Annotated in this window: 106 protein-coding genes (1 of these 106 cut by a window edge); 28 read left to right on the top strand and 78 right to left on the bottom strand. The window is 71.2% G+C overall.

Features of this window, described 5'->3' with window-relative positions; genetic code table 11:
- The 7 genes from cobT to NNW99_RS31615 all read right to left on the bottom strand — a co-directional run.
- Positions 1-3333: the 5' portion of a nicotinate-nucleotide--dimethylbenzimidazole phosphoribosyltransferase gene (gene cobT / locus NNW99_RS31645; RefSeq protein WP_215122574.1), read on the bottom strand. 252 nt of this gene lie to the left of the window's left edge; only the first 3333 of its 3585 coding nucleotides appear in the window; the start codon lies at positions 3331-3333; its stop codon lies beyond the left edge, outside the window.
- A 368-nt stretch (positions 3334-3701) separates the two neighbouring features.
- Positions 3702-4922, bottom strand: a complete 1221-nt coding sequence (gene cbiE, locus NNW99_RS31640) for a precorrin-6y C5,15-methyltransferase (decarboxylating) subunit CbiE (protein WP_215122573.1) — start codon at positions 4920-4922, stop codon at positions 3702-3704.
- 136 nt (positions 4923-5058) lie between these two features.
- Entirely contained in the window at positions 5059-5691 is a 633-nt protein-coding gene (locus NNW99_RS31635) for a GNAT family N-acetyltransferase (protein ID WP_215122572.1), read from the bottom strand.
- Between the two features lie 140 nt (positions 5692-5831).
- Positions 5832-6650, bottom strand: a complete 819-nt coding sequence (locus NNW99_RS31630) for a MetQ/NlpA family ABC transporter substrate-binding protein (RefSeq protein WP_215122571.1) — start codon at positions 6648-6650, stop codon at positions 5832-5834.
- A 64-nt stretch (positions 6651-6714) separates the two neighbouring features.
- Entirely contained in the window at positions 6715-7422 is a 708-nt protein-coding gene (locus NNW99_RS31625) for a methionine ABC transporter permease (RefSeq protein WP_215122570.1), read from the bottom strand.
- A complete protein-coding gene (locus NNW99_RS31620) occupies positions 7419-8453 on the bottom strand; it encodes a methionine ABC transporter ATP-binding protein (protein WP_215122569.1) in 1035 nt (344 codons plus the stop codon). Before NNW99_RS31620 ends, NNW99_RS31625 begins: the two co-directional genes overlap by 4 nt.
- 379 nt (positions 8454-8832) lie before the next feature.
- On the bottom strand, positions 8833-9483 hold the full coding sequence (locus NNW99_RS31615) for an HAD family hydrolase (RefSeq protein WP_215122568.1): 651 nt from the start codon (positions 9481-9483) through the stop codon (positions 8833-8835).
- A 69-nt stretch (positions 9484-9552) separates the two neighbouring features.
- On the opposite strand from NNW99_RS31615, the gene NNW99_RS31610 reads away from it, so the two are divergent.
- Both NNW99_RS31610 and NNW99_RS31605 read left to right on the top strand, forming a co-directional pair.
- Entirely contained in the window at positions 9553-9912 is a 360-nt protein-coding gene (locus NNW99_RS31610) for a hypothetical protein (protein ID WP_215122567.1), read from the top strand.
- Positions 9893-10324: a hypothetical protein gene (locus NNW99_RS31605; protein ID WP_215122566.1), complete on the top strand. Its 432-nt coding sequence runs from the start codon at positions 9893-9895 to the stop codon at positions 10322-10324. The genes NNW99_RS31610 and NNW99_RS31605 overlap by 20 nt, the downstream gene beginning before the upstream one ends.
- Positions 10325-10392: 68 nt before the next feature.
- Here NNW99_RS31605 and NNW99_RS31600 read toward each other — a convergent pair whose 3' ends face one another.
- The 3 genes from NNW99_RS31600 to NNW99_RS31590 all read right to left on the bottom strand — a co-directional run bounded on the left by NNW99_RS31600 (position 10393) and on the right by NNW99_RS31590 (position 12689).
- Positions 10393-10890, bottom strand: a complete 498-nt coding sequence (locus tag NNW99_RS31600; RefSeq protein WP_215124528.1) for a GNAT family N-acetyltransferase — start codon at positions 10888-10890, stop codon at positions 10393-10395.
- Between the two features lie 57 nt (positions 10891-10947).
- Entirely contained in the window at positions 10948-11442 is a 495-nt protein-coding gene (locus NNW99_RS31595; RefSeq protein ID WP_215122565.1) for an RNA polymerase sigma factor, read from the bottom strand.
- Between the two features lie 74 nt (positions 11443-11516).
- Positions 11517-12689, bottom strand: coding sequence for a glycerophosphodiester phosphodiesterase (locus tag NNW99_RS31590; protein ID WP_215122564.1), 1173 nt, complete (start codon positions 12687-12689; stop codon positions 11517-11519).
- 388 nt (positions 12690-13077) lie between these two features.
- On the opposite strand from NNW99_RS31590, the gene NNW99_RS31585 reads away from it, so the two are divergent.
- On the top strand, positions 13078-13752 hold the full coding sequence (locus NNW99_RS31585; RefSeq protein WP_215122563.1) for a 1-acyl-sn-glycerol-3-phosphate acyltransferase: 675 nt from the start codon (positions 13078-13080) through the stop codon (positions 13750-13752).
- A gap of 56 nt (positions 13753-13808) precedes the next feature.
- Here NNW99_RS31585 and NNW99_RS31580 read toward each other — a convergent pair whose 3' ends face one another.
- The 5 genes from NNW99_RS31580 to NNW99_RS31560 form a co-directional block, all read right to left on the bottom strand.
- On the bottom strand, positions 13809-15338 hold the full coding sequence (locus NNW99_RS31580; RefSeq protein WP_215122562.1) for an MFS transporter: 1530 nt from the start codon (positions 15336-15338) through the stop codon (positions 13809-13811).
- A complete protein-coding gene (locus tag NNW99_RS31575) occupies positions 15335-15886 on the bottom strand; it encodes a TetR/AcrR family transcriptional regulator (RefSeq protein WP_215122561.1) in 552 nt (183 codons plus the stop codon). Before NNW99_RS31575 ends, NNW99_RS31580 begins: the two co-directional genes overlap by 4 nt.
- 99 nt (positions 15887-15985) lie before the next feature.
- A complete protein-coding gene (locus tag NNW99_RS31570; protein ID WP_215122560.1) occupies positions 15986-16957 on the bottom strand; it encodes an aldo/keto reductase in 972 nt (323 codons plus the stop codon).
- A gap of 152 nt (positions 16958-17109) precedes the next feature.
- Positions 17110-18543, bottom strand: a complete 1434-nt coding sequence (argH, locus tag NNW99_RS31565; RefSeq protein WP_215122559.1) for an argininosuccinate lyase — start codon at positions 18541-18543, stop codon at positions 17110-17112.
- 98 nt (positions 18544-18641) lie between these two features.
- On the bottom strand, positions 18642-19835 hold the full coding sequence (locus tag NNW99_RS31560) for an argininosuccinate synthase (RefSeq protein WP_215122558.1): 1194 nt from the start codon (positions 19833-19835) through the stop codon (positions 18642-18644).
- A 239-nt stretch (positions 19836-20074) separates the two neighbouring features.
- Between NNW99_RS31560 and NNW99_RS31555 the strand changes: the two genes are divergently transcribed.
- The 6 genes from NNW99_RS31555 (at position 20075) to NNW99_RS31530 (ending at position 25868) form a co-directional block, all read left to right on the top strand.
- A complete protein-coding gene (locus NNW99_RS31555) occupies positions 20075-21016 on the top strand; it encodes a hypothetical protein (protein WP_215122557.1) in 942 nt (313 codons plus the stop codon).
- Between the two features lie 109 nt (positions 21017-21125).
- Complete coding sequence (locus NNW99_RS31550) at positions 21126-21713, top strand: pyridoxamine 5'-phosphate oxidase family protein (RefSeq protein ID WP_215122556.1); 588 nt, start codon at positions 21126-21128, stop codon at positions 21711-21713.
- Positions 21714-21716: 3 nt separating this feature from the next.
- Positions 21717-22415, top strand: a complete 699-nt coding sequence (locus tag NNW99_RS31545; RefSeq protein ID WP_215122555.1) for a L,D-transpeptidase — start codon at positions 21717-21719, stop codon at positions 22413-22415.
- Between the two features lie 136 nt (positions 22416-22551).
- Entirely contained in the window at positions 22552-23934 is a 1383-nt protein-coding gene (locus NNW99_RS31540) for a ferric reductase-like transmembrane domain-containing protein (protein ID WP_215122554.1), read from the top strand.
- A 40-nt stretch (positions 23935-23974) separates the two neighbouring features.
- Positions 23975-25072, top strand: coding sequence for an FMN-binding protein (locus tag NNW99_RS31535; protein ID WP_215122553.1), 1098 nt, complete (start codon positions 23975-23977; stop codon positions 25070-25072).
- 55 nt (positions 25073-25127) lie between these two features.
- Positions 25128-25868 carry an FAD:protein FMN transferase gene (locus NNW99_RS31530; RefSeq protein ID WP_215124527.1) on the top strand — a complete coding sequence of 247 codons (741 nt, stop codon included), beginning with the start codon at positions 25128-25130 and terminating at the stop codon, positions 25866-25868.
- A gap of 166 nt (positions 25869-26034) precedes the next feature.
- Here NNW99_RS31530 and NNW99_RS31525 read toward each other — a convergent pair whose 3' ends face one another.
- From NNW99_RS31525 to argC, 5 genes are read right to left on the bottom strand one after another with little or no spacing between them, the layout of a single operon-like run.
- Entirely contained in the window at positions 26035-26577 is a 543-nt protein-coding gene (locus NNW99_RS31525; protein ID WP_215122552.1) for an arginine repressor, read from the bottom strand.
- Positions 26578-26584: 7 nt separating this feature from the next.
- Complete coding sequence (locus NNW99_RS31520; protein WP_215122551.1) at positions 26585-27781, bottom strand: acetylornithine transaminase; 1197 nt, start codon at positions 27779-27781, stop codon at positions 26585-26587.
- Positions 27778-28701: an acetylglutamate kinase gene (gene argB / locus NNW99_RS31515; protein ID WP_215122550.1), complete on the bottom strand. Its 924-nt coding sequence runs from the start codon at positions 28699-28701 to the stop codon at positions 27778-27780. Before argB ends, NNW99_RS31520 begins: the two co-directional genes overlap by 4 nt.
- Entirely contained in the window at positions 28698-29849 is a 1152-nt protein-coding gene (gene argJ / locus NNW99_RS31510) for a bifunctional glutamate N-acetyltransferase/amino-acid acetyltransferase ArgJ (protein ID WP_215122549.1), read from the bottom strand. Before argJ ends, argB begins: the two co-directional genes overlap by 4 nt.
- Complete coding sequence (gene argC / locus NNW99_RS31505) at positions 29846-30874, bottom strand: N-acetyl-gamma-glutamyl-phosphate reductase (RefSeq protein WP_215122548.1); 1029 nt, start codon at positions 30872-30874, stop codon at positions 29846-29848. Before argC ends, argJ begins: the two co-directional genes overlap by 4 nt.
- Positions 30875-31043: 169 nt before the next feature.
- Here argC and NNW99_RS31500 point away from each other — a divergent pair, with 169 nt between their 5' ends.
- Positions 31044-31727 (top strand): DUF6215 domain-containing protein, encoded by a 684-nt coding sequence (locus NNW99_RS31500; protein WP_215122547.1) that lies wholly within the window; start codon positions 31044-31046, stop codon positions 31725-31727.
- 83 nt (positions 31728-31810) lie between these two features.
- On the opposite strand, the gene NNW99_RS31495 is transcribed toward NNW99_RS31500, so the two are convergent.
- The gene (locus NNW99_RS31495; protein WP_215122546.1) at positions 31811-34294 is read right to left on the bottom strand and encodes an alpha-L-arabinofuranosidase C-terminal domain-containing protein; all 2484 of its coding nucleotides are present in this window, start codon (positions 34292-34294) and stop codon (positions 31811-31813) included.
- A gap of 137 nt (positions 34295-34431) precedes the next feature.
- On the opposite strand from NNW99_RS31495, the gene NNW99_RS31490 reads away from it, so the two are divergent.
- Entirely contained in the window at positions 34432-34872 is a 441-nt protein-coding gene (locus NNW99_RS31490) for a DUF6314 family protein (RefSeq protein ID WP_215122545.1), read from the top strand.
- Here NNW99_RS31490 and NNW99_RS31485 read toward each other — a convergent pair.
- The 3 genes from NNW99_RS31485 to NNW99_RS31475 all read right to left on the bottom strand — a co-directional run bounded on the left by NNW99_RS31485 (position 34854) and on the right by NNW99_RS31475 (position 37437).
- A complete protein-coding gene (locus tag NNW99_RS31485; protein ID WP_215122544.1) occupies positions 34854-35447 on the bottom strand; it encodes a histidine phosphatase family protein in 594 nt (197 codons plus the stop codon). The two genes, NNW99_RS31490 and NNW99_RS31485, sit on opposite strands and share 19 nt — an antisense overlap.
- 73 nt (positions 35448-35520) lie before the next feature.
- Positions 35521-35961, bottom strand: a complete 441-nt coding sequence (locus tag NNW99_RS31480; protein ID WP_215122543.1) for a GNAT family N-acetyltransferase — start codon at positions 35959-35961, stop codon at positions 35521-35523.
- A 39-nt stretch (positions 35962-36000) separates the two neighbouring features.
- Positions 36001-37437 carry a PLP-dependent aminotransferase family protein gene (locus NNW99_RS31475; RefSeq protein WP_215122542.1) on the bottom strand — a complete coding sequence of 479 codons (1437 nt, stop codon included), beginning with the start codon at positions 37435-37437 and terminating at the stop codon, positions 36001-36003.
- Here NNW99_RS31475 and NNW99_RS31470 point away from each other — a divergent pair.
- Both NNW99_RS31470 and NNW99_RS31465 read left to right on the top strand, forming a co-directional pair.
- The gene (locus NNW99_RS31470) at positions 37436-38353 is read left to right on the top strand and encodes a DMT family transporter (RefSeq protein ID WP_215122541.1); all 918 of its coding nucleotides are present in this window, start codon (positions 37436-37438) and stop codon (positions 38351-38353) included. The genes NNW99_RS31475 and NNW99_RS31470 overlap by 2 nt on opposite strands.
- 93 nt (positions 38354-38446) lie before the next feature.
- Positions 38447-38647: a DUF1918 domain-containing protein gene (locus NNW99_RS31465; RefSeq protein WP_010045242.1), complete on the top strand. Its 201-nt coding sequence runs from the start codon at positions 38447-38449 to the stop codon at positions 38645-38647.
- A 57-nt stretch (positions 38648-38704) separates the two neighbouring features.
- Here NNW99_RS31465 and NNW99_RS31460 read toward each other — a convergent pair whose 3' ends face one another.
- Positions 38705-39934, bottom strand: coding sequence for a glycoside hydrolase family 10 protein (locus NNW99_RS31460; protein WP_215122540.1), 1230 nt, complete (start codon positions 39932-39934; stop codon positions 38705-38707).
- Positions 39935-40114: 180 nt separating this feature from the next.
- Between NNW99_RS31460 and NNW99_RS31455 the strand changes: the two genes are divergently transcribed.
- Complete coding sequence (locus NNW99_RS31455) at positions 40115-40990, top strand: 3-hydroxybutyryl-CoA dehydrogenase (protein ID WP_215122539.1); 876 nt, start codon at positions 40115-40117, stop codon at positions 40988-40990.
- A 22-nt stretch (positions 40991-41012) separates the two neighbouring features.
- On the opposite strand, the gene NNW99_RS31450 is transcribed toward NNW99_RS31455, so the two are convergent.
- On the bottom strand, positions 41013-41243 hold the full coding sequence (locus tag NNW99_RS31450; RefSeq protein WP_215122538.1) for a hypothetical protein: 231 nt from the start codon (positions 41241-41243) through the stop codon (positions 41013-41015).
- A gap of 218 nt (positions 41244-41461) precedes the next feature.
- On the opposite strand from NNW99_RS31450, the gene NNW99_RS31445 reads away from it, so the two are divergent.
- Entirely contained in the window at positions 41462-41719 is a 258-nt protein-coding gene (locus tag NNW99_RS31445) for a hypothetical protein (RefSeq protein WP_215122537.1), read from the top strand.
- A gap of 11 nt (positions 41720-41730) precedes the next feature.
- On the opposite strand, the gene NNW99_RS31440 is transcribed toward NNW99_RS31445, so the two are convergent.
- The 10 genes from NNW99_RS31440 to infC form a co-directional block, all read right to left on the bottom strand.
- The gene (locus NNW99_RS31440; protein ID WP_189726532.1) at positions 41731-42276 is read right to left on the bottom strand and encodes an NUDIX hydrolase; all 546 of its coding nucleotides are present in this window, start codon (positions 42274-42276) and stop codon (positions 41731-41733) included.
- Positions 42277-42383: 107 nt separating this feature from the next.
- Positions 42384-43724 carry a transcriptional regulator gene (locus NNW99_RS31435; RefSeq protein ID WP_215122536.1) on the bottom strand — a complete coding sequence of 447 codons (1341 nt, stop codon included), beginning with the start codon at positions 43722-43724 and terminating at the stop codon, positions 42384-42386.
- 271 nt (positions 43725-43995) lie between these two features.
- Positions 43996-44931 carry a PP2C family protein-serine/threonine phosphatase gene (locus NNW99_RS31430; RefSeq protein ID WP_215122535.1) on the bottom strand — a complete coding sequence of 312 codons (936 nt, stop codon included), beginning with the start codon at positions 44929-44931 and terminating at the stop codon, positions 43996-43998.
- 131 nt (positions 44932-45062) lie between these two features.
- Positions 45063-47576: a phenylalanine--tRNA ligase subunit beta gene (gene pheT, locus NNW99_RS31425; protein ID WP_215122534.1), complete on the bottom strand. Its 2514-nt coding sequence runs from the start codon at positions 47574-47576 to the stop codon at positions 45063-45065.
- Positions 47576-48697, bottom strand: coding sequence for a phenylalanine--tRNA ligase subunit alpha (gene pheS, locus NNW99_RS31420; RefSeq protein ID WP_215122533.1), 1122 nt, complete (start codon positions 48695-48697; stop codon positions 47576-47578). The genes pheT and pheS overlap by 1 nt, the downstream gene beginning before the upstream one ends.
- A gap of 140 nt (positions 48698-48837) precedes the next feature.
- Positions 48838-49989, bottom strand: a complete 1152-nt coding sequence (locus NNW99_RS31415) for an ATP-binding protein (RefSeq protein WP_215122532.1) — start codon at positions 49987-49989, stop codon at positions 48838-48840.
- A gap of 91 nt (positions 49990-50080) precedes the next feature.
- Positions 50081-50941, bottom strand: a complete 861-nt coding sequence (locus tag NNW99_RS31410) for an RNA methyltransferase (RefSeq protein ID WP_215122531.1) — start codon at positions 50939-50941, stop codon at positions 50081-50083.
- Between the two features lie 91 nt (positions 50942-51032).
- The gene (rplT, locus tag NNW99_RS31405) at positions 51033-51416 is read right to left on the bottom strand and encodes a 50S ribosomal protein L20 (protein WP_004002577.1); all 384 of its coding nucleotides are present in this window, start codon (positions 51414-51416) and stop codon (positions 51033-51035) included.
- Between the two features lie 95 nt (positions 51417-51511).
- Positions 51512-51706, bottom strand: coding sequence for a 50S ribosomal protein L35 (gene rpmI / locus NNW99_RS31400; protein WP_003989075.1), 195 nt, complete (start codon positions 51704-51706; stop codon positions 51512-51514).
- A 109-nt stretch (positions 51707-51815) separates the two neighbouring features.
- Complete coding sequence (gene infC, locus NNW99_RS31395; RefSeq protein WP_215124526.1) at positions 51816-52466, bottom strand: translation initiation factor IF-3; 651 nt, start codon at positions 52464-52466, stop codon at positions 51816-51818.
- A gap of 394 nt (positions 52467-52860) precedes the next feature.
- Between infC and NNW99_RS31390 the strand changes: the two genes are divergently transcribed.
- Positions 52861-53217, top strand: a complete 357-nt coding sequence (locus NNW99_RS31390) for a DUF1844 domain-containing protein (RefSeq protein WP_215122530.1) — start codon at positions 52861-52863, stop codon at positions 53215-53217.
- 63 nt (positions 53218-53280) lie between these two features.
- Here the strand turns inward: NNW99_RS31390 and NNW99_RS31385 are convergent, their stop codons facing one another.
- Genes NNW99_RS31385 through NNW99_RS31375 form a run of 3 tightly spaced genes read right to left on the bottom strand, consistent with a single transcriptional unit; the run spans position 53281 to position 57119 of the window.
- Positions 53281-54009: an SseB family protein gene (locus NNW99_RS31385; RefSeq protein ID WP_215122529.1), complete on the bottom strand. Its 729-nt coding sequence runs from the start codon at positions 54007-54009 to the stop codon at positions 53281-53283.
- Positions 54010-54069: 60 nt separating this feature from the next.
- Positions 54070-55290 carry a type VII secretion-associated serine protease mycosin gene (mycP, locus tag NNW99_RS31380; protein WP_370869171.1) on the bottom strand — a complete coding sequence of 407 codons (1221 nt, stop codon included), beginning with the start codon at positions 55288-55290 and terminating at the stop codon, positions 54070-54072.
- Positions 55287-57119 (bottom strand): hypothetical protein, encoded by a 1833-nt coding sequence (locus NNW99_RS31375; protein WP_251057984.1) that lies wholly within the window; start codon positions 57117-57119, stop codon positions 55287-55289. The genes mycP and NNW99_RS31375 overlap by 4 nt, the downstream gene beginning before the upstream one ends.
- A 464-nt stretch (positions 57120-57583) precedes the next feature.
- On the opposite strand from NNW99_RS31375, the gene NNW99_RS31370 reads away from it, so the two are divergent.
- The gene (locus NNW99_RS31370) at positions 57584-58786 is read left to right on the top strand and encodes an amino acid deaminase/aldolase (protein ID WP_215122528.1); all 1203 of its coding nucleotides are present in this window, start codon (positions 57584-57586) and stop codon (positions 58784-58786) included.
- Positions 58787-58791: 5 nt separating this feature from the next.
- Here the strand turns inward: NNW99_RS31370 and NNW99_RS31365 are convergent, their stop codons facing one another.
- From NNW99_RS31365 to NNW99_RS31350, 4 genes are read right to left on the bottom strand one after another with little or no spacing between them, the layout of a single operon-like run.
- Complete coding sequence (locus tag NNW99_RS31365) at positions 58792-59700, bottom strand: DUF2510 domain-containing protein (RefSeq protein ID WP_215124523.1); 909 nt, start codon at positions 59698-59700, stop codon at positions 58792-58794.
- A 29-nt stretch (positions 59701-59729) separates the two neighbouring features.
- The gene (locus NNW99_RS31360) at positions 59730-60518 is read right to left on the bottom strand and encodes a 3-oxoacyl-ACP reductase (RefSeq protein WP_215122527.1); all 789 of its coding nucleotides are present in this window, start codon (positions 60516-60518) and stop codon (positions 59730-59732) included.
- Positions 60515-61888, bottom strand: coding sequence for an aldehyde dehydrogenase (locus NNW99_RS31355; RefSeq protein WP_215122526.1), 1374 nt, complete (start codon positions 61886-61888; stop codon positions 60515-60517). Before NNW99_RS31355 ends, NNW99_RS31360 begins: the two co-directional genes overlap by 4 nt.
- 8 nt (positions 61889-61896) lie before the next feature.
- Positions 61897-63261: a glutamine synthetase family protein gene (locus tag NNW99_RS31350; RefSeq protein ID WP_215122525.1), complete on the bottom strand. Its 1365-nt coding sequence runs from the start codon at positions 63259-63261 to the stop codon at positions 61897-61899.
- Positions 63262-63359: 98 nt separating this feature from the next.
- Between NNW99_RS31350 and NNW99_RS31345 the strand changes: the two genes are divergently transcribed.
- The 3 genes from NNW99_RS31345 to NNW99_RS31335 all read left to right on the top strand — a co-directional run bounded on the left by NNW99_RS31345 (position 63360) and on the right by NNW99_RS31335 (position 66400).
- Positions 63360-64094: a FadR/GntR family transcriptional regulator gene (locus tag NNW99_RS31345; RefSeq protein WP_215122524.1), complete on the top strand. Its 735-nt coding sequence runs from the start codon at positions 63360-63362 to the stop codon at positions 64092-64094.
- A 137-nt stretch (positions 64095-64231) separates the two neighbouring features.
- On the top strand, positions 64232-65677 hold the full coding sequence (gene eat, locus NNW99_RS31340) for an ethanolamine permease (protein WP_215122523.1): 1446 nt from the start codon (positions 64232-64234) through the stop codon (positions 65675-65677).
- Positions 65678-65710: 33 nt separating this feature from the next.
- A complete protein-coding gene (locus tag NNW99_RS31335; RefSeq protein WP_251057983.1) occupies positions 65711-66400 on the top strand; it encodes a gamma-glutamyl-gamma-aminobutyrate hydrolase family protein in 690 nt (229 codons plus the stop codon).
- 204 nt (positions 66401-66604) lie between these two features.
- On the opposite strand, the gene NNW99_RS31330 is transcribed toward NNW99_RS31335, so the two are convergent.
- On the bottom strand, positions 66605-67540 hold the full coding sequence (locus NNW99_RS31330; RefSeq protein ID WP_215122522.1) for a LysR family transcriptional regulator: 936 nt from the start codon (positions 67538-67540) through the stop codon (positions 66605-66607).
- Between the two features lie 70 nt (positions 67541-67610).
- Between NNW99_RS31330 and NNW99_RS31325 the strand changes: the two genes are divergently transcribed.
- Entirely contained in the window at positions 67611-68747 is a 1137-nt protein-coding gene (locus tag NNW99_RS31325) for a TDT family transporter (RefSeq protein WP_215122521.1), read from the top strand.
- On the opposite strand, the gene NNW99_RS31320 is transcribed toward NNW99_RS31325, so the two are convergent.
- The 4 genes from NNW99_RS31320 to NNW99_RS31305 all read right to left on the bottom strand — a co-directional run bounded on the left by NNW99_RS31320 (position 68674) and on the right by NNW99_RS31305 (position 73913).
- The gene (locus tag NNW99_RS31320; protein ID WP_215122520.1) at positions 68674-69393 is read right to left on the bottom strand and encodes a helical backbone metal receptor; all 720 of its coding nucleotides are present in this window, start codon (positions 69391-69393) and stop codon (positions 68674-68676) included. The genes NNW99_RS31325 and NNW99_RS31320 overlap by 74 nt on opposite strands.
- Positions 69390-69959 carry a helix-turn-helix domain-containing protein gene (locus tag NNW99_RS31315; protein WP_215122519.1) on the bottom strand — a complete coding sequence of 190 codons (570 nt, stop codon included), beginning with the start codon at positions 69957-69959 and terminating at the stop codon, positions 69390-69392. The genes NNW99_RS31320 and NNW99_RS31315 overlap by 4 nt, the downstream gene beginning before the upstream one ends.
- A gap of 254 nt (positions 69960-70213) precedes the next feature.
- Positions 70214-72829 carry an ABC transporter permease/substrate binding protein gene (locus NNW99_RS31310; RefSeq protein ID WP_215122518.1) on the bottom strand — a complete coding sequence of 872 codons (2616 nt, stop codon included), beginning with the start codon at positions 72827-72829 and terminating at the stop codon, positions 70214-70216.
- The gene (locus NNW99_RS31305) at positions 72822-73913 is read right to left on the bottom strand and encodes a glycine betaine/L-proline ABC transporter ATP-binding protein (RefSeq protein ID WP_215122517.1); all 1092 of its coding nucleotides are present in this window, start codon (positions 73911-73913) and stop codon (positions 72822-72824) included. Before NNW99_RS31305 ends, NNW99_RS31310 begins: the two co-directional genes overlap by 8 nt.
- A 200-nt stretch (positions 73914-74113) precedes the next feature.
- Between NNW99_RS31305 and NNW99_RS31300 the strand changes: the two genes are divergently transcribed.
- Both NNW99_RS31300 and NNW99_RS31295 read left to right on the top strand, forming a co-directional pair.
- On the top strand, positions 74114-75043 hold the full coding sequence (locus NNW99_RS31300) for a 5'-3' exonuclease (RefSeq protein ID WP_251058147.1): 930 nt from the start codon (positions 74114-74116) through the stop codon (positions 75041-75043).
- 123 nt (positions 75044-75166) lie between these two features.
- Positions 75167-76009, top strand: coding sequence for a siderophore-interacting protein (locus tag NNW99_RS31295; protein ID WP_215122515.1), 843 nt, complete (start codon positions 75167-75169; stop codon positions 76007-76009).
- Positions 76010-76037: 28 nt separating this feature from the next.
- Here NNW99_RS31295 and NNW99_RS31290 read toward each other — a convergent pair whose 3' ends face one another.
- Positions 76038-76619, bottom strand: a complete 582-nt coding sequence (locus NNW99_RS31290; RefSeq protein WP_215124521.1) for a GNAT family N-acetyltransferase — start codon at positions 76617-76619, stop codon at positions 76038-76040.
- An 81-nt stretch (positions 76620-76700) separates the two neighbouring features.
- On the opposite strand from NNW99_RS31290, the gene NNW99_RS31285 reads away from it, so the two are divergent.
- The gene (locus NNW99_RS31285) at positions 76701-77687 is read left to right on the top strand and encodes an RluA family pseudouridine synthase (RefSeq protein ID WP_215122514.1); all 987 of its coding nucleotides are present in this window, start codon (positions 76701-76703) and stop codon (positions 77685-77687) included.
- Here NNW99_RS31285 and NNW99_RS31280 read toward each other — a convergent pair.
- The 17 genes from NNW99_RS31280 to NNW99_RS31200 all read right to left on the bottom strand — a co-directional run bounded on the left by NNW99_RS31280 (position 77681) and on the right by NNW99_RS31200 (position 95361).
- Positions 77681-79225 carry a cytochrome P450 gene (locus NNW99_RS31280; protein WP_215122513.1) on the bottom strand — a complete coding sequence of 515 codons (1545 nt, stop codon included), beginning with the start codon at positions 79223-79225 and terminating at the stop codon, positions 77681-77683. The genes NNW99_RS31285 and NNW99_RS31280 overlap by 7 nt on opposite strands.
- 95 nt (positions 79226-79320) lie before the next feature.
- Entirely contained in the window at positions 79321-79941 is a 621-nt protein-coding gene (locus NNW99_RS31275) for an ATP/GTP-binding protein (RefSeq protein WP_215122512.1), read from the bottom strand.
- Complete coding sequence (locus NNW99_RS31270) at positions 79922-80323, bottom strand: DUF742 domain-containing protein (protein WP_215122511.1); 402 nt, start codon at positions 80321-80323, stop codon at positions 79922-79924. Before NNW99_RS31270 ends, NNW99_RS31275 begins: the two co-directional genes overlap by 20 nt.
- A complete protein-coding gene (locus NNW99_RS31265) occupies positions 80320-80727 on the bottom strand; it encodes a roadblock/LC7 domain-containing protein (RefSeq protein WP_215122510.1) in 408 nt (135 codons plus the stop codon). The genes NNW99_RS31270 and NNW99_RS31265 overlap by 4 nt, the downstream gene beginning before the upstream one ends.
- Positions 80724-82367, bottom strand: coding sequence for an ATP-binding protein (locus tag NNW99_RS31260; protein WP_215122509.1), 1644 nt, complete (start codon positions 82365-82367; stop codon positions 80724-80726). Before NNW99_RS31260 ends, NNW99_RS31265 begins: the two co-directional genes overlap by 4 nt.
- Positions 82368-82697: 330 nt before the next feature.
- Positions 82698-85547 carry an RNA helicase gene (locus NNW99_RS31255; RefSeq protein ID WP_215122508.1) on the bottom strand — a complete coding sequence of 950 codons (2850 nt, stop codon included), beginning with the start codon at positions 85545-85547 and terminating at the stop codon, positions 82698-82700.
- Between the two features lie 40 nt (positions 85548-85587).
- Positions 85588-86478, bottom strand: a complete 891-nt coding sequence (locus NNW99_RS31250) for a diacylglycerol kinase (protein WP_215122507.1) — start codon at positions 86476-86478, stop codon at positions 85588-85590.
- A 31-nt stretch (positions 86479-86509) separates the two neighbouring features.
- Positions 86510-87469 (bottom strand): twin-arginine translocase subunit TatC, encoded by a 960-nt coding sequence (gene tatC / locus NNW99_RS31245; RefSeq protein WP_215122506.1) that lies wholly within the window; start codon positions 87467-87469, stop codon positions 86510-86512.
- A gap of 47 nt (positions 87470-87516) precedes the next feature.
- Positions 87517-87801, bottom strand: coding sequence for a Sec-independent protein translocase subunit TatA (gene tatA, locus NNW99_RS31240; protein WP_215122505.1), 285 nt, complete (start codon positions 87799-87801; stop codon positions 87517-87519).
- 260 nt (positions 87802-88061) lie between these two features.
- Positions 88062-88256 carry a hypothetical protein gene (locus NNW99_RS31235; protein ID WP_184597413.1) on the bottom strand — a complete coding sequence of 65 codons (195 nt, stop codon included), beginning with the start codon at positions 88254-88256 and terminating at the stop codon, positions 88062-88064.
- A 44-nt stretch (positions 88257-88300) separates the two neighbouring features.
- Positions 88301-88594 (bottom strand): CpXC domain-containing protein, encoded by a 294-nt coding sequence (locus NNW99_RS31230; RefSeq protein ID WP_215122504.1) that lies wholly within the window; start codon positions 88592-88594, stop codon positions 88301-88303.
- 351 nt (positions 88595-88945) lie between these two features.
- Entirely contained in the window at positions 88946-90034 is a 1089-nt protein-coding gene (locus tag NNW99_RS31225) for a YafY family protein (RefSeq protein ID WP_251057982.1), read from the bottom strand.
- Positions 90035-90053: 19 nt separating this feature from the next.
- Positions 90054-91031, bottom strand: a complete 978-nt coding sequence (locus tag NNW99_RS31220) for a YafY family protein (protein ID WP_215122502.1) — start codon at positions 91029-91031, stop codon at positions 90054-90056.
- Positions 91032-91159: 128 nt separating this feature from the next.
- The gene (locus NNW99_RS31215) at positions 91160-91531 is read right to left on the bottom strand and encodes an FKBP-type peptidyl-prolyl cis-trans isomerase (RefSeq protein WP_189726573.1); all 372 of its coding nucleotides are present in this window, start codon (positions 91529-91531) and stop codon (positions 91160-91162) included.
- 61 nt (positions 91532-91592) lie between these two features.
- Entirely contained in the window at positions 91593-92600 is a 1008-nt protein-coding gene (locus tag NNW99_RS31210) for an FKBP-type peptidyl-prolyl cis-trans isomerase (RefSeq protein WP_215122501.1), read from the bottom strand.
- A gap of 130 nt (positions 92601-92730) precedes the next feature.
- Positions 92731-94092: a Pup--protein ligase gene (gene pafA / locus NNW99_RS31205; protein WP_184597419.1), complete on the bottom strand. Its 1362-nt coding sequence runs from the start codon at positions 94090-94092 to the stop codon at positions 92731-92733.
- A gap of 9 nt (positions 94093-94101) precedes the next feature.
- Positions 94102-95361: an MFS transporter gene (locus tag NNW99_RS31200; RefSeq protein WP_215122500.1), complete on the bottom strand. Its 1260-nt coding sequence runs from the start codon at positions 95359-95361 to the stop codon at positions 94102-94104.
- Between the two features lie 89 nt (positions 95362-95450).
- On the opposite strand from NNW99_RS31200, the gene NNW99_RS31195 reads away from it, so the two are divergent.
- Positions 95451-96467, top strand: coding sequence for a LacI family DNA-binding transcriptional regulator (locus tag NNW99_RS31195; RefSeq protein ID WP_215122499.1), 1017 nt, complete (start codon positions 95451-95453; stop codon positions 96465-96467).
- Positions 96468-96827: 360 nt separating this feature from the next.
- On the opposite strand, the gene prcA is transcribed toward NNW99_RS31195, so the two are convergent.
- The 6 genes from prcA to arc form a co-directional block, all read right to left on the bottom strand.
- Positions 96828-97571 (bottom strand): proteasome subunit alpha, encoded by a 744-nt coding sequence (gene prcA / locus NNW99_RS31190; protein WP_215122498.1) that lies wholly within the window; start codon positions 97569-97571, stop codon positions 96828-96830.
- 73 nt (positions 97572-97644) lie between these two features.
- The gene (prcB, locus tag NNW99_RS31185) at positions 97645-98490 is read right to left on the bottom strand and encodes a proteasome subunit beta (protein WP_215122497.1); all 846 of its coding nucleotides are present in this window, start codon (positions 98488-98490) and stop codon (positions 97645-97647) included.
- Positions 98442-98657 carry an endonuclease domain-containing protein gene (locus NNW99_RS31180; protein ID WP_370869170.1) on the bottom strand — a complete coding sequence of 72 codons (216 nt, stop codon included), beginning with the start codon at positions 98655-98657 and terminating at the stop codon, positions 98442-98444. The genes prcB and NNW99_RS31180 overlap by 49 nt, the downstream gene beginning before the upstream one ends.
- 168 nt (positions 98658-98825) lie before the next feature.
- Positions 98826-99044: a ubiquitin-like protein Pup gene (locus NNW99_RS31175; RefSeq protein WP_019757212.1), complete on the bottom strand. Its 219-nt coding sequence runs from the start codon at positions 99042-99044 to the stop codon at positions 98826-98828.
- A 178-nt stretch (positions 99045-99222) separates the two neighbouring features.
- Entirely contained in the window at positions 99223-100734 is a 1512-nt protein-coding gene (gene dop / locus NNW99_RS31170) for a depupylase/deamidase Dop (protein ID WP_370869169.1), read from the bottom strand.
- Between the two features lie 234 nt (positions 100735-100968).
- Positions 100969-102735, bottom strand: a complete 1767-nt coding sequence (gene arc, locus NNW99_RS31165) for a proteasome ATPase (protein WP_215122496.1) — start codon at positions 102733-102735, stop codon at positions 100969-100971.
- A 246-nt stretch (positions 102736-102981) separates the two neighbouring features.
- Here arc and NNW99_RS31160 point away from each other — a divergent pair, with 246 nt between their 5' ends.
- Positions 102982-103287, top strand: a complete 306-nt coding sequence (locus tag NNW99_RS31160; protein WP_215122495.1) for a ferredoxin — start codon at positions 102982-102984, stop codon at positions 103285-103287.
- A gap of 59 nt (positions 103288-103346) precedes the next feature.
- Here NNW99_RS31160 and NNW99_RS31155 read toward each other — a convergent pair whose 3' ends face one another.
- The 3 genes from NNW99_RS31155 to NNW99_RS31145 form a co-directional block, all read right to left on the bottom strand.
- The gene (locus NNW99_RS31155) at positions 103347-103925 is read right to left on the bottom strand and encodes a hypothetical protein (RefSeq protein WP_215122494.1); all 579 of its coding nucleotides are present in this window, start codon (positions 103923-103925) and stop codon (positions 103347-103349) included.
- Positions 103926-104296: 371 nt separating this feature from the next.
- Positions 104297-105199 carry a tRNA (adenine-N1)-methyltransferase gene (locus NNW99_RS31150; RefSeq protein ID WP_033311897.1) on the bottom strand — a complete coding sequence of 301 codons (903 nt, stop codon included), beginning with the start codon at positions 105197-105199 and terminating at the stop codon, positions 104297-104299.
- A gap of 40 nt (positions 105200-105239) precedes the next feature.
- The gene (locus NNW99_RS31145; protein ID WP_215122493.1) at positions 105240-106901 is read right to left on the bottom strand and encodes a site-2 protease family protein; all 1662 of its coding nucleotides are present in this window, start codon (positions 106899-106901) and stop codon (positions 105240-105242) included.
- A gap of 198 nt (positions 106902-107099) precedes the next feature.
- Between NNW99_RS31145 and NNW99_RS31140 the strand changes: the two genes are divergently transcribed.
- A complete protein-coding gene (locus NNW99_RS31140) occupies positions 107100-108092 on the top strand; it encodes a RecB family exonuclease (RefSeq protein WP_215122492.1) in 993 nt (330 codons plus the stop codon).
- A 14-nt stretch (positions 108093-108106) separates the two neighbouring features.
- Positions 108107-108778 (top strand): response regulator transcription factor, encoded by a 672-nt coding sequence (locus NNW99_RS31135; RefSeq protein ID WP_161226472.1) that lies wholly within the window; start codon positions 108107-108109, stop codon positions 108776-108778.
- Positions 108779-108850: 72 nt separating this feature from the next.
- Here the strand turns inward: NNW99_RS31135 and NNW99_RS31130 are convergent, their stop codons facing one another.
- From NNW99_RS31130 to NNW99_RS31120, 3 genes are all read right to left on the bottom strand, one after another.
- Entirely contained in the window at positions 108851-110434 is a 1584-nt protein-coding gene (locus NNW99_RS31130; protein WP_215122491.1) for an ABC transporter substrate-binding protein, read from the bottom strand.
- 108 nt (positions 110435-110542) lie between these two features.
- Complete coding sequence (locus NNW99_RS31125; protein WP_215122490.1) at positions 110543-112147, bottom strand: ABC transporter substrate-binding protein; 1605 nt, start codon at positions 112145-112147, stop codon at positions 110543-110545.
- A gap of 429 nt (positions 112148-112576) precedes the next feature.
- Positions 112577-113278 (bottom strand): HAD family phosphatase, encoded by a 702-nt coding sequence (locus tag NNW99_RS31120; RefSeq protein WP_215122489.1) that lies wholly within the window; start codon positions 113276-113278, stop codon positions 112577-112579.
- Positions 113279-113349: the final 71 nt, after the last annotated feature.

Raw genomic sequence — 113349 nt, 5'->3', positions numbered from 1 at the left:
GCTGACGCCGTCCAGGATCACCGGCGTCCGCAGGGAGGCGCCGCCGAGGAGGAGGCCGACGATGGCGGCGTGCTCGAAGCCGCCGATCGCGGCGAGCACGCCGATCGGGTCGGCCGGGTCCGGCTGGTGGAGTTCCAGCGCGCGGCGGACGACCTCCGTCTTGCGGGCGAGGGTCTCGTCGTTGATGCCGGTGCCCCGGCCGGTGACCTCGGCCGGGTCCGCACCCGTGAAGACGGAGATCAGGGCGGCGGACGCGGTCGTGTTGGCGATGCCCATCTCACCGGTGAGCAGGGCCTTGTTGCCGGCGGCGACCAGGTCGCGGGCGGTCTCGATGCCGACCTCGATGGCCTGCTTGGCCTCCTCGCGGGTCATCGCGGGGCCGGTGGTCAGGTCGGACGTACCGGCCCGGACCTTGCGGGGCAGCAGACCCGGGGTGGCCGGGAGGTCGGCGGCGACGCCCACGTCGACGATGCAGACCTCGGCGCCCACCTGGGTGGCGAAGGCGTTGCAGACGGCGCCGCCGCCGAGGAAGTTGGCCACCATCTGGGCCGTGACCTCCTGCGGCCAGGGGGTCACCCCCTGCGCGTGCACACCGTGGTCGCCAGCGAAGATCGCGACGGCCGCGGGCTCCGGGATGGGCGGCGGGCACTGGCGGGACAGCCCGGACAGCTGCGCGGAGATGATCTCCAGCATCCCCAGCGCACCGGCCGGCTTGGTCATACGCTTCTGGCGCTCCCACGCCTCGCCGAGCGCCTTGGCGTCCAGCGGGCGGATCTGCGCCACGGTCTCGGCGAGCAGGTCGTGCGGTTCCTCTCCGGGCAGTGCGCGGCGGCCGTACGTCTCCTCGTGCACGACCCAGGACAGCGGGCGGCGCTTGGACCAGCCCGCCTGCAGCAGCTCGGGCTCGTCAGGGAACTCGTCGACGTAACCGACGCACAGGTAGGCGATGACTTCGAGGTGCTCGGGCAGGCCGAGGGCGCGGACCATCTCGCGCTCGTCGAAGAAGCTGACCCAGCCGACGCCGAGGCCTTCGGCGCGGGCGGCGAGCCAGAGGTTCTCCACGGCCAGGGCCGCCGAGTACGGCGCCATCTGGGGCTGGGTGTGACGGCCGAGGGTGTGGCGGCCGCCGCGGGTCGGGTCGGCGGTGACCACGATGTTCACCGGGGTGTCGAGGATGGCCTCGATCTTCAGTTCCTTGAACTGCTTCGCCCGGCCCTTGGGGAGGGACTTCGCGTACGCCTCACGCTGGCGCATGGCCAGTTCGTGCATCGCGCGCCGGGTGTCGGCGGAGCGGATGACGACGAAGTCCCAGGGCTGCGAGTGGCCCACGGAGGGCGCGTGGTGGGCGGCCTCCAGGACGCGGAGCAGCACCTCGTGCGGGATCGGGTCGCTGCGGAAGCCGTTGCGGATGTCGCGGCGTTCGCGCATGACCTTCAGTACGGCCTCGCGCTCGGCGGGGTCGAAGCCGGGGGCGGCGGGGCCGGTGGGCTGTGGTGCCTCTGCCACTGCGGCCGTGCTCTCTTCGTCGTGGCGTACCTGGTCAGCCAAGTCTTCCTGCTCGGCGGCCCGGGTGTCCAGGTCGTCCGCGTTCTGCACGAGTTCGGCGTCGCCGTCGCGGGGTGCGGGGACGGTGGCCGCGGGGGCCGGGGACTCCGGCTCCTCGGGCTGTACCGGCCGGGGGGCGGCGGGCGGCTGGGACTGCTGGGGGCCCTGGACCGGCTGCATGCTCTGCTCGTCCGTCTGCTCGTCCGCCTTCTCTTCCGCGATCGGCTCGGGGAGTACGACGGTGACGTCCTCGGCGGGGGCCGGGGGGACGTCCATGGTCTCGGGAGCGGGGGTCACCGGCTCGGGAGCGGGGTCGGGAGTGGCTTCCTCGGCCGCGGGGGCCAGGTCGGGAGCGACCTCCTCGGCCGCGGCGGTGGGCTCGGGTGCGATTTCCTGTGCCACGGGGGCGGGCTCGGGAGCGACTTCCTCTGCCACGGGGGCGGGCTCCGTTACCTCGGGGGCCTGGGGCGGTGCGGGTGCCTCGGCGGGCGCGTCGGGCACGGGTGTCTCGGTGACCTGGGCAGGCATCGGGGCGGGCTGAACCGGTGCGGCTGGTGCCTCCGGTGCGACTGGCGCCTCCGGTGCGTCGGCGGCCGCCGGGGCAGGGGCCACCGGAGCCGGCGCCTCAGGGGCGGGCTGTGGAGCCGTCGCCTCGGGGGCAGGAGCGGGGGCGGCCTGCGGGGCGAGCGGCTCGGCGACCGGCGCGGGGGCCTCGACGCCGGGGGCGTCCGGCTCCGGCGCTACGGCCTCGGGGGCGCTCGGGTCCGGCTCCGGCACTACGGCTTCGGGGGCGCTCGCGTCCGGAACCGGTGCGATGGCCTCGGGGCCGACGACCTCTGCCGGCGCCTCCGCTACGGCCTCCGGAGCGACCGGCTCGGGAGCGACTGCCTCCGGCGCCACGGCGGGAGTTGCCTCGGGCATCTCGGCGGGAGCCTCGGGCGCGGTCGCGGCCTCCGGGAACGGGACCGCTTCAGGGGCCGGTGCGGCCTCGGCGACCGGGAGGGACTCGGCGACGGGAGCGGGGACCACGTCCTGCTCCTCGACAGCCGCCGGAACCTGATCGCCGGCGTCGGCGGAGTCAGAGCCGGCGGAGTCGCCTACGGCAACCGGCTCGGGAGCCTCGGGAGAAGCAGCCGCAGGCACCGGCACCTCCGCCGGAACCGGCTCAGGCGCGGAAACGGCCTCAGCCACCTGCACAGGCTCCTCGACCTCGGCCACCGGCTGCGTTTCCGGAACAACCGTTTCCGCAGGGGCCACCCCGACGGCCACCTGGGCCTGGTGGGTGACCTGCGCGTCCCAGGGCGCGGCCGGGGGCGACGGCATCTCCGGCGCGCGCGGGGCGTCGAGGTACTCGGGGCCCGCGGCCGCCACGGGCTGTCGCAGCGGCGCGTCGGCCGGGCCGCGGTCGGCGAGGGAGCGGACCGGGCTGGCGGAGCTGTCCGGCAGCGGCGGGCCGAGGTGCAGCGGGCGTCGCGGAGTGACGGGCGGGATCGGCGGAGGGTCGGGCAGCCGGACGCCGCCGAGGTCGACCGAGCCGCTGTCGCGGCCGGAGATCTCGTGCGGACCCGGCTCGTGCACGGTCTCGGCGACCGGCTCCGGCATGGGCGGGGCGACCTCGTTGCCCCAGGCGCCCTGGGCGCCCGGCAACAGCAGCAGGTCGTCGTCCTCCGCGGTGGTCTCGGGCTCGGAGAGGTAGGTGTACGAACCGTGCGCGGGGACGCCCGGCTGCTCCACCATGCCTGCGTTCTCCGGCAGTCCCTCGCCCGGGACCTGGCCGGTGTCGGTCATGCGTACCCCTCGCCCAATCGGTTAGTGCTCCTACGACCAGCTCGCCCGGAACGGCGCACCGACCGCCCCGCAGTGAAGAACGAGCGTGCGTCCCCAGCGGCACGAGCGGCCCGCCCCAAAAAGGCGACAAAGCCATTCACTGGCATTGTCGCGGCCGTACCACCCTCGCGGCAGCTTGATCCGCGACGGTTCCGCTGTGGACTGCGCCACGTTGCGCGTCCCTCGGTTCTGCCGTACCACACACACCCCAAAACGGGCGGGTTTTCCGGACATTGGCCGACGAAGTGCCGGGCGTCCGGGTGCGGTGCAACGATCGGCCAGCCTACCGCGCGCAGTACGACAACCCGATCACGGGGACGGCGGCGGGATCAGGCGCTGCGCCTCGGCAGCACGCCGCTGAGCAGGAACGCGACGCTCCGTTCTTTCTCCGTCCAGGCCCGGGTGTCGAGTTCGACGGACTGCAGCAGGGCGCACTCGACGCCGTAGCCGTGCTCCGTCAGGTCGCGGCCGATGAGTTCGGCGGTGTCGCGGGTGCCGGCGTGGGTGACGATGCGCTGCGGGCGGCGGTCGACGACCGCGGAGACGACGGCCGCTCCCCCGCCGCCGACGCGGACGACGTCCGGTTCGGGGAGGTTCTCCAGGATGTGCGGGGCGGTGCCGTGCACGATCTGGAGCTGGACGCCGAGGCGGCGGGCGGCGGCGTCGGTGCGGGCGCAGGCGGCCCGGTCGCTGTCGACGGCGATGACGGCGGCGCCGGCGCGCGCGGCCTCGATGGCGAAGGCGCCGCTGCCGCAGCCGATGTCCCACACGAGGTCGCCCACGCGCGGTCCGAGGCGGGCGAGTTGGGAGGCGCGCAGCGGCTGGGTCTCGCCCTCGTCGAGGCGGGCGCCGTAGGCCTCGGAGGGCAGGGACCAGCCGCGGGGACCGGCGGACGGGTCGCGCCCGGCGATCCAGCCGCCGGTCTCCCCCGAGGTGCCGGGTCCGGCCGGGCCGCCGAGGACGATGACGACATTGGGGTCGCGCCAGGTGTGGTCGGCGGCCTTGTCGGAGCTGACGATCGTGACGCGCTCGCGTTCGGTGCCGAGTTCCTCGCAGATGACGAAGGAGCGGTGGACTCCTTCGAGGAGCAGGCCGAGTTCGGCCGGGCCGGCGCCGGGTGAGGTGAGGACGGCCACCTTGGTGTGGGCTCGGCATACATTCACCGCGCGGCGCAGGGTGCGGCGGTGTGCGACGACCACCTGTGCGTCGTCCCAGGGCATGCCGGCCCGGGCGAAGGCGGCCGCGACGGAGGAGACGGCGGGGACGACCTCCACCTCGAGGCCGAACTCGGGCGCCCGCAGGGTCTTCACGACGCCGAAGTAGCCGGGGTCGCCGTCGGCGAGCACGACGGCCGTGCCGCGGTGGCCGGCGATGCGGCGGGCGGCGAGGGCGACACTGCCGAGGCGGATGCGCTCGGCGCGGGCGGGGACCTCGGGGAGCGCCAGGTGGTGGGCGGCACCCGCCACGAGCGTGGCGGCTCCCAGGGCGGCGCGTGCCGCGTCGGTCAGCGGCGAACCGTCCCAGCCGATCACCGTGACCCGGTCGGCCATCGTCGTCAGTCTCCAGAGGATGTCGCGGGTCGTCTGCGTGTCGTGTCGCGGGCGGCCCGTGGGCGGGCTTGGTGAGAGTACCCGGTGGAGCCGGCGGAGGGGACGGCGGTGCGCTCGCGCACGGTGGCCGTTCCGGTCAGTTCCAGTCGCCGAAGGACGTGAAGCCGTCGGGGAGCCGGCCGCCGACGCCCTCCAGATCCTCGGGGAGCAGGCTCCAGACGATGAAGTCGGTGCGTACGTCGCTCCACGTGCCGTCCTCGGCACGGCTGCGGGCTATACAGGCGTTGCGCAGCACGCCCTCGCTGATACAGCCGATCTTCTGGGCGACCTGCTGGGAGGCGGTGTTGTCGGCCGCCGTGCGCAGTTCGATGCGCTCGAACTTCTGGTCCGAGAAGAGCCACCGGGCGGTGACGAGGGCGGCCTCGGAGGCGTAGCCCTCGCCCCTGGCCCAGGGGGCGATGATGTACGACAGCTCGGTGGAGCGTACGCGCCAGTTGGTCTTGCCGAGCTGGATGACGCCGACCAGGCGCTGGGTGAGGAACTCGGTGACCGCGAAGTCGAGGCCGCGGCCCTCGGTGCGCTCGGCGGGGGCGTAGTCGGTGATCCAGGTGCGGGCGCCCTCCTCCGTGAAGGGCTGGGGGACGGAGGTCCAGGCCGCCACCTGTTCGTCGTTCATCATCGCCGCCAGGGCGGCGATGTCGTCTTCGTCAAGAGGACGCAGCACCAACCGCTCCGTGCTGATGGAGACGTTGGGAAAGGTGCTCGTCATGCGCCGCTCCGTAACCTTCGGTGAACCTTCAGGGCCTGCTCAACTGCCCAGCATGCAGCATGAAAGCACTGATCCGCACCACGGGGCCCTCCCCCACCCGGTGAGGGAGGACCCCGTGCGGCGCGGGTGCCGGGCGGGCCTCAGAAGGAGGCGAGCACGGCGCCGTCGTACTTGTCCTGAATGAACTTCTTCACCTCGGGCGAGGTGAGAAGCTTCGCGAGCTTCTTCACCCGCGGGTCCTTCTCCTCGCCCTTCTTCACGGCGAGGAAGTTGCCGTACGGGTTGTCCTTCGGGGACTCCAGGACGAGGGCGTCCTTCGCCGGCTTGAGGTCGGACGAGAGGGCGTAGTTGCCGTTGACGACGGCGGCGTCCACGTCGTCGAGGGAGCGCGGGGTCTGAGCCGCCTCCAGCTCCTTGAACTTGAGCTTCTTGGGGTTCTCCGCGATGTCGGAGGGGGTCGCCTCGTTGCCGACGCCGTCCTTGAGCGTGATGAGCTTGTTCGCGGCGAGGAGCTTGAGGGCGCGGGCCTCGTTGACGGTGTCGTTGGGGATGGCGACCGTCGCACCGCTCTTCAGGGCGTCGGCCTTCTTGACCTTGTGGGAGTAGAGGCCGAGCGGCTCCAGGTGGACCGTGACGACGGGCACGATGTCGGTGCCGTTCTTCTTGTTGAAGTCGTCGAGGTACGGCTGGTTCTGGAAGTAGTTGGCGCCCACGGAGCCGTCCTGCGTCGCCGTGTTCGGCGTGACGTAGTCGGTGAACTCCTTGACCTCCAGGTCGAGGCCCTCCTTCTTCGCCAGGTTGTCCTTGACGTAGTTGAGGATCTCGGCGTGCGGAGTGGGGCTGGCGGCGACGATCAGGGGTCCGTCGGAGCCGGAGTCGCCCGCGCCGCAGGCGCTGAGCCCGAGGGTGAGGGCTCCGGCGGCGAGTACGGCGGTGGTGATCTTGGCGGTGCTACGCACGAAAAGTGCCTTTCCTTATGGCCTTGCGAGTGGTGCGGCCCCGTCGTGGGTGGACGGGGAGCTTTCAGGAAGCGGCCTTGAGCAGCCGCAGTTTCGGCGCGGGGCCGGAGTGGGCGCCGCGGCGGTGCAGGGAGCGGGCCGCGTAGTCGCCGGCGAACTGGATGAGCGAGATGACGACGGCGAGGATCGCGACGGTGATCCACATCAGCTGGGTCTCGAAGCGCTGGTAGCCGTAGCGGATGGCGATGTCGCCGAGGCCGCCGGCGCCGACCGTGCCCGCCATGGCCGAGTAGCCGATGAGGGCGACGATCGTGGTGGTGGTGCTGGAGATCAGCGACGGCAGGGACTCGGGGACGAGCACCTTGCGGACGATGGTCCAGGTGTTGCCGCCCATGGCCTGCACGGCCTCGACGAGCCCGTGGTCCACTTCGCGGACGGCCGTCTCGACCAGGCGCGCGAAGAACGGGATGGCTCCGACGGCGAGCGGCACGATGGCGGCCTCGACGCCGATGGTCGTCCCGGTGATGGAGCGGGTGAAGCCCATCAGCGCCACCATCAGGATGATGAACGGCAGGGAGCGGGCGATGTTCACGATCTGCCCGATGACCTTGTTGGCGGCGAGGTTCTGGAGCAGGCCGCCGCGGTCGGTCAGGACCAGCAGGATCCCGAGCGGAAGTCCGCCGATGACGGCGATGAGTGTGGACCAGCCGACCATGTAGAGCGTGTCCCAACACGCCTGTTCCAGCAGTGGCTGCATCTCGGACCAGGTCACTTGACACCCTCCTTCACCAGTTCGGCCTCATGGCCCAGGACGTCGATCTGCAGGCCCTGTTCGCGCAGGAACCCGATCGGTACGACGTTGTCCTCGTAGCGGCCGGGCAGTTCGATGCGCATCCGGCCGACCTGGAGGCCGCCGACGGTGTCGATGGCCGCGCCGAGGATCGATATGTCGATGTTGTAGGTGCGGGCGAGCTGCGAGATGACCGGCTGGGTCGCGCTCTCGCCCTGGAAGGTGACGTCGACGACGGTGCGGTCGTCGCCGGAGGCTTCGCCGCCGAGCGGGAACAGCGCGGAGGCCAGCTCGGAGCCGGGGGTCGCGAGCAGTTCGCTGACCGTGCCCGACTCGACGACGCGGCCGTTCTCCATGAGCGCGGCGGAGTCGCAGACCGACTTCACGACGTCCATCTCGTGTGTGATGAGCAGGACGGTCAGGCCGAGCTGCCGGTTCAGGTCGCGCAGCAGCGCCAGGATGGAGCGGGTGGTCTCCGGGTCGAGGGCGCTGGTGGCCTCGTCGGACAGCAGCACCTTGGGGTCGACGGCCAGGGCGCGGGCGATGCCGACGCGCTGCTTCTGGCCGCCGGAGAGCTGCGCGGGGTAGGCGCCCGCCTTGTCGGCGAGGCCGACCAGGTCGAGCAGTTCCAGCGCCTTGCGGGAGCGTTCCTTGCCGGACTTGCCGAGGATCTCCAACGGCAGCTCGACGTTGTCCTGGACGGTCCGGGAGGACAGCAGGTTGAAGTGCTGGAAGACCATGCCGATCCGGCTGCGTGCCTCGCGCAGTTCCTTTCCGGCGCGCGGGCCGCGGCCGGCCAGGGCGGTGAGGTCCTGTCCGGCGACGGTCACGGTGCCGGAGGTGGGGCGTTCCAGCAGGTTGACGCAGCGGATGAGCGAGGACTTGCCGGCGCCGGACTGGCCGATGACGCCGAACACCTCGCCCTCGCGGACGTGCAGGTCGACGCCGTCCAGGGCGGTGACCTCGCGGCCGCGCGAACGGTAGACCTTGGTCAGGTCCGTTGTGGTGATCACGTGGGTTTCCGTCACTGTCGAGTGCGCGGGCGTGGGTGTGCCCGGGCACAGATGCGTTCGTTCAGGGACGCGACACGGTTCTCGCTGGGGCGGGGAACCGGGGAGAACATGCGCGCGGGGCGGCTTGGCGTCTCGCACCGCTCAGGGCGTGCGGACCTGCCGCTGTCTCGCTTCGGGGCGCGAGCTCAGGGGGTGGTGCGGGGGCCCTCTAGAAGGCGCACATTCGACACATACAACGAGCACCGGGCGTCATGGTCGCCTCGGTCGCGGGGATGCGGTCGCTCGTCGTGGTCATGGTCGCCAGTAAAACACGCGTACGGTCCTGACAGTCACGCCGCTGTCCGCATGCTGGACAGCGGTGAACAGGGGCCGGCAGGCGTCAGCCGCGGAGGGAGATTTCCACCCCCTGCTCGGTGACCAGTGCGGACAGGGCCGACAGGTTCTCGACGATCAGGTCGGCCTCGAGTTCGTGGGCCTGGTGGGTTGTGGTCAACGCCACGGTGGTCATACCGGCGGCCCGGCCGGCCGTGAGACCCGCGGGGGCGTCCTCGAAGACGACGCACCGGGCCGGGTCGACGCCGAGGGTGCGGGCGGCGAGCAGGTACGGCTCGGGGTCGGGCTTGCCGCGGGTGATGTCGTCGGCGGCGACGAGCGTCTTGGGGAGGATGCCGACGGCGTCGAGCCGCGCCTCGGCCAGCCGCCGGGTGGCGGAGGTGACGACGGCCCAGCGCTCGGCGGGCAGGGAGTCGAGGAACGCGCGCGTCCCGGGCAGGAGGTGCACACCGCCGTGGGGCACGTCCTCCACCTCCAGGTCCTCGATCCGCGCGAGGGCCTGCGGCACGATCGCGGCGGGCAGCAGGTCGGCGGCTATCTCGACGGCCGGCCGGCCGTGCAGTTCGACGCGTGCGAAGTCCTCGGCCGTGATCCCGTACTCCACGGCCCACCGCGTCCAGCAGCGGTCCACCGAGTCGAGGGAGGAGACCAGGGTTCCGTCGTTGTCGAACAGCAGGGCTTGCGCGTGGATCTTCATGCCCCCGACCCTACGGTGCGGGCCAGGGCCGGAAGCATCGGGCCTTTTCGGCCGTAATAAGGTCGCAGCATGCTTGCTGCTCTGACGCTGGTGACCGGCGTCGCCGCGCTGCTGCTCGCCGCCTGGTGCGGCCTCGCGGCCTACCGTGACCAGCCGACGAAGGACTGGCACTTCATCGGGATGGCCGTGGTCACCCTGCTGTCGCTGGTGCAGCTGGTGGTGGGGATCGTGCTGCTGGCGCAGGGCGAGAAGCCGGAGCAGGGCACGACGATCTTCGTGGCGTATCTGCTGGGGGCGTTCGCGTGCGTCCCGGCGGCGGGGTTCATGTCACTGGCCGAGCGCACGCGGTGGGGCTCGGTGACCGTTGCCGCCGGCGGTGTGGTGCTGGCGGTGCTGGAGGTGCGGCTCTATGACATCTGGGGAGGCTGAGGTGACTCGGCAGCGGCTGATCAGTGGGCCGGGCACGCTGCTGGTCTGGCTGTACGGCGTGATGGTCGTCGGGGCGGTGTCGCGGTCGGCGTATCAGATCGCTACGGAGTTCGACCGGGCGCCGCTGGCGTACTCGCTGTCGGCGGTGGCGGGGCTGGTGTACGGGTTCATCACGTACTCGTTGGTGCGGGGTGGGGAGACTGCGCGGCGGGCGGCGCTGGTGTGTTGTGTCGCGGAGTTGGTGGGTGTGCTGACGGTGGGGACCTGGACGTTGGTCGAACCGTCCGCGTTTCCTGACGCGACTGTGTGGTCGGACTTCGGGATGGGGTATCTGTTCATCCCGGTGTTGTTGCCGCTGTCCGCCATTTACTGGCTTCGGGCTTCGCGTTCGCGGGATGGGGATGCCGCCTGAGGTGAGCAGGCGGCCGCGGGCCGGATGTGGCTTGTCGCGCAGTTCCCCGCGCCCCTAAAAGGCCGGCATCAAGCCGTCGCCGCGTAGGCGCCGGCCGGCTTCTCCAGGACGATCATGGGGATGCCGTCCGCGCCCTGGGACGTGCCCACCGTTTCGTAGCCCACCTTGCGGTAGAGGCGGAGGTTGCCCTCGTTGCGGTGGCCGGTGTGGAGGCGGAAGCGCTTGGCGCCGTGCTGGCCGGCGAGGGCCGATTCGGCCGCTCGGAGGAGGCGGGCTCCGATGCCGTGGCCCTGGAGGCGCGGGTGGACGCAGAGCTTCCCGATCGCGGCGGCGCCGTCCTCGGTGACCGAGCCGCGGACCGAGCCGACGACCTCGTCGCCGAGCCGGGCCACGAAGACGCAGTCCCGGGTGACCTCCTCGCGGACCGAGTCGAGGGTTTGGACGAGCGGGTCGATGCGGTAGTTCCCGTACAGCGCCGCCTCCCGCTGGAAGCACAGGTACTGCAGCCTGAAGATCTGCTCCGCGTCCTGCTCGGTCGCCGCAGAGATGGTCACGCTCATGCCCATGTGCGCACGCCTCCCGCTCATCTGATCACCTGTCGTCCCCCACTCCTATCCCCGTCCTCAGTGGGCCGCAACCTCCGGCGCGAGCAATCTGCGCAGACATCCCAGGCATCTGGAACGTTCCGGGCCAAGACTCCCCTGTGACATACCCAACTCCCCTGCGATTTCCCGGTATGTCAGGTCCTGTGGGGAGAGCAGCGCCTCGATCAGCCGGGGGCAGCGGCCCGGGAGGCGGCGTACGGCCGCGCGCAGGGCACGGCCGCGGGCGGCGGTGAGGGCGAGCTGCTCGGGGTCGCGGTCACTGTCGTCGACGGGTTCGCCGACGTACGGCCGTTCGAGGCGGCTCGTACGGCGGGTGCGGCGGGCCTCCGAGCGGACGGCGCGGCGGAGCCACCCCTGGGGGTCGAGCGGCGGGTCGTCGGCGTCGAGGCGCTCCAGCAGGCGGAGCCAGACCGCCTGCTCCAGGTCGCTCGGCTCGGTTCCGGCGGCATATGCCTCCGCGGAGGCCTCGGCGGTGAGCAGCGGGCTCAGGGCGGTGACCAGGTCGGGCGTCATATGCGGAGCGACGCGGCCGCCCGGGCGGCGGGTTGCCCGGGCGGCCGAAGCTCACTCGACCGGGTGGTGTGAGCTCAGCTGTTGACGAAGTCCTCGCGGGCCAGCACGCCTGTGTCGGGCTGGTCGGTGAAGACGCCGTCGATGCCGGTCGCGAAGTACGCCTTGTACGCGCCGAAGACATCACCGTAGGCGTCCGCTTCCGTGCCCTTGCGGAAGTTCGCGGGCAGGAAGGGGTTCTCGTTGCGCAGGGTCCACGGGTGCAGGATCAGCCCCACCTTGTGCGCGTCCGCGACGAGCGTCGTCGGCTGCGTGAGATTGCCCTTGGCGTCGCGCGGGATGACCAGGTCGAGGGTCGGGCCGATGCCCTGCGCGTAGGAGGCGATCTCCCGGAGGCCGGCCGGCTTGACCAGGTCGGCGACGGTGCGCGGGTCGCCCGTCTCGACGAAGTCCCAGGGGCGGGTGTCCGCCGACGACAGCAGGACGACCAGGGGGTTGTCGACGAGCTTGTTGAGGCGCTCGATGCTGGTCGGCTCGAAGGACTGGATGACGACCGGGGAGGTCCGCCGGTCCTTGCGGTACTTGCGCAGCACCTTGGCGACCCGCTCCTCCAGCGGCAGGCCCTGCTTGCGGAAGTAGGTGGGGTGCTTGATCTCGGGGTAGATCCAGACCTGCTTGCCGCGCTTGCGGGTCTGCTCGTCCTGCCACTTCAGGACTTCTTCGAAGGTGGGGATCTCCCAGCGGCCGTTGTAGAGGGTGTTGTGCGGGCGGTTGGCCGGGATGCGCTCGATCGCGCGCAGCGTCTTCAGCTCGGCGAGCGTGAAGTCCTCGGTGAACCAGCCGGTGGTGGAGACACCGTCGAGGAGCTTGGTCTTCTTGCGGCCGGCGAACTCGGGGTGGTCGGCGACATCGGTGGTGCCGCCGATCTCCGGCTCGTGCCGGCAGACCAGGTGCCCGTCCTTCGTCGGCACCAGGTCGCCCGCCTCGACGATGTCGGCGCCCAGGTCGAGGGCCAGCTGGTACGAGCCCAGCGTGTGCTCCGGGCGGTAGCCGCTGGCTCCGCGGTGGCCGACGATCGTCGGCTTGGGCAGGCTCCCCAGTCCGCCGCGTCCGCCGCCGTGCCGGGAGCCGTCCGCTCGCGCGGTGCCGGTCATGCCGAGGACCGCTCCACCGGCGGTGAGCACCGCCGCGCCGAGCAGGGCCCGCCGTCCGGTCCCGCTCGTTTCTTCGTTCGACTCCTGCGTTCCCATGTGAGCGCCCTCCCTGCCGTTCGACTCGTCACTGCGGGCTGATCGTAGGGGCGCGTACATGACGGGTGGGAGACCCCGCGCGGAACACGCGGGTGACGCCGGATGTCGTAGTGGCTGGTGGGGAGGGTGATCTGACGATTCGTCGCACCCCGTTCGATTCGGCGCGGCGGTTCTGGGAACGCGTCCGGTGGCGTCCGAGGCGATGTCCGTCACATCATGGCGGCCGGGTTACAGACCGCCGATGAGGCGCCACCGCAGGTAAACACGCGTCAACAGTGCGTAAGGCCTCGGTTAAGTCGTCGTGCCCGATGTGCGCGACCCCCGGGGCCACGAGTATCGTCCCCACCTGCACATACTCATACAGATTCCCTTGACACCGGAGGGTCCGTTGTCCCGCTTCGCGCTCATCAAGGCAGTGCTCGGTCCGGTCATGCGCCTGATGTTCCGCCCACAGGTGGAAGGTGCGGAGCACATTCCCGGCGACGGTCCGGTCATCCTGGCCGGCAACCACCTGACGTTCATCGACTCGATGATCCTGCCGCTGGTCTGCGACCGGCAGGTGTTCTTCATCGGCAAGGACGAGTACGTCACCGGCAAGGGCCTCAAGGGCCGGCTGATGGCCTGGTTCTTCACCGGCGTCGGCATGATCCCGGTCGACCGCGACGGCGGCCGGGGCGGGGTCGCGGCCCTGATGACCGGGCGCCGGGTGCTGGACGAGGGCCGGGTGTTCGGCATCTACCCGGAGGGCACCCGCTCGCCCGACGGGCGGCTGTACCGGGGGCGTACCGGTATCGCCCGGCTCACGCTGATGACGGGCGCGCCGGTGGTGCCGTTCGCGATGATCGGCACGGACCGGCTGCAGCCGGGCGGCGCGGGTCTCCCCCGCCCGGGCAAGGTCACCGTGCGGTTCGGTGAGGCGATGGAGTTCTCCCGGTACGAGGGGATGGACCGGGACCGCTATGTGCTGCGGGCCGTGACGGACTCGGTGATGAGCGAGGTCATGCGGCTGTCCGGGCAGGAGTACGTGGACATGTACGCCAGCAAGGCCAAGGAAGCCGCCTAGTTCTGCGGGCCGCGGGGGTGTGAGGGCGACAAGCTCTCACACCCCCGCGGGCTTTCTCAGTGTTCCGTCCCGCTCTCCAGTCGCTGCCCCCGCATCAGGAACCACGCCGCCACCGCCGCGGCCAGCAGGACCGCCGCGCCGACCCCGGCGGCGAGGGCCAGGCCGTCGACGAAGGACGTGCGGGCCGCGTCCAGCATCACCGCCGCGCTGTGCGCGGGCATGCTCGCGGCCGCCTCGACGGCACCGCCGAGTGACTCGTGGGCCGCGGCCGGGGTGCCCGCCGGGCCGGTGAAGTCGCGGTAGACGCCGGTCACGATGGAGCCGAGCACGGCGATACCGAGGGCCGCGCCGAGTTCGTACGCCGTCTCGGACACGGCCGAGGCGGAGCCCGCCTGCTCCTTGGGCACGCTGGAGAGGATCACGTCGGCGGTGACCGTGAAGGAGAGACCGGCACCGACGCCGACGACCAGCAGCGCGGACCCGAGCAGCGGGTAGCCGGTGGTCTGGCCGATCACCGTGAGCGCGGCCAGCGCCAGGCCGATCGCCGCCAGACCCCCGGCGACGACGGCCCGCACCGAGAAACGGCGGGCCGCGCGCCCCGCGGCCAGTCCGGCCACCACCGCGCCGATGGCGGCGGGCAGCTCGGCCAGACCCGCCTCGAAGGGGCGCCTGCCCTGGACAAGTTGCAGGTACTGGGAGAGGAAGAACACCAGCCCGGACAGGCCGAGAATGGTCAGCAGGTCCGCCAGTACGGCTCCGCTGAAGCCGCGGTGGCGGAACAGCCGCATGTCCAGCAGCGGGGCGGGGAGCGTGAGCTGACGGCGTACGAACCCGTACAGGGCGGCCGCGCCCAGCAGACCGGCGGCCAGGGTGGCCCAGGCGAAGCCGTGGGTGGCGGCCTCCTTGATCGCGTACACGACACCGACCATGCCGACCAGCGACAGCACGACGCTGACCAGGTCCCAGGGCCCGGCGTTCGCGGTCCGCGACTCGGGCAGCAGCTTGATGCCGACGAGGACCAGGACCGCCATCACGGGCAGGTTGATCAGGAAGACCGAGCCCCACCAGAAGTGCTCCAGCAGGAACCCGCCGACGATCGGGCCCACGGCCGTACCGGCGGAGGCGGTGGCGCCCCAGATGCCGACGGCGAGACTGCGCTCGCGCGGGTCGTGGAAGAGGTTGCGGATCAGCGCGAGCGTGGCCGGCATCAGGGTGGCACCGGCGACGCCCAGCAGGGCCCGCGCGACGATCATCATCTCGGGGGTGGTGGCATAGGCGTTGAACACGGATATCGCGCCGAACGCCGTGGCACCGATCAGCAGGATCCGCTTGCGGCCGATGCGGTCGCCGAGGCTGCCCATGGAGACGAGCAGACCGGCGATGACGAACGAGTAGACGTCGCCGATCCACAGCAGCTGTGTGCCGGAGGGCTTCAGGTCCTCGCTGATGTAGGGGGTCGCGAGACCGAGCACGGTCGCGTCGACGGCCACCAGCAGCACGGCGAGCACGAGGACGGCGAGTGCGAGCCAGCGGCCCGGGCGCTTCACCGCCTCGGTCGCTTCCGCCGTCTGCAAGGTGCTGGTCATGGTTCCTCTCTCCGTAGTGCGCCGCCGAGCAGCAGCTCGACGATCATGTGCTGGAAGTCCTTGGGGGCACCCTTGCCGCTGTGCACCATCCAGGCGCCGGAGGCCATCAGGCCGTAGAGCGCCTCGGTGAGCCAGGCCGGGGTGAGGTCGATACGGAACTCGCCGCCGAGCTGGCCGCGCCGGAACAGGGCGGAGATCCGGTCGTCTATCAGGGTCCAGCCCGCGTTCATCTCCTCGCCCTCGAACAACTGGTTCTCGGAGTAGAGGAACGCGAGCAGTCCGGCGACGGGCTCGATGGCCCCGACCAGTCGGCGTACGGCGTCGCTCGCCGTGCCCTCGTCGAGCCGGGCCGCGTCCAGGGCGGCCTCGCACTCCGCGATGCCCAGCGACTCCAGGGCGCGGACGAGGACGTCCCGTCCGGCGAAGTGGCGGTGCAGCGTGGCGCGGCTGATCCCGGCGGCCTTGGCGACCTCGTCCATGGTCGCGGTGGATTTACGGGTCAGCAGGGCCGCGGCGGCGCGCAGCACGTGATCAGGATCGACAGCCATGAGACGAGCATAGCCCAGATGAGACAATGATGTCTCATCCCGGGCATGCTTGGCTCACGGCCGGCGGTTTACGGAGAGGTGATGCTCAGTACTCAGCGCTCAGTGCCAGGGCAGCTGACCGCGCCGCTCCCAGTACGCGTGCGGTTCCTCGACCAGCGTGGCGAGGCGGGTCAGCTGGTCGTCGTCGAGGTCGACGGCCGCGGCGTGCAGGTTCGAGGCGAGCTGGTTGGTGGTGGCGGCGCCGGATAGGACCACACCGGCCCAGGGCTGTCGCAGGATCACGGCGAGGGCGACGGCGTCGCAGCCAAGGTCCGCTTCCTCGGCGACCTCCCGCAGTACGTCCGGGGCGTGCGGCCCGGCGAGCCGGCCGTTGGCCATGCCCTCCTTGACGATCACGGTGAGCCCGGCGTCGTGCGCCTCGGCGAGGGCGGGCGCGGCGGAGGTCTCCAGCGCGTTGTACGTGGACTGGACGGTACGGAAGAGGGGTTCGCCGTCGACCGTCACGGCGAGGGCGGCGCGGATGGCGTCCGCCTGGGCCGGGCCGCTGGTGGAGAAGCCGATGGTGAGGCCCTGGGCCGCGGCCTCCGCGAGCTTCGCGTGCAGTTCCTTGTCGGTGAGGGCCGGGCTGTCCGGGGTCACCGAGTGGATCTGGTAGAGGTCGAGCCGGTCGCCGAGCAGCTCGTCGCTCTCCGCGCGCTGCCGTTCGTAGGTGGGCAGGGCGTGGTCCTTGACCTCGTGGTGGTCGGCGTCGGTGGACCAGTCGGCGGTGTAGGTGTAGCCCCACTTGCTGCCGACGACGATGTCGTCGAAGGCGGGCCTTGCGTGGAGCCAGTCGGCGAGGAACTCCTCCGAGCGGCCGTAGGAGCGGGCGGCGTCGAAGTAGCGGACGCCTTGGGCGTATGCGGCGTCGAGGAGTTCGTGGGTGCGGTTGCGGAGTGTCTCTACGCTGCGGTCTTCTCCGAGGTCTTCGTCTCGGCCGAGGTTGATGTAGCCCGGGCGTCCTACGGCGGCGAGGCCTAGTCCGATGTGACAGGTGGGAGTGGTTGCGGTCGCGAGGCGGGCGAAGGGCATCGCGGGCTCCGTTCGGTCGGCTCCGGTTCGGCTTCGACCCAACGTAACCCGCGATGACCTTCGCCTCAGAGCTCGGGACTTGCGGTGTTTTGCGGGTGCGGGGTTGTGGGGGCTTGTCGCGCAGTTCCCCGCGCCCCTAGAGGGCGATTCCCTCAGGCCTGCTTCTTGGCCACTGCCCACTCGTGCTGGGCCGACACGTCCGCCTTCACCTCTGTCAGCTGGGTGGCGACCGCGCTCGGGGCCGTGCCGCCCCTGCCGTTGCGGGAGGCCAGGGCGCCGGGGACGTTGAGGACGGTGCGGACCTCGGGGGTCAGGTGGGAGGAGATCTTGGCGAACTGCTCGTCCGTCAGCTCGTCCAGTTCCTTGTTCTCCGCCTCGGCGACCTTCACGCACTCGCCGGCGACCTCGTGGGCGACGCGGAAGGGGACGCCCTGCTTGACCAGCCACTCGGCGATGTCCGTGGCGAGGGAGAAGCCTGCCGGGGCCAGTTCCTCCATGCGCTCGCGGTGGACCGTGAGGGTGGCCATCATGCCGGTGAAGGCCGGCAGCAGGACCTCCAGCTGGTCGATGGAGTCGAAGACCGGCTCCTTGTCCTCCTGGAGGTCGCGGTTGTACGCGAGGGGAAGGGCCTTGAGCGTGGCCAGCAGGCCCGTCAGGTTGCCGATCAGACGGCCGGACTTGCCGCGGGCCAGCTCCGCGATGTCCGGGTTCTTCTTCTGCGGCATGATCGACGAGCCCGTGGAGAACGCGTCGTGCAGGGTCACGAAGGAGAACTCCTTCGTGTTCCAGATGATGACCTCCTCGGCGATCCGGGAGAGGTTGACCCCGATCATCGCCGTGATGAAGGCGAACTCGGCGACGAAGTCACGCGAGGCCGTACCGTCGATGGAGTTGCCCGCGGAGCCGTGCTCGAACCCGAGGTCCTTCGCCACCGCCTCCGGGTCCAGGCCGAGGGACGAACCCGCCAGGGCGCCCGAGCCGTAGGGCGAGACGGCCGTGCGCGCGTCCCACTGGCGCAGTCGCTCCGCGTCCCGGGAGAGGGACTGGACATGGGCCAGGACGTGGTGCGCGAAAAGGACCGGCTGCGCGTGCTGGAGGTGCGTACGGCCGGGCATCGCCACGTCGGGGTGCGCCTCGGCGAGGCCGATCAGGGCGTCCTGGAGCTCCGCGATCAGGCCGCCGACGACCCGGGCGTGGTCGCGCAGGTACATCCGGAAGAGGGTGGCGACCTGGTCGTTGCGGGAGCGGCCCGCGCGCAGCTTACCGCCGAGGTCGGGGCCGAGCCGCTCCAGCAGGCCGCGCTCCAGCGCGGTGTGCACGTCCTCGTCGGCGATGGTGCCGACGAAGGAGCCGTCGGCGACGTCCGCTTCGAGCCGGTCCAGGCCTTCGAGCATCCTCGTCAGCTCGTCGTCCGTGAGCAGTCCTGCCTTGTGCAGCACGCGCGCGTGCGCACGCGAACCGGCGATGTCGTACGGCGCGAGCCGCCAGTCGAAGTGGACGGACGCGGACAGCTTCGCCAGGGCCTCGGCGGGACCGTCGGCGAAACGGCCGCCCCAGAGCCGGACGTCACCGCTGTTGCTGCTCACTTGCGTTGCTCCTAGAGAGGTGTGGATGTGACGCGGACCTGTGGATGCGGGCCGTAGGACGAAGACCTTTATACGCCCGGGCCGGGTCCCGTGAACGCCTACGCGAGGTCGCGCTTCGCCGCGATCTTCGACGACAGGCTGTAGATGTCGATGAAGCCCTTGGCCGCGGACTGGTCGAAGGTGTCGCCCGTGTCGTAGGTCGCGAGGTCGAAGTCGTACAGCGACTGCTGCGAGCGCCGGCCGGTGACGACCGCGCGGCCGCCGTGCAGGGTCATCCGGACGTCGCCGGTGACGTGCTGGTTCGCCTCGTCGACGAAGCCGTCCAGGGCGCGCTTGAGCGGGGAGAACCACTGACCGTCGTAGACCAGCTCGCTCCAGCGCTGCTCGACGCCGCGCTTGTAGCGGGCGAGTTCACGCTCGACGGTGACGCTCTCCAGCTCCTGGTGGGCGGTGATCAGAGCGATGGCGCCCGGGGCCTCGTAGACCTCGCGCGACTTGATGCCGACGAGCCGGTCCTCGACCATGTCGATCCGGCCGATGCCCTGGGCGCCGGCGCGCTCGTTGAGCTGCTGGATCGCCTGGAGGACGGTGACGGGCCTGCCGTCGACCGCGACCGGGACGCCCTCCTTGAAGGAGATGATCACCTCGTCGGGCTCCCGGGGGAGAGCCGGGTTCTCGGTGTACTCGTAGATGTCCTCGATCGGCGCGTTCCAGATGTCCTCGAGGAAGCCGGTCTCGATGGCGCGGCCGAAGACGTTCTGGTCGATGGAGTACGGCGACTTCTTGGAGGTCGCGATCGGCAGGCCCTTGGCCTCGCAGAAGGCGATGGCCTTGTCGCGGGTCATGGCGTAGTCGCGGACCGGGGCGATGCACTTCAGGTCGGGGGCGAGGGCGACGATGCCGGCCTCGAAGCGGACCTGGTCGTTGCCCTTGCCGGTGCAGCCGTGGGCGACGGTGGTGGCGCCGTGCTTCCGGGCGGCGGCGACGAGGTGCTTGACGATCGTCGGCCGGGACAGGGCGGAGACCAGCGGGTAGCGGTCCATGTAGAGGGCGTTGGCCTTGATCGCCGGGAGGCAGTACTCCTCGGCGAACTCGTCCCTGGCGTCCGCCACCTCGGCCTCGACGGCACCGCAGGCGAGCGCGCGCTTGCGGATGACGTCCAGGTCCTCGCCGCCCTGGCCGACGTCGACCGCGACCGCGATGACCTCGGCGCCCGTCTCCTCGGCGATCCAGCCGATGGCGACGGAGGTGTCAAGACCGCCTGAGTAGGCGAGTACGACGCGCTCGGTCACGGGTTCTTCCCCTCATACTGCGAATACCGACCTGCATGAGTATGCAGAGCGCTGCATGATTCGTCAATCCGATGCGGGTCCGGGCGCGAAGCCGACAGCGGTTATTGGTCAGGCCGAGAAGAATTTGAAGATCCTTTGAACGCGGGAAACCGCTTACTCGTACCTCTCGCCGAACGCAGGCGCCGCGTTTCAGCACACCGAGGACACCCCCGTCCCCCGACCCCTAGTGAGGCATCCGCATGTCCAGGGCTCTTCCGAAGTACAACAAGCGTCGCGTCGCGTTCATCGGCGGCGCCGCCGCGGTGGCACTGTCCGGCACGGTGATCGCCGGCTTCGCCCTCGCCGGGGAGGAGACGCCCGCGAGCGGTGGGACGAACGCCCGGACGCTGGCGGGCCCCGGCACCATCTCGTGCCCGGACGTCACCGGGCAGCTGCCCGCGGTGCCCGCTTCGGCGCAGGCGGAGGTCGACAGCAACCTCGCCCAGCTGAACACCCAGATCCAGGAGGCCAACAAGCGCCTCGTCGACACCGTCGGCCAGGGCGGACCCAACTTCGTCCAGAACGCCATCCTCGGCCCGCTGGAGGACAAGCGCGTCGCCGCCCTCAACCGCATCGAGACCGCCATCGGCCGCGCCGCCGAGAAGCCCGAGGGGCTTGAGGCCTTCGCCGCCTGCCAGCTCGACGCCGACGGCGGCGCCGGGGCGGGCGAGGCGGCCGAAGGCGAGGCGGGCGCCGGTGAGGAGGCCGGTGCCGAGGCAGGTGCGGGCGCCGAGGCCGGAGCGGAGGCGGGCGCCGAGGCCGGAGCCGAAGCGGGTGCGGGTGCCGAGGCCGGTGCGGGTGCCGGCGAGGACGCGGGCGCGGGTGCGGGCGAGGCGGGGAACGCCGGCGCCGGTGCCATCAGCTGCCCGGACGTCACCGGCGAGCTGCCCGCGATCCCCGCCTCCGCGCAGGCCGAGGTCGACCGCAACCTGGCGCAGCTGGACACCCAGATCGCGGAGGCGAACAAGCGCCTCGTCGACACCGTCGGCCAGGGCGGACCCAACTTCGTCCAGAACGCCATCCTCGGCCCGCTGGAGGACAAGCGCGTCGCCGCCCTCAACCGCATCGAGACCGCCATCGGCCGCGCCGCCGAGAAGCCCGAAGGCCTCGAGGCCTTCGCCGCCTGCCAGCTCAACCAGTGAGGTGACAGGCGCTGTGGCCGCCCCGAGTGAGCGCCGGCCGGGGCGGCCACGGGCCCCTCGCTCATAATTCCTTAGACAGTCGAAAGACCTGCGCCCATAATCGTTTGACATGGGAAAGACTCATGAGCGCATAGACGGCCGGCTCCGCTCGTTCATCGAGGCGCAGCCGGTCTTCTTCACCGCCACCGCTCCCCTGTCCGCCAACGGCACGGTCAACCTCTCCCCCAAAGGGCTCAAGGGCTCCTTCGCGGTGCTCGACGAGCACACCGTCGCCTACCTCGACTTCGCCGGTTCCAACGCCGAGACCATCGCCCATCTGCGGGAGAACGGGCGGATCACCCTGATGTGGTGCGCCTTCCAGGGCCCGCCGAACATCGTCCGCGTGCACGGGCGGGGCGAGCCGGTCTTCCGCGACGACCCGCGCTTCGGGGAACTCCTCGCCCGCTTCCCGGACATCGACCCGTCCCAGCACGGCCTGCGCGCGATCATCGTCGTGACGGCCGAACTCGTCCGTGACACCTGCGGCTACGCGGTGCCCTTCATGGAGTACGAGGCGGAGCGCGATCTGCACTCCAAGCGCTTCGCGCGCGAGGACGACGCCTCGCTCGACGCCTACTTCACCAAGAAGGAACACATCGCGACCAGCCTGGACGGACTACCCGGGCTGCCGTTGCCGCTGCCTCCCTCTACGGTCTGAGACATGCGCCCCGGTGCCGTCGCCCTCGCCGTCTCCTCCCTCCTCACGCTCGGGGCCGTGCCGCCCGCACAGGCGGCGCCCCTGCCGGACCGGATGGCGGACACCGGCGGCGGCACCCAGCTCCTCACCGCGGTGGCCCCGGAGCGGGCCTCCACCAAGGGCACGGTCACCTGGTGGGACCGCAAGGGCGGGCGGTGGGTGAAGGCCGGCTCCGCGCCCGCGCGCTTCGGAGCGAACGGCCTCGTCGAGGGCACCGCCCGCAGGCAGGGCACCGACACCACACCCACGGGCCTGTACGGACTGCCGTACGCCTTCGGCATCAAGGCGGCGCCGCGGGGGACGGCGTACACCTACCGCCGGGTGCACCGGGACTCCTGGTGGTGCCAGGACAACGACTCCCGCTCCTACAACCGCTGGACCGAGCCGCGCGCGGCCGACTGCCGGGCCGCCGAGTCCGAGCAGCTCATCACCTACCGGGCGCAGTACGCGTACGCGCTGGTCATCGACTTCAACTACGAGCGTCCCGTCCGGGGGCGTGGCGCGGGCATCTTCCTGCATGTCGACGGGCGGGGAGCGACGGCCGGCTGCGTCTCCGTGCCGAGGGACGCGATGCGGCGGATCCTCGTCTGGGCCGATCCGGCGAAGCATCCCCACATCGCCGTCGGGACGAAGAGCGGCACCACCGGCGTCACGCGCTACTGACGCGGGGACGCCAAGCGGGCGCGCGGGCGTATTACCGCCGGTCACTTCCGTCCGCACATGACTCGGTACGCGGCTGAACACTCCCGTGTCCCGACACGTATCTGTGGGCCAAGGGTCAAGTCCCCACGGAGGAACCGTGACCACCACGCTCGCAGGCGGCCGTGCCGCCCGTCGCCAGACGATGCGCCGCATCCGCCCGCGCCGCTCCCCGGCCGTCCCGCTGCTGATCGCCCTGTGGGCGGGAGCGGCGGCCGTGCTGTGGCTGTGGTGGGACAACACACCGTCCCTCGCGGACAACGCGAGCAAGATCCTGGCCGCCGGCCGGATCACCGGCCTGCTCGCCGGCTATCTCATGGCGCTGGTGGTGCTCCAGATGGCCCGGGTGCCCGCGCTGGAGCGCCGGGTGGGTACCGACCGGGTCGCCCGCTGGCACGCCATGACCGGCCGCTACACGCTCTGCCTGGTCCTCGCGCATGTCTTCCTCACCATGTGGGGCTACGCCCTGCAGGCGGGCAAGGGACTCGGCGACATCGTCCAGCAGACGACCGACTCCATCAACCAGCTGCCTGACATGGGCAAGGCCGCCATCGGCACGGGCCTGCTGTTCGTCATCGGGATCCTCTCGATCGGCGGGGTGCGCCGGATGATCGGGTACGACACCTGGTACCACGTGCACCTGCTCACCTATGTGTCGGTGTACATGACGTTCTGGCACCAGATCACGACCGGCAACGAGTTCGCCGTCGAGCCGGCCGCGAAGACCTTCTGGTACGGGCTGTACGGCGTGGTGACCGCGCTGGTGCTCTGGTACCGGATCATCACCCCGATCCGTCTGAACCTGCGGCACCGTATGCGGGTCGAGGCGGTCATCGAGGAGACCCCGGGCATCGTGTCGGTGCTGATCGGCGGGCGCAAGCTGCACCGGATGGGCGCGGAGGCCGGGCACTTCTTCCGCTGGCGGTTCAAGGCGCCCGGCATGCGCTTCAGTTCGCACCCGTACTCCCTGTCCGCGGCGCCCCGACCGGACATGCTGCGGATCACCGTCAAGGCGATCGGCGACCACACGTCCCGGCTGCGCGAGCTCCAGCCCGGCACCAAGGTGTGGGCCGAGGGCCCGTACGGCGCGATGACCGCGCAGCGCCGCAGCCGCGGCAAGGTACTGCTGGTCGCGGGGGGTGTCGGCATCACTCCGATGCGGGCCCTGTTCGAGACGCTGCCGGGCGCGTCCGGCGACATCACCCTTCTCTACCGGGCCAATACCACCCAGGACCTGGCGCTGTGGGGCGAGCTGGCCAAGATCGCCGACGAGCGCGGCGCGCGGCTGATGTACGCAGTCAACAGCCCCGACGGGGAGCGCCCCGACATCTCCGCGGAGTCCCTCCAGCGGAAGATCCCCGACGTCGACGACCACGACGTCTTCATGTGCGGGCCGCCCGGCTTCGCGCAGTCGGTCTACGAAGCACTGCGCGGCGCGGGAGTCCCCGCCCGCCGTATCCATCACGAGTCGTTCGAGATGTGAGCGACGGGACATCAACGGCCCTTCAGGAGCTTGAGAAACGATGAGGAAGTCTCACCCCGTCCGGCGTGCCGTGCTCGCCGGCGCAGCCACCGTCTCCGGAATCGTGCTGCTGCTGTCCATGAAGCCGGCCTCCGACCCGGGCGGTGCCCAGGCGGCCGGCGGCCAGGTCCCGCCCGCCGCGGCCGGGCAGGCGCCGCAGGGCGGCGTGAACGGCGCCGTCACCGGTGACGCGCAGCAGACGGAGTACGGCCCGATCCAGGTCCGTCTGACCATGAGCGGCGGAAAGATCACTCAGGCCGAGGCGGTCCAGGCCCCCAAGGGCGGACGCAGCGACCAGATCACCGCCAGCTCGGTACCCCGCCTCAACCAGGCGGCGGTCGCGGCGCAGAGCGCGGAGATCGACGCCGTCTCGGGCGCCACCTACACCAGCGCCGGCTACAAGAAGTCCCTCCAGTCGGCCCTGGACAAGGCCAAGGCCGCGGGCGGTGCAGCGCAGGGCTCGGGCAACGCCCAGACGCTCACCGGCGACGCGGTGCAGACGGAGTACGGCCCGGTCCAGGTCCGTGTCACGGTCGCGGGCGGGAAGATCACCAAGGCCGAGGCGGTCCAGGCCCCCAAGGGCGGACGCAGCGACCAGATCACCGCCAGCTCGGTGCCCCGCCTCAACCAGGCGGCGGTCGCGGCCGGGAACGCGCAGATCGACGCCGTCTCGGGCGCGACCTACACGAGCGCGGGCTACAAGAAGTCGCTCCAGTCCGCGCTGGACAAGGCTCCGGCAGGGGGCGGCGGCGCCGCGCAGGACTCCGGGCAGGGCGCAGGTGCGGGTGCGGGAGCGGGAGCGGGTGCCGGGGCGGGCAGTGCCCAGGCCAAGACGGTCACGGGCACGGCCGCGCAGACCCAGTACGGTCCCGTCCAGGTCCGGATCACCGTCGCGGGCGGGAAGATCACCAAGGCCGAGGCGGTCCAGGCCCCCAAGGGCGGACGCAGCGACCAGATCACCTCCTCCTCCGTCCCCCGCCTCAACCAGGCCGCCGTGGCTGCCGGGAACGCGCAGATCGACGCCGTCTCCGGTGCCACCTACACCAGCGCGGGCTACAAGCAGTCCCTCCAGTCGGCGCTGGACCAGGCCGGTGGCTGACACGGTGGCCGACTCCGCACAGGCTCCCGCCGCGGCACGTCATGTGGAAGAGACGATGGGGACCGTCTTCTCCCTCGACGTCCGCGGCGGGGAACCGGCCGCCGTGCGCGCGGCCCTGGACGAGGCCGTCGCCGGACTGCACCGCGTCGACGAGGTGTTCAGCACCTACCGCGAGGACAGCCAGATCGCCCGGCTGCAACGCGGTGAACTGACCGTCGCGGAGTGCGATCCCGAGGTCGCCGAGGTCCTGGAGCTGGCCGCCGAGGCGGAACGGCTGAGCGACGGCTGGTTCAGCACCACGTACCAGGGCCGGCTCGACCCGACCGGCATCGTCAAGGGCTGGGCGGTCGAGCGGGCCGCCCGGCGGTTGTCGGCGGTGCCGGGCGTGTGCGGGGTGAGCGTCAACGGCGGCGGCGATGTGCAGCTTCTCGGGGCGCCGGGGGCGCAGCGGCCGTGGCGAGTGGGGGTGTCGGACCCGTTGCGGCCGGGGGGTCTCGCGGCGGTCATCTCGGCCGCCGGGGTGGACGAGTTGTCCGTGGCGACGTCCGGTACGGCGGAACGGGGCGCGCACATCCTCGACCCGCGCACGGGGCACTCGGCCGTGACCGACCTGGTCGCCGTGACGGTGGTGGGCCCTCGACTCACCTGGGCCGACTGCTGGGCCACTGCGGCGTTCGCGATGGGGTCGCGGGAGGGGTTGGCGTGGCTGGAGTCCCTGCCGGACGTCGAGGCCTTGCTGATCACGGCTGGTGACGAGGTGCGCTGTACTGGGGGGTTGGCGGCGCGGCTGGGGTGACGTCGGGCTGAGGTCGGGTGTGTCGCTCACCCGCGCTGGCGGGGTGCCGCTGCGCCCACCCGTGCCGCCCCTAGCGGCACGCATGCCCGCAGCTAAGGCTGGCCTTTCTTAGGGGCGCGGGGAACTGCGCGACCAGCCACAGCCCACCCGCACACAACCACGGCGCTCAATGCCCGTTCTGCGCCAACCTCAGCAAATGCTCCGCCAGCGCCTGCCCCCCATCCGGCTCCCGACTGATCAGCATCAACGTGTCGTCCCCGGCGATCGTCCCCAGAATGTCGTGCAGCTCCGCCTGATCGATCGCCGACGCCAGAAACTGCGCCGCCCCCGGAGGGGTCCGCACAACCACGAGATTCGCCGAAGCCTCCGCGGAGATGAGCAGTTCCTGCGACAACCGCCGCATCCGCTCCTCCTTCGCCGAGCCGCCCAACGGCGCCCGGGGCGTACGGAAACCGCCCTCGCTGGGCACCGCGTAGATCAGGTCGCCGTCGGTGTTGCGGATCTTCACCGCGTTCAGCTCGTCCAGGTCCCGGCTGAGCGTCGCCTGCGTGACGCTCAGCCCGTCGTCGGCGAGCAGCTTCGCGAGCTGGCTCTGCGACCGCACCGGCTGCCGGTTGAGGATGTCCACGATCCGGCGGTGGCGTGCGGTGCGGGTCTGCGGCACGGCGGGCCCGTTCGCCCCCTGCTCGTGGTCCTGCGCCTGGCTCATCGTCGTCTCATTCTCCGGATCGTCCGTCCCCGCGCACTGCCTGGAGGATGCCGGGCAGCGCCCCGAGGAAGGCGTCCACCTCGTCGTCGCCGAGGTTCAGCGGCGGCATCAGCCTGACGACGTCCGGGGCGGGCACGTTCACCAGGAATCCGGCCTCCTGAGCCGCCTGGCGCACCTGCGCCGCGAGAGGCTCGGTGAGCACGATACCCAGGAGTAGGCCCGCGCCCCGGACAAAATCGATCAACTCGTGGCCGAGGCCTTCGATCCCGTCCCGCAATGTCGCGCTCTGCCGCTTGACGTTCTCCAGCAACCCCTCGTTCTCGATGGTGTCGAGGACGGCGAGCCCGGCCGCGCAGGCGACGGGGTTGCCGCCGAACGTCGTGCCGTGGTGCCCGGGCTGGAGCAGCCCCGCGGCCCGTCCGAAGGCGACGGTCGCGCCCAGCGGCAGCCCGCCGCCGAGCTGCTTGGCGAGGGTGACGATGTCGGGCAGGACACCCTCGTGGGCCTGGTACTCGAACCAGTGCCCGGTCCGGCCGACGCCGGTCTGCACCTCGTCGAGGACGAGGAGCGCCCCGGTCGAGGCGGTGATGGCGCGGGCGGCCTTGAGGTAGCCGGCGGGCGGGACGACGACGCCGAGCTCGCCCTGGATCGGCTCGATGATGACGAGCGCGGTCTCCTCGGTGACCGCGGCGGCCAGTGCCTGCGCGTCGCCGAAGGGGACGTGGGTGACATCGCCGGGCAGCGGCAGGAACGGTTCGCGCTTGCCGGGCTGGCCGGTCATCGCCAGGGCGCCCATGGTCCGTCCGTGGAAGGCGCCCTCGGTGGCCACCACATGGGTCCGCCCGGTCAGCCGGCCGATCTTGAAGGCGGCCTCGTTGGCCTCGGCGCCGGAGTTGCAGAAGAAGACCCTGCCGTCCCGGCCGAAGAGCCGGAGCAGCCGCTCGGCGAGGGCGACGGTGGGTTCGGCCATGAAGAAGTTGGAGACGTGGCCGAGGGAGCCGATCTGCCGGCTCACGGCCTCGACGATCGCCGGGTGGGCGTGGCCGAGGGCATTGGTCGCGATGCCGCCGACGAAGTCGAGGTAGGAGTTGCCCTCGGTGTCCCACACGCGGCTGCCCTCGCCGCGCGTCAGGGGCAGCAGCGGGGTGCCGTAGTTGTTCATGAGGGCGCCCTGCCACCGCGTGGTCAGTTCCTCATTGCTCATGACTCCCCCTGTTCGCCCGGTCCCTCGGGCGTCTCGTCGGGCACGACCATCGTGCCGATGCCCTCGTCGGTGAAGATCTCCAGCAGGATCGAGTGCTGGACCCGGCCGTCGATGACGCGGGCGGTGGTGACGCCGCCCCGTACGGCGTGCAGACAGCCCTCCATCTTCGGCACCATGCCGGAGGACAGGTCGGGCAGCAGCCGCTCCAGTTCGGAGGCGGTGAGGCGGCTGATCACCTCGTCGCTGTTCGGCCAGTCCTCGTAGAGTCCCTCGACGTCCGTGAGGACCATGAGGGTTTCGGCGCCCAGTGCAGCAGCGAGTGCCGCAGCCGCCGTATCAGCATTGACGTTGTAGACATGTCCATCGTCCTGGGAGCGGGCGATCGAGGAGACGACCGGGATCCGGCCGTCGGCGAGCAGGGCCTCGATGGCGCCCGTGTCGATCGCGGTGATCTCGCCGACCCGGCCGATGTCGACGAGTTCGCCGTCGATCTCGGGCTGGTGCTTGGTGGCGGAGATGGTGTGGGCGTCCTCGCCGGTGAGGCCGACGGCCAGCGGGCCGTGCTCGTTGAGCAGCCCGACCAGCTCCCGCTGGACCTGACCGGCCAGCACCATGCGGACGACGTCCATGGCGTCCTCGGTGGTGACCCTCAGGCCCGCCTTGAACTCGCTGACGATGCCGTGCTGGTCGAGGGCGGCGCTGATCTGCGGGCCGCCGCCGTGCACGACGACGGGCTTGAGTCCGGCGTGGTGCAGGAACACCACGTCCTGGGCGAAGGCGGCCTTCAGGTCCTCGTCGACCATGGCGTTGCCGCCGAACTTGATGACGACGGTCTTGCCGTTGTGCCGGACCAGCCACGGCAGCGCCTCGATGAGGATCTGCGCCTTGGGCAGGGCGGTGTGCTTACGCGTGACGCTCATGAGGAGTAGGCGCTGTTCTCGTGGACGTAGTCGGCGGTGAGGTCGTTGGTCCAGATGGTGGCGGTCTCGGAGCCCGCGGCCAGGTCGGCGACGATGTGGACCTCGCGGTAGCGCATGTCGACCTTGTCGCGGTCCTCGCCGACGCCGCCGTTCTTGCACACCCAGACGCCGTTGATGGCCACGTTGAGCCGGTCCGGCTCGAAGGCGGCGGACGTCGTGCCGATCGCGGAGAGCACGCGGCCCCAGTTGGGGTCCTCGCCGTGGATGGCGCACTTGAGGAGGTTGTTGCGGGCGATGGAGCGGCCCACCTCGACGGCGTCGTCCTCGGTCGCGGCGTTGATGACCTCGACCTTGATGTCCTTGCTGGCTCCCTCGGCGTCCCGGATGAGCTGCTGGCCGAGGTCGTCGCAGACCTGCCGTACGGCCTCGGCGAACTCCTCGTACCCGGGGGTCACGCCGGCGGAGCCGGAGGCGAGCAGCAGCACGGTGTCGTTGGTGGACATGCAGCCGTCGGAGTCGACCCGGTCGAAGGTCGTCCGGGTGGCCGCGCGCAGGGCCTTGTCCAGGACCTCGTCGTCCAGGTCCGCGTCGGTGGTGAGGACGACGAGCATGGTGGCGAGGCCGGGGGCGAGCATGCCCGCGCCCTTGGCCATGCCGCCGACGGTCCAGCCGTCCCTGGTCACGACGGACGTCTTGTGGACGGTGTCGGTGGTCTTGATGGCGATCGCGGCCTTCTCACCGCCGTGCTCGGAGAGCTGGGATGCCGCTGTCTCGACGCCCGGGAGCAGCTTGTCCATCGGCAGGAGGAGGCCGATGAGTCCGGTCGAGCAGACGGCGACCTCGATGGCGCCCCGGCCGAGCACCTCGGCCACCTTCTCGGCCGTGGCGTGCGCGTCCTGGAAGCCCTTCGGACCCGTACAGGCGTTGGCGCCACCGGAGTTGAGGACGACGGTGGACACCTGGCCGCTCTTCAGCACCTGCTCGGACCACAGGACCGGCGCGGCCTTCACACGGTTGGAGGTGAAGACGCCGGCGGCGGCGCGGCGAGGGCCGGTGTTGACCACGAGGGCCAGGTCGGGGTTGCCGTTCTCCTTGATCCCGGCGGCGATCCCGGCCGCCGTGAACCCCTGTGCTGCCGTCACACTCACGGCGCGACTCCGATCGTCGTCAGTCCCGTGGCCTCGTCGAGACCGAGGGCGATGTTCATGCTCTGGACGGCACCGCCCGCGGTGCCCTTGGTGAGATTGTCGATGGCGCTGATCACGATGATCCGTCCGGCGGCCGCGTCGTACGCGACCTGCACCTGAACGGCGTTGGAACCGTAGACGGACGCCGTGGCGGGCCACTGCCCCTCGGGGAGCAGATACACGAAGGGCTCGTCGGCGTAGGCCTTCTCGTAGGCGGCGCGCACGGACTCGGCCGTGACGCCCTCCCGCGCGGCGGCGCTGCAGGTGGCGAGGATGCCGCGCGGCATCGGCGCCAGGGTGGGCGTGAAGGACACGGTGACCGGCTCACCGGCGGCCGCGCTGAGGTTCTGGGTGATCTCGGGCGTGTGCCGGTGCCCGCCGCCGACGCCGTACGGGGTCATCGACCCCATGACCTCGCTGCCCAGCAGATGCGGCTTGGGCGCCTTGCCCGCGCCGGACGTGCCGGAGGCGGCGACGATCACGGCCTCGTTCCCGGCGAGCCCGGCGGCGTAGGCCGGGAAGAGGGCCAGGGAGACGGCGGTCGGGTAGCAACCGGGCACCGCGATGCGCTTGGACCCCTCCAGCACAGTGCGGGCACCCGGCAGTTCGGGAAGGCCGTAGGGCCAGGTTCCGGCGTGCGGCGAGCCGTAGAACTTCTCCCAGGCGGCGGCGTCCGTCAGCCGGAAGTCCGCGCCCATGTCGACCACCAGCACGTCCGGGCCCAGTTGCTCGGCGACGGCGGCGGACTGCCCGTGCGGCAGAGCGAGGAAGACGACGTCGTGACCGGCGAGGACCTCGGGGGTGGTCTCCTGGAGCACTCGCCCCGCCAGGGGCAGCAGGTGCGGTTGGAGCGCACCGAGTTTCTGCCCCGCGTTGGAGTTGCCGGTGAGGGCGCCGATCTCCACCTCGGGGTGGGCCAGCAGCAGACGCAGCAGTTCCCCGCCCGCGTATCCACTCGCTCCGGCCACTGCCGCACGTACCGCCATGGAACCTCCTCCTTAGAGGGCATGACTATACGTTTCTCTGCACGTTTATGCAATCCCCGAGGTGGCCAGCGGGCCCTGTCCGGCGGTCCCGGAAACCCGCTTTGTCGGGACCATGACCACAGGTTAAGGTCCCTCGGCACTTATCGGGGGATCTTGGCGGGTGGGGGACATGACCGAAGAAGGCGGCACGCACATCAGCGGCGCCAGAGCATGGGGGCAGGCGCTCGCGGCGGTGCTGGTGACGGGGGCGCTCGGCGCCGGTCTGTGGGCGCAGAACGAGATGGCCGGGGCCACCGGGACCGCCGAGCCTCGACCCGCCACCTGTTCCGACGGGGAGACCGAGCCGCCGAAGGGCAGGAACCTCTCCGGAGCCGAGCTGTGCGAGGCGCTGAACCGTTCCGACCTCGGGGCTCTGCTGGGCACCCCCGCCGAGACCGCGAAGACCGCGAGCGGCAGCGACAGCTCCTTCGGGAAGATCGCCACGCCCTCGGCGCAGGTCGAGTTCGAGACCTACACGGTGACGCTGGCGGCGACCTACGACGGCCGTCCGGTGGCCGGGTCCGCGGCGTCGCTCGGGGAGGAGGCGCGGCAGCGGACGATGCTGGGGCGTCCGGCGGTCCTCTACTCGGACCGCACCATCAGCATCCGCTTCCGCCTCGACGGGAGTGACAGCGAGAGCGGCCCCGGTGTCCCGGCGCGGGCGCTCACCGTGGCCCGGGACGCGAAGGACGGCGGCGGTTCCCTGGATGTGACGCTGTGGCGCGCGGACGGGACGGTGCCGGACGACGCGGTGCTGCTGCGGGTCGCCGAGAAGGTGCTGCCGACCGTCCGGGGATGGGCCCCCGCCGAATGACCGGGCCGGCAGGTGGCCGGCCCGGCAGGTGAGGGCCGGGCGTGGGCCGCTGCCCGGGGGACAGCGGCCCACGCCGACGGGTGCTACCTCTGCTTGATCCTCAGGAACGTGACGGAGTCCGCCGGGAAGGTGTACGTGAACTTCCCGGAGACACCCCTGGCGGTGGATGTCACGGGCGTCACCGGTGTGTCCGTCTCGGTGTTCACCGCGTCCGGCTCGGCGGCCAGGGTGGTGACGCGGGCGGTGGAGGCGACCTTCGCCCCGCCCAGGTCGACGGCCGTACGGGCCTCGGCGGACTGGGCGTTGACGACCTTGACGATCAGGTCACCGGTCTTGGCGTCCTTGGTGACGACCTGGCGGAACGGCTCGGCCGGCTTGTCGTCGGTGAAGCTGCCCCACTCCTTGCCGTCGAGGAACAGGGTGACCTGGCGGCCGCGCACCTTGATGTCGATGTCGTAGGCACGGCCGGTCTCGATCGAGCCCGCCTTCGTCATCAGCGTGCCCTTGCCGCCGTCCACGGCCTGCTCGATCGCGGACTGGGTGTTGTTCCAGCCGCCCAGGTTCCACCAGTAGTAGTTGCCGGTGTCCTTGACGCCGAAGGCGACCAGGAAGCCCTCCTTGCCGGACTTCTTGGTGGCCTTCACATGCAGGTCGTAGTCCTTCCAGGCCGGATCGCCCGCCGTGACCATGGTGTTCTCGGTCGCGGCGTCGGTCTGGACGTAACTCCCGTCCTGGATGCTCCAGCTGCCGCGGCCGCTGCCCGTCCACTTCGAGGCGTCGCCCGAGAAGTCGTCGCTCAGCAGGGTGGAGCCGTCCGCCGAGGTGACCTTCACGTCGTCGTACGCGGCGCTGGTGGCCCAGGTGGACAGGCCGACGGCGCCGGTGATGGGGCCGCTGACGTCGGGTGTGGTGGTGGCCTTCGACGGGACCACGCGGTCGCCGACGTTGGTCATGAACAGCTTCTGGACCTCGTAGTTGGCCGAGTTCCAGGAGGCCCGGTTGTTGAACCAGATCATGTCGGGCCGCCACTGGACGTAGTCCTCGTTGGCGAGCAGCGGGGCGTACGACGCGAGCTTGACGATGTCCGCGTTGCGCTCCAGGCCGGTCATGTACGCGGCTTCGGAGAGGCCGTTCTTCCAGGCGTTGCCCTGGGAGGCGTACTCGCCGAGGAAGACCTTGGGGCCCTTGCGGTCGTAGGAGTCGTAGCGGTCGTTGTTCTGCAGGAACCAGTTGGGGCTGTTGTAGTAGTGCTCGTCGACCATGTCGACCTTGCCCTCGCGGTTGAGCTGCCAGGCGGTGTCGAAGGTCGTGCCGGCGTCGTCCGGGCCCGAGTTGGAGATGACGGTGATGTCCGGGTACTTGGCCGCGATGGCGGCCCGGAACTGCTGGAAGCGGGCGAAGAACTCCTTGGGGAGGTTCTCCTCGTTGCCGACCCCGATGTGGGTGAGGTGGAAGGGCTTGGGGTGGCCCATCTTGGCGCGCGCCTTGCCCCATGTGGAGGTCGCCGGTCCGTTGGCGAACTCGATGAGGTCGAGGGTGTCCTGGATGTGCCGCTTGAGCAGGGCGTCGTCGTCGGTGGCCTTGTTCTGTCCGCAGCCCGTGACCAGGGCCGGGACGACGGGCAGCGGCATGGCGCCGATGTCCTCGGAGAGACGGAAGTACTCGTAGTAGCCGAGGCCGTAGCTCTGGTTGTAGCCCCAGAAGTTGGAGTTGGTGGCGCGCTCCTCGACCGGGCCGATGGTGTCCTTCCACTGGTAGCTGCGCTTGCGCTGCCAGTTCGAGGCCTCGCTGTAGTCCTCCATGGAGCCGGTGTTGACCAGGCAGCCGCCGGGGAAGCGCACGAAGCCCGGCTTGAGGGCGGCGATCTTCTCGGCGAGGTCCTTGCGCAGGCCGTTCGGCTGGTTCTTGTACGTCTCGCGCGGGAACAGCGACGCCTCGTCGAGCGCGGCGGCGTTCGTCGAGGCCACGGCGAGGCGGCCCCGGTTGCTGGTGCGGGTCGCGGTGAAGGTCGCCTTGTACTTGGCCCAGCCGCCCTTCACGGCGACCTGGCGTGCGGTGGCCAGCGTGCCCGCGGTGTCCTTCAGCGAGACGGTGAGCGTGCTGCCGCTCTCGGCCCGGGCCCACACCGAGAAGTCGTACCGCTTGCCCTGGTCGACCCGGATGCCGGTGTTGTAGCCGGCGTTCGTGACGGACGAACCGGCGCCCAGGGAGAGGTAGTTGCGGTTGCGCGCGTTGAGGCGGCCCGAGTCGTTCACGACCTCGGCCGTGCCGCCGACCGCCCAGGAGGTCAGGGGCGTGTAGGAGCCGTTGTCGGCGGTGGAGTACTCGAAGGACCGGTTCTGCACGAGCTCGGCGTACAGACCGCCGTCGGCGGCCCGGTTGATGTCCTCGAAGAAGACGCCGTACATCGTGTCGTCGATCGCCGCGCCCTGGGCGGAGGGGTCGACGGTGATCGCGTAGTCGGTGACGTCCTCGGCGTGCGCGGGGGCCGGTACGAGGGCTGCTGCCGTCAGGAGGGCGGTGGTCGTGAGACCGACTCTCCATCGGGTGCGGGCGGTGCTTGGCATGGATACTCCGCGGCTCTCTGGTAGAGGAGTGTTCGAAATATCAGACATTGATCAGCACTTCGAACGGCAAGATAGGGAGGGGGCTGTGGCGCGTCAATGGGTCGCGCAGCAACGGTTGGGACGGAGAGCGGGACGGAATGGGCGAGTTCTGGCCAGTGCCGGACGCAGTGGCGTATCTGGCCGGACGCTGGGGCGTGACGCGGTCGGTGCGGGATCTCGCGAGCGGCGCGGAAGGGGAGTTCGCCGGAACCACCGAGTTCCGCGCGGAGGCGGCCGGCGGCCTGCTGCACCACGAGTCCGGCACCTTCGTCTGGCAGGGCGTCGCCCGGCCCGCCGAGCGGATGCTGCGGTTCCTGCCGGGCCCGGACGGCACCGCGGACGTGCGGTTCGCCGACGGACGGCCGTTCCACGACCTGGATCTGACGTCCGGGCGGTATGTCGCCGACCACCCCTGCTCGGCGGACCTCTACCGCGGCGAGTTCACGGTCCTGGACGCGGACCACTGGCGGACGGTGTGGCGGGTGCGCGGCCCGGCCAAGGACCTGGTCTTGCGCACCGACTACGCGCGCGAGGGCTGAGCGGACGCCCCGTCGAAGCGCAGGTGCCAGCGCCCGCCCCGGCCCGTCACGGCGGTCGTCGACAGCGGGCGGACGTCGATGTTCCAGTACGTCGAGGGCGGCGCCTTCAGGGCGTAGACCAGGGCGGCACGGATCACGGACGGCTCGGCCACCGCCACGACACGGCAGCCGTCGTCGACGGGCCGGGTGTCGAGCCAGCCGCCGACCCGGGTGATGAAGTCCATCAGCGACTCACCGCCGTGCGGTGTGGCACGCGGGTCGGCGAGCCAGGCGTCCACGGCCTCCGGCTCCCGGGCCATCGCCTCGCCCAGGGTCAGCCCGCGCCAGCGGCCCATGTCGCAGTCCCGCAGGGCGAGCTGCACCAGCGGCGCGTACCCGAGCCCCTCCCCCGTCGCACGGCTGCGCGGGGTCGGCGAGCAGTAGCGCAGCTCGGCCGCGGCCAGCGGCAGCAGGCCCTGGGCGGCGTGCTCCACCTCTCCCCAGCCGGCCTGGTCCAGCGGCCGGTCGTCCTCGAATCTCTCGGCGAGCAGCGAGGAGCTGCGTGCTGCGGCGACGAATGTGACCCGAAGTGGCATGCGGCGATCGTGGGTGCCGCAAGTGCGCAGGTCAAGAGGTGTTACCTGGGAGTTACCCAGGGTGCCCCGGCCCTCACTGGCCGAAGAGGAGCGCCATCCAGTGCTCGGGGTGCTCCAACTCCGCGAACCCCAGCTTCTCGTAGACGCCGTGCGCGTCGTGCGTGGCGAGCAGGACCCGACGCACCCCGAACCGCCGCACCTCGTCCCGTACGGCCGTCAGGAACGCGGTGCCCATGCCCTTGCCGCGCATCGAGGGGTCCACGTACACATCGCACAGCCATGCGAAGGTGGCCCGGTCCGTGATGACCCGGGCGTAGGCGACCTGCTCCCCCGAGACCGTCTCGTACACGCCGAAGTTGAGCGAGCCCTCGATCGCCCGGTCCTGCTTCTCGCGGGTCCGGCCCAGCGCCCAGTACGCGTCGGTGGACAGCCAGTGGTGGACGCGCTCGGCGTCGAGGCGGGCGGGGTCGGTGGAGATCTCGTAGCCCTCGGGCAGGCTCGGCGTGTCGGTCATGACGGGATGCTCGCAGGCCACCGCGCACGCGTCGAACCCTTATCCCAGCACCTCGTCGCAGGCCGTACGCAGCCGCCGTACGCCCTCCGCGAGCTCCCCGGTCCCCGCGACCGCCGCGAAGCTCAGCCGGACGTGCGCGGCCGGCGGCTCGGCGCTGAAGTAGGGGCGGCCGGGGGTGATCGCGACGCCCGCGCGCAGGGCCGCGGCGGTCAGGGCGGACTCCTCCACTCCGTCGGGCAGCCGCGGCCACAGGTGGTAGCCGCCGGACGGGACGTGCGGCAGGGCGAGTTCCGGCAGGTGCAGTGCGAGCGCGGTGGTCATCGCGTCCCGGCGGGCCTTCAACTCGGCGGAGACGGACCGCAGATGACGCGGCCAGGCGGGCGAGCCGACGAGTTCCAGCGCGGCCTCCTGAAGGGGCCGGGGCACGAAGAAGGTGTCGACGACCTGGATGGCGCGCAGCCGCTCCAGGACCGGACCGCGCGCGGCCAGGGCGCTGACCCGGAAGCTCGGCGAGGTCGCCTTGGTCAGCGAGCAGACATGGACGACGACGCCGTCGGGGTCGTCTGCGGCCAGCGGGCGCGGCAGCGGCCCGGCGTCCTCGTGCACGAGCCGCCGGACGAAGTCGTCCTCGACGACGAACGCGCCCGCCTCCCGGGCGATGCGCAGCACCTCGTGGCGCCGCCCGGGCGCGAGCGAGGCGCCGGTGGGGTTCTGGAAGAGGGGCTGGCAGACGAAGACCGGGGCGCCGCTGGCCCGGAAGGCGTCGGCGAGCAGCGCCGGCCTCACACCGTCGGCGTCCACCGGGACGGGCACCGGGCGCAGGCCCGCGGCCCGGGCGATGGCGAGCATGCCGGGGTAGGTCGGCGACTCGACCAGCACGGGGGCGCCGGGCGGGGCGAGGGCGCGCAGGGCGGTGGTGAGCGCGGACTGTCCGCCCGCGGTGATCAGCACCTCGGCGGCGGTGAGGGACCCGCCGATGCCGCGCGCGAACCACTCGCGCAGCTCGGGCAGCCCTTCCATGGGCGGGCGCCCCCAGGCACCGGGACGCCGTCCGGCGCGCGAGAGGGCGGCGGCCATCGCCCGCTCCGGCTGCAGCGACGGGTGCAGATAGCCGCCGGTGAACTCGATCACGCCCGGCGGCGGGGTGGCCAGCGTCGCCAGCACCCCGGAGGCGTCCACCGAGCGCGGGACGAGGTCGGGGGCGCCGTCCGCGCTGAGCGCGACCTCCTGCCAGGAGGTGTCCCCGGCGGGCGCCGGTGCCGTCCGGGCCTCGGCGCGGAACGCGCCCGCGCCGGGCCGGGTGACCACCAGCCCCTCGGCGGCGAGCTGCGCCAAGGCCCGGGACACGGTCACGGGGCTCACCCGGAACCGCTCGACGAGGGCCCGGCTCGACGGCAGCTTTCCACCGGGAGAGTAGCGGTTGAGCTCCCTCCGGAGCTGTTCCGACAGTTCAGCGACGCTGCTACGCTCTTGCATGAGAGTACAGAGTAGCGCTACTACCGCACCCCGGATAGCAGTCGCCGCGGACCGGGACCGCTCCGGCCTCGGCACCCTCCAGGCCGCCCTCGGCGTCATCGCCTTCTCCCTCACGTTCCCCGCCACCGCCTGGGGTCTTGAGGGCTTCGGGCCCTGGTCGCTGGTCGCCGTCCGGAGTGTCCTGGCCGCGGTGATCGCGGGCGGCTGTCTGCTGGCCCTGCGGGTGCCGCTGCCCGACCGACGGCACTGGCCGGGTCTCGCGGTCGTCGGGGGCGGGGTGGTGCTCGGCTTCCCGCTGCTGACCACGCTGGCGCTGCAGACCTCGACCACCGCGCACGCCGCCGTCGTGGTCGGCCTGCTCCCCCTCACCACCGCCCTCTGCTCCGCCCTGCGCGTCGGCACCCGGCCCTCGCGCACCTTCTGGACGGCGGCCCTCGTGGGAGCTGCGGCGGTGCTGGCCTTCACCGTGCAGCAGAGCGGCGGCGCCCTGAGCACGGCCGACCTGTACCTCTTCGGCGCGCTGCTGGTGTGCGCGGCCGGCTACACCGAGGGCGGCCGGCTGGCCCGGGTCATGCCGGGCTGGCACGTCATCGGCTGGGCGCTGGTGCTGTGCCTGCCCCTGACCGTGCCCGTCGCCGCGCTCGCCCTGGCGCAGGAACCCGTGCACCTGACCGCGCACAGCGTCATCGGGCTGCTGTGGGTCGCGGTCGGCTCGCAGTTCGTCGGCCTGGTCGTCTGGTACCGGGGCATGGCGGCCATCGGCATCCCGAAGGCGAGCCAGTTGCAGCTCGCCCAGCCCCTGCTCACACTGGTGTGGTCGGTGCTGCTGCTGGGCGAGCACCTGCCGGTGGCCGCCCCGCTGACGGCAGCGGCGGTGCTGGTCTGCATCGCCGTCACACAGCGGGCGCGCGGCTGAACGGGGCGCGCCCGGCACCCTGCCGAGCAGCGCCCCCAGCCGTAGACTCGAAGGCCACGGACCGCTGCTCCGCACCTCGTGAGGAGGCCCCAGATGCGCGCAACCGTGGGCGACCAGCTTGTCCAGCACGGCAGGGTGGTCGGTCAGCACGACAAGGTCGGCGAGATCGTCGAAGTGCTAGGCCAGGAGGGCAATCCCCCGTACCGCGTCCGGTTCGAGGACGGGCACGAGGGAGTGTGCTCACCGGGACCCGACACCGAGATCCGGCACCGGGAGACCACCACCGGGCCGTGACGCGGCCCGTGGGCGGCCCCTACTCGTAGTGGTCGCCCCTACTCGTAGTGGTCGCCCCTACTCGTAGTGGTCGGAGACCACTTTCGCCATCGCCCCGATCCGATCGGTCGCCACGTCCTTGGCGGCGAAGAAGACGTGTCCGCGCACCTGTGCGTAGTCCTCGGCCAGCGCCAGGTGCCGGGACAGCTCGGCCGGGTTCTGCCAGGCCGCGGGCTGCGCCGGGTCACCGGCCTTGTACAGCGCCTCCCCCACGTAGAGCTGCGTCGAGGTGCCGCGCGCGACCTCCGCCCACCAGGGCACCAGCTTCGCGTAGTCGGCGGCGGCGAAGCCGATGTTCCAGTAGAGCTGCGGGACGATGTAGTCGATCCAGCTCTCGCGCACCCACTTGCGGGTGTCCGCGTGCAGATCGTCGTAGGTCTGCACGCCGGCGCGGGTGTCCGAGCCGCGCTTGTCCGTGGCGGCGTTGCGCCACACGCCGAAGGGGCTGATGCCGAAGCGGGCGCTCGGCCTGACCTTCTTGATGCGGGCCGCCGTCTCCCGCACCAGCTTGTTGATGTTGTCCCGCCGCCACGCCGCCCGGCTCGGGAAGCCGCCGCCGTACTCGGCGTAGGCCGCGTCGTCGTCGAAGCGCTGGCCGGCCACCGGGTACGGGTAGAAGTAGTCGTCGAAGTGGACGCCGTCCACGGGGTACTTCCGCACCGCGTCGAGCATCGCGTCCTGCACGAAGGCCCGGACCTCGGGCAGCCCCGGGTTGTAGTAGAGCTTCCCGCCGTACGTCACCACCCAGTCCGGGTTCCGGCGCGCGGGGTGCGAGGCGGCGAGCCGGGACGGGTCGGCGTGCGTGGCGACCCGGTACGGGTTGAACCAGGCGTGCAGCTGCAGACCCCGGGCGTGGGCCTCCTCGACGGCCGTGCCCAGCGGGTCCCAGCCCGGGTCCTTGCCCTGGGTGCCGGTGAGGTACTGCGACCACGGCTCGTACGGCGAGGGCCACAGTGCGTCCGCCGTCGGCCTGACCTGGAAGAACACCGTGTTGAGCCGCCTACGGACCGCCATGTCGAGGTGCCCCCGCAGCTCGGCGCGCTGCTTCGAGGCGCTCAGCCCCGGCTTGGACGGCCAGTCGCGGTTGGCCACGGTCGCCAGCCATACGCCCCGCATGGCGGCAGCCGCCCTGTCACCTCCCTTGCCGTCCCACTCCACGTCCCCCTTGGGCGCGGCCGACGCCGGAGGCACCATCGTGAAAGCCGACAGCGCCGCCACCGCGAACGCCCTGCGTGACACTCGTCCCATCCGCATGCCCCAAAATGCCGCGGATCCGCCCGGTCGCGGATCGCTCCGGGCCCAGAATGCCCGACTCTGAGCCGACCCCCGCGATCGATCATCGATACTTGGGAGTAACGTGCTCGAACGGAGCAGGCACCCGACCACGGAGCACCTGCCCGGACGTGGATCAGCAGCGAAAGGGACGATGTGACGGACACCCCAGCGGGAGACATTGCACGCGTCGGAGTCGTGGGCTGCGGTCAGATGGGCGCGGGGATCGCCGAGGTGTGCGCCCGGGTCGGTCTGGACGTCATGGTCGCCGAGACCACCGGCGAGGCCCTGGAGATCGGCCGGACCCGGCTGTACAACTCCCTGGCCAAGGCAGCGGAGCGCGGCAAGATCACCGAGGAGGAGCGCGAGGCCACGCTGGACCGGCTGAGCTTCACCACGGACCTCGGCGAGTTCGCCGACCGCGACCTGGTGATCGAGGCCGTCGTCGAGAACGAGCACGTCAAGACCGAGATCTTCCAGGTCCTCGACCAGGTCGTGACCCGGCCGGACGCCATCCTGGCCTCCAACACCTCCTCCATCCCGCTGGTGAAGCTGGCGGTGGCGACCTCCCGGCCCGACCGGGTCATCGGCATCCACTTCTTCAACCCGGCCCCGGTGCAGAAGCTCGTCGAGCTGATCCCGGCGCTCACCACGTCCGAGGACACCATCGGCCGGGCCGAGCAGTTCACCGAGAAGCTCCTGGGCAAGCACGCGATCCGCGCCCAGGACCGCTCCGGCTTCGTGGTCAACGCGCTGCTGATCCCGTACCTGCTCTCCGCGATCCGCATGTTCGAGACGGGCATCGCGAGCCGCGAGGACATCGACAACGGCATGGAGATGGGCTGCGCCCACCCGATGGGCCCGCTGAAGCTCTCCGACCTCATCGGCCTCGACACGGTCGCGTCGGTGGCCCAGTCGATGTACGACGAGTACAAGGAGCCCCTTTACGCCGCTCCCCCGCTGCTCCAGCGCATGGTCGACGCGGGCCGCCTGGGCCGCAAGTCGGGCTCGGGCTTCTACACCTACGACTGACCGGCCGGCCGACGCCGCCACCTCAACGCCGCCGCTCCTCCGGCCACGGCCGGACCCGGCGGCGTCCCCATTCCGCGGCCTGCTCGTTGAGGCGGCGGCGCAGCCAGCCCATCCAGAGGGCGAGCGGAGTGGCCGCGAGAGCGAGCAGTAGCGCCGTGCCCCACCCCTGGCCGCCGCCGGAGAACCGGATCACCACGGCCAGCAGCGCGTAGAGCGCCAGCGCATACGCCGCGGTCTTCTGCCACTTCGTCATACGCCCCGGATACCCCCCGAGGCCGATTACGGACGGTCAGATTTCGGCCAAGTCGCGGGCCCGGCACCGGAATGGGTGCCGGGCCCGCGGTATTCACACACCGTGTGCGCGCCGGGCTCGCATATGCCCCTCGCACACTCTCCCCAGGCGCCCACCAGGCGAGTTGACTCCAGATGCGTTGCAAGGGATGTGAAACGACTACGGAAAGGAGCGGACTCGTGGCCGCCGATCCCGAGCATCCCGTCGTATCCGGAGAACTCGCAGAGTTACGGCGCCGCCTCGACGTGGCCTATGCCCGCGTCGAGGGCGGGCTGGCTCTGCTCAGCCACCGCACCGAGGAGACCGCCAAGGAGATCGACGAGCTCAACACCCGGATCCACACGCTCGAACACACGCGCTGGCCGCTGCCCGCGGTCGCCGCCCTCACCGCCGTGGGTGCCCTCGTCCTGGCGATCTGGCAGGCACTGGGACGCTGAGGCCCGCCGGCCTAGGGCAACGCGTCCTGTCCGAGCCTGAGATGGTGCAGCAGAAGTAACGCGGCCGCCATGTTGGCGGCCGGGACCTCGCCGCGGGCGACCATGTCGGGGACGAGCTTGAGGGGAACCCATTCCCGGCGGTCCGACTCGAAGTCGTCCACGGGGTGCCCGACGTACTCGCCCTCGTCGGCCCAGTACACATGGTGCCGGGCGTCGGTGAGCCCGTTGGACGGCTCCACGCTCATGAGATGGTGCAGCGGTCCCGGCCGCCAGCCGGTCTCCTCCTCCAGTTCCCTGGCGGCCGCGCGGGCGATGTCCTCGCCGTCCTCGACGACGCCCGCCGCGAGTTCCCACCCCCAGCTGTCCGTGATGAAGCGGTGCCGCCAGAGCAGCAGCACCTCGTTGGCCTCGTTCACCACCGTGGCCACCGCCACCGGCCGCAGCCGTATGAGGAAGTGGTCGAGGTGCCGGCCGTCCGGTAGTTCGACATCCGCGAGATTGACGCTGAACCAGCGATTTGAGTACACAGTTTGTTCGTTGTGTTTCGTCCACTGCACGGTTCTGCCACCTTCCGTCGAGTAAGTGGCAATATCGCAGCAGGGACGTACGGACAGCAGGCGCACAGGACGTCGCTCGGTATGACGCGGACGCCGCTGCCCCGGATCTACAACGGTACGCGCAGCGCCCCGTCGATGAGTTCGGCGGCCTCGGCCGTGCCCGCGCCACCGCTGCGCACCAGATGCTCACGCACCGCGCGCAGCCGGTCCCGGAGCCGCTGGGACTCCATGCCGCGGGCCTGCTCGGCCATCTGCACGGCGATCACCACCGCCTTGTCGGCATTGCCCTGCCGCAGTTCGATGGTGCTCAGCATCGCCAGCCGGTGCACCCGGCCGCGGTCGTGCGCCGGGTTGTCGACGGCGGCGGCGGCATGCTCCCCGGCGGCCGCGAGCTCCCCGAGACTGAGCAGCGCCTCCGCCACCTGGACATTGACGAGCCCCGGCTGGACATAGCCCGTCTCGTCGGGCTCGTACCCGCGCCGGATCCGCTCGGCGGACTGCTCGGCCCGCCGGATGCAGGACAGCGCGCTGGTGCCGTCGCCGAGATGCGCGTACGCCTTGGCCTGCATCGCGTACAGGTCGGAGGAGAGCGCCGGGGTGATCTGCTTGCCGGCGGCCCGCAGCGCGGCCTCCGCGAAGGCGACGGACTGCCGGTACTCCCGCATGAACAGCGACTGGTTGACGAGCAGGGCGATCACATACGCCCCGAGCCCCCGGTCCCCGCTGGCCTTCGCGAGGCGCAGCGCCTGGTGGAAGTAGCGCTGCGCGAGGCCGTGGGCGTCGGAGTCGTAGGCACAGATCCCGGCGACGGCCACCAAGCCGCCCGTCGCACGGTGCAGTTGACGCCCCGTCTCGTCGGTGTAGCTGCCGCGCAGCAGCGGGGCGGCCTCGGCGTTGAGGAAGCCGACGATGCGGGCCCGGGTCGCGATGCCCCCGGCCTTGCGGTACATCTGCTCGTAGTGGGTCCGGGCCGAGCGCAGCATCTCCAGGTCGCCCGCGGTGACACGGTGTCTGCCGCCGCGGGAGACGTCGACGTCCTCGGGCGGGTTCTCCCACTCCCACACCGGCATCACGGCGGGCGTACCGGTGAGCGCGGGCGCGCCCAGGATGTGCGGGCGCTGCTGCTGGTCGGAGCGCCACAAGGCGGTGGCCCGCTCGACGAACCCGGACAGCGAGCCGGTGTGCGGGGCGGCCGGCTCGCCGGGCAGGCCGAGACCGATGTCGTCGAGGGTGACGTGCCGTCCGAGCCGGGCGGCGAGCACCTCGCAGATCAGGTCGGGCACCTGGCCCCTGGGGCGCTGCCCCTTCAACCACCGGGCGACGGCGGTGTGTTCGTACCTCAGGGACAGGCCCCGTGCCCGTCCCGCCTGGTTGACGTGTGCGGCCAGCCCCGCGTGCGAGACCCCGGCTTCGTCCAGGATCGCGTCGAGCAGAGTGTTGGGCTGCATGTGGGCCCCCCGGTGGCTCGGTGCGGCCAGATTAGTGGTTCCGTCTTCACACGGGGTGTGAACGGAGTGCTCGAATCCGCGCTGTGCGCGCGCTGTCGCGCAGAGTCGCCGGCCGGTTGACTGAAATGCCTCGCAAGAGGCCGGCCGGGCCGCCGGCTCCCCCTCGTACAGTGCGGCGGCCCGCTTCCGCCGTCCGCCCGGCCGCCTGCCCGACACTCCGTGGCGGGGCGGACGGCATCGCCGGCCGGCCGGGCGAGTCATCGCCGGTGGGTCAGAGGTGCGTTGTCGGCTGCGGGTGCGTGGTGGTGGTTCGCGCAGGTCCCCGCACCCCTGGGGGCATGAACCCCTCGTTCCTCAGGACCAGCAGGGCGATGTCGTCGGCCGGGGTGCCCTGGGAGTGGTCGACCAGCGCGCTCTGGACACCGCGCAGTACCGCCTGGGGTGCGAGCGGCTCCTCCCGTGCGACGCTCGCCAGCACGAACGGCAGGGGGAAGAACCGGCCATGGGCGTCCCTCGCGTCCTGAGCACCGTCCGTGTAGAGGAACAGCGCGTCCCCGGGCGGGAGATGACCGAGAGCGACGGTCGCCGGAACGGCCGGCAGGGGAAAGACGCCGAGGGGCGGGTACGGGTCGGCGGGGGCGAGCTGTTCGACGCGGGTACCGCTCAGCCGGTACGGCCACGGGTGCCCGCAGTTCAGCGCGACCATCTCGCCGCCGGCGCGGATCTCCACCAGGAGCAGGGTCACGAACTCCTCGGCGACGCTTCCCGGATGCTCCTGGCGCAGATGGCGGTCCAGGGCGCGTTCCAGCCGGCGCAGCACCCCGCCGAGGTCCGCCTCGTCGTACGCGGCGTCGCGGAAGCAGCCGAGCACGGCGGCGACGGTCCCGAACGCGCCGATGCCGTGCCCGCGTACGTCGCCCATCACGGCCCGGACGCCGTGCTCGGTGGCGAGGACCTCGTACAGGTCACCGCCGATCGCGGCGCCATGCTCCGCCGACACCTGGGCGGCGGCGACGTCGAGCCCGCCGATACGCGGGGGCAGCGGCCGCAGCACCGCGTTCTGCGCGGCGGCCGCGACCCGGCGCAGTTGCCGCAGCTCACGCATCAGCGTCCGCCGCGCGCGAAGGATCACCCCGGTACCGACCGCGAAGAGGAGCACTGCACCGGGCAGACCGAGGCTGCGCACCCGACCCTTGAAGCGGATCATGCCGATGGCCCCCCAATTAGGCCCTGACACACAGAATCGGACCGGCCCAAGTGGGCCGGTCCGATTCTGTCGACAGGGAGCCGGAAAGGGCAGGATTACCTGCCTTTACCACCCGGATGGGTGATCCGGAGCTAGCTCCGCAACTCGGCTCCCACCTGCTCACCGGCAAGCGCCACGGCCGCGTCCCGGGCCGCCGACGCCTCGTCCACCGTCAGCGTCCGGTCGGCCGCCCGGAACCGCAGCGCGTACGCGAGGGACTTCCGCCCCTCACCCAACTGCTCGGGGTTCTCGTACACATCGAACAGCCGGATCGACTCCAGCAGCTCCCCGGCACCGGCGCGCAGGGCCTCCTCGACCTCCGCCGCCGGAACCACCGCGTCGACCACCAGGGCGACATCCTGCGTGGCCACGGGGAACGCGGAGATCCGGGGTGCCGTCAGCGCGGCGTCGCCGGCCTTCTCCACCGCGTCCAGGTCGATCTCCATCGCGCAGGTACGCGCGGGCAGTCCCAGCGCCTTGACGACGCGCGGGTGCAACTCCCCCGCGTGACCGACGACCCGCTCGGCACCGTCCACGGTGATCGCCAGCTCGGCGCACCGGCCCGGGTGCCACGGCCCGTACTGGCCCTTGCGGATGATCAGCTCGGCGCCCGCCTCGCGGGCGACGGTCCGCGCGGACTCGACGGCGTCGGCCCAGTCGGCCGGACGGCCCTTGCCCCACCAGCCGGCCTGCTCGCGGGCACCGGCGAGGACGACGGCGGCGTGCCGCGGCTGCACGGGCAGCGCGGCGTTCAGCTCGGCGATCTCCTCGTCGGTCGGCCGGCGGTCGACGGGCAGCCGGACGGCGACGGGCTGCTCCTCGCGCGGCTGGAAGACCAGGCCGGTCTCGAACAGCGCGAGGTCGTGCGAGCCCCGGCCGTCGTTGCGCCGCAGGGCACCCAGCAGCCCCGGCAGCAGCGAGGTGCGCAGCGCGGGCTCCTCGTCGCTCAGCGGGTTGCTGAGCCTCACGACACGGCGGGCCGGGTCGTCGGATTCCAGGCCGAGCCGGTCGAAGACCTGCTCGCTGATGAACGGGTAGTTCGGCGCCTCGACGTACCCGGCCCCGGCCAGGGCCCGGCCGACGCGGCGGTGCAGCCGCTGCCGGTGGGTCAGGCCACGGCCGGCCGGCGGCCTGGGCAGCGTGGAGGGCAGGTTCTCGTAGCCCTCCAGCCGGATGACCTCTTCGGCCAGGTCGTTCGGGGCGGTGAGGTCGGGCCGCCAGGACGGCACGGTGACGATCAGCTCGTCCTGGCCGTACACGTCGCAGCCGACCTGCTGGAGGCGGCGCACGACGGTCTCGCGGCCGTACACGACGCCCGCGACCTTGTCCGGGTGGTCGGCCGGGACGGTGATGGTGTGCGGCGCGGTCGGGGCTTGGACCTCGGTGACACCGGCCTCGGCGGTGCCGCCCGCGAGCAGGACCAGCAGGTCGACGGTGCGCTGCGCGGCAGCGGCCGCGGCCTGCGGGTCGACGCCCCGCTCGAAGCGCCGGGACGCCTCGGAGGACAGCCTGTGGCGGCGGGCCGTACGCGCGATGGACACCGAGTCGAAGTGCGCGGCCTCGATGACGACGTCGGCCGTGGCGTTCTCCACGTCGTCGTGGTCGGCGATCTCCGTGTTGGCGCCGCCCATGACACCCGCGAGCCCGATCGGGCCGCGGTCGTCGGTGATCACCAGGTCCTCGGCGCCCAGCGTGCGCTCGACACCGTCGAGGGTGGTGAGCTTCTCGCCCTGCTCGGCGCGGCGCACGCCGATGGTGCCCTGGACCAGACCGCGGTCGTAGGCGTGCAGCGGCTGGCCGAGCTCCATCATCACGTAGTTGGTGACGTCGACGGCGAGCGAGATCGGGCGCATGCCGACCTTCTGCAGCCGGCGCCGCAGCCAGATCGGGGACCGGGCCTCGGCGCTCAGACCGGCCACCGTGCGGGCCGTGAAGCGGTCGCAGCCGGTGGGGTCCGAGACCTGGACCGGGTAGCCGTACGCGTTCGGGCCGGGCACGTCGAGCAGGGCCGGGTCGCGCAGCGGCAGACCGTAGGCGATGGCGGCCTCGCGGGCGACGCCGCGGATGGACAGGCAGTCGCCGCGGTTGGCGGTGACGGCGATGTCCAGGACCTCGTCGACCAGCTCCAGCAGCTCGACGGCGTCCTTGCCGACCTCGGTCTCCGGCGGCAGCACGATGATGCCCTTGGTGCCGTCGTCGCCCATGCTCAGCTCGTCGCTGGAGCAGATCATGCCGCGCGACATCTTGCCGTAGGTCTTGCGCTCGGCGATCTGGAAGTCACCGGGCAGGACAGCGCCGGGCAGCGCGACGACGACCTTGTCGCCGACGGCGAAGTTGCGGGCGCCGCAGACGATCTCCTGGAGTTCGCCGGTTCCGTTGGCCTGGCCGACGTCGACGGTGCAGAAGCGGATCGGCTTCTTGAACTCCGTCAGCTCCTCGATGGTCGCCACCCGGCCCACGGCCAGGGGACCCTTGAGGTCGGCGCCGAGCTGCTCGACGGTCTCGACCTCCAGACCGGCCGAAATCAGCTTGGCCTGCACGTCACGACCGGTCTCCGTCTCCGGCAGGTCGACGTACTCCCGCAGCCAAGAAAGCGGGACCCGCATCAGATCTCCATCCCGAACGGCCGGGTGAACCGGACGTCACCCTCGACCATGTCTCGCATGTCTTCGACGTTGTGGCGGAACATCAGCATCCGTTCGATGCCGAACCCGAAGGCGAAGCCGCTGTACTTCTCCGGGTCGACACCGCAGGCCCGCAGCACGCGCGGGTTGACCATGCCGCAGCCGCCCAGCTCGATCCAGCCCTCGGACGAGCAGGTGCGGCAGGACCGGTCGGGGTTGCCGACGGAGGCGCCGCGGCACACGTAGCAGACCATGTCCATCTCGGCGGACGGCTCGGTGAAGGGGAAGAAGTTCGGCCGCAGCCGGGTCTTCATGCCCTCGCCGAACAGCGACTGGACCATGTGGTCCAGGGTGCCCTTGAGGTCGGCCATGGTGAGGCCCTCGTCGATCGCGAGCAGTTCGACCTGGCGGAAGACGGGCGTGTGCGTGGCGTCCAGCTCGTCGGTGCGGTAGACGACACCGGGACAGATCACATAGACCGGCAGCTCGCGGTCGAGCAGGGAGCGGATCTGTACGGGCGAGGTGTGGGTGCGCAGCACGACACCGGACTCGGTGCCGCCCTTGGCGCCCTTGACGAAGAAGGTGTCCTGCTCGCCGCGGGCCGGGTGGTCCGGGCCGATGTTCAGGGCGTCGAAGTTGAACCACTCGGCCTCGACCTCGGGGCCCTCGGCGACCTCGTAGCCCATGGCCACGAAGATGTCCTCGATGCGCTCCGACAGCGTGGTGAGCGGGTGCCGGGCGCCGGCCGGTACCCGGTCGTGGGGCAGCGTGACGTCCACGGCCTCCTCGACGAGCACGCGGGTGTCCCGCTCGGCCTCGAGTTCGGCCTGGCGGGCGGCGAGGCCCTTGTTCACGGCGCCGCGTGCCTGGCCGACGCGCTTGCCGGCCTCCGCCTTGGCGTGCGGGGGCAGGGCGCCGATCTCGCGGTTGGCGAGGGCCAGCGGGGAGGTGCCGCCGGTGTGGGCGACCTTGGCCTCCTGGAGTGCGTCGAGGGAGTCCGCGGCGGCGAAGGCGGCGAGCGCCTCGTCCCGCATGCGCTCGATCTCTTCCGGTTTCAGTGTCTCGACCTCGACCGGGTCGTACGACTTATTGGGTGCCGACATCTCTTCCCGTGCTTCCGATTGGCTAACTGAAGGTCCCCGTCACCGACTCCGAGACTCCGCGATGGGCCGTGTGCAGGACACATGGGTGCCAATGGCCGAGTCTAACGGGGTGGAGGTATACGAATGCGCCCGCGGGCGGCTCAGGCGAGATAGGCCGGAGCGCTCACGGGCAACGTAAATCGGAACTCGGCGCCGGCGCCGGGCGCGCGGCCGACCGTGATGGTGCCGCCGTGGGCCTCGACGATGCCCTTGACGATGTAGAGCCCGAGGCCGGTGCCACCGCGCTTGCTGCCCCGCCAGAAGCGGGTGAAGACGCGGTTCATGGACTCCTCCGGGATGCCGGGCCCCTCGTCGCTCACCGTGACCGACGTGGCTGCGTTCTCGGCGAACTCTCCCTCGCGGAGGGACGCCGTGGCCGTGACGTCGATCGTGACAGTTCCCTCGCCGTGCCGCACGGCATTTTCCAGGAGGTTGCTGAGCACCTGGTCGATCTTGTCGGGGTCGGCCCACAGATCGGGCAGCGGCTGCTGGAGGCGCAGCAGGAACCGGTCGGCCGCCTGCCCGGCGGCGACGTAGGCCTGGATGTGCCGTCCGACGGCCGCGCCGATGTCGACGGGCTGGCGGCGCACCTCCAGCCGGCCGGAGTCGATCCGCGAGATGTCGAGCAGCTCGGCGATGAGCCGGGTGACCCGGTCGGCGTCGGCGTCGACGGTCTCCAGCATCAGCCGCTTCTGGTCGTCGGTGAAGCGTTCCCACTTGGCGAGCAGGGTGGCGGTGAAGCCCTTGACCGAGGTGAGCGGGGAGCGCAGTTCGTGGGCGACGGTGGCGATCAGCTCGGCGTGGCTGCGCTCGGTGCGGCGGCGGGCCTCGGTGTCGCGCAGGGTGACGATGAGACGCCGGACGGGCCCGGTGGGGCGGCTGCGGACGTAGCGCGCGGAGACCAGCACCTCACGCCCGCCGGGGAGCAGGAGGTTGCGCTCGGGCTGTCCGACCCGGATGGCGAGGCCGCCGTAGGGGTCGGTGAGCTGCCACCAGCGGCGGCCTTCCAGGTCCTCTAACGGCAGGGCTTTCTCGAGCCGCTGCCCGAGGGCGTCCCGGGCGGTGACGGCGGTGATGCGCTGGGCGGCGGCGTTGAAGCAGATGACGCGGCCCTGCTCGTCGGCGACGACGAGTCCGTCGGGGAGCTGGTCGGGGTCTATGCCGAGGCCGGCGAGATCACCGGGCGGCCCGAACGCGGCGGGCGGGTTCCCGGCGTCCTGGGCTCCCGGTGCGCTGCTCGTGCCGACGCTCATCCCCGTTCCCCACCTCTCAGGTTCCATGGGGGTCCCCCCTGCTCGAGCGCAGCCGACAGCTTGGGGGAGGGTCCCTGAGCTGGTCACCCTACTAGTTCCCGGTGACGGAACGGCACCCTCCGGCGGCGCGCTGTGCACGCGCGGACGCATAGAGACATACGGCCGCGGCGGTGGCGAGGTTCAGGCTCTCGGCCTTCCCGTGGATCGGGACCCGCACGACGGCGTCGGTGAGGGCGCGGGTCTCCTCGGGGAGGCCCCAGGCCTCGTTCCCGAAGACCCAGGCGGTCGGCTCGCCCATGGTGCCCTTGTCGAGCTCCTCGTCGAGGTCGCGGTCGCCCGCCCCGTCGGCGGCGAGGACCCGGACTCCGGCGGCCCGCAGCCTGTCGACGGCCTGCTCCACGGGGACGCCGACGGCGACGGGCAGATGGAACAGGGAACCGACGGAGGCGCGGACGGCCTTGGGGTTGTACACGTCGACGGAGGCGTCGGTCAGGACGACCGCCTCGGCGCCGGCGGCGTCCGCGCAGCGCAGTACGGTTCCGGCGTTGCCGGGGTCGCGGACGTTCGCGAGGAGGGCGACGAGCCGGGGCCGCGCCTGGAGGACCTCCTCGAAGGGCGTGTCCAGGAACCGGCAGACGCCGACGAGTCCCTGCGGGGTGACGGTGGTGGAGATGTCGGCGATGACCTGCTCGGAGGCGAGGTGCACGCGGGCGCCGGCGTCCCGGACCGCCCCCACGATGTCGGCGTACCGCTCGGCGGCCTCCACCGTCGCGAAGAGCTCCGTGAGCGTGGCCGTGTCCCCGGACCGGTGCCCGGCCGCCTCGCGCACGGCCTGCGGCCCCTCGGCGAGGAACAGCCGCTCCTTCCCCCGGAAGTTCCGCTTGGCCAGCCGCCGCGCGGCCAGCACGCGGGGTGAGCGGGGGGAGATGAGCTCGGGCGTGGCGGGGGACATCCTGTTCACTTTCTGCTCGCTGCACAGCAGGACCCGCAGGCCGTTCGGCCTGCGGGTCCTTGAATCACGTCGGCTTGCGGCCGGCGCGGCGTCACGCAGCCTTGGGCGCGTTGACGTCGCTCGGCAGCGCCTTCTGGGCGACCTCGACGAGCGCGGCGAACGCACCGGCGTCGTTGACGGCCAGCTCGGCCAGGATCTTGCGGTCGACCTCGACGTTCGCGGCCTTCAGACCCTGGATGAAGCGGTTGTACGTGATGCCGTTGGCGCGGGCAGCGGCGTTGATGCGCTGGATCCACAGCTGACGGAAGTCGCCCTTGCGCTTCTTGCGGTCGTTGTAGTTGTAGACCAGCGAGTGGGTGACCTGCTCCTTGGCCTTGCGGTACAGGCGCGAACGCTGACCGCGGTAGCCGGAGGCCTGCTCGAGGATCGCCCGGCGCTTCTTGTGGGCGTTCACTGCCCGCTTGACGCGTGCCACTTTTTAACTCCTTGTAGCGGGGCCGTGGTGGTCGTCACACGGCCCGAAATCGATTGGGTCCCGGTCCTGACGTACGGCGCTCGCGCGCCGATGCGTCACTTGCCGAGAAGCTTCTTGATCTTCTTGGCGTCGCCCGGGGCCATCTCGGCGTTGCCGGTGAGGCGGCGCGTCACACGGGACGACTTGTGCTCGAGCAGGTGGCGCTTGCCGGCACGCTCACGGAGCACCTTGCCGGAGCCGGTGACCTTGAAGCGCTTGCTGGACCCGCTGTGCGACTTGTTCTTCGGCATAGCGCCGTACTCTCCTCGTCGGTGGCGCTCCGGTGCCCGGTCGTGAAACCGGGCACGGTGGAGCGTCGTCTTGTTTCGATTGCTTCCTCGGGACTCGCGTCCCCAGGGGTCACGCCTCGGCGGGCTCCTCGGCCGGCGCCTCGACGTCCGCGTCGGCTTCCGCGGCGTTCTGCGAGCGGCCGGGGTTGGCCTTCGCTTCCGCCTTGCGGGCCTCCTGCGCCTGGCGAGCCTCGGCCATCGCCTCGGTCTTCTTCTTGTGCGGACCGAGGACCATGATCATGTTTCGGCCGTCCTGCTTCGGGTTCGACTCGACGAAACCGAGGTCCTGGACGTCCTCCGCGAGACGCTGCAGCAGTCGGTAGCCCAGCTCAGGCCGGGACTGCTCGCGACCACGGAACATGATCGTGATCTTGACCTTGTCGCCCTGCTTGAGGAACCGGACGACGTGACCCTTCTTGGTGTCATAGTCGTGCGGGTCGATCTTCGGCCGGAGCTTCATCTCCTTGATGACCGTGTGCGCCTGGTTCTTGCGCGCCTCACGGGCCTTCATGGCCGACTCGTACTTGAACTTCCCGTAGTCCATGAGCTTGCACACGGGCGGACGGGCATTCGCCGCGACCTCGACCAGGTCCAGGTCGTACTCCTGCGCAAGCTCCAGTGCCTTGGCCAGGGGGACGATGCCCACCTGCTCGCCACTGGGACCGACAAGTCGCACCTCGGGAACGCGAATCCGGTCGTTGATGCGGGGCTCGGCGCTGATGGATCCTCCTCGGTAGCACCACGCGACGGTCTGGCGGACGGCCGCGTAACGTCTCTATTCGATAGACCTAACCGCGCCGAAGCAGAAAAAATGCCCCGGACGATCCCAGGCGGGGCTCCTCGAACTACCGGAGCACCGCCGCGGTGACCGCGGGGCGCGCTTTCGGACGGATCGCCGCCGCTGGGACGGGATCGTCTGACCGGTGACCCGCCGCCCTGGGGGCGATCAGGTGGGAGTTCGAAAGCCTCCACTTGTGGGTCGGGCTCGCGGGCCGTGAGGCATACGGGTCCGACCGGTCGTTACACGAGGTTACCAGCAATGGCCAGGAACGGCTAATTGGTGCGCCGTGGGGCCTGGTGCGGCAGGGGGCCGCCCTGCGCCTATCGTGTGGGGCATGAGTGAGACCCCTCCTGAATCCCCCGACTTCGACGCCATGGCCCGCGACATCGCCGAGGTCCCGGCGGTCGAGGTGATCGTGACGGTCGCCGTCAACCTGATGAGCGCCGCCGCGGTGAAGCTCGGTCTGACCGAGGAGGGCGACAAGCACAAGGACCTGGACGAGGCCCGCAAGCTGGTGCACGCGCTGGCCGGCCTGCTGGACGCCTCCGCGACCGAGATCAGCTCCTTCCACGCCTCGCCGCTGCGCGACGGCCTGAAGTCGCTGCAGCTGGCGTTCCGCGAGGCGTCGCTGAGCCCGGACGAGCCGGGCCAGGGGCCGGGCGAGAAGTACACGGGCCCGGTCTACGGCTAGCCACTTCCACGGCCGGTCGCTTCTACGGCGGGTCACTGAGGCCGGCCGGGAGCGGCAGGTCCGTCAGCGTTCGAACAAGGGCTCGCCCGGGGGCGTCGCCTCGGCCGGCAGAAGTGCCAGGTCGAGGCCGCGCACCAGGCGGGCCCTCAGCGTTTCGTCGGCGGCGAGCCGCTCGGCGACGGACCGGGCGGCCTCGGCCGGGGTCGCGGACGGGGCGAGGACCAGAGCGAGGGTGCCGTCGGCGCGGCCCGGTCCGAGATGGGCGCGCAGGACGGCGGGCTCGGCGGCCACGGCCGCGCGTACGGCCGTGATCACGGCCGGGTCGGCCAGCGGGTCGGTGGTCGAGCGGCCCTCCGCGAGGGCGAGCAGCGCGGAGCCGGTGAGTTCGAAGGGCACGGGCCCGGCCAGATCCAGCACGACCGTGTCCGCCTTCTCGTGGGCGGCGGCCTGGAGCGCCTGGTGCAGGGGCACGGCGACGGGGCGGGCCGCCGGGTCCCAGCGGGCGAGGGACTCCGTGGACGTGAAGGCGGGCAAAGCGGTGCGGCTTCCGGCCTTCAGCGTCGGTACGGCCATGTCGCTGGTCTTCTCGTGGCGCAGTCCCCGCTCGTCCTCCTCGACCTCGCCGAGCACGGCCACGACGGGGACGAGCAGCCGGGCGCCCTTGAGGGCGTCGAGGACCGGGCCGACCGCGCCGCGGTCCTCCGACCAGGCGGTGAGGGCCGCGCTCAGCCGGGGGTCGGCGGAGCCGTCGTCGTCGGAGAAGCCGGAGTCGGGGATGTTCTTGTTCGCCACGGTCGTCGACCCTATCGGCCGGGTGCCGCCGCCTCGGCAGGGGTTGGGGTCCCTCGACGGCTAGAAGTCGTCGCGGTGCGTACGGCGGCCGCGCCACAGGACCACGGCCGCCACCAGCAGGACGCCACCGGCACTGCCCGCGAGAGGGGCGGCCCAGTCGGCGGTGTCGCCGCCCAAGGACTCGTCGTCCGGGCCGCTGCCGAAGTACTTCTCGCTGTGCGACACCGCGCGCAGGCCCTCCGGCTTCAGCCCGTCGGCGGCCTTGATGGCGGCGGCCGGGTCGATGAAGCCGAAGCCCCGGGAGTCGTCGCGGCCCCCGACGGGGGCGTTGCGGGCGGTGTCCTCGAGGAGCGACTTGATCTGGGCCGGGGTCAGGTCCGGGTGGGCGGCCTTGACCAGGGCGGCGGCGCCGGAGACGAAGGCGGCGGCGGCGCTGGTGCCCCAGCCCTCGTAGTACTTGTGGTCGGGGTCGGCGATGACGACGTCGACGCCGGGGGCGCTGACGGTGGCGTACCAGCGGCGGGTGGAGAAGGTGGCGCGGGTTCCGGAGCGGTCGACGGCGGTGGCGGCGATGACGCCCGGGTAGGCGGCCGGGTAGGAGATGTGGTCGCCCTTCTCGCCGCCGTTGCCCGAGGAGGCGACGACGACCACCCCCTTCTTCAGGGCGTACTGGATGGCCGCGTCCTCGGTGGGTTCGGGGTGGGCGGAGGCGGAGTCGTCGCCGAGGGAGAGGTTGATGACGTCGGCGCCGTGGTCGGCGGCCCAGCGGATGCCCTCGGCGAGGGCGTTGCCGCGGGTGCTGCGGGCCTTGGCGCGGGAGGGGTCGCCGTCCTCCAGGATCACGCGGACGGGGAGGATCTTTGCCTCGGGGGCGATGCCGAGGACGCCGTCGGCGTTGCCCGGGCCGTGTCCGTGGCCGGCGATGATGCCGGCCATGGCGGTGCCGTGCCGGGCCCAGGCGCGCTCGCCCGGCTCGGCTCCGAAGCCGACCAGGTCCTTGCCGGTGAGGACATTGCCGACCAGGTCGGGGTGGTCGGCCTCGACACCGGTGTCCAGGACGGCGACGGTGATGCCGTCGCCCTTGGTGGTCTGCCAGGCCTCCTGGGTGTGCATGGCCTCCAGGGCCCACTGCTGGGCGCGGATGCTGTCGGCGTGGGCGGCGGGGGCGGGCAGGAGGACGAGGCCCGCGGCGAGCAGGACGCCGAGGGCTCCGGCCCGCCGGGTCGCGACGGCTCGCCGTGGCGCGAAGGCTTGTCCGGCCGGGCGGCTTACGGCTTTCACGACGGCTGCTCCGTGGCCGAGCGGACGTTTCTGCGGAGGTCGCGTTCGACGCGGTCGGCGAGGCCCTGCGCCTCGTTGCCGAGGCCGGCCTGGGCCGGGGCGGTGGTGGCGTTCGGCTCCATGGCGTCCTCGGCGGGCTGCGGGTCGTCGACGGTGCGGCCGTCGGCCCAGCCGGAGACGGCGTAGACGACGACCGGGGCCTCGGTGAGCACGGAGACGGTCCAGGCGGCTCGCTGTCCCCTGCCGAAGTCGGCGGCGGGGGTGTTCTTCGCGGCGTACGGCAGGGGCATCAGGTCGCTGCGGCGGTCCAGGCGCTCCTTGCGGAAACGGTTCGCGAGGGAGGTCATGCCCGGGGCGTCGGCCGTGGTGAAGAGCAGGCCGACGGTGGTCACGTAGCTCTGGGTGGCGTCGGTGTAGGTGGCGCGCAGGAGCCGCTCGCAGCCGACGGGGGCGAGGGCCTTGCGCAGCAGGGGGTCGAAGGCGTCCTCGCAGCCGCTGTCGGGGGCGACGGCGATACGGGTCCAGGTGCGGTCGGCGCCGCCGGGGCCGGCGCCCTTGCCCTGCACGGTGGGCGGGAAGAGCTGGTCGACGGGGACGCTGTGCCAGAGGCTCCCGGCCGTGGAGAAGGTGCTGCGCGAGCCCTCCTCGCCGGAGTCCCCGATCAGCCAGCTGCCGGTGACGGCACCCGAGATGAGTCCCAGCCCGAGCACGAGACAGGCGGCGGCAGCGGCGGCCTGCGACGCACCGCGTCGGCCGAGCAGGCGGGGCCGGGCGTCGTCGTCGTACACCTCGGGCTGCCCGAACGACACGACGGGCCGGGCGCCGGTGAGTGTCCCGCCGGGGGTCAGGGGGCCGCTCGCGCTCCAGGAGAAGGCCGGGTCGGGCGAGACGCGGGGGGACTCCGGGGGCGGAGGGGCCGGGGTCGCGGGGCGGGGGCGCTGGGTGGGCGCGGGCGGCATGCTCATCGCGGGCATGGCACCGGAACCGGCATCGGCTCCGCCGAGCAGGCCCGTACCGGCCTGCGGCTCACGGGTGGGGCGCGGCGGGGTGCCGGGGCGTACGGGACCGGGACGGCCGGAGGTTCCGGCGGTTCCGGCGGTTCCGGCGGTTCCGGCGGTTTCGGCGGGTGCCGGGTCTGCGGGGATCGGCCGCAGGCGCCGGGTCGTCTCCGCCGCGTCCTCGGCGGGAGCGCCGGCACGGCGCGGCGCGGGGAGCGGCCCGGGCCGTCCGGAGGCGCCCGGCAGGTGACCGGGGCGCGGAGGGGTGGCAGGCGGTGTGGCCGACTTGTTCGACTCAGGGCGGACGCCGAGCGGGGTGGACGGCCCATTCGACTCGGGGCGGGCGCCGGGGGGCGTGGACGGCCTGTTCGACTCGGGGCGGACGCCAGGCCGGGTGGACGGCTTGTTCGGCTCTGACCGGGCCTCGGGGCGAGCGCCGGGCGGCGTGTCCGGGAAGCGGGCGGAGGCGAACGGCGGGGGCGTGGACGGCCTGTTCGACTCGGGGCGGACGCCGGGCCGGGTGGACGGCTTGTTCGGCTCTGGCCGGGTCTCGGGGCGGACGCCGGGCGGCGTGTCCGGGAAGCGGGCGGAGGCGAGCGGCGGGGGCGGGGTCGTCGACTCCGTGCGCTCGGGCGCGGTGGCACCGAGGCTCGGGAAGCGGGGGCGCCCGTTCGAACCGCCAACGGAACCGGAGGAGCCCGGACCGGTGCCGTCGCCTGACGATGAGCCACCCGCGCCGATACGCCCACGGGACGTGGCCCGGTCCTCGGTGGCAGAGTCCGTCGAGGTGGCCTCGCGCGCCGAGGAGGGGCCCTGCGTCTCTGTCGTCATGCCGCCGGCGTCGAAGAACCCACGCCCGTCCGACACACCACGCGTCCTGGTCGGCCGGCCGGGGTCAGAAGAGTCGAGCGGGTCCGCGGGCGACGCGGCGTCGTCCGTGGGTGTCGTGTTCTCCGGGGGGTGTGGGGGACGCGGTGGGCTGGTGGGGCGTGGGGGGAAAGGGGCACGCCGCGCTTCCGTGCTCATGCACCCCCCGTTTCCTCGTGCCCGGGCCGCTGCGTTCTGCGCGGGCCGGTGGCGTCCTGCCCGAGGCCCGGCACGTAATCGTCCCGGGCACACATACCCGTACGGACGGAGCGTCATCCCGGCGCGGATCCCCGGCCGGCCCGTTCCGCCGTACGTGCGCGTCACTCTACGGCTTGTTCCTGCGGATACGGGAACCAGTCCACGAGCCCGGGGCATCTGCCCGGAACGTCCCCCTACCCTGCGGTAATCCAGTCTGGCAGGCTGCGTTCATGACTGCGCGCGCCGCCGACCGGGCCCGTTACGACCGGGCCACAGCCCATCTCGACGCCCCTCTCGCGATCGTGGACCTGGAGGCCTTCGACGCCAACGCCGCCGATCTGGTCCGCCGCGCCGGGGGCAAGCCCGTACGGGTCGCCAGCAAGTCCGTGCGGTGCCGGGCGCTGCTGGAACGCGTCCTGGCCCGGGACGGTTTCGCCGGGATCATGTCCTTCACGCTCGCCGAGTCGCTGTGGCTGGCCCGCTCGGGGTTCGAGGACGTGCTGCTCGCCTACCCGTCGGCCGACCGTGCCGCGTACGCCGAGCTGGCCGGTGATCCCAAGCTCGCCGCCGCCGTCACCGTCATGGTCGACGATGTCGCGCAGCTCGATCTGATCGACGCCTCGCGGGGCGGTGGGCGTGAAGTGGTGCGGGTGTGCCTGGAGTTGGACACGTCCCTGCGGCTGCTCGGTGGGCGCGTGCGCGTCGGGGCCCGGCGTTCGCCGCTGCACTCCCCCGCGCAGGTCGCGGACGTGGCCCGGGCCGTGGCCCGGCGGCCCGGCTTCGAGGTCGTGGGGATCATGGCGTACGAGGGACACGTCGCCGGTGTCGGGGACGCGGTGGCGGGGCGCCCGCTGCGCTCGCGTGCCGTGCGGCTGATGCAGGCCGCCGCCAGGCGTGAACTCGCCGAGCGGCGTGCGGAGGTGGTGCGCGCGGTGCGGGCCGTGGTGCCGGGGCTTGAGTTCGTCAACGGCGGCGGCACCGGCTCGGTGCAGCACACGGCGGCGGAGGACTCGGTGACCGAGATCGCCGCCGGCTCGGGGCTGTACGTGCCGCGGCTGTTCGACAACTACACGTCGTTCAGCGGCCGTCCGGCGGCCCTGTTCGCCCAGCCGGTCGTACGGCGGCCCGGGGTGGGCGTGGTGACCGTGCTCGGTGGCGGGTATCCCGCGTCCGGTGCCGCCGGGGCGGACCGGTCGCCCGTGCCGTATCTGCCCGAGGGGCTGCGCTACGACCCTCAGGAGGGGGCCGGTGAGGTGCAGACGCCGCTGCTCGGCTCTCCGGCCGACGATCTGCTGATCGGTGACAAGGTCTGGTTCCGGCACGCGAAGGCCGGTGAGCTGTGCGAGCGGTTCGACCAGCTGCGGCTGATCGAGGGCGACGCGGTGACGGCGACCGTGCCGACCTATCGCGGCGAGGGACACACCTTCCTGTAACCGCGTCAGTCCGAGGGGCCGATGCTGCTGCCGACGCCGCCGCCCGTGTCCGCGTCGCCGACCGGGCGGATGCCCTTGGTGACGCGGTCCATGTCGGCGAGCGGCGGTCCGTCCTCGCCCGCGTCGAAGACGTACCGGACGAGGACCGGTGACTCGGTGCCGACGCTGGAGGGGAAGACGAGCGACTGGACGTAGCCGCCCGGCCCCTTGGCGGTGTGGACGCGCCAGCGCACGAAGTACCCGGCGCGGCCCGCCACCGCGACCGGCCCGGACTTCACGACCTCGTGGGATTCCATGCCCCCGTGCGGCTTGCGGCCGATCCGGTCGCGGTCGTAGGCCTCCTCGGCCGCCTCGGAGATGTCCGCCTTGGCGAGGGCCTCGGGGGACTTCTCGTCGTTCGCGGTGACCGTGCGGGAGACGACGAGGCCGTGGCGGCAGACGGTGCCGTCGCCGGGGCAGTCGTATGTGCCGTCCGTCGTCATGACGACGTCGTCCTCGGCGACGTGCTGCGGGCGGACCCAGCCGTCGAGCAGCGGGAAGGTGACGCCGTTGAGCTGGTCCTCGACGACGGCCGGGTCGTCGGCGGAGGGCTCGGAGGAAGACGTCTCCGGAGTCGGCTCCGAGGGGTCCGACGCCGTGGGGCCGGGGGCGGTCGGAACCGTCCTCGTCTCCGCGCCGCTGTCGTCGCCGCCGGCGAGGACCAGGGCTCCGGTGACGATCGCCGCGACCAGGACCGCCCCGGCGGTGACGAGGGCGACCGTCTTCGCGCGCCCGGTGCCGCCGCCCGGGGGCGGGGGCACCGGGCCCGCGGTGCCCCCCGGCGCGCGGCGGTGCTCGGTCCAGGCCGTGCCGTCCCACCAGCGTTCCAGATGGGGGCCGTGCGGGTCGGGATACCAGCCGGGCGGCGGCGTCATGCTCATCCCGGCACTCTAGAGCCAGGGGCCTAGAGGGGTGTCACGTACGCCCCCGCGATCCCGCCGTCGACCAGGAAGTCGGTGGCGTTCACGAAGGAGGAGTCGTCGCTGGCCAGGAAGGCGACGGCGGCGGCGATCTCCTCGGCCTCGGCGAAGCGGCCGACCGGGACGTGCACCAGACGGCGCGCGGCGCGCTCCGGGTCCTTGGCGAACAGCTCCTGGAGGAGCGGGGTGTTGACCGGACCGGGGCACAGGGCGTTCACGCGGATGCCCTCGCGGGCGAACTGCACGCCCAGTTCGCGGGACATGGCGAGGACGCCGCCCTTGGAGGCCGTGTACGAGATCTGGGACGTGGCGGCGCCCATCCTCGCCACGAAGGACGCGGTGTTGATGATGGAGCCCTTGCTCTGCTGCCGCATGTAGGGGATGGCGGCCTTGCAGCACAGGTAGACCGAGGTGAGGTTGACCTCCTGGACGCGCTTCCAGGCCTCCAGGCCGGTCTCCAGGATGGAGTCGTCGTCGGGCGGGGAGATACCGGCGTTGTTGAAGGCGATGTCGACACTGCCGTACGTGTCGTAGGCCGTCCGGAAGAGCGCCTCGACCTCCTCGGGGTCGGTGACGTCGACCTTGACGAAGGTGCCGCCGGTCTCCTCGGCGGCGGCCTTGCCGCGTACCTCGTCGACGTCGCCGCAGACGACGTGCGCGCCCTCGGAGGCGAGGCGGCGCGCGGCGGCGAGGCCGATGCCGCTGCCGGCTCCGGTGATGACGGCCGTACGGCCGACCAGTCGGCGGCAGATGTTCTCCTGAGCCTGGGTCACTGTGCGGGGCCTTCCGTGCTGATGAAGACGTTCTTGGTTTCGGTGAAGGCGGCCAGGGCGTCGGGGCCGAGTTCACGGCCGACGCCCGACTGCTTGTAGCCGCCGAACGGGGTCCAGTAGCGGACGCTGGCGTGGGAGTTGACGGACAGGTTTCCGGCGCGGACCGCCTGGGAGACGCGGAGGGCCCGGCCGACGTCCCTCGTCCAGATGGAGCCGGAGAGGCCGTAGGGGGTGTCGTTGGCCAGGCGGACGGCGTCCGCCTCGTCGGTGAACGGCAGCAGGACGGCGACCGGGCCGAAGATCTCCTCGCAGGCCGCCGCCGAGTCGGGCCGCTCGCCGGTGAGCACGGTCGGCGGGAACCAGAAGCCGGGACCCTGGGGGGCGCTGCCGCGCAGGGCCGGGGCGTCGTCGGGGACGAAACTCCGGACGCGGTCGAGCTGCTGCCGGGAGATCAGCGGGCCCATCTGGGTCTTCTCGTCGGCCGGGTCGCCCACCACCACGGCGGCCAGGGCCTCGGCGAGCATCTCGCGGACCTCGTCGTACACCGGCTCCTGGACCAGGATGCGGGTGCGGGCGCAGCAGTCCTGGCCGGAGTTGTCGAGGAAGGAGAAGGGGTCGACGGCGGTCTTGAGGTCGGCGTCGGCGAAGACGATGTTGGGGCTCTTGCCGCCGAGTTCGAGGGTGACCGGCTTGACCTGCTCGGCGCCGATCGCGGCGACGCGCGCCCCGGTGCGGGTGGAGCCGGTGAAGACGACCTTGGCGATGCCGGGGTGCCGGACCAGGGCCTCGCCCGCGACGGCGCCGTGCCCCGGCAGGACCTGGAAGAGGTGCTCGGGGAGCCCGGCCTCCAGGGCGAGTTCGGCGAGGCGCAGGGCGGTGAGGGGGGTGGTCTCGGCGGGCTTGAGGATGACCGCGTTGCCGGCCGCGAGGGCGGGGGCGGTGCCCCAGGCGGCGATCGGCATGGGGAAGTTCCAGGGCGCGATCACGCCGACGACGCCGAGCGGTTCGAGGATCGTGACGTTCAGGCCGCCGGGCACCGGGATCTGCCGGCCGGTGAGCCGCTCCACTCCCCCGGCCGCGTAGTCCAGCAGGTCACGGACGTTGCCGGCCTCCCAGCGGGCGTTGCCGATGAGGTGGCCGGCCTCGCGGACCTCCAGGCGGGCCAGTTCCTCCAGGTGCTCGTCGACGGTGGCCGCGAAGCGGCGCAGCAGCCGGGCGCGGTCGCCGGGTGCGAGGGCGGCCCAGACGGTCTGGGCCCGGGCGGCCAGGGTGACCGCCGCGTCGACGTCGGCCGGGCCGGCCGCCGCGATGGCCGCGACGACCTCCTCGGTCGCGGGGTTCAGTACTTCCAGAAGGTGCTCGGAAGACAAGGGGGGCCTCACATACGTTCGAAGGAGCGGCGCAGCTCCCAGTCGGTCACCGCGGCGTCGAAGGCGTCCAGCTCGACCCGCGCCATGTTGCGGTAGTGCGCGACGACCTCGTCCCCGAAGGCGGCCTTCGCGACGGGGCTGTTCTCCCAGAGCTCGGCGGCCTCGCGCAGGGTGGTGGGGACGTGGGCGAAGTCGGCGGTGTAGGCGTTGCCGGGACAGGGTTCGGGCAGCTCCAGCTTCTGTTCGATGCCGTGCAGTCCGGCCGCGACCAGTCCGGCGACGGCGAGGTAGGGGTTGACGTCGCCGCCGGGCAGCCGGTTCTCGAAGCGCAGGGAGCGGCCGTGGCCGACCACCCGCAGTGCGCAGGTGCGGTTGTCGTGCCCCCAGGCTACGGCGGTCGGGGCGAAGGAGCCGGGCTGGAACCGCTTGTAGGAGTTGATGTGGGGGGCGTAGAGCAGGGAGAAGTCGCGCAGGGCGGCGAGCTGTCCGGCGAGGAAGTGCCGCATGACGTCCGACATGCCGCCCTCACCGTCCCCGGCCATGGCGTTGCCGCCGTCCGCGTCCGCGAGCGAGAGGTGGATGTGGCAGGAGTTGCCCTCGCGCTCGTTGTACTTGGCCATGAAGGTGATCGACATGCCCTCCTGGGAGGCGATCTCCTTGGCTCCGGTCTTGTAGACGGAGTGCTGGTCGCAGGTGACCAGGGCCTCGTCGTAGCGGAAGGCGATCTCGTGCTGGCCGGGGTTGCACTCGCCCTTGGCGGACTCGACGGTGAGGCCGGCCGCCGCCATCTCGTTGCGGATCCGGCGCAGCAGGGGCTCGATGCGGCCGGTGCCGAGGACCGAGTAGTCGATGTTGTACTGGTTGGCCGGGGTGAGGCCGCTGTAGTTGGCGTCCCAGGCCTGTTCGTAGCTGTCCTTGAAGACGATGAACTCCAGCTCGGTGCCGACCTGGGCGGTGTAGCCGAGCTCGGCCAGGCGCTCCAGCTGGCGGCGCAGTATCTGGCGGGGCGCGGCGACCACCGGGGAGCCGTCGCTCCAGGCGAGGTCGGCGTGGAGCATGGCCGTGCCCTCGTTCCAGGGGACGCGGCGCAGGGTGCTCAGGTCCGGGTGCATCGCGAAGTCGCCGTAGCCGCGGTCCCAGGAGGACATCGCGTAGCCCTCGACGGTGTTCATCTCGGTGTCGACGGCGAGCAGGTAGTTGCAGCCCTCGGTGCCGTGCTGGAGCACCTCGTCGAGGAAGAAACGGGCGGCGAACCGCTTGCCCTGAAGCCGCCCTTGCATGTCGGGGAAGGCCAGGACGACAGTGTCGATCTCACCGCCCGCGACGAGGGCGTGCAGCTCCTCGACGCTCAGCGGGGGTGTGCGGTCTGCCACGGGAAGGCCTCCTAGGCTCCTTGGATCCGCTGCCTTGGATCCGCCGGGAGCCATAAGGTATTGCGGAGAACCATTGCTTGGGAAGGGGGTACGGCCACATGCCGGAGGAACCTGGGGGCGAGATGCGGGACGGGCTGACGCCGGTGCTGCGGCCGGTGCGCGCGGGCAACGGCTTCGAGGAGGCGCTGGAGCAGATCCTCCAGGTCCTGCGGCTGGGCCTGGTGGCGGGGGGCGAGCGGCTGCCGGCCGAGCGGGAGCTGGCGGAGCGGCTGGGGGTCAGCCGGGTGACGCTGCGCGAGGTGCTGAAGGTGCTCCAGGACCAGGGTCTGGTCGAGTCCCGGCGCGGGCGCTACGGCGGCACGTTCGTGCTGCCGCGCACGGACGCGGGCGGCGAGGACGAGCTGCGGCGGCGGATCGCCGAGGTCGACATAGAGGACGTACTGCGCTTCCGGGAGGTGCTGGAGGTGGGCGCGGCCGGGCTGTGCGCGGCGCACGGGCTGGACGAGAAGCAGGCGGAACGGCTCCGGGAGGCCCTGGCGCGCACGCACGACGCCCCGCTCGCCGACTACCGCCGCCTGGACACGCTGCTGCACCTGACGATCGCCGAGCTGTCCGGCTCCCCCACGCTCACGGCCCAGTACGCGGGCGTCCGCGCCAGCGTCAACGACCTGCTCGACTGCATCCCGCTCCTGGTGCGCAACCTGGAGCACTCCCAGCGGCAGCACACCGCCCTGGTGGAGGCCGTGATCGAGGGCGACGCGGATCAGGCGCGGGAGATCATGCGCGAACACTGCGGGGGGACGGCGGCGCTGCTGCGCGGGTTCCTCGGCTGAGCCGGGCCGCGTTCCCGCGCGGCGGCTGAGCGAGGCGGTGGCGCGGTGAGGATTTACGGGCGATTAACGCACGGGTCTTGCCTTCCCTCGGTCCGCACCGCAAAGGTATGGCCTCATTCCATTGAGGGAGTCTGCCCATGTCCCAGGAACCCACCACCACTCCCGTCGCCCCGGAGGGCGACGACTATCTGGAGCGCAGAGCGCTCCGCCGGGGCAGCGCCGGCTGGGTGCTGCTGACCGGCCTCGGCGTCGCCTACGTCGTCTCCGGCGACTACTCGGGCTGGAACTTCGGCCTGGCCGAGGGCGGCTTCGGCGGGCTCGCGATCGCCATGGTGCTGATGGGCGCGATGTACGCCTGCATGGTCTTCGCCCTCGCCGAGCTGTCCTCGATCCTGCCGACGGCGGGCGGCGGCTACGGCTTCGCCCGGCGGGCGCTGGGCCCATGGGGCGGCTTCCTGACGGGTACGGCGATCCTCATCGAGTACGTCCTCGCGCCCGCCGCGATCGTCATCTTCATCGGGGACTACGTCGAGTCGCTCGGCCTGTTCGGCCTGGAGTCCGGCTGGCCGATGTACCTGGTCTGCTTCGCGATCTTCCTCGGCATCCATCTGTGGGGCGTGGGCGAGGCGCTGCGGTTCAGCTTCGTCGTCACCGGCATCGCGGTCGCCGCCCTGATCGTGTTCGCGCTGGCGGCCCTGCCCGACTTCTCCTTCGGGTCGCTGGACGACATCCCGGTCGACGCCTCGGCGGCGGGCTCGAACTCCTGGCTGCCGTTCGGTCTGCTCGGCATCTGGGCGGCGTTCCCGTTCGGCATGTGGTTCTTCCTGGGTGTCGAGGGGGTGCCGCTGGCCGCCGAGGAGACCAAGGATCCGGCCAGGACGCTGCCGAAGGCGATCCGCTGGTCCATGGGCATCCTGGTGGTGCTGGCCGTGGTCACGTTCTTCGCGGCGGCGGGCGCACGCGGTTCCGCGGCGGTCCAGGAGGCGGGCAACCCGCTGGTCGAGGCGCTGCAGCCGGGCGGCGAGGCGACGACACTGAGCCGGATCGTGAACTACGCGGGCCTGGCCGGCCTGGTGGCCTCGTTCTTCTCCCTGATCTACGCGGGCTCGCGCCAGCTGTTCGCCCTGTCCCGCGCGGGTTACCTGCCCCGCTTCCTGTCCCTCACCAGCCGCCGCAAGGCGCCGTACCTCGGCCTGCTGGTGCCCGGCACGATCGGCTTCCTGCTGGCGGCGCTGTCGGGCAACGGCGCCCGCATGCTGAACATCGCCGTCTTCGGCGCGACCATCTCCTACGCGCTGATGTCCCTGTCGCACATCGTGCTGCGCCGCCGCGAGCCGGAGCTGCCGCGGCCGTACCGCACGCCGGGCGGGGTGGTGACCTCCTCGATCGCCCTGGTGCTGGCCTGTGCGGCGCTGGTGGCCACGTTCCTGGTGGATGTGACGGCGGCCGTCATCGCGCTCGTGGTGTACGTCGTCGCCGTCGGGTACTTCGGCCTGTACAGCAGGAAGCGGCTGGTGGCGAAGGCGCCGGAGGAGGAGTTCGCGGCGCTGGCGGCGGCCGAGGCAGAGTTGTCACGGGACTGAGGTGGACCGGGGCGTCGAGATGAGGGAGTTTCTGTGTCCAGGCCGTTGATCGGGGTCAGCACGTATCTGGAGTCGGGTGCGCGCTGGGGCGTGTGGGAGCTGGAGGCGGCGCTGCTGCCGGCCGGTTACCCGCGGCTGGTGCGTCAGGCGGGCGGCCTGGCCGCGATGCTTCCGCCGGACGACCCGCTGCACGCCGCCGATGTCGTGGCCCGGCTGGACGGGGTGGTCATCGCGGGCGGGCCGGATGTCGAGCCGGTCCGCTACGGCGCGGAGCGCGAGGCGCGGACCGGGCCGCCGGCGCGGGAGCGGGACGCGTGGGAGCTAGCCCTGATCGACGCGGCGCTGGCGGCGGGGGTGCCGTTGCTGGGCATCTGCCGGGGCATGCAACTGCTGAACGTGGCCCTCGGTGGCACGCTCGTCCAGCACATCGAGGGGCATGCGGAGGTCGTGGGCGTCTTCGGCGGGCATGCGGTCAAGCCGGTGCCGGGGAGTCTCTACGGCGGTGTCGTACCGGAGGAGACGTTCGTACCGACGTATCACCACCAGGCCGTGGACCGGCTGGGCGAGGGCCTGGTCCCGTCGGCCCACGCGACGGACGGGACGATCGAGGCACTGGAGCTGCCGGCGCACCCGGGGTGGGTGCTGGGGGTGCAGTGGCACCCGGAGATGGGTGAGGATCTGCGGGTGATGCGGGCGTTGGTGGAGGCGGCGGAAGCGAGCTGACCTCGGTGCGCGCACAGCACCAGGGGGCTCCGCCCCCTGGACCCCCGGCCTATGCCCACCCACCACCCGAATCGGTCGGTCAAGAGGCCGGGCTCGGCCCCCCAGCCCGTCCGGCGTTTGAGGACGAGGCCGTTCAGGCCGAAGCGGGGTCGAAGGGGCAGCGCCCCTGGGGATGGGACGGGTAGGGGCGGCGGGGGCGAAGAACTATCCCCGCGTCAGCGACAGCAGGTCCCGCGCCGGACCAGTCGGCCGATGCCCCGTGGGCCACACCGCCCGCAGATCCCGCGCCAGCGCCACCCCCTCCACCGGCACGCTCACCAGCCGCCGCATCGCCAGCTCCTCCCCCACCGCCAGTTCGCTCAGCACCGACGGCCCCGCCCCGCTCACCGCCGCCGCCTTGACCGCCGTCGTCGAGGACAGCTCGATCAGCGGCCGGGCCAGCCCCCCGAGCGCCGCGTCGAGGACCTGCCGCGTCCCTGAGCCCTTCTCGCGGAGGATCAGCGGCGTCGACGCCAACTCCCCCGCCGCCAGCGGCCGTCGACGGCGCGCCCAGGGATGCCCGGGGGCGGTGACCACTATCAGCCGGTCGTGGGCGATGACGACCGAGTCCAGCCCGGTCGGGACCGACAGCCCCTCCACGAAGCCCAGGTCCGCCTCGTCCGACAGCAGCCGCTCCGCCACCACCGTCGAGTTGCCGGCGTGCAGGGACACCGCCGTGTCGGGCCGCTGGGCGCGCAGCGCGAGCAGCCAGCCCGGCAGCAGATACTCGGCGATCGTCATGCTCGCCGCCACCCGCAACCGCGAGTCACGGCGGTCGCGCAACGCCTGCGCCCCCACGTCGAACGCCTCCGCCGCCTCGACGATCCGCCGCGCCCAGTCCGTCACCAGCGCACCGGCGTCCGTCAGCCGGGAGCCGCGCGGCGAGCGGTCGACCAGCGCCACGCCGAGCTGCCGCTCCATCGACCGGATGCGGCTGCTCGCCGCGGGCTGGGTGATGCCGAGTTCCCGGGCCGCTCCGCCGAGGCTGCCGAGCCGCGCCACCGCCAACAACAGCTCCAGCGCCCCGAGATCCGGCACCCGGTGCGCCAGGGACCCGGTCCCGGTGGTCGGAGCGTCACCCTGCTCATCCGTCCTGCTCATAAACCCAGCTTATGTCGCCATAGAGGCATACTCCCTGGTGGTACGGCCCCGGCGGCACGACCGTTGGGTCATGGTCACCGCAGCCCAGCCCCTCGCGTACCCACTGTCGGTCCGTCATCTCGGACCCAACTGGTACGCCACCGTGATGGGCACCTCCGTCGTCGCCACCGCCGGAGCCGCCCTGCCGTCGCACCTTCCCGGGCTGCGCCCCGTGCTCGCCGGTGTCTGGGTCCTCGCGTTCGTCCTGCTCGGGGCCCTGCTCGGGGCCCGGGCCGTGCACTGGTCCCGCCACCGGGACCAGGCCCGCGCCCATCTCCTCGACCCGGCGACGGCCCCCTTCTACGGCTGTCTCGCGATGGCCCTGCTCGCCGTGGGCGGCGGTGCTCTCACCGTGGGCCGGGACGTGATCGGCCTGCGGGCGGCCGTCGCGCTCGACACCGTGCTGTTCACCGCCGGTACGGCTCTCGGGCTGGCCGCCGCCGTCACCGTGCCGTATCTGATGGCCGTACGGCACCGGGTGGAGCCGGGGCAGGCCACCCCGGTCTGGCTGCTGCCGCTGGTCGCGCCCATGGTGTCGGCCGCCGTCGGGCCGCTGCTGGTTCCTCATCTGCCCGCCGGTCAGCCCCGGGAGACGCTGCTGCTGGGCTGCTTCGCGCTGTTCGGGCTCAGTCTGCTCGCCACGCTCGTCATGCTGCCGCTGGTCTTCGCACGGCTGCTCACCGGCGGGCCGCTGCCGCTCGCCCTCACGCCCACGCTGTTCCTGGTGCTGGGGCCGCTCGGGCAGTCGACGACCGCCGTCGGCGCCTTCGCGGACACCGCCCCCGGAGTCGTACCGGCGCCGTACAGCCAGGGCTTCGGTGTGCTCGCCGTGCTCTACGGCGTGCCCGTGATGGGGTTCGCCCTGCTGTGGTTCTGCCTGGCCACCGTCCATGTGCTGCGCGCCAGGCGGGAGGGGATGCGGTTCGCGATGACGTGGTGGTCGTTCACCTTCCCGGTCGGCACCTGTGTCACGGGCGCCGAGGCCCTGGGCCGGCACACCGGGCTCGTGGCGTACGAAGGGCCGGCGGTCGTGCTGTACGCGGTGCTGGTCGTCGCGTGGGGCACCGCAGCCGCCGGGACGGTACGCGGGCTGCTCAGGGGCGAGCTGCTCGCAGGGCCCGCTCCAGCACCCGTGGTGCCTCGGCCAGTGACGGCCCGTACCAGGTGAGGTGCCGTCCGCTGACGAGCGCGCAGGGCAGGCCGGGGAAGGCCTCGGGTCCGTCGTCGGCGGCGAAGCGGTAGGGCTCGTCCGGGAGGATCACCACGTCCGGCACCGCGGCACGCAACTCCTCCAGCGGGATGCGGGGGTAGCGGTCGGAGTGCGCCGCGTACAGGTGGTCGATGCCGAGGCGGGCCAGGACGTCGCCCGCGAAGGTGTCACGGCCCAGGACCATCCAGGGGCGGCGCCAGATCGGCACGACCGCCGTCAGGCGGGTCACCGGCTCCGGCAGGGACGACCAGGTGTCCTCCGCCTCGTCCAGCCAGCGCGGGCGCCCCGCCACCCCGCAGGCGTCCAGGACCCGGGCCAGCTCCCGGAAGGCCCCCGGCACATCGCGGATCTCCGTCACCAGGACCTCGACGCCCGCCTCGCGCAGGGCCGCGAGGTCGGGCTCGCGGTTCTCCTCCTCGTTGGCGATCACCAGGTCCGGGGCGAGGGAGACGATCCGCTCGGGCTTGGGGTTCTTCGTACCGCCGACGCGGACGACGTCCAGGCCGGACGGATGGGTGCACCAGTCGGTGGCGCCGACCAGGGCGCCGGGCGCGGAGAGTGCCACCGCCTCGGTCAGCGAGGGGACGAGCGAGACGACCCTCACCGGCGTGGCCGGTCCCGGACGGCCTCGATGTGCTCCGCCACGGCGACGACGATCACGCGGGTGTCCGACTCCGTGGCCCGCCAGCGGTGCCGTACGCCACCGGTCAGGTACAGCGTGTCGCCGCGGCCGAGCCGGTAGGCGCGGCCCTCGGCCTCGATCTCCACGGCCCCGTCGGCGACGTACATCAACTGGTCGTTGCGGTACTGGAATTCACGGCCCGCGTCATGGTCGCCGAGGAACTCGGAGGCGTGCATCTGGTGGTGGCCGCGCACCAGCGACCGGGTCCGGGGCCGGGGCAGCGGTTCGACGTCCTCGGCGCGGACGACGTCCACGCTGCACGCCGGGTCGGCGGCGGCGAGGAGTTCCACGGCGGTGGTGCGCAGGGCGTCGGCGACCTTCTCCAGCGAGCTTCGGCTGGGGCGCGCCCGGTCGTTCTCGATCTGACTCAGGAACGGGACCGACAGGCCGCTGCGCTCGGCCACGGCGGCGAGGGTGAGCTCCAGCGCGCGGCGCCGGCGGCGCACGGCCGCGCCCACTCGAAGGGACTGCTCTTTGTGGTCGCCCATCGCTCCGGCTCCCTCCTTCGCCCGTCGTTCCGGTCCCCGTGCACCAGTGTCCCGGAGCACTGCTTCTGTTGAGTTGTCTGCACCCTACGCATGTTCGGCAAACCGTTTCATGCGCCCGTCACATCGCCGTCATACAGGGCGACGCGCGACCTGTCACTTCGCGCCGCTCTGTGGTGTCCGGATCCCGCTCGTGGACACGAGTGCGGGGCGGGACGCGTCGTATCGCGTCCCGCCCCGCACCCCTCACTACGACGTCACTGCGGCGTCATGCGCTCCACCATGTCGGGGTGCTCCTTCAGCCACGCGGCGACGGCCTCTTCCTCATGGCCCTGACCGCGGTTCTTGATCTCGCTCTCCAGGGTGCCGAGCTCGTCCTCGGTCATCTTGAAGTTCTTGATCCACTTCGTGAGCCGCGGGTACTCCTCGGGGAACTTCTCGTTGGAGATGGTGCGGATCGTGTTGCCCTCGCCGAAGGCCTTCTTGGGGTCCTTCAGCTTGGTCAGCTCGTAGTCGCTGTACGCCCAGTGCGGCGACCAGAGCGTGACGGCGATCGGCTCCTTCTTGGCGTAGGCGCGCTTCAGCTCGGCCAGCATGGCCGGGGTGGAGCCGTCGACGACCTCGTACTCCTCGTCCAGGCCGTAGCCGGGCAGCACCTTGTTCTTCAGCAGGTCCATCTCGCCGGTGCCCGGCTCGATGCCGATGATCTTCCCCTTGAAGGTGCCGGACTTGCCCTTGAGGTCCTCCAGGGAGTCGACGCCCTTCACGTAGGACGGGACGGCGAGCTCCAGGGAGGTCGGTTCGTACCAGGTGCCGAGGTCCTTGAGCCGGTCCTTGTTCTTGTCCCAGTAGTTCTTCTGCGCGTAGGGCAGCCAGGCGTCGAAGTTGAGGTCGATGTCGCCCGAGGCCAGGCCGGTGTAGACGGGGCCGACGTCCATCTGCTTCAGGTTCATCCTGTAGCCGCGCCGCTCCAGGACGTTCTTCCACAGGTAGGTGACGGCGATGTCCTCGTCCCAGGGGAACCACGCCACGTCCAGGGGCTGCCTGGCCTCTGCCGGTGTGCTGCCGCCGGCGTTCTCGACCGGGGCCATCTTGTCGGCGAAGCCGGGGTTCTGCTTCAGCCAGGCGCGCACGGCCTCCTGCTGATTGCCCTTGCCCGCCTTGTTGATCTCGGCTTCGAGGCTGGTGAGTTCCTTCTCGTTCATCTTGAAGTTCTTCAGCCACTCGGCGACCGTCGGGTCGTCGTCCGCGAAACCCTTGCGGGACAGGGTGTGCACACCGTCGCCCTTGCCCCAGGCACCCTTGGGGTCCTTGAGCTTCTTGAGGTCGTAGTCGTTGTACGCCCAGTGCGGCGACCAGAGCGTGACGACGATCGGCTTCTTCTGGGCGTAGGAGCGCTTCAGCTCGGCCAGCATCGCGGGCGTGGAGCTGTCGACGACCTCGTACTCCTTGTCCAGGCCGTACTCCTTGAGGACCTTGCTCTTGAGCAGGGCCATCTCACCGGCGCTGGACTCGATGCCGGTGATCTTGCCGCCGAACTGCGAGGCCTTGCCCTTGAGGTCCTCCAGGGAGTCGATGCCCTTCATGTAGGAGGGCACGGACAGCTCCAGGGACGTCTTGTCGTACCAGGCGCCGAGGTCGTCGAGCTGCTTGCCGTACTTCTTCCAGTACTGGGCGTGCGTCGTGGGCAGCCAGGAGTCCGTCTGGAAGTCGACGTCGCCCTGGGAGAGGGAGGTGTACAGCGGGCCCGCGTCGAACTGCTTGGCCTCGACCTCGTAGCCGCGCTGTTCCAGGACCTCCTTCCACAGGAAGGTGGAGGCGACGCCCTCGTCCCAGGGGATGTAGCCGATGCTGATCTTCTTGCCCTGGCCGACGTTCTCGCCGCCCGCCACGGCAGTGGAGTCGGTGCTCTTGCCGAAGACACCCATGCCGCCCGCGGCGAGCGCGAGGACGACGACACCGATCACGGCGACGACCGGGCGGGGCCGGTAGGACCAGATCTTCAGCCCCTGGGTGGCGCGCAGCTTGGCGGCGGCGCGGCGGCCGAGCGGGGAGACCTGGGTGCCCAGGGCGCTGGTCATGCGGTCCAGGTAGATCGCGAGGATCACGATGGCCACACCGGCCTCGGAGCCGAGGCCCACGTTGAGCTGGCCGATGGCCTCGTTGACGTCGCCGCCGAGGCCGCCGGTGCCGACCATGCCGGCGATCGCGGCCATCGACAGGCCGAGCATGATGACCTGGTTGACACCGGCCATGACGGTGGGCAGGGCGAGCGGGAGCTGGACGCGCAGCAGGGTGTTGCGGGGCGTGGTGCCGAACGCGTCGGCGGCCTCGACCAGTTCCTTGTCGACCTGCCGGATGCCCAGCTCGGTCATGCGCACGCCGGGTGCGAGCGCGAAGATCAGCGTGGCGACGATGCCGGCGGGGGCGCCGGTGCCGAAGAACAGGATCGCCGGGATGAGGTAGATCATCGCGGGCAGCGTCTGCATGAAGTCCAGGACGGGCCGGACCAGTCCGCTGACGCGGTCCGAGCGGGCCGCCCAGATGCCGACGGGTATGGAGATCACGAGCGCGATGACGGTCGCCACGAGGACGAGCGCCAGGGTGATCATCGCGTTCTCCCACAGTTCGAGGGAGTCGATGAACGCGAATCCGACGAACGTGAGGACACCGGCGAGCGTGCCGCGCAGCCAGAAGGCGATCACGGCGAAGATGCCCGCGAGGAGCAGTGGTTCGGGGGCCTGGAGGACGGCGTTGATGCCGTCGTAGAGGCCGAGGAAGACGGTCTTGCAGAAGTCGAACAGCCACGCCATGTGGGTGGTGAGCCAGTCGACCCCGTCGTTGACCCAGCTGCCGAGCTCGATCCTAGGCACGGGCGGTCACCTTCTCTCCGCCCTTGTCCCGCGGGGCGTCGCAGGGCTCGGGGGTGGTGTCCTGCTCGTCGCCGAGGAAGCCGATCAGACGCTGCCGGGGGACGACGCCGATCTGCTTGTTGTCCTGGTCCACGACCGAGACGGGGTGGGAGAGCCCGGCGCTGATCGCGCACAGTTCGGTGAAGGGGGTGTCGGCCGTGGCGGTCCGGCAGTGGCAGCCGGGGTCGTCGGCGGTGACCGAGGGGTCCATGATCTCGCCCGCGGTCAGGACGCGGGAGCGGTCGACGTCCTGGGTGAAGGAGGCGACGTAGTCGTTCTCCGGCCGCAGCAGGATGTCCTGGGCGGTGCCGATCTGGACGATCTCGCCGTCGCGCATGACGGCGATGCGGTCGCCCAGGCGCATGGCCTCGTTGAGGTCGTGGGTGATGAAGACGATCGTCTTCTTGAGCTTCTGCTGGAGCTCAAGGAGCTGGTCCTGCATGTCGCGGCGGATCAGCGGGTCCAGGGCGCTGAAGGACTCGTCCATCAGCAGCAGGTCGGCGTCGGTGGCGAGCGCGCGGGCGAGTCCGACGCGCTGCTGCATGCCGCCGGACAGCTCGTCGGGCCAGGACTTCTCCCAGCCGGCCAGGCCGCACAGGGCGAGCGCCTCGTCGGCGCGGCGTACGCGCTCGGCGCGGGGCACGCCCTGCACTTCAAGACCGTAGGCGGCGTTCTCGCGCACGCTGCGGTGCGGGAAGAGCGCGAAGTGCTGGAACACCATGCTGATCTTCTGGGAGCGGACCTTGCGCAGCTCGCGGTCGCCGAGCGTGGTGAGGTCCTGGCCGTCGAAGCGGACGTGCCCGGAGGTCGGCTCGAGCAGGCCGTTCAGCATGCGCAGCAGGGTGGACTTGCCGGATCCCGACAGACCCATGACGACGAAGATCTGGCCGGGTTCCACGGTGAAGGACGCGTCGATGACGGCGGCGGTCGTGCCCTCGGCGCGCAGTTCCTCCCGGTCGGCCCCGTCACGGAGCCGCTCGACCGCTCGGTCCGGTCTTCTGCCGAACACTTTGTACAGGCTCTCTGCCTGAAGCCTCGCTGACACGTGCACCTCAATCTCGACGGCAACAGAAGAGAGCGAGGACAGGGCCCCGCAAACAGTTGAAATGCGCAACCAGCCTCGCTCTGCGGCGGCGCCTCCCCTGGATCGCGGAAAGCAAACCCACAAGTGGGGCGCCTCACACAGAACGCACACACCGCAACGCGCTGCGCAGCGGCGAGTGGCTGTCAGTGACGTACGGCATGATGCGTGGCGTGACCGGACGACTGATGCTCCTCGACACCGCCTCCCTGTACTTCCGCGCCTACTTCGGCGTCCCGGACTCGGTCCGGGCTCCGGACGGCACACCGGTGAACGCCGTGCGCGGACTGCTCGACTTCATCGACCGCCTGGTCAAGGACCACCGGCCCGACCAGCTCGTGGCCTGCATGGACGCCGACTGGCGGCCGCAGTGGCGGGTGGAGCTGATCCCCTCGTACAAGGCGCACCGCGTCGCCGAGGAGCGCGCGGCCGGCCCCGACGAGGAAGAGGTGCCCGACACACTGTCGCCGCAGGTGCCGGTCATCGAGGCGGTGCTGGACGCGCTGGGCATCGCGCGCGTGGGCGTCGCGGGGTACGAGGCGGACGACGTGATCGGCACGTTCACCGCGCGGGCGAAGGGCCCGGTCGACATCGTCACGGGCGACCGGGACCTGTATCAGCTGGTGGACGACGCCCGCGGGGTGCGCGTCCTGTACCCGCTGAAGGGCGTGGGCACGCTCCAGCTCACCGACGAGGCATGGCTCCGCGAGAAGTATGGGGTCGCCGGGAGCGGGTACGCGGATCTGGCCCTGCTGCGCGGCGACCCCAGCGACGGCCTGCCGGGCGTGCCGGGCATCGGAGAGAAGACGGCCGCCAAGCTGCTGGCCGAGTACGGGGACCTGGCCGGGATCATGGCGGCGGTCGAGGACCGGCGGTCGAAGCTCACGCCGACCCAGCGCAGGCGGCTCGACGAATCGCGCCCCTATCTCGCGGTCGCGCCGAAGGTGGTCCGGGTCGCGGACGACGTACCGCTGCCGGACGTCACCACGGCGCTGCCCCGGTCCCCGCGCGACCCGGAGGAGCTTCGGACCCTGGCGACCCGCTGGGGACTGGGCGGCTCACTGGAGCGTCTGCTGACCACGCTGGAGGTGTGACGGGGGCGGGCCGACGGCCTTCCGGAGGCCGACGGTGTTCATGAACCTCTCATTCGGGAGGTGTTAAGTGGGGGCGAGGTGCTAACTTAGGTAAGCCTAACTATGCGAGACAGGGAGGTCCTCATGGCAGAGCGACCCGGACGCCAGCCGCGCAAGCCGCATTCCGCTCAGGTCGTCCGCACCGAGCGGCTGACGCCGCACATGCAGCGCGTGGTGCTCGGCGGCGAGGGCCTCGCCGACTTCGCGGCGGGCACGTGCACCGACCACTATGTGAAGCTGCTGTTCCCGCCCGAGGGTGTGACCTACCCGGAGCCCTTCGACATGCAGCGCATCCGCGACGAGGTGCCCCGCGAGCAGTGGCCGGTGACCCGGACGTACACGGTGCGCCAGTGGGACGCCGAGCACCGCGAGCTGACCCTGGACTTCGTCGTCCACGGCGACGAGGGCCTGGCCGGTCCCTGGGCGGCCCGCGTCCAGCCGGGCGAGACCGTGCGCTTCATGGGACCGGGCGGGGCGTACGCGCCCGACCCCGACGCCGACTGGCATCTGCTCGTCGGTGACGAGAGCGCGCTGCCCGCGATCGCCTGCGCCCTGGAGGCCCTGCCGCGCGGCGCCAAGGCCGTCGCCTTCGTGGAGATCTCCGGCCCCGAGGAGGAGCAGAAGATCGACTCGGACGTGGACGTCGTCTGGCTGCACCGCGGCGACCGGCCCATCGGCGAGGCGCTGGTCGAGGCCGTGCGGAACCTGGAGTTCCCCGAGGGCCGGGTCCACGCCTTCGTGCACGGCGAGGCGCACTTCGTGAAGGAGCTGCGCCATCTGCTCCGGGTCGAGCGCCAGATCGCGCGCGAGGACCTGTCGATCTCCGGCTACTGGCGGCGCGGCCACAACGAGGACGGCTGGCAGGCCTCGAAGCGGGACTGGAACGCGCGCATCGAGGCGGAGCAGGAGAGCAGCCCGGCCGCCTGAGCGAGGCGAGCCCGACACCCTCCCGGTCTCAGTCGCCCCGCACCCGCGCGTGCAGATGCATGTCGTGCCGGCCGTCCGGATGCAGCACGGCACCGCGCTTCGTGCCCTCCAGGGTGAACCCCGTCCTGGAGGCGACGCGGCAGGACGCCTCGTTGCGTACGGCGTGCAGCAGTTCCAGGCGGTGGAAGCCGGTCTCGTCGAGGGCCCAGCGGGTCAGCGCGCCCGCGGCGCGTACGGCGATGCCCCGCCCCCGTGCCGCCGGGACGGTCCAGTACGCCACCTCCGCCGTACCGTCGTCGAGCCGTATCTCGCGCAGCGCGACCCGCCCCAGCAGCGAGCCGGAGTCCGCGTCGGTGACGGCCCAGTGCGCCTCCCGTTCCTCCTCCCAGGCCCGGTGCCAGTCGCGGATCCAGCCGGCGACCTCCTCCTCGGAGTCGGCGGCCCGGGCGTGCCACTGGTGCATCACGGGATCCTGGAACACCTCATGCACCGCGGGCGCGTCCTCGGCCCGCCAGGGGCGCAGGAGGAGTCCGTCGCCGCTGGCGAGGGTGGGCTGCGGGCGGCGGGCGAGGGTCCCGGCGGTCAGGACCGGGCTGGTGAGGAACGGCATGCCCCGCATCCTGGCAAGGACGTGAGGCACGGCCCCAATGGTTTTCCGCCCGGCGCACCGGGCCTCGTACGCTGGGCCGCGATGAGACGCAAGCCGCGCATCCCGCCCTCGCCCCTGCCGCAGCGCCACGGCGTGGATCCGGTGCGGGTGCGGCTGCCCGTCGTGGGGGCATGGGCCACGGTGCGCGAGTACTTGGTGGAGCGGCTCAGCGGGGCGGGTGCCGGGGTCGTCGACGGGCTGTTCGACGCGGGGCGGATCGTCGGGGCGGACGGACGGGCCGTGGCGGCGGACGCACCGTACCTGCCGGGCATGTTCGTGTGGTTCCACCGGGACCTGCCCGAGGAAGTGCCGGTGCCCTTCCCGCTGGAGGTCGTGCACCGGGACGAGCACATCGTCGTCGTCGACAAGCCCCACTTCCTCGCCACCACCCCGCGCGGGAGCCACGTCACCGAGACCGCGCTGGCCAGGCTGCGCAGAGAGCTGGGCATCCCCGCACTCGGCGCCGCACACCGTCTGGACCGGCTCACCGCGGGGCTCGTGCTGTTCACCGTGCGCCCCGAGGAGCGCGGCGCGTACCAGACGCTGTTCAGCAACCGCCTGGTTCACAAGGAGTACGAGGCCGTCGCCCCGTACGACCCCGCCCTCACCCTCCCCCGGACCATGCGCAGCCGGATCGTGAAGGAGCGCGGGGTGCTCCAGGCCCAGGAGGTGACGGGCGAGCCGAACGCCGTGAGCCGTGTCGAACTCCTCGGGCACCGCCCGGAAGGAGCCGACGGACTCGCCCGGTACCGGCTGGTGCCCGGCACCGGGCAGACACACCAGCTCCGGGTGCACATGACCGCGCTGGGCGTGCCCATCCTCGGCGACCCGCTCTACCCGGAGGTGACCGACCCCGTGCCGGCCGGTGACTTCCGGCGCCCGCTCCAACTGCTGGCACGGGCCCTCGCGTTCACCGACCCGGTCACGGGCGAGGAACACCGCGTCCGCAGCGGCCGGGAACTCGCGGCCTGGACGTCGTACGACCGGTGGGCCGCCGGGACGTACGACGGCCCGTCAGCCGGTCAGTAGCCGCGCCACCAGCTCAGGAAGCGCTGCCAGGCGCCCTTGCCGCGGACCGGTTCCTGCGCCGTCGGCTGAACCTGCGGGTACACCGGGGCCGACTGGGGCTGCGCCGGAGCCGGATACGGCTGTGCGGCGGCCGGTGACGCGGGCTGCGCGACGCTCGGTGCGGCTTGCGCGGCGGCCGGTGCGGCCTGCGGCTGCGGGCTGCCGATCTGCCAGTCGGAGCGCTGCGCCGGGACCTGCTTGTGGCTCGGCGGCTCCGTCACGTCCTGCGGCGGCTTGGGCGAGAACTGCACCGGCATCTCCACCAGATGCCGGGAGGCGATGGACGCCGTCCAGCGCAACTCCTCCTCGTCGCAGTCGAGTTCGACATCGGGCAGCCGCATCAGCAGCGCGTCCACGCCGACATCGGCGATGGAACGGCCGACGTCCTGCCCGGGGCACTCGTGCGGCCCGCCGCCGAACGCGAGGTGGGAGCGATTGCCCTGCATGCTGGCGGACAGATCGGGCCGGACCCGAGGGTCGACGTTGGCCGGGGCCGGGGCGAAGAGCAGTCCGTCGCCCCGGCGGATGCGCTGACCGCCCAGTTCGGTCTCCTGCTTGGCGAAGTAGGCGAAGACCGTACTGAACGGCGGCTCGTTCCACAGGGACTGCTCCACCGCCTCCGGCACCGTCATCTGGCCGCCGTTGAGCTGGGCCCGGAAGCGCGGGTCGATCAGCACCGTGAGCAGCACGTTGGACAGCAGATTGGTGGTGGCCTCGTAGGCGGCGAAGAGCACCAGGCGCAGGTGCTCCCTGACCTCGTCGTCGGTCAGCCGGGCCGGGTGGGTGATCAGGTAGCTGGCGAAGTCCTCCTCCGGCTGGGCGCGGCGCCGTGCGGTGAGCCGGCTCAGGGCGTCCATGACGTAGGAGTGGCTGGCGATGGCGGTCTCGGTGCCCTTGAGCGCGTCGCGGGCGGCCTCGACGAGACGGTCGTTGTACTCGTCGGCCATGCCGAGGATCTCGCACATCACGGCCATCGGCAGATGCTCGGCGAACTGGCCGACGAGGTCGGCCTCGCCCTGCTCGCAGAAGCGGTTGACGATGGCCTGCGTGCTGCGGTTGATGTAGCGGCGCAGGCTGCGGAAGTCGATGGTCGAGATGGCGCCCATGACAGCGCCGCGCAGCCGCTTGTGCTCATCGCCCTCGGCGTGCGAGGCGATGGGCTGCCAGGCGATGTGCGGCATCAGCGGGTGGTCGGGCTTGACCAGGCCGTCCTTCAGCGGGGTCCAGATACGGCTGTCCCGGCAGAACTGCGAGGGCGAGCGCACCATGTGCAGGTTCTCGGCATGGCCGAGGACGACCCAGATCGGTACGTCGTCGTGGAGCAGCACGGGCGCCACGGGGCCGTGGTCCTTCCGCAGCTGCTCGTACAGCGCTCCCAGATCCTCCGACTCGTGCAGCCGGTGCAGTCCGCCGGGCCCGAGGCCGTGTGCGGGGCAGCCTGGGGGCGGGCCGGGGCGGGAGGCGTCCGTGTCGGTCGGGGCGTGGGATTCAGGCGTCACAGTGGTCGCTCCGAAACTGAAGTGAATCCAGGTGTCTGGGGGGGGAATGTGGGGGTGGGTCGAACAGGTACGAACAGGGACGGGCGGGCGCGGGATCAGCGGCGCGCGCCCGTCATGGCGAGCGAGTGCAGGAAGCGCATGAGGGTCATCAGGACGTCACGGCTGGAGGCCCGGCGGCGTACGTCGCACTCCATGATCGGGATGTCCGGGGTGATGTCGAGGGCCGTGCGCAGCTCCTCGAGGTCGTAACGGGGCGCGTCCGGGAAGGAGTTGACCGCGACGACGAACGGCACGCCGCGGTCCTCCAGGCGTCCCATGACATCGAAGCTGACCTCCAGCCGACGGGTGTCGACCAGCACCACCGCACCGAGCGCGCCCTCGAAGAGGCCGTTCCACAGGAACCAGAAGCGCTGCTGGCCGGGTGTGCCGAAGAGGTAGAGCACCAGTTGGTCGGTGATGCTGATGCGGCCGAAGTCCATGGCGACGGTGGTGGCCGTCTTGGACGCGGAGCCGAAGTTGTCGTCGACACCGATGCCGGCCTGCGTCATGGTCTCCTCGGTGGTCAGCGGTGTGATCTCGCTGACCGAGCCGACCATGGTGGTCTTGCCGACGCCGAAGCCACCCACGATCACGATCTTGGCCGCGGACTGTGCCGTGTGGGGCAACTGGTCCTCGGCCCGGGGGCCCGGGATGGTGTCAGAGCCTTTGAAGTCCATTCATCACCGCTTCGAGGAGGGAACGGTCGGTGCGTGACCGGCGCACGATCGGGGCGCGCGCCTGCACCAGTTCCGCCGTCAGCAGCTCGGTGAGCAGCACGCCCATCGCACTGAACGGCAGGTTGAGGTAGGCCGACAGCTCGGCCACGGACAGGGGGGCGGCGCAGAGCCGGAGCAGCGCCGCCTGCTCGGGGGAGGCGGAAGGCGGCGGGTCTTCGGCACGCGCCACGATTAACGTGACCAGGTCGAGCTCGGCCCGTTCGCCGTCGGGGCCCGCCACCACGTACATCCGCTCCGGGTTCCTGGGCTTGCCCTCGCCGTCCTGCTGCGGGGGCGGTTCCGGGGTGGTGGGGTCGCGCCGCTGGCGTTGCGGAGGCGTCATACGATCTGCCCGTTGCGCCGGGGCGGACTGGTCAGATGACCGCCGATCCGGACGACGAGGTCGCGCATCATCGCGCTCATCCGGCCCGGTTCGCACCGCACGTCGGAGAGCACCGCGAGGAAGGCGTTGGCTCCGGCGTTCATCAGATAGAAGTAGCCGCGGTCGATCTCGATCATGACGAGCTTCATCTCGCCGTCGCCGACCGTGAGTTCCTGGCAGATGCTGCCCGCGAGGGACTGCAGGCCGGCGCAGGCCGCGGCGACCCGGTCGGCCGCGTCGGGCTCGCCGCCGTGGCGGGCGATGCGCAGTCCGTCGGCCGAGAGCACCACGATCATCTCGATGCCCGGCACGCCGTCGGCGAGTTGCTTGAGCATCCAGTCGAAGTTGCCTCGCTGCTGGATCACTTGAGGTCCCCCTCGTCGTCGGCCTCGCTGGGGGCCGGGTCGTTGATCAGGTGCAGGTACTTGGTCGGGTTCCGGATGAAGTCGGTCGGGTGCGTGCCGGGTTCGATGCCCTGCTTGAGTCCCTCCCAGAAGGCCTCGAGGCCCTTGCCGGGGGCGTCGGGGGCCGACATGTCGCGCAGGGGCTTGGTCTCGGGCTCCGACATCGCCGCCCAGGGGTTGTACTCGCCCCGTTCGGCGGCCTCCCGGTCGGCCTTCTCGTTGGCGGCCTGCTGGGCGAGCCGCTCGGCGAGCGGCGTCTTCACCCGGCTGCGGCGCTGCGGCAGACCGTTCGTCGTCCACTCCGTCACCTCGGGGACGTCGTCGTCCTCAAGGGAGACCGTCGCGGGGATCTTCGGCATGGTGGGGCGCCGCCTCTTGGGTGCGCGCTTGGGGCCCTCGGGGATGCCGACCGTCATGGGGATGCCGGTGGCGCCGATGCCGTGGGCGAGTCCGACGCCGGGCTCGTGGGTGATCATCTCGCTCGGCACGATGAGGATGGCGCGGACGCCGCCGTACGCGGAGGCCCGTAGCGAGACCTGCATGTTGTACGCCGTGCAGAGGCGGCCGACGACGGCCAGGCCCAGTCGCGGGTGCTCACCGATGTCCTGGAGGTCGACGCCCGCCTTTGCCGCCTCCAGCATGCCCTCGATCCGGGCCCGTGCCTCCTCGTTGAGGTTGACACCGCCGTCCTCGATCTCGATGCAGACGCCGGTCTGCACCTCGGTGGCGGTGACGTGCACCTTGGTCTGCGGCGGCGAGTAGCGCGTGGCGTTGTCGAGGAGTTCGGCGGCGGCGTGGATGACGGGCTCGACGTAGATGCCCTTGACGCTGATCTTGGCGATGGAGGACAGCTGGATGCGCCGGTACTCCAGGATGCGGGACATGGCGCCGCGCAGCGTGCTGTACAGGGACACCGGCTCGGGCCACTGCCGGCCGGGGCGTCCGCCGCCGAGGACGGAGACGGAGTCGGCGAGGCGGCCGATCAGCGCGTTGCCGTGGTCGATGCGCAGCAGGTCGTCGAAGACCTCGGGGTTGCGGCCGTGGTCCTCCTCCATCTCCCGGAGTTCCTCGGCCTGCTGGTGGGCGATCGCCTGGACGCGGCGGGCGACCGTGACGAAGGAGCGAGCGGCGGCGTCACGCATGGTCACTTCGTGGTCGACGATCCTGAGCACCGTCAGCAGCGTCTCGACCTCCGGCGCGGGGAGGTCGCGGTAGGCGGGGTTGGCCAGGCCGAGCTTGCGGATCACCTCCCTGGGGGACTCTCCGGTGCGCAGCAGGTCGAGCGCGGCGGGGACGATCTCCCGTGTGAAGCGGACCAGTTCGTGCTCGTGGCCGGCGATCCGCTGTTCCAGATACGCGCTGTGACGGGCGTGCTCGGCACGCTGGTTCCGCAGGGCACGGCCGCGGCGGACCGCCTCGGCTGCCGTCGCGATCACCAGCGCGGTGGCGAGGCCGCCGCACCAGCCGACGGCGAGCCGGGCCGACTCCGTCACCAGGGCGACGGCGGTTCCGGACGCCGCGGCCATCGCTATGGCCGGCAGCAACAGCACGCGCGCGTAGGGAAGTTCACGGCGAACGGGAGGGGATTGAACACTCACCATGTAGGCCTTCTGACAGGAGTCGGCTGGAGTTCCGCACAATTGGGGAACAAGCGCACGAATTCATCTCAAGCCGGTGCGCTGCGGGCGAGCTTAGTCCGACCGGATCATCGCCGTGTCATATTCGGCATCCACCGGAAACCGGACGCGAGGGGATAGTACGCTCGGTCGTTTACACGCTGCGAGATCATTCGAATGCCGTACGTAACGACGTACGGGCATACGAAAACCACTCACCGTGACGAGTGAGTGGCCTTCAGAACATCGCCCCTTAAGGGGCGCGGGGAACTGCGCGAGCAACCACATCCGGGCGGACACCCGCGCAGCAAACGATCACCCCACCGACGAGTAGGCGACAACCCCCCGCAGCAACAGATCAACAGCCTTACGCGCGTTCTTCACCACGGAAGACCCCTGCGGCGCCGCCGCCGCGATCTGCCCCAGCACATCGATGACCTGCTTGCACCACCGCACGAAGTCCCCCGCCGGCATCTCCGCCTCGCGCAGCACCTCGTCCAGCCCCGCCCCGGAGGCCCACATGTACGCGGCCCAGGCGAACCCCAGGTCCGGCTCACGCTGCCCGACACCCTCGGTCTGGGTGATCCGGAACTCCTCCTCCAGCGCGTCCAGCCGCCCCCAGATCCGCACCATCTCGCCCAGCGCGGCCTTGGCCTTCCCCGACGGCAGCTTCGGCGCCATCGCGTCGTCCGCCGCACGCGCCTCGTACACCAACGCCGAGACGCAGCCCGCCAGTTCGGCCGGACCGAGCCCTTCCCAGACGCCCTCGCGCAGGCACTCGCTGGCGAGCAGGTCCAGCTCGCCGTAGAGCCGCGCGAGCCGCTTGCCGTGCTCGGTGACCTCGTCGGCGCGCAGATAGTCGAGCTCGGTCAGCAGCGCGACGATACGGTCGAAGGTCCGCGCGATGGTGTTCGTACGGCCCTCGATGCGCCGCTCCAGCTGCCCGGTGTCCCGCAGCAGGCGGTGGTAGCGCTCGGCCCAACGGGCGTGGTCCTCACGGTCGTCGCACCCGTGGCAGGGGTGCGCGCGCAGCTCGGTCCGCAGCCGGGCGATCTCGCGGTCGTCGGCCGCCTGGGAGCGCCGCTTGCGGTGCCGGTCGGCCGGGATGTGCCCGGCCTTGGTGCGCAGCGCGGAGGCGAGGTCCCGACGGGACTGCGGGGAACGCGGGTTGAAGGACTTCGGGATCCGCATCCGCTCCAGCGGCTCGACCGGCACCGGGAAGTCCATGGACGCCAGCCGCTTCACCTGCCGCTCGGCGGTCAGCACCAGCGGGCGCGGCCCGTCGTGGTGCTCGAAGCCCCGGTGGCCGTTCGACCGGCCCGCGGGCAGGCCCGGGTCCAGCACCAGCGCCAGGCCCGCGTACTTGCCGGTGGGCACATGGATGATGTCACCGGGCTTCAGCTTCTCCAGCGCGACGGCGGCCTCGGCGCGCCGCTGTGCCGCGCCCTGCCGCGCCAGGTCGTTCTCACGGTCCTTCAGTTCGCGGCGCAGCCGCGCGTACTCCTCGAAGTCGCCGAGGTGGCAGGTCATCGAGGCCTTGTAGCCCTCCAGACCCTCCTCGTTGCGCTGTACCTGGCGGGAGATGCCGACGACCGACTTGTCCGCCTGGAACTGCGCGAAGGACGTCTCCAGCAGCTCGCGCGAACGGTGCCGGCCGAACTGCTCGACCAGGTTGACGGCCATGTTGTACGACGGCCTGAAGCTGGAGCGCAGCGGGTAGGTGCGCGTCCCGGCCAGACCGGCGAGGTGCTCGGGGCTCGAACCGCGCTGCCAGAGCACCACCGCGTGGCCCTCGACATCGATGCCGCGTCGCCCCGCACGCCCCGTCAACTGTGTGTACTCGCCCGGGGTGATGTCCGCGTGCTGCTCGCCGTTCCACTTGACGAGCTTCTCCAGCACCACCGAGCGGGCGGGCATGTTGATGCCGAGGGCGAGGGTCTCGGTCGCGAACACGGCCTTGACCAGGCCGCGTACGAAGAGCTCCTCGACGACCTCCTTGAAGGTCGGCAGCATCCCCGCGTGGTGGGCGGCGATGCCGCGCTCCAGGCCCTCCAGCCATTCGTAGTACCCGAGGACATGCAGGTCCTCGGTCGGGATGGACGACGTGCGCTCCTCGACGAGCGCGCGGACCCGACCGCGGGCCTCGTCGGCGTTGAGCCTGAGGCCCGCGTACAGGCACTGCTGGACGGCGGCCTCGCAGGCGGCACGGCTGAAGATGAAGGTGATGGCGGGCAGCAGCCCCTCGGCGTCGAGCCGTTCGATGACCTCGGGCCGGCTCGGCGTCCACACCCGGGAGCGCTGTCTGCGGTCGCGCTCGCGGTCGGCCTCGCGCATGGACCGGCCACGGCGGCGGTCCTGGTACGACGGCCGGCTCGCCTCCATGCGCGCCATGCGGGTGAGGTCGGGGTTGACGGCCTTCTTGTGGCCCTCGCCCTCCTCGAACAGGTCGTACATCCGCCGCCCGGCGAGCACGTGCTGGAACAGCGGCACGGGCCGGTGCTCGGAGACGATCACCTCGGTGTCACCGCGGACCGTGTCGAGCCAGTCGCCGAACTCCTCGGCGTTCGACACGGTCGCCGACAGCGACACGAGCGTGACCGACTCGGGGAGGTGGATGATCACTTCTTCCCAGACGGCGCCCCGGAACCGGTCGGAGAGGTAGTGCACCTCGTCCATGACCACGTAGCCGAGGCCCAGGAGGGTCTGCGAACCGGCGTACAGCATGTTCCGCAGCACCTCGGTGGTCATCACGACCACCGGGGCGTCGGAGTTGACGCTGTTGTCGCCGGTGAGCAGGCCCACCTTGTCCGTGCCGTAGCGGCGGCACAGGTCGGCGTACTTCTGGTTCGACAGCGCCTTGATGGGTGTCGTGTAGAAGCACTTCTTGCCCTGCTGGAGAGCGAGGTGGACGGCGAACTCGCCCACGATCGTCTTGCCCGAGCCGGTGGGTGCGGCGACCAGGACGCCCTTGCCCGCCTCGAGCGCCTGGCAGGCCTCGATCTGGAAGGGGTCGAGGCCGAAGTCGTACATCTCGCGGAAGGAGGCGAGCGCGGTGGCCTGCTCGACAGCACGCTTGCGGGCTGCCGCGTACCGCTCGGCCGGTGAGAGGTCCTCTGTCATCGTGCTTTCGAGCGTACCGGGCCGCACTGACAACAGGACGATCATTATCCGGATCCATTCCTGTGAAACCGGGGATCGGCGCAGTTCAGGGGCCGACGACGCGCACGCCCCCGCGCACGCAGCGCGCGCTCAGCGGCAGCGGGCCGAGCGGCTCCCCGTCCGCGTACCCGGTGATCCCCTCGGCGGCGATCTCGACCCGGGCCGCGCGCATGACGGTCACCGCCGGATGTTCGGCGTGGGTCCCCCGGTACACCTTCGGAAACACCCGCAGCAGGGTCCTGCGGCTGCAGTCCCCGACCACGGTGATGTCGAACAGCCCGTCGGTGAGGTCGGCGCCGGGGCAGATCCGCATTCCGCCGCCGTACGACGAGCCGTTGCCGACGGCCACCAGAGTCGCCTCGATCTCACGAAGCTCCCCGTCGTCGAGCCGGATGCGGTACGGGACGGGCCGGAACTCGGCGAGTTCGGCGATCATCGCCAGGTCGTACTTGAGGCGGCCCGAGGGCCAGCGCATGCGGTTGCCCCGGTCGTTGACGCGGGAGTCGAAGCCGGAGGCGAGGACCGTGCCGAACCAGCGGTCGCCGACCCGGCCGAGGTCGATGTCGCGGATCCGGCCGCACTTGAGGGCGTCGGCGATCATGCGGCCCGCGGCGGCCGGCTCGCGCACGGGCAGGCCGAGGGCGCGGGCGAAGTCGTTGCCGGTGCCGACGGCGACCAGGCCGAGCGGGGTGCGGGTGCCCGCGACCGCCCGCAGCGCGAGGTTGGCCATGCCGTCACCGCCGACGGCGATCAGCGCTCCGGTGCCGCCCTCGACGGCGGCACGGGCGCGCACCAGGGCGTCGGCGGCGTCCTCGCCGAGCACCGTACGCACCGAGAATCCGGCCGCCCGCAAAGCGGAAGCGGCCGGCTGCGCCGCGCGGGCGCCCCGGCCGCGGCCCGCGGTGGGGTTGACGAAGAGGGTGATCTCGCTGGTCACGCGACCGACCCTATGAGCTGCCTGCCGATCTTCAGGTCACGTCGTCATAACCGTTGACCCGGTCCGAGCGGTCCGAAGTCGCCTGCTCGGGCAGAGCGGCCCGGCTGGTGGTCACGGGTTCGATCTCGCCGATGTCGTCAGGCGTGAGATCCAGCTCGGAGGCCTCGTCGTCGTCGGGGCCCAGGGCGTCGCGGCGGCTGCGGCGGCGGTCGTTGAGCAGGGAGAACGCGACGGCCGCGAAGTACAGGACCCAGATCGGCCCGGCCAGCATGAGCATGGTCAGCGGGTCGGTGCTGGGCGTGGCGATGGCCGCGAAGACGGTGATGCCCATGATCATGCCGCGCCACCAGCCGAGCATGCGCTTGCCGGTGAGCGCTCCGGTGAGGTTGAGCATGACCAGCAGCAGAGGCAGCTCGAACGAGAGGCCGAAGACGAGCACCATCCGCATGACCAGGTCGAGCAGGTCGTCCAGCGGGAGAAGGTTGGATGTGCCGCCCGGGGTGAATTCGAGGAGCACCTTCGCGGTGGTGGGAAGCACCGTGTAGGCGAAGTAGGCGCCGATGATGAACAGCGGGGCGCCCGTGCCGACGAAGGCGTACGCGTACTTCCGCTCGTGCCGGTGCAGGCCCGGCGCGACGAAGGCCCACAGCTGGTAGAGCCAGACCGGCGAGGCCAGCACGACACCGGCCATCAGGGAAACCTTCAGTGCCAGCGTGAAGGGGGCGATCAGACCGTTGATGGTGATCTGCGCACACGGCTTGGAGGACTGCGACCTGGCGAGTTCCTCGAAGGTCTTGTCACAGCCGACCGAGTCGAGGATCGGCTTGGTGATCAAGTTGATGATGTCGTTGTAGAAGAAGGCGGCGACGATCGTGATGACGACGATCGCCAGCATCGCCTTGGCGAGCCGGTTGCGGAGCTCGCGAAGGTGCTCCGCGAGGGGCATCCGCCCCTCGGGATCCTTCTCCTGCTTGCGGGCAGACTTCAGCAACCCACGTTCCCATCTCGTGCGGCGGGCCGGAGGTCACCGGCCCGGCTTCAGCGCTTCGTCGTGTCCGTGGGCTCGTTGACCGGACGCGAGCTGGTCACGTCACCGGGCGCTGCCTGGATGGTGCGGTGCGAGGACTGCTCGTCGTTGTTGGGCGGGCCGGCCGGGGTCGTGGACGACTTGTTCTCGTCCTTCATCGCCTTGGCCTCGCTCTTGAGGATGCGGGCGGACTTGCCGAGCGACCGAGCCATGTCCGGAAGCTTCTTCGCGCCGAACAGCAGGATGATGACGACGAGGATGAGAATGATCTCGGGGGCTCCGAGCCTTCCGAACATAAGTCTTTACCTTCTCACCGAGGCGGCTGGGGGTGGGGTGCTGTCCGACCGGTCGGACATATGTCCGAACGATCGTGTTGACAGCGATCGTAACGCTCAGGGGTAAACGTGAGGCAATCCCTCTGCATCCCCTGTGCGTACTCCCGTCCGCGGCCAGTGCCTCGTTAACCGGGCCGCGACCAGCAGCGTACCTGTCCGGACCACGGAGGTGACAGGGCGAAGTGGCCCAAAGCGCAACTCACAGCCGCCTGCTGAACGGCTCACAGGGCGTCCACAGACCGGGCCGCGCTGCCCGCGGCCCGCTCCAGATCCTCGGCGGCCCGGTTGATACGGCGCGCGGAGTCGGTGACCTGCCTGCCCAGGCGCTGTGCCTCCACGAAGACCCGGACGGCGAGCACCCCGAGCACGGCGAGACCCACGAACCCCACGGCTACCGCGAACATCGGCCAGAACATGCCGTCGAGCCTAGACCCTCCCGGAGGGGCGGACGCCCAGACCCTCAGGGAGTCGGAGCGAGCCGCAGGGTCCGCACACCGCCGCCGGTGAGCAGCTCGACGATCCGCTCCCCCGCGGGCTTGCGGACGGACGCGCCGCACTCCGGGCAGGTGAAGGAGTAGAAGGTGGTGCGGCTGGTGGCACCGATGGCGAGGCGCAGCGCGGCCGCGGTGAGCTCGAAGCGCTCCCGGCAGTCCGGGCAGCCCGCCTTGAAGACCACCGGGGACACGCTCGTCATCCCGGCGAACGCGGACTCCACCGTCATGCCACGCACACCGGGCGCCACCGACTCGCTCACAGCCCTCGCTCCTCTTCCTCGGGCGACACGCCTACGGTCCACCCGGCTGACCCGCCTACGCTCCGCCCGGCTGACATCCGACCAGCCCGCCTCACCACAGACATCGGCCAGGCCCGCACCCCGGCACCGCAGCCGATGCCGAGGGGGCCACACCCAGCCGCCGACAACCCCGGCTCACCACCGATCTCAGCCCGGCCCGTGCCCCAGCACCACGGCCCATGTCAGGGGCGACAGCACGCGGCCGCCGACGCCCCCGGCTCACCGCCGATCTCGGCCAGGTCCCCGCCCCGGCACCGCAGCCGATGCCGAGGGCGGCCGCACTCGGCCGTCCACGCCGCGGGCACCCGCGCGTCACTCGCGTCCGCCGTCCGGCCCGTCCGGAACGGGGCGTGCCGCGCTCATGCCGCGCGGCTCACCGGCCTCGGCCGGCTGCACCCCGCCGGACGCCCCGGCCGTCTCGATGCCGTCGTAAGCCGCCAGTGCTTCGCGGGCCGCTTCGCGGGCGCTGTCGGCGAGCTCGGGGGGCGAGACGATGCGGCCGTCCCGGCCGAGCCGCAGTGCCAGGCGGCGGAGCGATGTCGGGTCGGGCGTGCGCAGGGTGATCCGCAGGCCGCCGTCGGGCAGGTCGTCCGCGCTGTCGTGCGGGTAGTACTCGGCGACCCAGCGGCCGCCGGGTCCGACCTCGACCACGACCTCCGGGTCCTCGGCCGCGGGCTGCACCAGGGCCTCCGACAGGTCCCGCAGCTCGATCTCCGGCGGTGCCGACGGCTCGTCCAGGATCTTGATCTCGGCGACCCGGTCGAGCCGGAACGTACGGCGCGCCTCCGAGCGCCGGCACCAGGCCTCGACGTAGGTGTGTCCGACGCTGACCAGGCGGATGGGGTCGATCTCCCGCTCGGTGACCTCGTCGCGCGCGGGCGAGTAGTAGCGGATCCACAGGCGGCGGCGCTCGGCGATCGCCCGGTCGACGTCCGCGAAGACCCCGCCCTCGGATTCGAAGGTCACCGACAGGCGCGAGCTGGCGCCCGCGGTCTCGCCGGCCGCGGTCTCCACCTTGGCCGTCGCCCGCAGCAGCGCCTGGCGGTCGCTCTCGCGCAGTCCGGGCAGCGTGGCCACGGCCCGGGCGGCGACGAGCAGGGCGGTGGCCTCGTCGGCGGCGAGTCTGAGCGGCTCGGCGGCCTCCGCCGCCAGGGCGGCCGCGTTGTGCCACCAGATGCGCTCGCCGTCGGTGTCGATGTCGAGCAGGTCGCCGCCGCGGAAGCTGGTGCCGCACATGGGCAGCACATCGAGGTCGGAGACCAGCTCGTCCTCGGTGATGCCGAAGGCGCGCGCGACGTCCTCGACGCGGGCGCCGGGACGCTCCTTCAGATACGTCACCAGCGAGAGCATCCGCCGGGTCTGGTCGATGGCGTTCACGGGCCTGACCGGTTTACCTGCCACTGTTCTGCTCCGCTCCCCCTCAGCCCTTGGCCACGGCGCGCAGCCGGTCCACCACGTCGGCCCGCAGCTCCGCGGGCTCCAGGACGACCACGTCCGGCCCGAACTCCACCAGCCAGGCGTCCAGCCCGTGGCCGTACGGAATCTCCAACTCGTCCCAGCCGTCCCCGAGTTCCCGTACGGCGGTGGCCTTCGCCCGAAGGGGGTAACCCGCGCCCGAGCGCAGCCGGATCCGGGCGGAGCGGTCGGCGATCTCCCCGGCCCAGCTCGCCACGGTCTCACGGACGGTGACGACGTCCGGCACGTCGGCGGTGTACCGGCCGCCGCGTGAGCGGACCTTGCCGGTGATCCGGGACAGCCGGAAGACGCGCTCGGCGCCCCGGTCGCGGTCCCAGCCCGCGAGGTACCAGTGGCCGCGCCAGCACTCCAGCGCCCACGGCTCCACGTGCCGCTGCTCGGGGTGGGCGGCGGTGGCCTTGCGGTAGTCGAAGACGACGGGGCGGCGGTCCCGGCAGGCGAGCATCAGCGGCTCGAACGCCGCCTCGTGCACGGGGATCCGCGGCTCCAGCGCGCCGTGCGGCCCGTAGGGGTCGACGTCCTCGGGCAGGCCCGCCGCGCGCAGCTTCTGCAGGGCACCGCTGGCCGCGCCGGCGAGCCGGGCCTGCTGCCACACCTTGGCGGCGACCCCGAGGGCCGCGGCCTCCTCGGCGTCCAGGGTGATGGGCGGGAGGCGGTTGCTGTCGCGCCGGGCCAGGTAGCCGATCTCGCCTTCGAGGCTCTCGACGGTCTCGATGACCAGTCCGAGTTCGCGCAGGTCGTCCTTGTCGCGCTCGAACATGCGGTTGAAGGAGTCCTCGGACCCGCCGGCGCCGTTCCCCGGTCCGAAGGCCTCGACGTAGGCCTCGATGGAATCGCGCAGCTCACGCTTGCTGAGCGGCCGCCGCGTCCCGAGCAGACACAGCGCCAGGTTCATCAGCCGCTCTGCCTTGGCAATGGCCATCGGCGCCCTTCGCCTCCCTATGGTGCTTGACGACGATGACCGTACCGCCCCGCGGTGGCCCGGCAAAGCCGAGGGCCCATGCCCGAACAGGCATGGGCCCCACGTGATCGAGTCTGTACGGACCTTGCTCAGACCCCGAGCAGGTCGACCACGAAGATCAGCGTCTCGCCGGGCTTGATCAGAGGAGTCGGGCTCTGGTTGCCGTACGCGAGGTGCGCGGGGACGGTCAGCTGGCGGCGGCCGCCGACCTTCATGCCCTGCACGCCCTGGTCCCAGCCCTGGATGACCCGGCCGCCGCCCAGCGGGAAGCGGAACGGGGTGCCGCGGTTCCAGCTGGCGTCGAACTCCTCGCCCGTGCTGAAGGCGACTCCGACGTAGTGGACGGTGACGGTCTGGCCGGCCTGCGCGACCGGGCCGTCGCCCTCCCAGATGTCCTTGATCTCGAGGTCCGCCGGGGGCTCGCCGCCCGGGAAGTCGACCTCGGGCTTGTCGATGCTCACGTCTGTAGCTCCTGCTTGTCTGCGAAAAGGCGAACACGCACAGTCTTACATCCCCCGCACGTCACAGCTTCGCGAGGATGTCCACCGAAAAGACCAGCGTGGAGTCCTTCTTGATGCCGCTGCCCTGCGGCGGGTTGTCGCCGTAGCCCAGGGCCGGCGGGATGACGATGAGGACCCGGCTGCCGACCTTCTTGCCGGTCAGGCCCTGCGCCCAGCCCTTGACGACCTGCTGGAGCGAGAACGACACGAGCTGCTTGTTGGCGTACGAGGAGTCGAACTCCTTGCCGCCGTCCCAGAGCACGCCCTTGTACTGCACGAGGACGCTGTCGTCGGCGGCGACCTTCTCGCCGTCACCCTCCAGGATGTACTCCGCGACGAGCTTCTTCGGGGCGGTCGCCTTGGGCACCTCGATGGAGGGGGCCTTGCCGTCGGTGTTGGTGCCGACCTTGGGCAGGTCCGCATTGTCCTGGGCGACCTTCTCGCCGTCGGCGGAGCTCTTGGAGTTGAAGGTGTCCAGCACGTCGACGACGAAGACCAGCGTGTCGGTGCCCTTGATGCCCGCCTGCGGGTTGCCCTGCGAGCCGTAGCCCCAGGTGGGCGGGACGGCCATCTCGACGCGGCTGCCGGCCTTCTTGCCGGCCAGCGCGTACCGCCAGCCGTCGATGATCTGGCCCTGGGTGAGCTGGATGGCCAGGCGGGTCTTGCGGTCGTAGGAGTTGTCGAAGACCTTGGCGGTGCTCCAGACCTGGCCCAGGTAGTTCGCGACGACGAAGTCGTTCTCCGCGATGCTCTTGCCGCTGCCCGCGATCAGCGTCTTCACCGCGAGCTGCTTCGACGGCTCTCCGCTGCCCTTGGCGATCGTCGGCTTCTCGTCGAACTTGGTGCCCGCGGTCACCGCCGGCAGCGGACCGTCCACGATCTTCGGCGGCGGCGCCGAGGACGGGGCCGATGCCGAGGGCGAGGGCGAAGGGCTGTCGCTGGCCTTGCTCGAATCCGACTTGTCGTCGCCGCACGCGGCGAGTGTGGCCAGTCCTGCGGGTACAGAGATGAGAAGTGAGCGTCGGCGCACTGTGGGGGCCTCGTAATCGATCGATCTCGTTGATGGCGTGCGCGCAACTCTACGGCGTGAGCAGGGCGCCGTACTTGTAACGTACGGCGCCCGTGTGGCGTTCCGGCTAATTCCGCGCCGGAGCAATTCCTCACATTCCGGCGATCAGCTTCTCCACCCGGTCGTCCACCGAACGGAACGGGTCCTTGCACAAGACCGTGCGCTGGGCCTGGTCGTTGAGCTTGAGGTGAACCCAGTCGACCGTGAAGTCACGGCGCTGTTCCTGGGCGCGCCTGATGAAGTCGCCGCGCAGCCGGGCCCGAGTGGTCTGCGGCGGAACCGACTTGCCTTCGAAGATCTTCAAGTCGTTGCAGATCCGTGCTGCCTGACCCTTCTTCTCGAGCAGGTAGTACAGGCCACGACGGCGGTGGATGTCGTGGTAGGCGAGGTCTATCTGCGCGACCCGCGGGTGCGACATGGTCATGTTGTTCTTGCTGCGGTACCGCTCGATGAGCTTGTACTTCATGACCCAGTCGATCTCGGTGCCGATACGGTCGAGGTCCTCGGCCTCGATCGCGTCCAGCGTGCGGCCCCAGAGCTCCAGGACCTGCTCGACGGTGCCGGTGCGGATGCCGCGGCGCTCGCAGAAGTCCACGGCCTTCTCGTAGTACTCGCGCTGTACCTCGAGGGCGGAGGCCTCGCGGCCGCTGGCCAGGCGCACCTTGCGCCGGCCGGTGATGTCGTGGCTGACCTCGCGGATCGCCCGGATCGGGTTCTCCAGGGTCAGGTCGCGCATCACGGTGCCCGCCTCGATCATGCGCAGCACCAGGTCGGTGGCGCCGACCTTGAGCAGCATGGTCGTCTCGGACATGTTGGAGTCGCCCACGATGACGTGCAGGCGACGGTAGCGCTCGGCGTCCGCGTGCGGCTCGTCGCGCGTGTTGATGATCGGCCGGGAGCGGGTCGTCGCCGAGGAGACGCCCTCCCAGATGTGCTCGGCGCGCTGGCTGACGCAGTAGACGGCCCCGCGCGGCGTCTGCAGCACCTTGCCGGCACCGCACAGCAGCTGCCTCGTCACGAGAAACGGAATGAGAATGTCCGCGAGTCGGGAGAACTCCCCGTGCCGGGCGACCAGATAGTTCTCGTGGCAGCCGTAGGAGTTGCCCGCCGAATCGGTGTTGTTCTTGAAGAGGTAGACGTCGCCCGCGATTCCCTCCTCGTGCAGGCGTCGTTCGGCGTCCACCAGGAGTCCTTCGAGAATGCGCTCGCCCGCTTTGTCGTGGGTGACCAGTTCGGTCACGTTGTCACATTCCGGTGTGGCGTATTCCGGATGTGAGCCCACGTCGAGATAGAGGCGGGCGCCGTTTCGCAGAAAGACATTGCTGCTGCGGCCCCATGACACGACACGGCGGAAGAGGTACCGCGCCACCTCGTCAGGAGACAGGCGGCGCTGTCCCCTGAACGTGCACGTGACGCCGTACTCGTTCTCCAGCCCGAAAATGCGGCGGTCCATGAGGGAACATTACGCCCGATCCCCTGAACTGAAACGGGGTTCGGGGGCACGGTTTGGATCATTTTCCGAACCGGACACAACAACCCCTCCCCCGCCGGGAGCTGCGAGTACCCGTCCTGTGGCGGCCAAAACCAGCAGGGACACGCCACCCGCGACACCCGGCACGGCGAAGCCCCACAGGGCCCCGCCCGTCTCCACGACGGGCCCCGCGACGCCCGCTCCGACCGAGTGGCCCACGGTGAACGTGGTCACCAGCCAGGAGAACGCCTCGGTGACCGTGCCGCGCGGGGCATGACGGTCGACCAGGACGAACGCGCAGGCGATGGCGGGTGCGAGGAAGACACCGGCGAGCGCGGTCAGCGCCACCATGGGCACCGCGTCCGGCATCAGAAGCAGCGGCAGGTAACACACCACCAGAAGGGCTACCAGCACCTGGAGTCGCCGCGCGGGCTCACCGGCCCACTGCCGGGCCCCGTAGACGGTGCCGCCGACCAGCGCACCGAACCCCAGGGCCGCCATCATCCAGCCGTACACGGCGTCACCGCCGTGCGCGTCGGCGTAGGGCACCGAGGCGACGGTGATGGATCCGAGCGCCATCCCGATGAACAGGAACGCCGCCAGCAGCGCCAGCAGCCCCGCCGAGCGCAGCGCGCCCAGCCAGTGCGCCTCCCGCGGCGCCGACCGCCAGGCACGCGAGGGCGGCGAGACTGCCACGGACAGCGCCCCCAGCACCCCGACCACGTTCACCACCAGCAGCGCGACCTGGGCCGACCACAGGGACACGCACAGCGTCACGAGCAGCGGCCCGACGGTGAACATCACCTCCTGGGCCACGGCGTCCATGGCGTACGCCGTGTGCACCTGGTCCTCCTTCCGGAGGACCGACGACCACAGGGCCCGCAGCCCGCCCTCCAGGGGCGGCGTGAAGAGCCCCGCGCCCGCGACGGCGGCATAGGCGACCGGCAGCGACCCGATCCCGGCGAAGGCGAACACGGCCATGGCGAGCCCCGACAGCACAGCCGCCGGCAACTGCACGCGCGGCTGCCCGCGCAGGTCCACGAGCCTGCCCAGCACCGGCTGCCCCACGGCGTTGGCGACGCCGTACATACCCGCCAGCGCCCCCGCCAGGCTGTACGAACCGCCTTCCGCCCGCACGAACAGCAGGATCGCGATGGCGCCGGTGGCATTGGGCAGCCGGCCCACGAGCGTGCCGACGAGCAGCCGGGCGGCATGCCGCGCCCGAAGGATCTCCAGGTATCCCGTAGCCATGTCCCCGCCCTAGGTTTTACGTATAACGTCAACGATTCATACGTACCATGTCCGCTGTTCGACAGTCCAGACGAAGGAGCGGCCCGACGGTGGCACGAGGCAGCACCCGCCCCACGAGCCGGGACGTCGCCCAGGCCGCCGGCGTCTCCCAGGCGGCGGTCTCCCTGGTCCTGGGCGACAAGTGGCGCGGCCGTGTCTCGAAGACGACGGCGCAGCGGGTCCGCGAGGCCGCCCGCGACCTCGGCTACCGCCCGAACCTGGCCGCCCGCAACCTGCGCCTGGGCCGCACCCGCACGGTCCTCCTGGTGGTCCCGGCCCTCACCACGGAGTTCTTCGCGGGCGTCTACACGGGCGCCGCCCGCGTCGCCGCCGAGCACGGTTTCGGCGTGGTCCTCTACCCCTCCCCCGAGGGCGTCGGCCCCGCCCGCGACCCCTTCGCCTCCGCCCAGGCCGCCCTGGACGGCGTGATCGCCTCCTCCATGGCCGCCGACGCGCTCACCGCGATCCGCGGGGACCAGCTGCCGCTGGTGATGCTGGACAGCGACCCTGCGGGGAGCCTGGGTGCGGCGACCGTGAATCTGGACATCGCCGACGGTGTCCGCCAGATCGCGGAACACCTGCTGTCCCTCGGCCACCGCCGCTTCCTCCATCTGGCGGCGGATGTACCGTCCTGGACCTTCGAGGTTCGGGCCCGGGAACTGGCGAGCCGGCTTCGCGAAGTCCCCGGTACGTCGATCCGCACGGCCCGCGCACCGATCTCCATCGAGGGCGCCGTGACCGCCACGGAGTCCGCCCTCTCACTCCCCGGTCCGCGCCCCACCGCCCTGGTCTGCGACGACGACAAACTGGCCGCCGGCGCGTACAAGGCGATCCGCCGCCTCGGCCTGCGCGTCCCGGACGACGTCTCGGTCACCGGCCTGGACGATCTGGCCCTGGCCACGGCGATCGACCCGGAGCTGACGACGGTCCGCCTGGACGCGGAACTCTTCGGAGAACGGGGCATGCGGGCCCTGCTGGCCGTCATGGAGGGCCGTCCCCCCGAGGCCGGTGACATCCCGGTGACGCTGGTCGTACGGGGCTCCACAGCACCACCAGGCCTGCCCTAGCCCCTGGGCGTCGCTGCTGGTGCCGGGTGGGTGCGCAACTCGGCGCGACGAGGTGCCGCTGCGCCCACCCGTGCCGCCCCTAGCGGCACGCATGCCCGCAGCTGAGCGGACCCGCAGGCGCCGGACCACGGAAGGGGACGTGTCGGGGGGTGTCCGCCCGCAGCGGTTGGCGCGTCAACGCCAGTCAATTGGTCTCTCACCCCATCGCGCCGTTCCGAGGACGGACACCCCCCGGCGCGGCCCCGACCCACCACCCGGCGATAGGCGCTACCCGCACCCGCACAGGCGCCGCAGGCACACGCACCGCGCGCCCCGGCCGCACCAGCAACCAGGACGCGCGACGCGAACGATCGAACCGAACTACTCGGCGTCCTCGGACGCCGAGTCCTCCTCGCCGCCGTCTCCCTCCGCGCCCAGGAGACGAGCCAACTGCCGCCCCCCGATCCGCTTGAACTTGCGCTTCTGCGGCCGCGTACGGTCCAGCACCGCCACCTCCAGCCGCTCCGCGGGAATCTCCCGCTCCGTGCCGTTGGTGTCGCGCGACAGCGCCTGCACCGCCAGCTTCAGGGCCTCGGCCAGCGTCATACCGTCCTGGTGGCGCTGGTCCAGGTAGCTGCTGATCTGCTCCGCGTTGCCCCCCACCGCGACCGAGCCGTGCTCGTCCACGATCGAGCCGTCGTGCGGGAGACGGTAGAGCTGGTCGCCCTCCCGGGTCTCCCCCACCTCGGCGACCACCAGCTCCACCTCGTACGGCTTCTCACCGGCGGAGGAGAAGATCGTGCCCAGGGTCTGCGCGTAGACGTTGGCCAGGCCACGGGCCGTGACGTCGTCGCGGTCGTAGGTGTACCCCCGCAGGTCGGCGTACCGCACCCCGCCGATCCGCAGGTTCTCGTACTCGTTGTACTTGCCGGCGGCCGCGAAACCGATCCGGTCGTAGATCTCGCTGAACTTGTGCAGCGCACGGGACGGGTTCTCGCCGACGAACACGATGCCGTCGGCGAACTGCAGCACGACCAGGCTGCGGCCACGGGCGATGCCCTTGCGGGCGTACTCCGCCCGGTCGGCCATCTGCTGCTGAGGTGAAACATAGAACGGCGTCGACACCGGTTATCCGTCCCTTTCTGTGGATGTCACTGGATCACCTGACAAGAACCGGCTGACAAGAACCGGCCGCTGCCTACAGCAGCGAGGCCCGCGGGCCGTCCGGCTGCTCCAGACGCCGCGCCAGGATCGAGCGGGCGATCTCGGAGGATTCCTCGTCGGTGAGCCGGCGGAAGCCGTCCTCGGTGATCACGGTGACGATCGGGTAGATCCGGCGGGCGACATCGGGACCGCCCGTCGCCGAGTCGTCGTCGGCCGCGTCGTACAGGGCCTGGACGACGAGGGTCGTGGCCTCTTCCTCGGTCAGGTCGTCACGGAAGAGCTTCTTCATGGCGCCGCGCGCGAAGATCGAGCCCGAGCCGGTGGCCGCGAAGTTCGTCTCCTCGGAGCGGCCGCCCGTCACGTCGTACGAGAAGATCCGGCCACTGTCGCGGCCCGTGTCGTACCCCGCGAACAGCGGCACCACGGCCAGGCCCTGCATGGCCATGCCGAGGTTGGAGCGGATCATCGTCGACAGCCGGTTCGCCTTGCCCTCGAGGGAGAGCTGCGCGCCCTCGACCTTCTCGAAGTGCTCCAGCTCCAGCTGGAACAGCTTCACCATCTCCACGGCCAGACCCGCCGTGCCGGCGATGCCCACCGCGGAGTACTCGTCGGCCGGGAAGACCTTCTCGATGTCCCGCTGCGCGATGACGTTCCCCATGGTCGCCCGGCGGTCACCGGCCAGCACTACGCCTCCGGGGAACGTCACGGCGACGATGGTGGTCCCGTGCGGTGCCTCGATCACGCCCTGGGTGGGAGGCAGTTGCCGGTTGCCGGGCAGGATCTCCGGCTGGTGCTCGGAGAGGAAGTCCATGAAGGAGGAGGACCCCGGCGTCAGGAAGGCAGCTGGTAGACGCCCGGTGCTACGAGTGTTGGCTTCCACGCGATTCCCTCCACGTATGCGACAGCCCGCCTTGTGACGTCGGGCCGATCCTTGGAACAACCCCGGTCCGGTTGCGACCGGGGGCACGGTATGCCTCGGACCCTACCCGTCCTTCGGCGGTGATCCACATGTCCGGCGGGACCAACTCCACCGGATCGACGCCGCACTTGCCGGCCGCGCACGACCGGCGGAGGCCGCCCGGGCCCGGGACGGCACCGACGCCCGGAGCGCCGCACACGAGGGCGTCACTCGCTCACTGCCCCGCGCACAGCGCTCCGCGCCCCGCCCGTCCGTCACCCAGACCCGCTCACCTTCGGAATGAAGGCAAAGGCGCCTTACTGGCCACCCTTTTGAACGAAGGAGCGCACGAAGTCCTCGGCGTTCTCTTCGAGGACGTCGTCGATCTCGTCCAGGACCGAGTCCACGTCGTCGCTCAGCTTCTCCTGACGCTCCTTGAGGTCCTCGGAAGCCTGCGTCTCCGCCGCCTGCTCCTCGACCTCCTCGGTGGACCGGGTGGCCTTCTGCTGTCCGCCGCCGGTGTCCTTGGTCGCCATATCCCTCACCCCGCTCGGTTCGCCCGACACAGTTGCTCGGTCAAGATCAGACCCTACTCGCCGGGTCTGACAATGGCCCCGCAGTTGCTCCAACGTACGGGGACCACCTCGATGATTCCCGGACCTGGGATTTTCCACCCTGTCCGGCCGCCTCCTCCCGAGTACCCACTGAACACGATCATCCGCCGGACAGGACCCTGACCAGGTCTTCCGCCGTGCGGCAGCGGTCCAGGAGCTCCTTGACGTGATTACGCGTTCCGCGAAGCGGTTCCAGGGTTGGAACCCGCTGCAGGGAGTCGCGGCCCGGCAGATCGAAGATCACCGAGTCCCAGGAGGCCGCCGCGACGTCGTCCGCGTACTGCTCCAGGCAGCGACCGCGGAAGTACGCGCGGGTGTCCTCAGGCGGCGCCGTACGGGCCCGCTCGATGTCCGCCTCGGTCAGCAGCCGCTTCATGCGCCCGCGGGCCACCAGACGGTTGTACAGGCCCTTCTCGGGCCGCACGTCGGCGTACTGGAGGTCGACCAGGTGCAGTCGCGCCGCGTCCCAGTCGAGGCTGTCCCGGCGCCGGTAGCCCTCCATGAGCTCCCGCTTGGCGACCCAGTCCAGCTCGCCGGCGAGACTCATCGGGTCGTGCTCCAGACGGGTGAGGGTGTCCTCCCACCGCGCCAGGACGTCCTTGGTCTGGTCGTCCGCGTCGGCCCCGAACCGCTCCTCCACGTACTTGCGGGCGAGCTCGTAGTACTCCATCTGGAGCTGGACCGCGGTGAGCGTCCTGCCGCTGCGGAGGGTGACCAGCCGCTTGAGCGACGGGTCGTGCGAGACCTGGTGCAGGGTGCGGACGGGCTGGTCGACGGCGAGGTCGACCGCGATGAAACCGTCCTCGATCATCGACAGGACGAGAGCCGTCGTGCCCAGTTTCAGATAGGTCGAGATCTCCGAGAGGTTCGCGTCGCCGATGATCACATGCAGGCGGCGGTACTTCTCGGCGTCCGCGTGCGGCTCGTCGCGGGTGTTGATGATCGGGCGCTTGAGCGTCGTCTCGAGGCCGACCTCCACCTCGAAGTAGTCGGCCCGCTGACTGAGCTGGAAGCCGTGCTCGTGCCCGTCCTGGCCGATGCCGACGCGGCCCGCCCCGGTGAAGACCTGACGGGAGACGAAGAACGGCGTCAGATGGCGCACGATGTCCGAGAAGGGGGTCTCCCGCTTCATCAGATAGTTCTCGTGCGTGCCGTAGGACGCGCCCTTGTTGTCGGTGTTGTTCTTGTACAGATGGATCGGCTGGGCACCGGGCAGCTGCGCGGCCCGCTCCGCGGCCTCGGCCATGATCCGCTCGCCGGCCTTGTCCCAGAGGACGGCGTCCCGGGGGTTGGTCACCTCGGGGGCGCTGTACTCGGGGTGCGCGTGGTCGACGTAGAGCCGCGCACCGTTGGTGAGGATCACGTTGGCCAGGCCGATGTCCTCGTCGGTGAGCTGGCTGGAGTCGGCGGCCTCGCGGGCGAGGTCGAAGCCTCGCGCGTCCCGCAGCGGGTTCTCCTCCTCGAAGTCCCAGCGAGCCCGGCGGGCCCGGTGCATCGCAGCCGCGTAGGCGTTCACGATCTGGGACGAGGTGAGCATGGCATTGGCGTTGGGGTGGCCGGGGACGGAGATCCCGTACTCCGTCTCGATGCCCATTACTCGCCGTACGGTCATGCGGCCCTCCTTGCCCGGCGGCACCCTCGGTCGTGGGCGCCACTCAGATACCGCTGGCGCTCGGTTGCGTGTGCGGTGCCCGTCCCCGCACTGCGCGACTCGGCGGTACGGAAGAGCCTAGAACGCCTTTGCGCTGGTGGGGAGATCATTTGCGTCATTGCGTTGCTCCAGCCGTGGCCTGAAAAACAGTCGGCTGCGGGTACCCGCCGAGGGCACCCGCAGCCGCCCTGCCTTTTACAGGTACTGACCGGTGTTCGCCACCGTGTCGATGGAGCGTCCGGTGTCCGCGCCCTGCTTTCCGGTGATGAGCGTACGGATGTACACGATCCGCTCGCCCTTCTTTCCGGAGATCCGGGCCCAGTCGTCCGGGTTGGTGGTGTTGGGCAGGTCCTCGTTCTCCTTGAACTCGTCCACGCAGGCCTGGAGGAGGTGGGAGACGCGCAGACCCTTCTGGTTCTTCTCGAGGAAGTCCTTGATCGCCGACTTCTTGGCACGGCCCACGATGTTCTCGATCATGGCGCCGGAGTTGAAGTCCTTGAAGTAGAGGACTTCCTTGTCACCATTGGCGTAGGTGACCTCCAGGAAGCGGTTCTCCTCGGACTCGGCGTACATCTGTTCGACGGCCGTCTGGATCATGCTCTGGACCGTGGAGGCCTTGGAGCCGCTGTGCTCGGCGACGTCGTCGCCGTGCAGCGGGAGGCGCTCGGTGAGGTACTTGCCGAAGATGTCCTTGGCCGCCTCGGCGTCCGGACGCTCGATCTTGATCTTCACGTCGAGCCGGCCGGGCCGCAGGATGGCGGGGTCGATCATGTCCTCACGGTTGGAGGCGCCGATCACGACCACGTTCTGCAGGCCCTCCACACCGTCGATCTCGGCGAGGAGCTGCGGGACGATGGTGTTCTCCACGTCCGAGCTGACACCGGAGCCACGGGTGCGGAAGAGCGACTCCATCTCGTCGAAGAAGACGATGACAGGGGTGCCCTCGCTGGCCTTCTCACGGGCCCGCTGGAAGACGAGGCGGATCTGCCGCTCCGTCTCACCGACGTACTTGTTCAGGAGCTCGGGGCCCTTGATGTTGAGGAAGAAGCTCTTGCCCGCGGCCTGGCCGGTCACCTCGGCGACCTTCTTGGCCAGCGAGTTGGCCACGGCCTTGGCGATCAGGGTCTTGCCACAGCCGGGGGGCCCGTACAGCAGGACGCCCTTCGGCGGCCGCAGTTCGTGCTCCTTGAACAGGTCGGGGTAGAGATACGGGAGCTCGACCGCGTCGCGGATGGCCTCGATCTGGCCGCCGAGACCGCCGATCTGCTCGTAGCCGATGTCGGGGACCTCTTCGAGGACGAGCTCCTCGACCTCGCTCTTGGGCACGACCTCGTAGACGTAGCCGGAGCGGGGTTCGAGCAGGAGGGCGTCGCCGGGACGGATGGTGACGTCCAGCAGCGGCTCGGCGAGCCGCACCACCCGCTCCTCGTCGGTGTGCCCGAGCACCAGGGCCCGCTCGCCGTCCTCGAGGATCTCCTTGAGAGTGACGATGTCTCCGACGCTCTCGTACTCCATGGCCTCGACCACGTTGAGCGCTTCGTTGAGCATCAATTCCTGGCCGCGCCGGAGCTCGTCGAGCTCGACGCTGGGGCTGACGTTCACCCTGAGCTTGCGGCCGCCCGTGAAGATGTCGGCGGTGCCGTCCTCGTTCGCCTGCAGAAAGACCCCGAAGCCGGCCGGCGGCTGCGCGAGCCGGTCGACCTCCTCCTTGAGGGCCACAATCTGGTCACGGGCCTCACGGAGCGTGTTGGCGAGCCGCTCGTTCTGCGCGGACACGCCGGCCAGATTGGTCTGCAGCTCGACGATCCGCTCTTCGAGAATCCTCGTGTGCCGCGGAGAGTCGGCGAGCTTGCGCCGCAGGACGGCGATCTCCTGCTCAAGGTAGGCGATCTGCCCGGCCGGGTCGTCGGACCCGCGTCCCGGGCGGATGCCGCGGTTCATGTCGTCGTCGTGGGCTGCCACGGTCCTCACCTCCTCCAAGGGGAGCTGGACGCTTCCAGACCCTACCTGGGCGGGTGTCGATTGAAACCCCTAGATCACAAAGACGGTCGGGGTGTGTCCGATCTTCACCCTTGCGCTCTCCCTCACGCCAGGGGAATACCCACCGAACATGAATGGAACCCAGCCGGAGGTAGGGTCGAAGCGTTCAACACCCGTCAGAGCTGGCCGGATTCCCGATACGGCTCGACGCATGAAACGGCAGGAGACATGAGCGTGCAGCAGGAGGCCGGGGTCGACGGCGAGGCGCTGGAGGTCTGGATCGACCAGGACCTGTGTACCGGCGACGGCATCTGCGCCCAGTACGCGCCCGAGGTGTTCGAGCTGGACATCGACGGTCTGGCCTATGTGAAGAGCGCCGACGACGAGCTGCTCCAGGACAAGGGCGCCACAACGCCCGTACCGCTGCCGCTTCTCACGGACGTGGTCGACTCCGCGAAGGAGTGTCCGGGCGAGTGCATCCACGTACGTCGAGTTTCGGACAGGGCCGAGGTCTACGGACCGGACGCGGAGTGACTCTTTCCGCACACTCCGTCACGGCTGTCTGATATCTCACACACGCCGGCGCACTCGCCTCACACGCTGTGGGCGCCCGACGGAGTCGAGCGGACGAACGCGCCGTTCTGCCAACGCCATTTCACGTCGCTCTTCACGTCGGGGCAGCAACGCGGCACATCGGCCGACGAGTAGCCGAAGAGCGTGGCCGTGACGGCGCCCTGACGTACGGCGAAGTCACTGACGGTGTTGCCGTCCTTGGGGTCGAGCAGGGTCGCCACCACGCGCGGCTTGCCGCCGTCGCCGTCCCGGGTGAGGACGTAGACGCCGTCCGGCGGGGTGCCCATCGGGGAGTCGCAGTGGACCACGGCCACCGTCTCGGGGGAGCCGTCGCCGTCGAGGTCTCCGGAAGCCCGCTTCTTCACCACGGCCTTCACCGGGCCGCACTCGATCGGGAACGTCACCGCGGCCGGATCGGGCGGCGCGAGGGCCGCCGGAGCGCTTCTCGTCTCGGGGCCCGCCGCCTGGGCCGCTGTCGCCGCACCCGGCTGGAGGAACGAGGAGAGGGCCATGACGCCGGCGACAGCCGTGGCGGTGGCGAGCCAGTGGATGGGGCGGGTGTGGGTGTGGGCGAGCTCCGGGACGGCGGAAGGCTGCACTAGGAGTGTCTCCTGAGGGCTGTGCCGGTGGGATGGTGGCCAAGGGGGGATGGCCAAGATGGTGCCACACGTCACACCACGTGGGAACGGCGGGGTATGGCCGTCCTGTGCCGGGGAAGTCAGAAGAGTTACGGTTCCTGCCGCTCTGTCAGCGGACCCGCTGGAGCGCGGGCCGCTGCCGCCGCGCATCGCGCCGGTGGGGCGGGCCGCGGTCGTGTTCTGTCAGGTCAACCGATAAACGCCGTGGTTCACCCGCGACTGCCACCGGGCACAGCGGATGAGACAACAGAAGGGCGCCGTGGCGGAGTTCCCGAAGTGGATTCGGGAACTCCGCCACGGCGCCTGTGCGTTGGGTGCGGCGGCGGGTCGCCTCAGCGGCCGGAGCCGCCGTCGGCGTTGGGTCCGGCGTAGTCCTCGCCGTAGGCGCCCTTGGCGGGGCGGCGGCGGCGCATGGGCGGCTCGACGCCGTCGGCGAGGCGGCGGGCGGTGAGCAGGAAGCCGGTGTGGCCGATCATCCGGTGGTCCGGGCGGACGGCCAGGCCCTCGATGTGCCAGTTGCGGATCATCGACTCCCAGGCGCTCGGCTCGTTGAAGCAGCCGATCTCGCGGATGGACTCGACGGTCCGGGCGAGCTGGGTGGTGGTCGCCACGTAGCAGCAGAGGATGCCGCCGGGGACGAGCGCCTTGGAGACGGCCTCCAGGCACTCCCAGGGGGCGAGCATGTCGAGGATGACGCGGTCCACGTCGGCGTCGGACAGGTTGTCCTGGAGGTCACCGACGGTGAGCTGCCAGGCGGGGTGCGGGCCGCCGAAGTAGCGCTCGACGTTCGCCTGGGCGATCTCGGCGAAGTCGGCGCGGCGCTCGTAGCTGTGCAGCATGCCCTGGTCGCCGATGGCGCGCAGCAGGAAGCTGCTGAGCGAGCCGGAACCCACGCCGGCCTCGACGACGCGGGCGCCGGGGAAGATGTCGGCGAAGGCGAGGATCTGCCCCGCGTCCTTCGGGTAGACGACGGCTGCCCCGCGGGGCATGGACAGGACGTAGTCGGGGAGCAGGGGGCGCAGCGCGAGGTAGGCGACGTTCCCGGTGGTGCGGACAACGCTGCCCTCGGGAGCGCCGATCAGTTCGTCGTGGGGGAAGGAACCCTTGTGGGTGTGGAAGTTCTTCCCGGCCTCGAGCGTGAACGTGTAGTGGCGGCCCTTGGGGTCGGTCAGCTGAACCTGGTCCCCGACCTTGAAGGGCCCGCGCCTGCGGGCGGCACCGGTCGGTTCGGACATGTGAACAGCCTACCGGTCCCCGGAGGGGGCGCCGACCACTTCAGCTGGGCCTGGCCATGGCCTTCACGAAGGCCCGCTCCACGTCGGCCGCCGACAGGACTCCGTAGATCTCGCCGGTCTCCTCGACGACGAGGTACTCGGTGGCGGGCGTCGCCCTGAGGGCGTCGAGGAGTTCCTCCCCCGACAGTTCCGCGGAGACGCGCATGCCGTCGGTGAGGTCCTGGGCGAGGCCGCTGACCGCGACCCAGGGGCGGCGGTGCTCGGGTACGCCGACGATGGCGGCCTCGCGGACCAGCGAGAGGGGCTTGCCGTCGGCGTCGACGACGACCAGGGCGCGGGCTCCGGCACTGTTGGCGCGGCGCAGGGCCTCCGAGAGCGGGGTGTGGGTCTCGACGGGGACCGCGCGGCGGGTGAGCGCGCGGGCGCGCAGCTCGGGGAGGTGCTCGCGCAGCCGGGCCATGCGCAGGCTGTTGCCGGCGCCGGTCCAGATGATCGCGGCGAGGATGGCGGCGAGCAGGGCGTCAAGGACGGTGTCCATGCCGACGTTGTCGACGGCGTCGGAGCCGAGGGCGCCGGACTGGGTCAGCAGCGGCAGGCCGATGAGGACGCAGACGGCGAGGGCGCGGCCGACCCAGGCGGCGGCGACGGTGCCGGCCATCGGCTTGCCGCTGATCTTCCAGACGACGGCGCGGAGCATGCGGCCGCCGTCGAGGGGCAGGCCGGGCAGGAGGTTGAACGCGGCCACGATGAGGTTGGAGATCATCAGGCCGGCCAGCAGGACGCCCGGAACGGTGCCGGGGTCCACGGTCTGCATGGCGAGGTAGAAGACGCCCGCGAGCAGGAGGGAGAGCAGGGGCCCGACGAAGGCGAGCACGAACTCGCGGCCGGGGGTCTCGGCCTCCTTCTCGATCTCGGAGACGCCGCCGAAGAACTGGAGCTGGATGCGGCGGACCGGGAGCTTGAAGCGGAGGGCGGCGACGGTGTGGGCCAGTTCGTGGACGAGCACGGAGGCGTAGAAGGCGACCGCGAAGAAGAGGGAGACCAGGTAGCGGGCGGCGCCGAGCTCGGGCAGGACGCGCTCCAGCTGCCCGCCGAACACCCAGGTGATCAGCGCGGCGACGAGGAACCAGCTCGGCGCGACGTACACGGGCACCCCGAAGGGCCGTCCCATGAGCAGCCCGCCCCGGGGCTCCGGAGGCCGCTGGGGCGCGGGCCCCTTGCCGTCGGCGGAGTGGGCGAGGGGGCGCTCACCGGTGCCGGGCGCTGCGGGTTCGGTACGGCTGTTCGGGTCAGGGGCGGGGGCCCCACCGGCGTTCGGGCCGGTCGCGGAGTCACCTGCCGGGCCGGGCTTGCGCAAGGAGGGGCGGTCTCCCTCGGCCGCGCCGCCGGAGTCCCGGTCCGGGGTGGGGAACGCACCGGCGTTCCGGCCGGTCGCGGAGTCGTCTTCCGGGCCGGGCTTCCGCGACGAGGGACGCTCTGCCTCGGCCGCGCCGGAGTTCTGGTCCGGGGCGGTGTCGTCCTCGGGCCCCTCAGGGCCTGCCGCCGGGGTGTCCTCGTGCCGCTCGGGGGTGAAACGCCCTCCGTCCGTGGGCTGTTCGTCGGCGGCGGTCGGGTCGGTGACCGGGGCCGGAGCCCCCGCGTGGCCCTCGGCCGGCTCGTCGTTGCCGGACCGCGGCTGCCCGCGCCCGCCGCTCTCGTCCACCGGTGTCCCCTCGTTCGAAGCGTCTCCCGCGCCTGCCGGCCGGGAGGGTCTCGAGTCGATGGTATGCGTCCGTCGAGGTGCCTTCCGCCCCGGCACCCCTGTGTTTCCCGTCCCTCACGTCCCTTCCCGGCTCCCGGCGTCGCACACGGACCGCCCGCGACTGGGTCACTGTCAGTGGCGGCCCGTATGGTCTGGGGCATGGAGACGAGCACCGAGGGCGCCGCGCAGCCCGACAGCAGCCCTGCCCCGGCGGTGGATCCGCCGGTCCCGGCCGGGTCCGTGGAGGCCGTCATCGAGGCGGGGGTGGAGACGGCGGCCGTGGCCGCGGCCGCGCCCGTCGCCATAGCCCCCTCGACGCTGTCCCCCTCGCGTGCGAGCGACTTCATGCAGTGCCCGCTGCTCTACCGCTTCCGGGTCATCGACCGGCTGCCGGAGAAGCCCAGCGAGGCGGCGACCCGGGGCACTCTGGTGCACGCGGTCCTGGAGCGGCTCTTCGACGCCCCGGCGGCCGAGCGCACGGCGCCCCGGGCGAAGTCGCTGATCCCGGGCCAGTGGGACCGGCTGCGCGAGTCGCGGCCGGAGGTCGTGGAGCTGTTCGCCGACGATCCGCAGGGCGAGCGGCTGGCGCGCTGGCTGGGCGAGGCGGAGCAGCTCGTCGAGCGCTGGTTCTCCCTGGAGGACCCCAGCCGGCTGGAGCCCGCCGAGCGGGAGCTGTTCGTCGAGACCGAGCTGGAGTCCGGACTGCGGCTGCGCGGGATCATCGACCGGGTCGACGTGGCCCCCACGGGCGAGGTCCGGATCGTCGACTACAAGACGGGGAAGGCACCGAGGCCCGAGTACTCCGAGGGCGCCCTGTTCCAGATGAAGTTCTACGCCCTCGTGGTCTGGCGGCTGAAGAACGTGGTGCCGCGGCGGCTCCAGCTGGTGTATCTGGGCAACGGCCAGGTGCTGACGTACGACCCGGTCCTCGCCGACCTGGAGCGGGTAGAGCGCAAGCTGCTGGCACTGTGGGAGGCGATCCGGCTGGCGACGGAGACGGGCGACTGGCGGCCGCGCCCCACGAAGCTGTGCGGCTGGTGCGACCACCAGGCCCACTGCCCGGAGTTCGGCGGCACTCCCCCGCCCTACCCGCTGCCGGTGAGGGCGGCGGAGTCCGGCGGGCCCGCGCAGGGCAGAATGGGGCCGGACTAGCTAAGGAGACTTACGTGGCCATCCGTGTCCTACTGGTCGACGACCAGCCGCTGCTCCGCACGGGCTTCCGGATGATTCTGGAGGCCGAGCAGGACCTCGCGGTCGTCGGCGAGGCCGGAGACGGCCTCCAGGCGCTCGACCAGGTGCGGGCCCTGCAGCCCGACGTGGTCCTGATGGACATCCGCATGCCGCGGATGGACGGTGTGGAGGCGACCCGGCAGATCACGGGCCCCGAGCGGGACGGCCCGGCGAAGGTGCTGGTGCTGACCACCTTCGACCTCGACGAGTACGTGGTGGAGGCGCTGCGCGCCGGTGCCAGCGGCTTCCTGCTGAAGGACGCCCCGGCCAACGAGCTGGTGCAGGCGATCCGGGTCGTGGCCGCGGGCGAGGCGATGCTCGCGCCGAGCATCACGCGCCGGCTGCTCGACAAGTACGCCACGCATCTGCCCTCCGGCGACGAGCCGGTGCCGGACACGCTGCACACACTCACCGACCGCGAGGTCGAGGTACTGAAGCTGGTGGCGCGCGGGCTGTCCAACGCCGAGATCGCCGCCGACCTCTTCGTCAGCGAGACCACCGTCAAGACGCACGTCGGGCACGTGCTGACCAAGCTGGGTCTGCGCGACCGGGTGCAGGCGGCGGTGTACGCATACGAGAGCGGGCTGGTGCGCCCCGGCGCGCAGTAGGCCGCCCCGCTACCGACAAAAAGAGGGCGCCCCCTGCCTCGGCAGGGGGCGCCCTCTTGTCTCACGGGTGCGTCAGGAGTCCTTGCTCAGCTCCCAGAAGCGGAACACGGTGGACGCGTCGAGGCAGTACTCCAGTCCGTAGACGCCTTCGCGCGCGACCGCGTACTGCTTGGCCTGCCACACCGGCAGGACGGGGAGTTCGTCGGCGACGATGTCCTGCAGCTCCCCGAACTCCTTGTCGGTGGAGGCGCGGTTGGTCAGGGCCGCGGTGCTCGGGATGAGCGTGCCGGTGATGGTGTCGTTCTCGTAGTTGTTGCCCAGCACATTGCCCTTGCCGAAGAAGGGGGCCGTGAAGTTGTCGGCGTCCGGGTAGTCGGGCACCCAGCCCTTGACGTAGACGCCGTACTTGCCGGCCGCGATGTCCTTCTCGTACTGGGCGAAGGAGACCGACTTGACGTCCGCGTCGAACAGGCCGCTGGCGTTGAGCTGGCCGGCGATGGCCGTCAACTCCTGGTCGGTGGCGGGGCCGTAGCGGGACGGGGTCGACCAGAGGGTCAGCTTGACCTTGCCGTTGACGCCGTCGGAGCGCAGGGCGGCGGCCGCCTTGGACCGGGAGGGGCGGGCTCCGTAGGTGTCGAAGAAGGCCGTGTTGTGGCCGGCGACACCGGCCGGGATGATCGAGTACAGCGGGGTCGCGGTGCCCTGGTAGACGTCCTTGATGAGGGCTTCGCGGTCGAGCAGGTGGGCGATGGCCTTGCGTACGCCGATCTTTCCGGCGACCGGGTCGTTCATGTTGAAGACCAGGTGCTGGACCTCGGCGCTGCTGCCCTCGACGACCTCGGTGCCGGTGCCGTCGTCGGCCTTCTCCATGTCGGCGATGTCGCCCGCGGTGAGGCCGCGGTAGGCGATGTCGACCTCTTCCTTCTGGATGGCCTGCTTCAGGGCGGTCTGGTCGCCGTCGAAGAACTTCAGGGTCACGCCGGTGTTGCTCACCTTGGCGGTGCCCTTGTAGTTCTCGTTGACGGAGAAGACGGCCTGACCGTCGTCGATCGAGTCGAGCTTGTAAGGGCCGGAGCCGACGGCCTTGCCGTCCTCGCGCAGCTTGCCCGCGTCGTACTCGTCGTGGTTGACGATGGAGCCGGCGCCGGAGGCGATCTTGCTGGGGAAGGTGGCGTCGGACGTGTTGAGGTGGAAGACGACCGTCGTCTCGTCCGGGGTCTCCACCTCGTCCAGCGTCGGGAACATGATCGCGGGCCCGTCGGGGTCGTTGATCTTCAGCATCCGCTCGAAGGAGAACTTGACGTCCTCCGAGGTGAGGGCGTCGCCGTTGCTGAACTTGAGGCCGTCCTTCAGCGTGCACCGGTAGACCGAGGTCTGCGTGTCGGTGAAGGAGCAGCTCTCGGCGGCCTCCGGCTGCGGTTCCGTGGCGCCCTTGGGGAAGCTGAGCAGCGACTGGAAGACGTTGTTGAACAACAGCCAGGAGCCGGGGTCGTAGCCGGAGGCCGGGTCGGTGGCCAGGACGTCGTCGGACATCCCCACCACCACGTTGGAGCCCTCCCCCGCGGAGTCCCCGCTCTCCGTGCCGCAGCCGGTCAGCAGGCCGGAGGCGAGTCCCGCCACGATCGGCAGGACCGGCCACTGGTTGCGTATGTTCACGTGTGCGCCTTGTCGTCGGTTCTCGAGAACGCCCGGAGCATGTCTCTGGCTCCGGGGCACGGCTCCCCGGGGGCCCGCGGTCACAGGCCCCGGGTTCCAGCGGGTACGTCAGCCGCTCACGCCCCGGCCGAGCTCCCACAACTGGAGCGTCGACGCGGAGTTGAGCGCGTACGCGGTACCCGTGATGTCGTCGCGCGCGGCGACGTACTGCTTGCCCTGCCACAGCGGCAGCACCGGCACGTCGGAGGCGACGATGTCCTGAATGTCCGTCAGGCTGGAGGAGGCGGACAACCGGTCCGCCTCGCGGCGGGACTCCGGGATCAGGGTGCTTCGGATCTGGCTGTTGTCGTAGGGCGAGCCAAGCGTGTTGTCCCTGTCGAGGAACGGCGCGAGGAAGTTGTCCGCGTCCGGGAAGTCGGGGAACCAGCCCATGCCGTAGACGTCGTACTCACCCTTCTTCTCGGCCGGGCGGAAGGTGTCCCACGGCGTTCCCTTGATACCTACGTCGAACAGGCCGCTGGAGTTCAGCTGGTCGCGCAGGACCTCGAACTCCTTCTTGGTGGCCGGGCCGTAGTGGTCGGTCGTGTAGTGCAGGGTCAGCTTCACCGGGGTGGTGATGTTCGCCTGATTCAGCAGGGAGCGCGCCTTGGTGACGTTCGCGTCGCCGTACTTGTTGAAGAACGAGTTCGAGTGGCCCGTGACGCTGGCCGGGACCAGCGAGTACAGCGGCTCGGCCTGGGAGCCGTAGACCTTGGAGACCAGCTCGCTGCGGTTGACGACCTGCGCCATCGCCTGGCGTACGGCCTTGGACTCGACGGCCGGGGCGTCGGTGTTGAAGCCCAGGTAGCGGATCTCCAGGCCGGGCATCTCGACGAGGTCGACGCCGGTGTCGGCGTCGCCCGAGAGCTTGCGGATCTGCTCCGGCGACATGGTGCGGGTCATCAGGTCGATGTCGCCCTTGTCGAGCGCCTCGCCCATGGCGTCGGCGTCCTTGAAGGAGACCATGTCGATCTTGTCGTTGTTCACCTTCAGGTTCCCCTTGTAGTCGGGGTTCCGGGTGAACTCGGCCCTGACCAGCTCGTCGTTCTCGACGTCGGCCTTGAGGGTGTACGGGCCGGAGCCTTCGAGGTCGAAGCCGTCGCGCAGCTTGTTCTTCGGGTAGTCGTCGGGGTCGACGATGCCGGCGACCGGGGTCGAGAGCTTGTACGGGAAGGTGGCGTCGGCGGTCTTCAGATGGAAGATGACGTCGCGTTCGCCCTGCGTCTCGACGGTGTCGATGGTGGACAGCAGCGCGAACACGCCGCTGTCGGCCTTGAGGGAGCGGGCGCGGTCGATGGAGTACTTCACGTCGGACGCGGTGACGGGGTCGCCGTCCGCGAACTTCAGGCCGTCGCGCAGGGTGCAGGCGTAGCGCTCGTTGCCGTTGTCGGTGAAGCCGCACTTCTGCGCCGCCTCCGGCACCGGGTCGCCCTCGCCGCGCGGCTGGATCATCAGGGTCTGCACGGTCTGGCGCAGGATGTTCCAGGTGCCGACGTCGTAGGCGTACGCCGGGTCGAGGGGGGCGGGGGCGTCCTTCGAGGCGGTGAACCGGTCCGTGGTGCCGACGACGATCGCGTCGCCGCCGTCGCTCCCGCTGTCGGACCCGCCGCAAGCGGTGAGCACCGGCGCGAGCAGGCCGATCACGGCCGGCAGCACCAAAGTCTTGCGGTTCATGCTCGAGTTTCTCCAGAGCTGTCGACTCCGTGTATCCGGCATGCAGGGGTGGCGCAGCGGATCACGGGGGTGGGGCGTGGTTCTCGCAACGAGATTAGTCGGGGCCGGCAGGAAGGTTCGCAGCGACCGGAGTTGAGCCCTCATCACGCTGCGGAACCGGGCGTGGACACACCGAAAACCCGATGGCGGAAGCTTTGGTGCAGCGTTCCACCAATCGGGACACAAGGGCACGTCAACAGCCCCCCACTGCACACGCGGGGTCCGCTGTCGACCCCCGAATGGGTGGGGAACGTCACATCGCAAACAGGTTCCGGAGACGGTAATTCGACCGCCCCCGGATGGACCGGAGATCACCGGGAGATCATCCGGAGAGGGTCGAATTCAGCTGCGGAATTACTGACTTAACCGCACTGCACGCTGGGTGAACGGCTAGCGCATTTCCGTCATCAGCCCATGCAGAAATGTCAGGTCGACCTCTTCGAGGGAGGTCACGACCGTACGCCGGAGGGCCGGGGCGATGGGGGCCACGGAGGGCACCGCCACGACCCGGCAGCCCGCGGCCTCGGCGGCGGCGACCCCGGTCGCGGTGTCCTCGATGACGGCGCACCGGGCCGGGTCCGCGCCGAGTCCGGCGGCGGCCGCCAGGTACGGGTCGGGGTGGGGCTTGGTGCGCGGCACCTCGTCACCGGCCACCGTCAGCCCGAAGTGGTGCGCGCCCAGCGAGGTCAGCACCCGGTCGATGATGCGCCGGTGCGAGGCGGAGACCAGGGCCGTCGGGATCTCGTACTCGTACAGCTCTGCCAGCAGCCGGCCGGCGCCCGGCATCAGCGGCAGGGCGCGGTCGATGCGGTCCTCGAAGCCGTTGTTGAGCAGCACGGTGAGTTCGTCGAGGGTGATGTCGGCGCCGGTGGCCTCGATCAGGAATCCCGCGCTGCGGGTCATGGGACCGCCGACCACGACATGGCGCCAGGAATCGTCGAGGGTGTGGCCGAGGGAGGCGAAGACCTCGGCCTCGACGTCCCACCAGAAGCCCTCGGTGTCCACCAGGGTGCCGTCCATGTCGAGGAGCACCGCCTGCAGGGCGGAGCCCTCGGCCGTGCGGGTTCCGAGCGCGGGGACCGTACTGGTCATCCACGTACCTCCTTGAGGGACGTTCAGGCCGGCTCCCACGGGGGGAACCGGCCTGCGGTGGACCGACCAGT

It is taken from the genome of Streptomyces sp. CRCS-T-1, from assembly GCF_024442335.1.
Taxonomy (GTDB): Bacteria; Actinomycetota; Actinomycetes; order Streptomycetales; family Streptomycetaceae; genus Streptomyces; species Streptomyces koelreuteriae.
Note: the sequence above shows the minus strand (reverse complement) of the source record. Positions and strands in the feature narration are given on the sequence as shown.

Bases quoted from the DNA above. Each gene is read 5' to 3' on its own strand.
- cbiE (WP_215122573.1), bottom strand. From the start codon at position 4,922: ATGGCCGACCGGGTCACGGTGATCGGCTGGGACGGTTCGCCGCTGACC.
- NNW99_RS31635 (WP_215122572.1), bottom strand. From the start codon at position 5,691: ATGACGAGCACCTTTCCCAACGTCTCCATCAGCACGGAGCGGTTGGTG.
- NNW99_RS31615 (WP_215122568.1), bottom strand. From the start codon at position 9,483: ATGAAGATCCACGCGCAAGCCCTGCTGTTCGACAACGACGGAACCCTG.
- NNW99_RS31610 (WP_215122567.1), top strand. From the start codon at position 9,553: ATGCTTGCTGCTCTGACGCTGGTGACCGGCGTCGCCGCGCTGCTGCTC.
- NNW99_RS31605 (WP_215122566.1), top strand. From the start codon at position 9,893: ATGACATCTGGGGAGGCTGAGGTGACTCGGCAGCGGCTGATCAGTGGG.
- NNW99_RS31600 (WP_215124528.1), bottom strand. From the start codon at position 10,890: ATGGGCATGAGCGTGACCATCTCTGCGGCGACCGAGCAGGACGCGGAG.
- NNW99_RS31595 (WP_215122565.1), bottom strand. From the start codon at position 11,442: ATGACGCCCGACCTGGTCACCGCCCTGAGCCCGCTGCTCACCGCCGAG.
- NNW99_RS31590 (WP_215122564.1), bottom strand. From the start codon at position 12,689: ATGGGAACGCAGGAGTCGAACGAAGAAACGAGCGGGACCGGACGGCGG.
- NNW99_RS31580 (WP_215122562.1), bottom strand. From the start codon at position 15,338: ATGACCAGCACCTTGCAGACGGCGGAAGCGACCGAGGCGGTGAAGCGC.
- NNW99_RS31575 (WP_215122561.1), bottom strand. From the start codon at position 15,886: ATGGCTGTCGATCCTGATCACGTGCTGCGCGCCGCCGCGGCCCTGCTG.
- NNW99_RS31570 (WP_215122560.1), bottom strand. From the start codon at position 16,957: ATGCCCTTCGCCCGCCTCGCGACCGCAACCACTCCCACCTGTCACATC.
- NNW99_RS31555 (WP_215122557.1), top strand. From the start codon at position 20,075: ATGTCCAGGGCTCTTCCGAAGTACAACAAGCGTCGCGTCGCGTTCATC.
- NNW99_RS31550 (WP_215122556.1), top strand. From the start codon at position 21,126: ATGGGAAAGACTCATGAGCGCATAGACGGCCGGCTCCGCTCGTTCATC.
- NNW99_RS31545 (WP_215122555.1), top strand. From the start codon at position 21,717: ATGCGCCCCGGTGCCGTCGCCCTCGCCGTCTCCTCCCTCCTCACGCTC.
- NNW99_RS31535 (WP_215122553.1), top strand. From the start codon at position 23,975: ATGAGGAAGTCTCACCCCGTCCGGCGTGCCGTGCTCGCCGGCGCAGCC.
- NNW99_RS31530 (WP_215124527.1), top strand. From the start codon at position 25,128: ATGGGGACCGTCTTCTCCCTCGACGTCCGCGGCGGGGAACCGGCCGCC.
- NNW99_RS31525 (WP_215122552.1), bottom strand. From the start codon at position 26,577: ATGAGCCAGGCGCAGGACCACGAGCAGGGGGCGAACGGGCCCGCCGTG.
- NNW99_RS31520 (WP_215122551.1), bottom strand. From the start codon at position 27,781: ATGAGCAATGAGGAACTGACCACGCGGTGGCAGGGCGCCCTCATGAAC.
- argB (WP_215122550.1), bottom strand. From the start codon at position 28,701: ATGAGCGTCACGCGTAAGCACACCGCCCTGCCCAAGGCGCAGATCCTC.
- argC (WP_215122548.1), bottom strand. From the start codon at position 30,874: ATGGCGGTACGTGCGGCAGTGGCCGGAGCGAGTGGATACGCGGGCGGG.
- NNW99_RS31500 (WP_215122547.1), top strand. From the start codon at position 31,044: ATGACCGAAGAAGGCGGCACGCACATCAGCGGCGCCAGAGCATGGGGG.
- NNW99_RS31495 (WP_215122546.1), bottom strand. From the start codon at position 34,294: ATGCCAAGCACCGCCCGCACCCGATGGAGAGTCGGTCTCACGACCACC.
- NNW99_RS31490 (WP_215122545.1), top strand. From the start codon at position 34,432: ATGGGCGAGTTCTGGCCAGTGCCGGACGCAGTGGCGTATCTGGCCGGA.
- NNW99_RS31485 (WP_215122544.1), bottom strand. From the start codon at position 35,447: ATGCCACTTCGGGTCACATTCGTCGCCGCAGCACGCAGCTCCTCGCTG.
- NNW99_RS31480 (WP_215122543.1), bottom strand. From the start codon at position 35,961: ATGACCGACACGCCGAGCCTGCCCGAGGGCTACGAGATCTCCACCGAC.
- NNW99_RS31470 (WP_215122541.1), top strand. From the start codon at position 37,436: ATGAGAGTACAGAGTAGCGCTACTACCGCACCCCGGATAGCAGTCGCC.
- NNW99_RS31475 (WP_215122542.1), bottom strand. From the start codon at position 37,437: ATGCAAGAGCGTAGCAGCGTCGCTGAACTGTCGGAACAGCTCCGGAGG.
- NNW99_RS31465 (WP_010045242.1), top strand. From the start codon at position 38,447: ATGCGCGCAACCGTGGGCGACCAGCTTGTCCAGCACGGCAGGGTGGTC.
- NNW99_RS31460 (WP_215122540.1), bottom strand. From the start codon at position 39,934: ATGGGACGAGTGTCACGCAGGGCGTTCGCGGTGGCGGCGCTGTCGGCT.
- NNW99_RS31450 (WP_215122538.1), bottom strand. From the start codon at position 41,243: ATGACGAAGTGGCAGAAGACCGCGGCGTATGCGCTGGCGCTCTACGCG.
- NNW99_RS31435 (WP_215122536.1), bottom strand. From the start codon at position 43,724: ATGCAGCCCAACACTCTGCTCGACGCGATCCTGGACGAAGCCGGGGTC.
- NNW99_RS31430 (WP_215122535.1), bottom strand. From the start codon at position 44,931: ATGATCCGCTTCAAGGGTCGGGTGCGCAGCCTCGGTCTGCCCGGTGCA.
- pheT (WP_215122534.1), bottom strand. From the start codon at position 47,576: ATGCGGGTCCCGCTTTCTTGGCTGCGGGAGTACGTCGACCTGCCGGAG.
- pheS (WP_215122533.1), bottom strand. From the start codon at position 48,697: ATGTCGGCACCCAATAAGTCGTACGACCCGGTCGAGGTCGAGACACTG.
- NNW99_RS31415 (WP_215122532.1), bottom strand. From the start codon at position 49,989: ATGAGCGTCGGCACGAGCAGCGCACCGGGAGCCCAGGACGCCGGGAAC.
- NNW99_RS31410 (WP_215122531.1), bottom strand. From the start codon at position 50,941: ATGTCCCCCGCCACGCCCGAGCTCATCTCCCCCCGCTCACCCCGCGTG.
- rpmI (WP_003989075.1), bottom strand. From the start codon at position 51,706: ATGCCGAAGAACAAGTCGCACAGCGGGTCCAGCAAGCGCTTCAAGGTC.
- NNW99_RS31390 (WP_215122530.1), top strand. From the start codon at position 52,861: ATGAGTGAGACCCCTCCTGAATCCCCCGACTTCGACGCCATGGCCCGC.
- NNW99_RS31375 (WP_251057984.1), bottom strand. From the start codon at position 57,119: ATGACGACAGAGACGCAGGGCCCCTCCTCGGCGCGCGAGGCCACCTCG.
- NNW99_RS31370 (WP_215122528.1), top strand. From the start codon at position 57,584: ATGACTGCGCGCGCCGCCGACCGGGCCCGTTACGACCGGGCCACAGCC.
- NNW99_RS31365 (WP_215124523.1), bottom strand. From the start codon at position 59,700: ATGACGCCGCCGCCCGGCTGGTATCCCGACCCGCACGGCCCCCATCTG.
- NNW99_RS31345 (WP_215122524.1), top strand. From the start codon at position 63,360: ATGCCGGAGGAACCTGGGGGCGAGATGCGGGACGGGCTGACGCCGGTG.
- eat (WP_215122523.1), top strand. From the start codon at position 64,232: ATGTCCCAGGAACCCACCACCACTCCCGTCGCCCCGGAGGGCGACGAC.
- NNW99_RS31330 (WP_215122522.1), bottom strand. From the start codon at position 67,540: ATGAGCAGGACGGATGAGCAGGGTGACGCTCCGACCACCGGGACCGGG.
- NNW99_RS31325 (WP_215122521.1), top strand. From the start codon at position 67,611: ATGGTCACCGCAGCCCAGCCCCTCGCGTACCCACTGTCGGTCCGTCAT.
- NNW99_RS31315 (WP_215122519.1), bottom strand. From the start codon at position 69,959: ATGGGCGACCACAAAGAGCAGTCCCTTCGAGTGGGCGCGGCCGTGCGC.
- NNW99_RS31300 (WP_251058147.1), top strand. From the start codon at position 74,114: ATGCGTGGCGTGACCGGACGACTGATGCTCCTCGACACCGCCTCCCTG.
- NNW99_RS31295 (WP_215122515.1), top strand. From the start codon at position 75,167: ATGGCAGAGCGACCCGGACGCCAGCCGCGCAAGCCGCATTCCGCTCAG.
- NNW99_RS31290 (WP_215124521.1), bottom strand. From the start codon at position 76,619: ATGCCGTTCCTCACCAGCCCGGTCCTGACCGCCGGGACCCTCGCCCGC.
- NNW99_RS31285 (WP_215122514.1), top strand. From the start codon at position 76,701: ATGAGACGCAAGCCGCGCATCCCGCCCTCGCCCCTGCCGCAGCGCCAC.
- NNW99_RS31275 (WP_215122512.1), bottom strand. From the start codon at position 79,941: ATGGACTTCAAAGGCTCTGACACCATCCCGGGCCCCCGGGCCGAGGAC.
- NNW99_RS31270 (WP_215122511.1), bottom strand. From the start codon at position 80,323: ATGACGCCTCCGCAACGCCAGCGGCGCGACCCCACCACCCCGGAACCG.
- NNW99_RS31260 (WP_215122509.1), bottom strand. From the start codon at position 82,367: ATGGTGAGTGTTCAATCCCCTCCCGTTCGCCGTGAACTTCCCTACGCG.
- NNW99_RS31255 (WP_215122508.1), bottom strand. From the start codon at position 85,547: ATGATCGTCCTGTTGTCAGTGCGGCCCGGTACGCTCGAAAGCACGATG.
- tatA (WP_215122505.1), bottom strand. From the start codon at position 87,801: ATGTTCGGAAGGCTCGGAGCCCCCGAGATCATTCTCATCCTCGTCGTC.
- NNW99_RS31235 (WP_184597413.1), bottom strand. From the start codon at position 88,256: ATGTTCTGGCCGATGTTCGCGGTAGCCGTGGGGTTCGTGGGTCTCGCC.
- NNW99_RS31220 (WP_215122502.1), bottom strand. From the start codon at position 91,031: ATGGCCATTGCCAAGGCAGAGCGGCTGATGAACCTGGCGCTGTGTCTG.
- pafA (WP_184597419.1), bottom strand. From the start codon at position 94,092: ATGGACCGCCGCATTTTCGGGCTGGAGAACGAGTACGGCGTCACGTGC.
- NNW99_RS31200 (WP_215122500.1), bottom strand. From the start codon at position 95,361: ATGGCTACGGGATACCTGGAGATCCTTCGGGCGCGGCATGCCGCCCGG.
- NNW99_RS31175 (WP_019757212.1), bottom strand. From the start codon at position 99,044: ATGGCGACCAAGGACACCGGCGGCGGACAGCAGAAGGCCACCCGGTCC.
- dop (WP_370869169.1), bottom strand. From the start codon at position 100,734: ATGACCGTACGGCGAGTAATGGGCATCGAGACGGAGTACGGGATCTCC.
- NNW99_RS31160 (WP_215122495.1), top strand. From the start codon at position 102,982: ATGAGCGTGCAGCAGGAGGCCGGGGTCGACGGCGAGGCGCTGGAGGTC.
- NNW99_RS31150 (WP_033311897.1), bottom strand. From the start codon at position 105,199: ATGTCCGAACCGACCGGTGCCGCCCGCAGGCGCGGGCCCTTCAAGGTC.
- NNW99_RS31140 (WP_215122492.1), top strand. From the start codon at position 107,100: ATGGAGACGAGCACCGAGGGCGCCGCGCAGCCCGACAGCAGCCCTGCC.
- NNW99_RS31125 (WP_215122490.1), bottom strand. From the start codon at position 112,147: ATGAACCGCAAGACTTTGGTGCTGCCGGCCGTGATCGGCCTGCTCGCG.
- NNW99_RS31120 (WP_215122489.1), bottom strand. From the start codon at position 113,278: ATGACCAGTACGGTCCCCGCGCTCGGAACCCGCACGGCCGAGGGCTCC.